Source organism: Streptomyces sp. NPDC024017 (assembly GCF_040638895.1).
In the GTDB taxonomy this organism is placed as follows: domain Bacteria; phylum Actinomycetota; class Actinomycetes; order Streptomycetales; family Streptomycetaceae; genus Streptomyces.
Window position 1 is genome coordinate 115344 of the sequence record NZ_JBEZYZ010000015.1, and the last position, 100934, is coordinate 216277.

Annotated in this window: 94 protein-coding genes, 5 tRNA genes, 2 pseudogenes and 1 riboswitch (1 of these 102 only partly in view); of the genes and pseudogenes, 30 read left to right on the forward strand and 71 right to left on the reverse strand. The window is 71.0% G+C overall.

The window, feature by feature from the left end; translation table 11 throughout:
- From AB0G20_RS33840 to AB0G20_RS33865, 6 genes are all read left to right on the forward strand, one after another.
- Positions 1-928, forward strand: partial view of an aspartate aminotransferase family protein gene (locus tag AB0G20_RS33840; protein ID WP_361309297.1) — the 3' portion only. The gene continues 392 nt to the left of window position 1, outside the view; 928 of the gene's 1320 nt are visible here — the last part of the coding sequence; its start codon lies beyond the left edge, outside the window; the stop codon is at positions 926-928.
- Positions 929-1134: 206 nt separating this feature from the next.
- Positions 1135-1884 (forward strand): ATP-binding cassette domain-containing protein, encoded by a 750-nt coding sequence (locus AB0G20_RS33845; RefSeq protein ID WP_361309120.1) that lies wholly within the window; start codon positions 1135-1137, stop codon positions 1882-1884.
- Positions 1866-3482: a hypothetical protein gene (locus AB0G20_RS33850; protein WP_361309123.1), complete on the forward strand. Its 1617-nt coding sequence runs from the start codon at positions 1866-1868 to the stop codon at positions 3480-3482. The genes AB0G20_RS33845 and AB0G20_RS33850 overlap by 19 nt, the downstream gene beginning before the upstream one ends.
- 115 nt (positions 3483-3597) lie before the next feature.
- Positions 3598-4005 carry a VOC family protein gene (locus AB0G20_RS33855; protein WP_361309126.1) on the forward strand — a complete coding sequence of 136 codons (408 nt, stop codon included), beginning with the start codon at positions 3598-3600 and terminating at the stop codon, positions 4003-4005.
- Between the two features lie 24 nt (positions 4006-4029).
- Positions 4030-5151, forward strand: coding sequence for an LOG family protein (locus AB0G20_RS33860; protein WP_361309129.1), 1122 nt, complete (start codon positions 4030-4032; stop codon positions 5149-5151).
- 155 nt (positions 5152-5306) lie between these two features.
- The gene (locus AB0G20_RS33865; protein ID WP_361309300.1) at positions 5307-6002 is read left to right on the forward strand and encodes an LAETG motif-containing sortase-dependent surface protein; all 696 of its coding nucleotides are present in this window, start codon (positions 5307-5309) and stop codon (positions 6000-6002) included.
- Positions 6003-6062: 60 nt separating this feature from the next.
- On the opposite strand, the gene AB0G20_RS33870 is transcribed toward AB0G20_RS33865, so the two are convergent.
- The 11 genes from AB0G20_RS33870 to rpsB form a co-directional block, all read right to left on the reverse strand.
- On the reverse strand, positions 6063-6863 hold the full coding sequence (locus AB0G20_RS33870) for a maleylpyruvate isomerase family mycothiol-dependent enzyme (protein ID WP_361309131.1): 801 nt from the start codon (positions 6861-6863) through the stop codon (positions 6063-6065).
- A 25-nt stretch (positions 6864-6888) separates the two neighbouring features.
- Positions 6889-7908 carry an ABC transporter ATP-binding protein gene (locus tag AB0G20_RS33875; RefSeq protein ID WP_361309133.1) on the reverse strand — a complete coding sequence of 340 codons (1020 nt, stop codon included), beginning with the start codon at positions 7906-7908 and terminating at the stop codon, positions 6889-6891.
- Positions 7908-9572 carry an iron ABC transporter permease gene (locus AB0G20_RS33880; protein ID WP_361309136.1) on the reverse strand — a complete coding sequence of 555 codons (1665 nt, stop codon included), beginning with the start codon at positions 9570-9572 and terminating at the stop codon, positions 7908-7910. The genes AB0G20_RS33875 and AB0G20_RS33880 overlap by 1 nt, the downstream gene beginning before the upstream one ends.
- Complete coding sequence (locus AB0G20_RS33885) at positions 9548-10588, reverse strand: thiamine ABC transporter substrate-binding protein (protein ID WP_361309302.1); 1041 nt, start codon at positions 10586-10588, stop codon at positions 9548-9550. The genes AB0G20_RS33880 and AB0G20_RS33885 overlap by 25 nt, the downstream gene beginning before the upstream one ends.
- 124 nt (positions 10589-10712) lie before the next feature.
- Positions 10713-10819, reverse strand: a riboswitch (TPP riboswitch).
- Between the two features lie 39 nt (positions 10820-10858).
- Entirely contained in the window at positions 10859-11965 is a 1107-nt protein-coding gene (rlmN, locus tag AB0G20_RS33890; protein WP_161368217.1) for a 23S rRNA (adenine(2503)-C(2))-methyltransferase RlmN, read from the reverse strand.
- Between the two features lie 251 nt (positions 11966-12216).
- On the reverse strand, positions 12217-12666 hold the full coding sequence (locus tag AB0G20_RS33895) for an SRPBCC family protein (protein WP_361309139.1): 450 nt from the start codon (positions 12664-12666) through the stop codon (positions 12217-12219).
- Between the two features lie 119 nt (positions 12667-12785).
- Complete coding sequence (locus tag AB0G20_RS33900) at positions 12786-13913, reverse strand: phosphatidate cytidylyltransferase (protein ID WP_361309142.1); 1128 nt, start codon at positions 13911-13913, stop codon at positions 12786-12788.
- The gene (frr, locus tag AB0G20_RS33905) at positions 13913-14470 is read right to left on the reverse strand and encodes a ribosome recycling factor (protein WP_010044450.1); all 558 of its coding nucleotides are present in this window, start codon (positions 14468-14470) and stop codon (positions 13913-13915) included. Before frr ends, AB0G20_RS33900 begins: the two co-directional genes overlap by 1 nt.
- Positions 14471-14636: 166 nt before the next feature.
- Positions 14637-15395, reverse strand: coding sequence for a UMP kinase (gene pyrH / locus AB0G20_RS33910; protein ID WP_030852122.1), 759 nt, complete (start codon positions 15393-15395; stop codon positions 14637-14639).
- A gap of 184 nt (positions 15396-15579) precedes the next feature.
- The gene (gene tsf / locus AB0G20_RS33915) at positions 15580-16416 is read right to left on the reverse strand and encodes a translation elongation factor Ts (RefSeq protein ID WP_030852120.1); all 837 of its coding nucleotides are present in this window, start codon (positions 16414-16416) and stop codon (positions 15580-15582) included.
- 174 nt (positions 16417-16590) lie between these two features.
- Complete coding sequence (gene rpsB, locus AB0G20_RS33920) at positions 16591-17520, reverse strand: 30S ribosomal protein S2 (RefSeq protein WP_361309145.1); 930 nt, start codon at positions 17518-17520, stop codon at positions 16591-16593.
- A 272-nt stretch (positions 17521-17792) separates the two neighbouring features.
- On the opposite strand from rpsB, the pseudogene AB0G20_RS33925 reads away from it, so the two are divergent.
- Positions 17793-18353 (forward strand): annotated as a pseudogene (locus tag AB0G20_RS33925) (peptidoglycan DD-metalloendopeptidase family protein); the annotation flags it as partial.
- A 141-nt stretch (positions 18354-18494) separates the two neighbouring features.
- Here the strand turns inward: AB0G20_RS33925 and AB0G20_RS33930 are convergent.
- The 19 genes and pseudogenes from AB0G20_RS33930 to AB0G20_RS34020 all read right to left on the reverse strand — a co-directional run bounded on the left by AB0G20_RS33930 (position 18495) and on the right by AB0G20_RS34020 (position 32523).
- On the reverse strand, positions 18495-19052 hold the full coding sequence (locus tag AB0G20_RS33930; protein ID WP_361309305.1) for a helix-turn-helix domain-containing protein: 558 nt from the start codon (positions 19050-19052) through the stop codon (positions 18495-18497).
- Between the two features lie 93 nt (positions 19053-19145).
- On the reverse strand, positions 19146-19988 hold the full coding sequence (gene whiG, locus AB0G20_RS33935) for an RNA polymerase sigma factor WhiG (RefSeq protein WP_344459036.1): 843 nt from the start codon (positions 19986-19988) through the stop codon (positions 19146-19148).
- A gap of 271 nt (positions 19989-20259) precedes the next feature.
- On the reverse strand, positions 20260-21420 hold the full coding sequence (gene dprA, locus AB0G20_RS33940) for a DNA-processing protein DprA (protein ID WP_361309148.1): 1161 nt from the start codon (positions 21418-21420) through the stop codon (positions 20260-20262).
- Positions 21417-23042 carry a YifB family Mg chelatase-like AAA ATPase gene (locus AB0G20_RS33945; protein WP_361309151.1) on the reverse strand — a complete coding sequence of 542 codons (1626 nt, stop codon included), beginning with the start codon at positions 23040-23042 and terminating at the stop codon, positions 21417-21419. The genes dprA and AB0G20_RS33945 overlap by 4 nt, the downstream gene beginning before the upstream one ends.
- Positions 23043-23444 carry a YraN family protein gene (locus AB0G20_RS33950; RefSeq protein WP_361309152.1) on the reverse strand — a complete coding sequence of 134 codons (402 nt, stop codon included), beginning with the start codon at positions 23442-23444 and terminating at the stop codon, positions 23043-23045.
- Between the two features lie 77 nt (positions 23445-23521).
- On the reverse strand, positions 23522-23830 hold the full coding sequence (locus tag AB0G20_RS33955) for a DUF2469 domain-containing protein (protein WP_003993268.1): 309 nt from the start codon (positions 23828-23830) through the stop codon (positions 23522-23524).
- Between the two features lie 56 nt (positions 23831-23886).
- A complete protein-coding gene (locus AB0G20_RS33960) occupies positions 23887-24411 on the reverse strand; it encodes an NUDIX hydrolase (RefSeq protein ID WP_361309155.1) in 525 nt (174 codons plus the stop codon).
- Positions 24401-25180 (reverse strand): signal peptidase I, encoded by a 780-nt coding sequence (gene lepB / locus AB0G20_RS33965; protein ID WP_361309158.1) that lies wholly within the window; start codon positions 25178-25180, stop codon positions 24401-24403. Before lepB (AB0G20_RS33965) ends, AB0G20_RS33960 begins: the two co-directional genes overlap by 11 nt.
- 51 nt (positions 25181-25231) lie before the next feature.
- Positions 25232-26194 (reverse strand): signal peptidase I, encoded by a 963-nt coding sequence (gene lepB, locus AB0G20_RS33970; protein ID WP_361309160.1) that lies wholly within the window; start codon positions 26192-26194, stop codon positions 25232-25234.
- The gene (lepB, locus tag AB0G20_RS33975; RefSeq protein WP_361309163.1) at positions 26082-27173 is read right to left on the reverse strand and encodes a signal peptidase I; all 1092 of its coding nucleotides are present in this window, start codon (positions 27171-27173) and stop codon (positions 26082-26084) included. Before lepB (AB0G20_RS33975) ends, lepB (AB0G20_RS33970) begins: the two co-directional genes overlap by 113 nt.
- Positions 27166-27891: a signal peptidase I gene (gene lepB / locus AB0G20_RS33980; protein WP_361309165.1), complete on the reverse strand. Its 726-nt coding sequence runs from the start codon at positions 27889-27891 to the stop codon at positions 27166-27168. The genes lepB (AB0G20_RS33975) and lepB (AB0G20_RS33980) overlap by 8 nt, the downstream gene beginning before the upstream one ends.
- A gap of 45 nt (positions 27892-27936) precedes the next feature.
- A complete protein-coding gene (rplS, locus tag AB0G20_RS33985) occupies positions 27937-28287 on the reverse strand; it encodes a 50S ribosomal protein L19 (protein WP_184827508.1) in 351 nt (116 codons plus the stop codon).
- Between the two features lie 136 nt (positions 28288-28423).
- A complete protein-coding gene (gene trmD / locus AB0G20_RS33990; RefSeq protein ID WP_361309168.1) occupies positions 28424-29257 on the reverse strand; it encodes a tRNA (guanosine(37)-N1)-methyltransferase TrmD in 834 nt (277 codons plus the stop codon).
- Entirely contained in the window at positions 29257-29799 is a 543-nt protein-coding gene (gene rimM, locus AB0G20_RS33995; RefSeq protein WP_361309171.1) for a ribosome maturation factor RimM, read from the reverse strand. Before rimM ends, trmD begins: the two co-directional genes overlap by 1 nt.
- 81 nt (positions 29800-29880) lie before the next feature.
- Positions 29881-30120: an RNA-binding protein gene (locus AB0G20_RS34000; protein ID WP_003973401.1), complete on the reverse strand. Its 240-nt coding sequence runs from the start codon at positions 30118-30120 to the stop codon at positions 29881-29883.
- Between the two features lie 2 nt (positions 30121-30122).
- A complete protein-coding gene (gene rpsP / locus AB0G20_RS34005; RefSeq protein ID WP_033313156.1) occupies positions 30123-30542 on the reverse strand; it encodes a 30S ribosomal protein S16 in 420 nt (139 codons plus the stop codon).
- 293 nt (positions 30543-30835) lie between these two features.
- Positions 30836-31438 (reverse strand): hypothetical protein, encoded by a 603-nt coding sequence (locus AB0G20_RS34010; RefSeq protein ID WP_283970237.1) that lies wholly within the window; start codon positions 31436-31438, stop codon positions 30836-30838.
- Between the two features lie 270 nt (positions 31439-31708).
- Positions 31709-32395 (reverse strand): annotated as a pseudogene (locus AB0G20_RS34015) (His/Gly/Thr/Pro-type tRNA ligase C-terminal domain-containing protein); the annotation flags it as partial.
- Positions 32326-32523 carry a hypothetical protein gene (locus AB0G20_RS34020; RefSeq protein ID WP_361309315.1) on the reverse strand — a complete coding sequence of 66 codons (198 nt, stop codon included), beginning with the start codon at positions 32521-32523 and terminating at the stop codon, positions 32326-32328. The pseudogene AB0G20_RS34015 and the gene AB0G20_RS34020, both read right to left, overlap by 70 nt.
- A 199-nt stretch (positions 32524-32722) precedes the next feature.
- On the opposite strand from AB0G20_RS34020, the gene AB0G20_RS34025 reads away from it, so the two are divergent.
- Positions 32723-33577 carry a methyltransferase domain-containing protein gene (locus AB0G20_RS34025; RefSeq protein WP_361309173.1) on the forward strand — a complete coding sequence of 285 codons (855 nt, stop codon included), beginning with the start codon at positions 32723-32725 and terminating at the stop codon, positions 33575-33577.
- 136 nt (positions 33578-33713) lie between these two features.
- Positions 33714-34316: a hypothetical protein gene (locus AB0G20_RS34030; protein WP_361309176.1), complete on the forward strand. Its 603-nt coding sequence runs from the start codon at positions 33714-33716 to the stop codon at positions 34314-34316.
- Positions 34317-34392: 76 nt separating this feature from the next.
- Here the strand turns inward: AB0G20_RS34030 and ffh are convergent, their stop codons facing one another.
- The 5 genes from ffh to AB0G20_RS34055 form a co-directional block, all read right to left on the reverse strand.
- Complete coding sequence (ffh, locus tag AB0G20_RS34035; RefSeq protein ID WP_361309178.1) at positions 34393-35943, reverse strand: signal recognition particle protein; 1551 nt, start codon at positions 35941-35943, stop codon at positions 34393-34395.
- An 81-nt stretch (positions 35944-36024) separates the two neighbouring features.
- Positions 36025-38472: a [protein-PII] uridylyltransferase gene (locus AB0G20_RS34040; protein WP_361309181.1), complete on the reverse strand. Its 2448-nt coding sequence runs from the start codon at positions 38470-38472 to the stop codon at positions 36025-36027.
- A 39-nt stretch (positions 38473-38511) separates the two neighbouring features.
- On the reverse strand, positions 38512-38850 hold the full coding sequence (locus tag AB0G20_RS34045; RefSeq protein ID WP_030231663.1) for a P-II family nitrogen regulator: 339 nt from the start codon (positions 38848-38850) through the stop codon (positions 38512-38514).
- Complete coding sequence (locus AB0G20_RS34050; protein ID WP_361309184.1) at positions 38847-40187, reverse strand: ammonium transporter; 1341 nt, start codon at positions 40185-40187, stop codon at positions 38847-38849. Before AB0G20_RS34050 ends, AB0G20_RS34045 begins: the two co-directional genes overlap by 4 nt.
- A gap of 337 nt (positions 40188-40524) precedes the next feature.
- Positions 40525-42015 (reverse strand): hypothetical protein, encoded by a 1491-nt coding sequence (locus AB0G20_RS34055; protein ID WP_361309186.1) that lies wholly within the window; start codon positions 42013-42015, stop codon positions 40525-40527.
- 445 nt (positions 42016-42460) lie between these two features.
- Here AB0G20_RS34055 and AB0G20_RS34060 point away from each other — a divergent pair, with 445 nt between their 5' ends.
- A complete protein-coding gene (locus tag AB0G20_RS34060; RefSeq protein ID WP_361309188.1) occupies positions 42461-43126 on the forward strand; it encodes a bifunctional DNA primase/polymerase in 666 nt (221 codons plus the stop codon).
- Positions 43127-43236: 110 nt separating this feature from the next.
- On the opposite strand, the gene ftsY is transcribed toward AB0G20_RS34060, so the two are convergent.
- Positions 43237-44436 (reverse strand): signal recognition particle-docking protein FtsY, encoded by a 1200-nt coding sequence (ftsY, locus tag AB0G20_RS34065; protein ID WP_361309191.1) that lies wholly within the window; start codon positions 44434-44436, stop codon positions 43237-43239.
- 151 nt (positions 44437-44587) lie between these two features.
- On the opposite strand from ftsY, the gene AB0G20_RS34070 reads away from it, so the two are divergent.
- Both AB0G20_RS34070 and AB0G20_RS34075 read left to right on the forward strand, forming a co-directional pair.
- A complete protein-coding gene (locus AB0G20_RS34070) occupies positions 44588-45559 on the forward strand; it encodes an LLM class flavin-dependent oxidoreductase (RefSeq protein WP_361309194.1) in 972 nt (323 codons plus the stop codon).
- Positions 45560-45612: 53 nt separating this feature from the next.
- Entirely contained in the window at positions 45613-45963 is a 351-nt protein-coding gene (locus AB0G20_RS34075) for a hypothetical protein (protein ID WP_361309198.1), read from the forward strand.
- A gap of 136 nt (positions 45964-46099) precedes the next feature.
- Here the strand turns inward: AB0G20_RS34075 and AB0G20_RS34080 are convergent, their stop codons facing one another.
- The 4 genes from AB0G20_RS34080 to AB0G20_RS34095 all read right to left on the reverse strand — a co-directional run bounded on the left by AB0G20_RS34080 (position 46100) and on the right by AB0G20_RS34095 (position 52422).
- Positions 46100-47518 (reverse strand): sugar porter family MFS transporter, encoded by a 1419-nt coding sequence (locus AB0G20_RS34080; RefSeq protein ID WP_361309201.1) that lies wholly within the window; start codon positions 47516-47518, stop codon positions 46100-46102.
- A 222-nt stretch (positions 47519-47740) separates the two neighbouring features.
- Entirely contained in the window at positions 47741-51346 is a 3606-nt protein-coding gene (gene smc, locus AB0G20_RS34085) for a chromosome segregation protein SMC (protein WP_361309203.1), read from the reverse strand.
- 212 nt (positions 51347-51558) lie between these two features.
- Positions 51559-51762, reverse strand: coding sequence for a hypothetical protein (locus tag AB0G20_RS34090; protein WP_030852030.1), 204 nt, complete (start codon positions 51760-51762; stop codon positions 51559-51561).
- A 378-nt stretch (positions 51763-52140) separates the two neighbouring features.
- Positions 52141-52422, reverse strand: a complete 282-nt coding sequence (locus tag AB0G20_RS34095) for an acylphosphatase (protein WP_031138144.1) — start codon at positions 52420-52422, stop codon at positions 52141-52143.
- A gap of 161 nt (positions 52423-52583) precedes the next feature.
- Between AB0G20_RS34095 and AB0G20_RS34100 the strand changes: the two genes are divergently transcribed.
- Positions 52584-53711 carry a CAP domain-containing protein gene (locus AB0G20_RS34100; RefSeq protein WP_361309206.1) on the forward strand — a complete coding sequence of 376 codons (1128 nt, stop codon included), beginning with the start codon at positions 52584-52586 and terminating at the stop codon, positions 53709-53711.
- 15 nt (positions 53712-53726) lie between these two features.
- Here AB0G20_RS34100 and AB0G20_RS34105 read toward each other — a convergent pair whose 3' ends face one another.
- Complete coding sequence (locus tag AB0G20_RS34105; protein ID WP_361309209.1) at positions 53727-54311, reverse strand: flavodoxin family protein; 585 nt, start codon at positions 54309-54311, stop codon at positions 53727-53729.
- Between the two features lie 108 nt (positions 54312-54419).
- Here AB0G20_RS34105 and AB0G20_RS34110 point away from each other — a divergent pair, with 108 nt between their 5' ends.
- On the forward strand, positions 54420-54818 hold the full coding sequence (locus tag AB0G20_RS34110) for a helix-turn-helix domain-containing protein (RefSeq protein WP_361309211.1): 399 nt from the start codon (positions 54420-54422) through the stop codon (positions 54816-54818).
- Here the strand turns inward: AB0G20_RS34110 and mutM are convergent.
- From mutM to AB0G20_RS34150, 8 genes are all read right to left on the reverse strand, one after another.
- Complete coding sequence (gene mutM / locus AB0G20_RS34115) at positions 54808-55668, reverse strand: bifunctional DNA-formamidopyrimidine glycosylase/DNA-(apurinic or apyrimidinic site) lyase (RefSeq protein WP_361309214.1); 861 nt, start codon at positions 55666-55668, stop codon at positions 54808-54810. The two genes, AB0G20_RS34110 and mutM, sit on opposite strands and share 11 nt — an antisense overlap.
- 104 nt (positions 55669-55772) lie before the next feature.
- Complete coding sequence (rnc, locus tag AB0G20_RS34120) at positions 55773-56585, reverse strand: ribonuclease III (RefSeq protein ID WP_361309216.1); 813 nt, start codon at positions 56583-56585, stop codon at positions 55773-55775.
- 49 nt (positions 56586-56634) lie between these two features.
- Positions 56635-56808 carry a 50S ribosomal protein L32 gene (gene rpmF / locus AB0G20_RS34125; RefSeq protein ID WP_003951102.1) on the reverse strand — a complete coding sequence of 58 codons (174 nt, stop codon included), beginning with the start codon at positions 56806-56808 and terminating at the stop codon, positions 56635-56637.
- 2 nt (positions 56809-56810) lie between these two features.
- A complete protein-coding gene (locus tag AB0G20_RS34130) occupies positions 56811-57455 on the reverse strand; it encodes a YceD family protein (RefSeq protein ID WP_361309219.1) in 645 nt (214 codons plus the stop codon).
- Positions 57456-57582: 127 nt separating this feature from the next.
- Positions 57583-58677 (reverse strand): ATP synthase F0 subunit B, encoded by a 1095-nt coding sequence (locus AB0G20_RS34135; RefSeq protein WP_361309222.1) that lies wholly within the window; start codon positions 58675-58677, stop codon positions 57583-57585.
- A gap of 99 nt (positions 58678-58776) precedes the next feature.
- Complete coding sequence (gene coaD / locus AB0G20_RS34140) at positions 58777-59256, reverse strand: pantetheine-phosphate adenylyltransferase (RefSeq protein WP_361309308.1); 480 nt, start codon at positions 59254-59256, stop codon at positions 58777-58779.
- A gap of 26 nt (positions 59257-59282) precedes the next feature.
- Positions 59283-59870 carry a 16S rRNA (guanine(966)-N(2))-methyltransferase RsmD gene (rsmD, locus tag AB0G20_RS34145; protein ID WP_361309225.1) on the reverse strand — a complete coding sequence of 196 codons (588 nt, stop codon included), beginning with the start codon at positions 59868-59870 and terminating at the stop codon, positions 59283-59285.
- A 106-nt stretch (positions 59871-59976) separates the two neighbouring features.
- Positions 59977-63219 (reverse strand): helicase-related protein, encoded by a 3243-nt coding sequence (locus tag AB0G20_RS34150; protein WP_361309229.1) that lies wholly within the window; start codon positions 63217-63219, stop codon positions 59977-59979.
- Positions 63220-63407: 188 nt separating this feature from the next.
- On the opposite strand from AB0G20_RS34150, the gene AB0G20_RS34155 reads away from it, so the two are divergent.
- The gene (locus AB0G20_RS34155; RefSeq protein ID WP_361309311.1) at positions 63408-65246 is read left to right on the forward strand and encodes an HSP90 family protein; all 1839 of its coding nucleotides are present in this window, start codon (positions 63408-63410) and stop codon (positions 65244-65246) included.
- Positions 65243-68176 (forward strand): tetratricopeptide repeat protein, encoded by a 2934-nt coding sequence (locus AB0G20_RS34160; RefSeq protein ID WP_361309232.1) that lies wholly within the window; start codon positions 65243-65245, stop codon positions 68174-68176. The genes AB0G20_RS34155 and AB0G20_RS34160 overlap by 4 nt, the downstream gene beginning before the upstream one ends.
- Positions 68177-68187: 11 nt before the next feature.
- On the opposite strand, the gene AB0G20_RS34165 is transcribed toward AB0G20_RS34160, so the two are convergent.
- Entirely contained in the window at positions 68188-69933 is a 1746-nt protein-coding gene (locus AB0G20_RS34165; protein WP_361309235.1) for a DAK2 domain-containing protein, read from the reverse strand.
- Between the two features lie 268 nt (positions 69934-70201).
- On the opposite strand from AB0G20_RS34165, the gene rpmB reads away from it, so the two are divergent.
- Positions 70202-70387: a 50S ribosomal protein L28 gene (gene rpmB, locus AB0G20_RS34170; RefSeq protein WP_003993230.1), complete on the forward strand. Its 186-nt coding sequence runs from the start codon at positions 70202-70204 to the stop codon at positions 70385-70387.
- A gap of 196 nt (positions 70388-70583) precedes the next feature.
- On the opposite strand, the gene thiD is transcribed toward rpmB, so the two are convergent.
- Both thiD and AB0G20_RS34180 read right to left on the reverse strand, forming a co-directional pair.
- On the reverse strand, positions 70584-71375 hold the full coding sequence (gene thiD, locus AB0G20_RS34175; RefSeq protein ID WP_361309238.1) for a bifunctional hydroxymethylpyrimidine kinase/phosphomethylpyrimidine kinase: 792 nt from the start codon (positions 71373-71375) through the stop codon (positions 70584-70586).
- On the reverse strand, positions 71372-72337 hold the full coding sequence (locus tag AB0G20_RS34180; protein WP_361309241.1) for a thiamine-phosphate kinase: 966 nt from the start codon (positions 72335-72337) through the stop codon (positions 71372-71374). Before AB0G20_RS34180 ends, thiD begins: the two co-directional genes overlap by 4 nt.
- Positions 72338-72543: 206 nt before the next feature.
- Here AB0G20_RS34180 and AB0G20_RS34185 point away from each other — a divergent pair, with 206 nt between their 5' ends.
- Both AB0G20_RS34185 and AB0G20_RS34190 read left to right on the forward strand, forming a co-directional pair.
- The gene (locus AB0G20_RS34185; RefSeq protein ID WP_029384521.1) at positions 72544-72777 is read left to right on the forward strand and encodes an Lrp/AsnC ligand binding domain-containing protein; all 234 of its coding nucleotides are present in this window, start codon (positions 72544-72546) and stop codon (positions 72775-72777) included.
- Between the two features lie 20 nt (positions 72778-72797).
- Positions 72798-73316, forward strand: a complete 519-nt coding sequence (locus AB0G20_RS34190; protein ID WP_361309244.1) for a DUF3515 domain-containing protein — start codon at positions 72798-72800, stop codon at positions 73314-73316.
- 82 nt (positions 73317-73398) lie between these two features.
- On the opposite strand, the gene AB0G20_RS34195 is transcribed toward AB0G20_RS34190, so the two are convergent.
- The 3 genes from AB0G20_RS34195 to AB0G20_RS34205 are packed head-to-tail and all read right to left on the reverse strand — an operon-like array spanning position 73399 to position 76414.
- Positions 73399-74556, reverse strand: a complete 1158-nt coding sequence (locus tag AB0G20_RS34195) for a D-alanine--D-alanine ligase family protein (RefSeq protein WP_361309246.1) — start codon at positions 74554-74556, stop codon at positions 73399-73401.
- A 59-nt stretch (positions 74557-74615) separates the two neighbouring features.
- On the reverse strand, positions 74616-75626 hold the full coding sequence (locus tag AB0G20_RS34200) for an NAD(P)H-dependent glycerol-3-phosphate dehydrogenase (RefSeq protein ID WP_361309249.1): 1011 nt from the start codon (positions 75624-75626) through the stop codon (positions 74616-74618).
- Positions 75623-76414: a lysophospholipid acyltransferase family protein gene (locus tag AB0G20_RS34205; protein ID WP_361309252.1), complete on the reverse strand. Its 792-nt coding sequence runs from the start codon at positions 76412-76414 to the stop codon at positions 75623-75625. Before AB0G20_RS34205 ends, AB0G20_RS34200 begins: the two co-directional genes overlap by 4 nt.
- Before the next feature lie 159 nt (positions 76415-76573).
- Between AB0G20_RS34205 and cofC the strand changes: the two genes are divergently transcribed.
- Both cofC and AB0G20_RS34215 read left to right on the forward strand, forming a co-directional pair.
- On the forward strand, positions 76574-77212 hold the full coding sequence (gene cofC / locus AB0G20_RS34210; protein ID WP_361309255.1) for a 2-phospho-L-lactate guanylyltransferase: 639 nt from the start codon (positions 76574-76576) through the stop codon (positions 77210-77212).
- 9 nt (positions 77213-77221) lie between these two features.
- Positions 77222-77425 carry a hypothetical protein gene (locus AB0G20_RS34215; protein WP_031138097.1) on the forward strand — a complete coding sequence of 68 codons (204 nt, stop codon included), beginning with the start codon at positions 77222-77224 and terminating at the stop codon, positions 77423-77425.
- A 71-nt stretch (positions 77426-77496) separates the two neighbouring features.
- On the opposite strand, the gene AB0G20_RS34220 is transcribed toward AB0G20_RS34215, so the two are convergent.
- The 4 genes from AB0G20_RS34220 to leuC form a co-directional block, all read right to left on the reverse strand.
- The gene (locus tag AB0G20_RS34220; RefSeq protein WP_266470629.1) at positions 77497-78138 is read right to left on the reverse strand and encodes an HU family DNA-binding protein; all 642 of its coding nucleotides are present in this window, start codon (positions 78136-78138) and stop codon (positions 77497-77499) included.
- Positions 78139-78274: 136 nt separating this feature from the next.
- Complete coding sequence (locus tag AB0G20_RS34225; protein ID WP_248507222.1) at positions 78275-78505, reverse strand: hypothetical protein; 231 nt, start codon at positions 78503-78505, stop codon at positions 78275-78277.
- 277 nt (positions 78506-78782) lie between these two features.
- On the reverse strand, positions 78783-79376 hold the full coding sequence (gene leuD / locus AB0G20_RS34230) for a 3-isopropylmalate dehydratase small subunit (RefSeq protein WP_361309259.1): 594 nt from the start codon (positions 79374-79376) through the stop codon (positions 78783-78785).
- Positions 79377-79382: 6 nt separating this feature from the next.
- A complete protein-coding gene (leuC, locus tag AB0G20_RS34235) occupies positions 79383-80810 on the reverse strand; it encodes a 3-isopropylmalate dehydratase large subunit (protein ID WP_361309262.1) in 1428 nt (475 codons plus the stop codon).
- A 195-nt stretch (positions 80811-81005) separates the two neighbouring features.
- On the opposite strand from leuC, the gene ndgR reads away from it, so the two are divergent.
- Positions 81006-81722 carry an IclR family transcriptional regulator NdgR gene (gene ndgR / locus AB0G20_RS34240; protein WP_003993203.1) on the forward strand — a complete coding sequence of 239 codons (717 nt, stop codon included), beginning with the start codon at positions 81006-81008 and terminating at the stop codon, positions 81720-81722.
- Between the two features lie 183 nt (positions 81723-81905).
- Here the strand turns inward: ndgR and AB0G20_RS34245 are convergent.
- The 10 genes from AB0G20_RS34245 to AB0G20_RS34290 all read right to left on the reverse strand — a co-directional run bounded on the left by AB0G20_RS34245 (position 81906) and on the right by AB0G20_RS34290 (position 88235).
- Positions 81906-81978: transfer RNA gene (locus AB0G20_RS34245), tRNA-Glu, on the reverse strand.
- Between the two features lie 28 nt (positions 81979-82006).
- Positions 82007-82078: transfer RNA gene (locus AB0G20_RS34250), tRNA-Gln, on the reverse strand.
- A 20-nt stretch (positions 82079-82098) separates the two neighbouring features.
- Positions 82099-82171 (reverse strand) — tRNA-Glu (locus AB0G20_RS34255).
- Positions 82172-82211: 40 nt separating this feature from the next.
- Positions 82212-82284, reverse strand: a tRNA-Glu gene (locus tag AB0G20_RS34260).
- Positions 82285-82305: 21 nt separating this feature from the next.
- Positions 82306-82377: transfer RNA gene (locus tag AB0G20_RS34265), tRNA-Gln, on the reverse strand.
- A 91-nt stretch (positions 82378-82468) separates the two neighbouring features.
- Entirely contained in the window at positions 82469-83200 is a 732-nt protein-coding gene (locus AB0G20_RS34270) for an HAD family hydrolase (protein ID WP_361309264.1), read from the reverse strand.
- Positions 83201-83229: 29 nt separating this feature from the next.
- Positions 83230-85443, reverse strand: a complete 2214-nt coding sequence (locus tag AB0G20_RS34275) for a hypothetical protein (RefSeq protein WP_361309267.1) — start codon at positions 85441-85443, stop codon at positions 83230-83232.
- A 174-nt stretch (positions 85444-85617) separates the two neighbouring features.
- Positions 85618-87102 carry a glutamate--tRNA ligase gene (gene gltX, locus AB0G20_RS34280; protein WP_361309270.1) on the reverse strand — a complete coding sequence of 495 codons (1485 nt, stop codon included), beginning with the start codon at positions 87100-87102 and terminating at the stop codon, positions 85618-85620.
- Entirely contained in the window at positions 87095-87871 is a 777-nt protein-coding gene (locus AB0G20_RS34285) for a fumarylacetoacetate hydrolase family protein (RefSeq protein WP_361309272.1), read from the reverse strand. Before AB0G20_RS34285 ends, gltX begins: the two co-directional genes overlap by 8 nt.
- Before the next feature lie 172 nt (positions 87872-88043).
- On the reverse strand, positions 88044-88235 hold the full coding sequence (locus tag AB0G20_RS34290; protein WP_361309275.1) for a hypothetical protein: 192 nt from the start codon (positions 88233-88235) through the stop codon (positions 88044-88046).
- 602 nt (positions 88236-88837) lie between these two features.
- Between AB0G20_RS34290 and AB0G20_RS34295 the strand changes: the two genes are divergently transcribed.
- The 8 genes from AB0G20_RS34295 to AB0G20_RS34330 all read left to right on the forward strand — a co-directional run bounded on the left by AB0G20_RS34295 (position 88838) and on the right by AB0G20_RS34330 (position 99580).
- Entirely contained in the window at positions 88838-92746 is a 3909-nt protein-coding gene (locus tag AB0G20_RS34295) for a nitrate- and nitrite sensing domain-containing protein (protein ID WP_361309276.1), read from the forward strand.
- A 9-nt stretch (positions 92747-92755) separates the two neighbouring features.
- Entirely contained in the window at positions 92756-93169 is a 414-nt protein-coding gene (locus tag AB0G20_RS34300; protein ID WP_356655628.1) for a roadblock/LC7 domain-containing protein, read from the forward strand.
- 110 nt (positions 93170-93279) lie between these two features.
- Positions 93280-93675 (forward strand): DUF742 domain-containing protein, encoded by a 396-nt coding sequence (locus tag AB0G20_RS34305; protein WP_361309279.1) that lies wholly within the window; start codon positions 93280-93282, stop codon positions 93673-93675.
- The gene (locus AB0G20_RS34310) at positions 93656-94231 is read left to right on the forward strand and encodes an ATP/GTP-binding protein (protein WP_104781463.1); all 576 of its coding nucleotides are present in this window, start codon (positions 93656-93658) and stop codon (positions 94229-94231) included. Before AB0G20_RS34305 ends, AB0G20_RS34310 begins: the two co-directional genes overlap by 20 nt.
- Positions 94232-94606: 375 nt before the next feature.
- Positions 94607-97915 (forward strand): nitrate- and nitrite sensing domain-containing protein, encoded by a 3309-nt coding sequence (locus tag AB0G20_RS34315; protein WP_361309282.1) that lies wholly within the window; start codon positions 94607-94609, stop codon positions 97913-97915.
- 10 nt (positions 97916-97925) lie between these two features.
- Entirely contained in the window at positions 97926-98339 is a 414-nt protein-coding gene (locus AB0G20_RS34320; RefSeq protein ID WP_003993185.1) for a roadblock/LC7 domain-containing protein, read from the forward strand.
- A 94-nt stretch (positions 98340-98433) separates the two neighbouring features.
- Entirely contained in the window at positions 98434-99018 is a 585-nt protein-coding gene (locus AB0G20_RS34325) for a DUF742 domain-containing protein (protein WP_361309285.1), read from the forward strand.
- Entirely contained in the window at positions 98999-99580 is a 582-nt protein-coding gene (locus AB0G20_RS34330; RefSeq protein WP_014675207.1) for an ATP/GTP-binding protein, read from the forward strand. The genes AB0G20_RS34325 and AB0G20_RS34330 overlap by 20 nt, the downstream gene beginning before the upstream one ends.
- A gap of 149 nt (positions 99581-99729) precedes the next feature.
- On the opposite strand, the gene AB0G20_RS34335 is transcribed toward AB0G20_RS34330, so the two are convergent.
- Together AB0G20_RS34335 and AB0G20_RS34340 are read right to left on the reverse strand one after the other, a co-directional pair.
- The gene (locus AB0G20_RS34335; RefSeq protein ID WP_361309288.1) at positions 99730-99924 is read right to left on the reverse strand and encodes an acyl-CoA carboxylase subunit epsilon; all 195 of its coding nucleotides are present in this window, start codon (positions 99922-99924) and stop codon (positions 99730-99732) included.
- A gap of 35 nt (positions 99925-99959) precedes the next feature.
- The coding region (locus AB0G20_RS34340; RefSeq protein ID WP_361309290.1) for a carboxyl transferase domain-containing protein at positions 99960-100934 on the reverse strand (975 nt) is incomplete at its 5' end.

Here is a 100934-nt window from a genome sequence, read left to right on the forward strand (position 1 = left end):
CGCCTATCACGGCACCCCGCAGGGCGCCCTGTCCATCACCGGCCTGCCGGCCCTGAAGGCCCCCTTCGAGCCGCTGGTCCCGGGCGCGCACAAGGTCCCGAACACCAACATCTACCGCGCCCCGATCCACGGCGACGACCCGGAGGCCTACGGCCGCTGGGCCGCCGACCAGATCGAGCAGCAGATCCTCTTCGAGGGCCCGGACACGGTCGCCGCGGTCTTCCTGGAGCCCGTGCAGAACGCGGGCGGCTGCTTCCCGCCCCCGCCCGGCTACTTCCAGCGGGTCCGCGAGATCTGCGACCGGTACGACGTGCTGCTCGTCTCGGACGAGGTCATCTGCGCCTTCGGCCGGCTGGGCACGTACTTCGCCTGCGACAAGTTCGACTACGTGCCGGACATGATCACCTGCGCCAAGGGCATGACCTCGGGCTACTCCCCGATCGGCGCGTGCATCATCTCCGACCGCCTGGCCGAGCCGTTCTACACGGGCGACAACACCTTCCTGCACGGCTACACCTTCGGCGGCCACCCGGTCTCCGCGGCCGTGGGCCTGGCCAACCTCGACCTGTTCGAGCGCGAGAACCTCAACCAGCACGTCCTGGACAACGAGGGCAACTTCCGCGCCACCCTGGAGAAGCTCCACGACCTGCCGATCGTCGGCGACGTCCGCGGCAACGGCTTCTTCTACGGCATCGAGCTGGTGAAGGACAAGAACACCAAGGAGTCCTTCAACGACGAGGAGACCGAGCGCGTCCTGTACGGCTTCCTCTCCAAGGCGCTGTACGACAACGGCCTGTACTGCCGCGCCGACGACCGTGGCGACCCGGTCGTCCAGCTCGCCCCGCCGCTGATCTCCGACCAGTCGACGTTCGACGAGATCGAGCAGATCCTGCGCGCCACCCTCTCGGAGGCGTGGACGAAGCTCTGACGCCCGTCGCTCAGATCGTCTGCATGGATGATCAACACCGGCCCCGGTGCCGCCCGTTCGAGTGAGAAACGGCGGCCCGGGGCCGCGTGCTGTCCGGCGTCCCGCCGCCTTCTGCCTAGCGTGCCCAGTGACCGATCGGCCCTGCCTTCGTTCCCCCGCACGGGGGATGGCACGGGAACTACGGATCTGAACCGAGGTGTACGCGCATGGAGGCCCCGCCGGACAACGACGTGCTCTGGGCACGCGCCCTGCACTTCCAGCACGACGACGGCTCGCCCGCGCTCTGCGGCGTCTCGCTCGGCGTGCGCGAGGGCGAGATCCTCGCGCTCAGCGGACCGCGCGGCAGCGGCAAGACGACCCTGCTGCGATGCCTGTCCGGCATGGTGCCCGTCCGGCGCGGCGAGGTCTGGTTCAACAGCGTGCCCGTCCACACCATGGGCCCCCTCACCCGCGAGCGGCTGCGCCGCGACCGCTTCGGCTGGATCGACCCGGCCCCCTCCCTGGTCCCGGAGCTCAACGCCTGGGAGAACGCCGCCCTGCCGCTGATGCTGCGCGGCACCAGCCGCCGCCGCGCCAAGACCGCGGCCCTGGAGTGGCTGGAGCGCCTGGACATCGGCGACAGCGCCCGCAAACGGCCGCACCAGCTGGTGCAGGCCGAGCGTCAGCGGGTCTGCATCGCCCGCGCCCTCGCCCCCGCGCCCTCGGTCCTGTTCGCCGACGAGCCCACGGCGCCGCTGCACCGCGCCGACCGCGCCCATGTGCTGCGCACCCTCACCACCGCGGCCCGCTCCCACCGCATCACCGTCGTCCTGGCCACCCACGACGCGGACACCGCGGCCCTCGCCGACCGCACAGTGTCCCTGCTCGACGGGCGGCGCGTGCAGACGGTGCACCTGCCGCCGGTCGCCGAGACCAGCGAGCCGGAAGGCCGGGCCGCGTGCTCGCTCTCCGTCTGACCCGCGGCGCCCACCCCACCGTCCAGCTGCGCCGCCTGATGGTCGCGGCCGCCTCGGCGGGCACGGGCTTCCTGCTGCTCTGCGCCCTGGGCTACGCGCTGGGCCACCCCGACTCCCCCGGATCCGCCGCGCTACGGCTGGCCTGGTGCGCGGCCCCGCTGGCCGCCACGGTGTACTTCGCGGTCGCGGTGGCCCGTACCGACCCCGCCACCAAACCCCGCGCGGGCCTCTCGGCGATCGGCCTCGGCCCGGTGCGCATGATGGCCGTGTCGGCGACGACGACGGCCCTGTCCGGCACGCTGGGCTCGATGCTGGCCCTGCTCGTCTTCCTGCACCTGCGGGGCGACCTGACGGGCATGCCCTTCGACGGCGTGGCCGCCGAGTCCCTCGCCGCGGACCAGCCCCTCCCGCTGCCGGGCGCCCTGACCCTGCTGGCGCTGGTGCCCGTCGGCGCGTCGGTGGCCGTGGCACTGGCACTGCGGCCGCGCGAGGCGAGGCCGTCCGGGCCCCGGGCGGCCCGGACGTACGGCCGCTTCGGCGCCTACCGGCGCACCAGCACCCGCGAGACCTTCGGGGCGTACGGCCGGTTCGGCCGGCAGATCATCCGGCCCACGGACGGCCGTCCCGCCGGGCCCGCCGCGCAGAGCGGCCCGCCGGCGGCCCGGACGAGCGGGTCGGCCTCGGCGGCCGTCGCGGGTCCCGGCGGGACGGTGAGCGCGGTCGCGGACCCCGCACACCTGCCCGCGGTGCACCCGGGCGCTGACCCGGCCGTGGACGTCCCTGCGCCCGGCGCCCCGCACCCGGCCTCACCGGAGGCGACGGGTGAGCGGGGCCCGGCCGGCGATCCGGCCCAGTGGCTCAGCCCGCGCGCGTCGGCGCCGGACGCGGCCGGCGCCATCAGCCCCGCCGGGGCCCTGGCACGGCAGCCGGGCTCGCCCGCCGCCGCACCCGGCGCCGACACCGACCCCGCGACCCCCGACGAGGCCCTGCCGGACACCATCGCCGCCCCCTCCGGCCTCCCCTGGGGCATCACCGTGCTGGCCGCGGGCCTCGCCGTGGAGAGCTACACGAGCCGCACCGCCCCCACACCCCCCGACCTCACGTTCTCCGGCGCCTCCCCCGGCGTGCTGGCGGGCTGGGCGCTGGCCGCCGTCGGCCTGGCCCTGGCCGGTCCGGGGCTGACCCACCTGTGCGGACGGCTGCTCCAGTCGGCCCGCCCCGGCGCCCTGCGGCTCCTGGCCGGCCGCATCCTCATGGCGGAGGCCGTGCGCATCGGACGTCCCCTGGGCGTCGTCTGCGCGGTCCTGTCCGCCGCCTGGGCCATGGCACTGCTGCACGCCCCGGACGGACTCTCGCTGGGCCCGCTCACCACCCTCGGCGTGCTCCTCGTGACCGGCTGCACCACGGCGACGCTCCTCACGGCCGCAGTCGAGGCCCGGCAGTCCCGCGCCGACACCACCGCCGCACTGCTGCGCCTCGGCGCCCCCGCCACGATGCTGCGCAGCGCCGCCGCCCTCCGCGCGGGCGCGCTGCTCGCCCTGTTCGGTCCGCTCGCCCTGACGGTCGCGGAACTGGCGGCGCTGCCCCTGGCTCGCTGAGCCCCGCGGCCGCCGGAAAACTCGTACGAAAAAAATCTCCGTACGGCGATGAGTTCCGGACCGGCCCCCGGTCTATCCCCGCGTAACGACACGGACTTGATGGGAGAGACCTCGCATGTACCAGCAGATGATCTTCGTGAACCTGTGCACCGGCGACCTCGGCGCCTCGAAGAAGTTCTTCACGGAGCTGGGCTTCACGATCAACGAGCAGTTCAGTGACGACACGACCGCCTCGGTCGTCATCAGCGAGACCATCGTGGTGATGGTGCACACCAAGGAGAAGTACCTCCAGTTCACGAAGAAGGACATCGCGGACTCGACGAAGACCAGCGAGGTGCTGCTCGCGCTGAGCGCCGAGAGCCGCGAGAAGGTCGACGAGCTGGTCGAGAAGGCGGTCGCGGCGGGCGGTTCCGTCTCGGGCGAGACCCAGGACCACGGCTTCATGTACGGCCGCGCCTTCGACGACGTGGACGGCCACACCTTCGAGGTCGTGTGGATGGACCCCGCGGCCGTCCAGGGCTGACGGCGTGCGGCCTAGCATGGGCGGGTGCAGACGATGCCCGCCCATGCGGCCCACCATGACGACCGTGAGATAGAGACCCTCGAGGAGTTCGACGCGACCGTCTCGGCGCGCGGCACCCTCGCCGGACACCGCGTCCAAGCCGTCGACCTGACGGACCGTACGCGTGAGCTGCTCACCACGGACACGGCGGGCGCGGTCTTCCTCGGCTGCGCGATGCGCGAGGACGCGGACGCGAAGGTCCGAGCCGACGGCGCCCTGGTCTTCCCGCCTGTCCCGGGCCTGCCGTTCGACCCGTACCGCGGCCTGGTCTACTCACCGGACGAACTCTTCGAGTCGCTGGCCGACGGCTACGAGGCCACGCCCGACGCCCTCGCCTACGCCTGGTTCCAGCGCACGAAGGCGGACCGCGACATCTACGCGTCCATGCTCCGTTCGGTCCACGACGACTCCGTATCGGACGCGCTCGACGAACTCCTGTCCGGCGCCCGGGTCGTGGGTGTCATGGGCGGCCACGCGATGGCCCGCGGCACCGAGGAGTACGCCGGCGCCGCACGGCTCGGCCGGGAGCTGGCCCGCGCCGGCTTCACGATCGCCACCGGCGGCGGCCCGGGCGCCATGGAGGCGGCGAACCTCGGCGCGTACGCCGCCCCGTTCGGCGACGAGATGCTCACCGAGTCGCTCGAACTCCTCGGCAAGGCACCGCACTTCACGCCGTCGATCACCCAGTGGGCCTCGGCCGCCTTCGAGATACGCACCCGCTGGCCGCAGGGCGGCCGCTCGGTGGGCATCCCGACCTGGTTCTACGGCCACGAGCCGCCGAACGCCTTCGCCTCCCACATCGCCAAGTACTTCGCCAACGCCACCCGCGAGGACGGCCTGCTGGCCCGGTCCAACGCGGGTGTGGTGTTCCTGCCGGGCGCCGCCGGGACCGTGCAGGAGATCTTCGACAACGCGACGCCCAACTACTACGAGTCGCGCGGCGAGCCGACGCCGATGGTGCTGGTGAACAGCGCGCACTGGACGGAGAAGCTGCCGGCGTGGCCGCTGCTCCGGTCGCTGGCCGGGGGCCGCTCGATGGAGGCGCGGATCGCGCTGGTGGACCGCATCGAGGAGGCGCCGGAGGCGTTGAAACGTCTCGGCGGTTAATAAGAAGGCAAAGCAAGTGCTTGCAACCTGCATATGCGTTGACACTACTTATGCAGCGCTTATAGACCTGTGAGCCTCACGGTGGTGCTGATGTTCAGTCAACACCGCCTCAACCCCCCGCTTTAGCAATCCTGTAAAGGACAAACGTGGCAGTTCTGTCCGTATCCCGCCGCGCACGTGCCGTGCGCGTCATCGGTGTCGTCTCCGCCTCGGCCGCGCTCGCGCTCGGTACCGCCGGCCACGCGCTCGCCTGCGACATCAGCGAGTTCTCCGCCGAGGCGAAGTGCGACGGCGACAAGGGCGTCATCACCGTCACCGACGTGGACCCCGCCGGCATCCCGGCGACGGTCACCGTGTACCTCGAGAACAACGGCGCCGACGTGAAGAAGATCGGCGAGCAGGTGGTCAAGGGCTCGCGCGAGGGCACCACCATCACCTTCGCCGAGAAGTGGAAGCCGAACGCCGAGTACCGGATTCACGTCAAGGCCGCCGGCTACGTCGACGAGGACATCAAGCCGAACCTCGTCACCCCGGCGACCGCCTGCAAGAAGGAGGAGGAGCCCCCTGCTTCGACTCCCCCGGCTTCGACTCCCCCGGCGACGCCGACCCCGTCGGCGTCCCCCTCCGAGCCGGCCGAGGAGAGCGAGAGCCCGGCTCCTGAGCCGTCGGAGAGCCAGAGCACCTCGCCCGCGGGCAACGTGCCCGCCCCGGCCGGTGACTCCAACCTCGCCGAGACCGGTGCCGACTCCAACACCGGCCTCATCGCCGGCATCGCGGCGGCCCTGGTCGTCGTCGGTGGCGGTGCGGTGTTCTTCGGCATGCGCCGTCGCGGGGCGGACAGCGACAGCTGACGCCTGCGCACACTGTGACGTGGCCCGCCCCCTGATCCGGGGAGCGGGCCACGTCTCGTCCTACCCGAACGTCGCCCGCTGCAGCCAGAACTCCAGCAGCTCCCGGTCGCCGAGCACGTCCAGCTCCCGGGCGTCCAGGGGCAGCCGGCGGTAGAACGCGAGCAGCACGGAGGTGAGAGGTCCGCGCAGGGCGACCGTGGCCTTCTCGTGGCCCCTGCGCCAGGTGACACCGTCCTCGGTGAGTTCGACGAGCCACTCGGCGTCGAGGCCGGGTCGGGTGTCGGTGGCGTGCAGATGGATGGTGCGGCCGGGGCCGCGCAGTTCGCTCACCTCGTCCTGCGGCACGGTCCGCTGCACGAACTCCACGATCTGCAGCCACTCGTCGATCGCGTCGGCGGCCACCTCGGGCGCAACCTCGTAGGGCAGTCCCGCGGCGAGGGTGGCGTCCGCGCGGTGCACGGTGATCTCGTGCGTCATCCGGCGGGCCCAGAAACCGGAGTTGAGAATCCCCGCCCAGCTCCACACCTTCGTGTCCGGCCCCGCCTCCCGCAGTGCCGTGACGACCTGCTCGCCGCCCTCCGCCAGCCATGCGTCCAGTGCGGCGGCGTCACCCCGGGCTCCGGGTCCGGCGAGGCCCGGCACCCGCTCCTCGGGCACCTCCTCCTGGGCCCGGGTCCGCACGATGAACTCCACCCAGCGCAGAGCAGCGCCCATGTGCCGGACCAGGTCCTCCAGCGACCACTCCGGGCAGGTCGGCACGGTGCCGGACAGATCGGCGCCGGATGTCACCACGGACCTCAACAGGCCGACCTGGCGGGCGATTTCGTCGCAGTAGCGGTCGTGTGCGAGTAACGGCGTCATGCCCCGCACCCTAGGCGGCGGACGATCAGCCGAGCACCACGATTTCGGCCGCGTCGAACTCCACGCCGACCTCGTCCCCGGTCTCCGGCGCGTCCCGCAGCGCGCACGCCGCCTCCAAGCGCGGGGCGCCCTGGGGCTGGAGGTGCACGGCGACATGGGTGCCCCGGAAGGTGCGCGCGGCCACGGTGCAGCGCAGGCCCGCGTCGGCGGGCACCAGGCGCACCCCGGCGGGCCGCACCAGTAGGGTCCGTGTGCCCTGCGGAGCGCCCTCCGGCGCCGGCACCTTGCCCCACGGCGTGTCCGCGGCCTCCGCCCCGACCGTCGCCTCGACCACGTTCTCGAAGCCGAGGAAGCGGGCCACGAACGCGTCGGCGGGCCGCTGCCACACCTCAAGGGGCGTACCGGACTGGGCGATCCGCCCGTCCCGCATCACCACGACGCGGTCGGCCAGCGCGAAGGCCTCCCCCTGGTCGTGGGTCACGGCAAGCGCGGTCGTGCCCAACCGGCCGAACAGTTCCTTCAGTTCGACGACCAGCCGCTCCCGCAGCGACCGGTCGAGCTGCCCCAGCGGCTCGTCCAGCATCAGCAGCCGGGGGCTCGGCGCGAGGGCCCGGGCCAGCGCCACCCGCTGCTGCTCCCCGCCGGACAGCGCGGCGACGGCCCGGCGGCCCGCACCCGGCAGTCCCACGAGGTCCAGCAACTCCCGCACTCGCTCGGCCTGTTGCCGCCTCGGCTCACCGCGCATCCGCAGGCCGAACGCCACGTTGCCGCCCACGTCCCGCTGCGGGAACAGCTGGTGGTCCTGGAACATCAGCCCGACCCCGCGCCGGTGCGCGGGCACACCCGCCTGGTCGCGCCCGTCGAGCACCACCCGCCCGGAGTCGAGCGGCTGCAGCCCGGCCACCGCCCGCAGCAGGGTCGACTTGCCGCTGCCGCTGGGGCCGAGCACGCACACGATCTCGTGCTCGACGACCTCCAGATCGACAGCGTCCAGCACGGCCCGCCCGCCGAAGCGGACCGTCGCGCCCTGCAGAGCGAGCAGCATCAGAACTCCCCCGTCCGGTCCGTGCGGAGCCTCTCCAGCACCAGCAGGGCCACGGCGCACACCACCATCAGAATCGTCGAAAGGGCCATCGCCTGCCCGTAGTTGAGGTCACCGGGCCGCCCGAGCAGCCGGGCCACCGCCACCGGCAGCGTCGGCCGGTCGGGCCGTGCGATGAACACCGTCGCGCCGAACTCCCCGAGGGAAACGGCGAAGGCGAACCCGGCCGCGATCAGCAGCGCCCGCCGCACCATCGGCAGGTCCACCTCCCGCCACACCCGCCAGGGCGAGGCCCCCAGCACCGAGGCCGCCTCCCGCAGCCGCACGTCCACCGCCCGCAGCACGGGCAGCATCGTCCGCACCACGAACGGCACCCCGACCAGCGCCTGCGCGAGCGGCACCAGGATCCAGGAGGACCTGAGGTCCAGCGGCGGCTCGTCGAGGGAGATCAGGAAGCCGAAGCCGACGGTCACCGCGGACACCCCGAGGGGCAGCATCAGCAGCGCGTCGAAGCCGCGCACGAACCGTCCGGCGTCCCGGCGGGTGAGCGCGACCGCGGCCAGGCCCCCGATCGCCACTGCGATGAGCGTGGCGGCGACGGCGTACGACAGGGAATTGCCGATCGCCTCGATCGGCGGGACCAGGAACACTCCCCCGTCCTCGCTGGTCAGCGCCCGGTAGTAGCCGAAGCCCGGCGCGCCGAGAGACCGCTGCACCAGCACGGCCGGCGGCAGCACGAGCAGCACGGCGACGGTGACGAGCACCCCGCCCAGCAGCGCCCACTGCCCCGCGCCGCGCGGCCGGCGCGCGGTCACGGACGCGTCCACCAGCCGCAGCGCGGTCTCCCGCCGCCGCACGGTCCAGGCGTGCAGGGCGAGGACCGCGCCCGCCGCAACGAACTGGATCAGGGTCAGCACGGCCGCCGTGGACAGGTCGAAGATCTCGGACGTCTGCCGGTAGATCTCCACCTCCAGGGTGGAGAAGGTGGGCCCGCCGAGGATCTGCACGACACCGAAGGAGGTGAAGGTGAACAGGAAGACCATGAGCGAGGCGGCGGCCACGGCCGGGGCGAGGGCAGGCAGGGTGACCTGCCGCCAGGCCTTCAGCCCGGACGCCCCGAGCATCCGCGCCGCCTCCTCCTGCCGGGGGTCGAGCTGCGCCCAGAGCCCGCCGACGGTGCGGACGACGACCGCGTAGTTGAAGAAGACGTGCGCGAGCAGGATCGCCCACACGGTGGTGTCCAGGCGTACGCCCCACAGCTCGTCGAGCAGCCCGCCCCGCCCCACCAGCGCCAGGAACGCCGTACCGACGACGACCGTCGGCAGCACGAACGGGACGGTCACGACCGCCCGCAGGACCTGCTTTCCTGGGAATTCAAAGCGCGCGAAGACGTACGCGCCGGGGAGCGCGACGATCAGCGTGAGCACGGTGGAGACCAGCGCCTGCCAGGTGGTGAACCACAGGACGTGCCGGACGTCGGACTGCGCCAGCACCTCCCCGATCCGCCCGAGGTGCCAGGCCCCGTCAACCTTGAGGCCGCGCGCGACGATCGCGGTGACGGGGTAGGCGAAGAAGACCGCGAAGAACGCGACGGGCACGGCCAGCAGACCGAACCGCGCCGCCGCGCCCCGCTTCCGAGCGGCTACTTCAGTACGAGTGAGGTCCACGACTTGACCCACTGGTCGCGGTGGTCGGCGATCTTCGCCGGGTCCATGGTCTCCGGGTCCTTCGCCTGCGGCCCGTACTTCACGAACTCCGGCGGCACCTGGGCGCCCTCGCGCACCGGGTACACGAACATGTTCATCGGCATGTCGTCCTGGAACTCCTTGGTGAGCAGGAAGTCCAGGAGCGCCTTGCCGCCCTTGGTGTTCTTCGCGTTGCTGAGCAGCCCCGCGTACTCGACCTGCCGGAAGCAGGTGCCCTCGGCGACCCCGGTCGGGGCGGAGGTGGGCTTCGGGTCGGCGTACAGCACCTCGGCGGGCGGCGAGGAGGCGTACGACACGACGAGCGGCCGGTCGCCCTTGGCCTTCTTGCCGCTGCTGGAGCCGGAGAACTCCACGTTGTAGGCCTGCTCCCAGCCGTCGACGACCTTCACGCCGTTGGCCTTGAGCTTCTTCCAGTAGCCCTCCCAGCCGTCGTCGCCGTACTTGGCGGCGGTGCCGAGCAGGAAACCGAGACCGGGCGAGGAGGCGGAGGCGTTCTCGGTCACGAGCAGGTTCTTGTACTGCGGCTTGACCAGGTCGTCGAAGCTGCGCGGCGGCTCCAGCTTGTGGTCGGCGAAGTACTTCTTGTCGTAGTTGACGCAGATGTCGCCGGTGTCGACGGGCGTGACCCGGTGCTTGTCCTGGTCGACGCGGTACTCCGGCAGGATCAGGTCGGATCCCTTCGCCTCGTACGACTGGAACAGGCCGTTGTCGAGGGCGCGGGACAGCAGCGTGTTGTCGACGCCGAAGAAGACGTCGCCCTGCGGGTTGTCCTTGGTAAGGATGGCCTTGTTCACGGCCTGCCCGGCGTCGCCGTCCTTCAGGACGTCGACCTTGTAGCCGGACTGCTTCTCGAAGGCCGCGATGACGTCCTTGGACGCGGCCCACGAGTCGTGGCTGACGAGCGTCACGGTCTTGGAGTCACCGCCGGACCCCTGGCTGCCGTCGGACGACCCGCACGCGGCGAGCGTGCCGGCCATGCCGAGCCCGACGACCGCCGCCGTCAGCCGCTTTGCGTTGATGCTCACTGGATTCCTCCTGGAGTGACCAGGAGAAGACGCGGCCCTGCCCGGGACTTCCGGGGTCCCGGGCAGGGCGCAACAGCTCGAGTGGTGACCGATCTCCCTACCCAGAATGACCTGGGCCAGGTTCGGAGGGTCTGCGGCCGTGTGCCGCACTCTCAGCGCTGTGGCGCTCCCCTGTCGGAATGTGCAGGTGTCGAATATGAAGGTGTGCTTACGACGGTCAGACTACCGTTCGGTGGCCGCGAGCTGACCACACGCCCCGTCGATCTCCTGACCACGGGTGTCCCGGATCGTCACCGGCACACCATGAGCGGCGATCGCCTCCACGAACGCCTTCTCGTCCTCGGGCCGCGAGGCGGTCCACTTCGACCCCGGCGTCGGGTTCAGCGGGATGAGATTGACATGCACGGGCTTGCCCTTGAGTAGCCGCCCGAGCCGGTCACCGCGCCACGCCTGGTCGTTGATGTCCCGGATCAGCGCGTACTCGATGGACAGCCGCCGCCCCGACTTGGCGCTGTACTCGAAGCCGGCGTCCAGGACCTCCCGGACCTTCCAGCGCGTGTTCACGGGCACGAGGGTGTCGCGCAGCTCGTCGTCGGGAGCGTGCAGCGAGATGGCGAGGCGGCACTTGAAGCCCTCGTCGGCGAACCGGTGGATGGCGGGGACGAGCCCGACCGTCGAGACGGTGATGCCACGCTGCGAGAGCCCCAGCCCGTCGGGCTCGGGGTCGGTGAGCCGCCGGATGGAGCCGATGACCCGGTTGTAGTTGGCGAGCGGCTCGCCCATGCCCATGAAGACGATGTTGCTGAGCCGCGCGGGCCCGCCGGGGACCTCCCCGTCACGCAGCGCCCGCATCCCGTCCACGATCTGGTGCACGATCTCGGCCGTGGACAGATTCCGGTCCAGCCCGGCCTGCCCGGTCGCGCAGAACGGGCAGTTCATGCCGCATCCCGCCTGCGAGCTGATGCACATGGTCACGCGGTCCGGGTAGCGCATCAGCACGGACTCGACGAGCGTGCCGTCGAACAGCCGCCACAGCGTCTTGCGGGTGGTGCCCTGGTCGGTCGACAGATGCCGCACCACGGTCATCAGCTCGGGCAGCAGCGCTTCCTGCAGCCGCCCTCGGGCACCGGCCGGAATGTCGGTCCACTGCTCCGGATCATGCGCGTACCGCGCGAAGTAGTGCTGCGAGAGCTGCTTGGCACGAAACGGCTTCTCCCCGACAGCGGCAACGGCCTCCTTGCGCTCGGCAGGAGTGAGATCGGCGAGGTGCCGCGGCGGCTTCTTGGCTCCGCGCGGGGCTACGAAAGTGAGTTCTCCGGGTGCAGGCATAACCCGTCCAGTGTGGCAGATCAACTGCGGCGGCCCGGTCCGGGAGCGGGGTGGGGGCGGTCACCTGCGGGTGGCGTCCGTCAGCGTCGGCCGGCCTGGCGCGGTCCAGGGACGGCCCGGGGGGCGATCGCGAGCAGGAGCCGCGATCCAGAACGCGCGAATGCAAGAAACGGACTGAAGCCAGGAGCGTCGCACGCCTCAATGACTTCAGAGGTAAGCGCTGGTGCTACTTATCGTGGAGCGGGCGGGACTTACTCGCCCCTGTGCTCCAGCCGGTCCTTGAGGAGCTGCTCGTTGCGCGGGAGTTCCTTGCGGACCTGGGGGCGTACGACCAGCGGGACCATGACCTTGCCCATGCCGTGGCCCTCGAAGTCGATGTCGATCGTGACGTGCGAGCGGCGGCCCTCGTCATAGGGCTCGACCTCCCCGTGCACGTGTGCCCGGACGGGGCCGTCGACGCCGCGCATGCCCCAGCTGCGGGGTGGGTCGTACTCGGTGACCTCCATGGTCATCGGCATGACACGGCGGCCGATGTGCCTGGTCACGCGGACCTGGGTGCCGACACCGACGGGCCCCTCGTCGAGGCGCTCCGCGGACACGGCGCTCAGCTGCCACTCCGGCATGCGCTGAGTGTCCATGACGTACTGGTAGACCTCCTCGGGCCGGCGGTCGACGTCGATGCTCTCTCGGATGATGGCCATGATGGCCTCCTTTGGGAGGTACATCTGAATCGTCCCACTTCAGACCCTCGGGCGTCTCCCCGAAACGTCAGTGAGCTCCTGCCCGGCCGGGCAGGAGCTCACTGGCGAAGACGGCCGGTTCAGCCGGAGCCGACGAAGAGCACGAGCAGCAGCCACACCACCGGAGCCGTGGGGAGCAGCGAGTCGAGCCGGTCCATGATGCCGCCGTGGCCCGGCAGCAGCGTGCCCATGTCCTTGATGCCGAGGTCCCGCTTGATCATGGACTCGCCGAGGTCGCCGAGCGTGGCGGTGACCGCGACCGCGAGGCCCAGCACCAGGCCCTGCCACCAGGCACCGTCGTCGATGAGGAACTGCATGCACAGTGCCCCCGCGACCATGGCGAAGGAGACCGCGCCGAGCAGGCCCTCGCGGGTCTTGCCGGGGCTGATGCGCGGGGCGAGCTTGTGCCGGCCGAACCGCCAGCCGACGGCGTAGGCCCCGGTGTCGCTGACGACCGTGAGCAGCAGGAAGGTGAGCACCCGCTGCGGCCCGTCGTCCGCGGTCAGCATCATCGCGACGAAGGTCGCCAGGAACGGCACGTAGAACGCCGCGAAGACGCCCGCGGTGACGTCCCTCAGGTAGCCCTCGGGCGGTTCGGTCATGCGCCAGACCAGGACGGCCAGTGCCGTGAGTGCCATCGCCACCCACGCGCCCTCGGCGCCCCGGACGTACCCGGCGACGACCATCGCGGCACCGCCGAGCGCGAGCGGCACGAGGGGCGCCCGGATGCCCTTGCGTTCCTCCAGCCGCTTGGTCAGCTCCCACAGGCCCACCACCACGGCCACCGCCACGACACCGACGAAGACGGCCTTGACGACGAACAGCGACGCGACGATCACCGCACCGAGCCCGACACCGACCCCTATCGCGGCACTCAGGTCGCGGCCCGCGCTCTTCTTCGGCGGCTTGGGGGCCGGCTGCGAGGCGTCGGGCATGGGCTCCGGATTCGTGTCGTTTCGGACCGGGCGGGCGCTCAGCCGAGCAGCCCCCCGGTCGTCATCCTGGTTTCCGCCGAAGTCGGTCACGTCGGGCACGATGGGCATGGGGCGAGTCTGAGGCGCTTCATACGCATCGTATGCGGGACCCGCCGGGGCGGCCCCCTGGACGTGCCCGTGGGCCTGGCCCTGGACGTGCCCCTGACCATGCCCTTGGTCGGTGGGCCCCCAGTACCCGGCCTGTGGCGGCGCCCCCCAGGAAGAGTCGTTCATCAGACCTCGAGCAGCTCCGCTTCCTTGTGCTTCAGGAGCTCGTCCACCTGCGCGACGTACTTCGCGGTGGTGTCGTCGAGCTCCTTCTCCGCACGGCGGCCCTCGTCCTCGCCGACCTCGCCGTCCTTGATCAGCTTGTCGATGGCGTCCTTGGCCTTGCGGCGCACGGAACGGATGGAGACCTTGGCGTCCTCACCCTTGCTCTTGGCGACCTTGATGTACTCGCGGCGGCGCTCCTCGGTGAGCTCGGGGAACACCACCCGGATGATGTTGCCGTCGTTGCTCGGGTTGACGCCCAGGTCGGAGTCGCGGATCGCCTGCTCGATGTTGCGCAGCGCGCTCTTGTCGAAGGGGGTCACCACGGCCATACGCGGCTCGGGCACGGAGAACGAGGCCAGCTGGTTGATCGGCGTCGGCGCGCCGTAGTACTCGGCCACGATCTTGTTGAACATCGCCGGGTGCGCACGGCCGGTGCGGATCGCGGCGAAGTCCTCCTTGGCGACCACGACGGCCTTCTCCATCTTCTCCTCGGCCTCGAGGAGGGTCTCTTCGATCACCACTTGCTCCTGCGTGTCTTGAGTAGGCCCGGCTGCGGTTCCATGTGGGGCGGCGGCCGGCTGCGTCGCGTCTTCTTCCTGCACGGTTCCCGACCGGCGGGACATTGTCCATCCCCCGGCCCGGCTCCGTCCCGTCCGTCCCCCGGACGGGGTTGTTCCCGGGGTGTCAGTCCCGGCTGCCGGGGTCCCCCACCAGCGTGCCGATCTTCTCACCCTTGACGGCGCGTCCGATGTTGCCCTCCGCCAGCAGCTCGAAGACCACGATCGGGAGCTTGTTGTCGCGGCACAGCGTCACGGCCGTGGCGTCGGCGACCTTCAGATCGCGCGTGATGACCTCGCCGTAGCCGAGGTGATCGAACTTCACCGCGTCCGGGTTGGTCTTGGGGTCGGAGTCGTAGACCCCGTCCACGCCGTTCTTGCCCATCAGCAGCGCCTCGGCGTCGATCTCCAGGGCGCGCTGGGCGGCGGTGGTGTCGGTGGAGAAGTACGGCATGCCCATTCCGGCGCCGAAGATGACCACGCGGCCCTTCTCCAGGTGCCGTACGGCGCGCAGCGGGATGTACGGCTCGGCGACCTGGCCCATGGTGATGGCGGTCTGCACCCGGCAGTCCACGCCGACCTTCTCCAGGAAGTCCTGGAGGGCGAGGCAGTTCATGACGGTGCCGAGCATGCCCATGTAGTCGGAGCGGGCCCGGTCCATGCCGCGCTGCTGGAGTTCGGCGCCGCGGAAGAAGTTGCCTCCGCCGATGACGATCGCGATCTCCGCGCCGTCGCGTACCACGGCCGCGATCTCGCGGGCGATCTTGTGCACCACGTCGGGGTCGACGCCAAGGCCGCCGCCACCGGAGAAGGCCTCTCCGGACAGCTTCAGCAGAAACCGGCCGCGCACTTTGCCGTCGTCGCTCTTCTGGGCCTTGGTGGTCATGGGGGATCCCGCCTCTTTCACGTGTTGCACATACCAAGAAGGCCATTGCCGGTGGGGCGTGTTTCGCATCCCATACGGCAATGGCCTCCTCGTCAGATCTGCTGTCGTCCGCCACTCATGTGACGGCGTACGCGGACGACTGCTGTCGACCCTATCGGGGTCGGGCGTCGATCGCGGTACGGACTCAGATGCCGACCTTGATGCGCGTGAAGCGCTTCAGGGTGACACCGGCCTCGTCCAGAACCTTCTGGACCGACTTCTTGTTGTCGAGCGCGTACGGCTGGCCGAGCAGCGTGGCGTCCTTGAAGAAGCCGTTGAGGCGACCCTCGACGATCTTCGGCAGGGCGGCCTCGGGCTTGCCCTCGGCGCGGGTGGTCTCCTCGGCGACGCGGCGCTCGGACTCGACGACCTCGGCCGGCACGTCCTCCTTGGAGAGGTACTTCGGCGCGAAGGCGGCGATGTGCTGGGCGACGCCCTTGGCGATCTCCGCGTTCGGCTTGTCCAGCTCGACGAGGACACCGATCTGCGGGGGCAGGTCGGGCATCGTGCGGTGCATGTACGCCGTCACGAAGCCGTCGGCGTACTGCGCGAAGCGGTCCAGGACGATCTTCTCGCCCAGGTTGGCGTTGGCCTCGTCGACGTACGCCTGGACGGTCTTGCCGGCCTCGATCTCGGAGGCGAGCAGGGCCTCGAGGTCGGCCGGGGAGGTCTTGGCGACGTGCTCGGCGATGGTCTTGGCCACGGCCTGGAACTTGTCACCCTTGGCGACGAAGTCCGTCTCGCACTTCAGCTCGACCAGGACACCGGAGGAGTTGTCGTCGGCGATGATCGAGACGACGGCGCCGTTCTCGGCGGAGCGGCCCTCGCGCTTGGCGACGCCCTTCTGGCCCTTGATGCGGAGCGCCTCGACGGCCTTCTCGACGTTGCCCTCGGCCTCGTCCAGCGCCTTCTTGCAGTCCATCATGCCGGCGCCCGTGAGCTCACGGAGCTTCTTGACGTCGGCGGCGGTGTAGTTCGCCATGAGTCTGTGAATCTCTCTCGAAGTCTGGAAGATCGAAGATCTGCGGATGCGCCCATGGAGCCGGAAGGCGCTGTCCTTCCGCTGACCTACGGGTTAACGGCGGGAGCGGACTTCACCGCGCCGGAGGCGCTGGTGGATGCGGTGCCGCTCCCGCCGTCAACTCGGACTGACGGGTCAGGCCTGCTCGGCCTCGGCCGGCTTCTCGCCCTCGGCCGGCTTCTCGGCCTCGGCCTCGGCGGCCGGAGCGGCCTCGGCGGCGGGGGCCTCAGCGGCCGGCGCAGCCTCGGCGGCCGGAGCGGCCTCAGCGGCGGGGGCGGCCTCGTCGGCCTTCTTCTCGCCCTCGAGCAGGTCGCGCTCCCACTCGGCCAGCGGCTCGCCCGCGGCCTTCTCGCCCTTGCCCTCGGTGGCGACACCGGAGCGGGAGATGAGGCCCTCGGCGACCGCGTCCGCGATCACACGGGTGAGCAGCGTGACGGAGCGGATCGCGTCGTCGTTGCCCGGGATCTTGTAGTCGACCTCGTCGGGGTCGCAGTTGGTGTCGAGGATCGCGACGACCGGAATGTTCAGCTTCCGGGCCTCACCAACGGCGATGTGCTCCTTCTTGGTGTCCACGATCCAGACGGCGCTGGGCACCTTCTGCATCTCGCGGATACCGCCGAGGGTCTTCTCCAGCTTGGCCTTCTCGCGCGAGAGCACGAGAAGCTCCTTCTTGGTCAGACCGGACGCGGCGACGTCCTCGAAGTCGATCTGCTCGAGCTCCTTGAGGCGCTGCAGACGCTTGTAGACGGTCGAGAAGTTGGTGAGCATGCCGCCCAGCCAGCGCTGGTTGACGTAGGGCATGCCGACGCGGGTGGCCTGCTCGGCGATGGCCTCCTGCGCCTGCTTCTTCGTGCCGACGAACATGACCGTGCCGCCGTGGGCGACGGTCTCCTTGACGAACTCGTAGGCGCGGTCGATGTACGACAGCGACTGGAGCAGGTCGATGATGTAGATGCCGTTGCGCTCCGTGAAGATGAAGCGCTTCATCTTCGGGTTCCAACGACGGGTCTGGTGACCGAAGTGGACGCCGCTCTCCAGCAGCTCCCGCATCGTGACGACGGCCATGGCCGTATCTCCTTGAATTTCTCGGTTGTGCCGCGGATGCCGGACGGCTTCCGCGCCTGACGCCCACTGCGCGCCGTTCCACGAGGGACCGAGGGGCGCTGATACGGCCCGTTGCCGGGGTGCGTATCGGGGCGTGCGAAGTCGACCCGATGACTCGGGTCGCCACCAGAAGTGTACGGGACCCGTGGGGTGCCGGGTGACGCCGTTGTCCACAAGCGGGCGTCGGTCCACAGCCGCGAGCGGCGACGCGGGCGCTCCGGGACGCTTTCCGCATGCGAGCGAACCGAAGTGTGCGTGTCTGCGCGCGCCTGATCCTGCTGGTGATCGTCACGGCGACGGCCCTGCTGGCCCCGCCACCACCCCTGTTCGCGGCGGGTGCGCCCCTGGCGGACGCCACAGTGCCGGCGATCGGCCGCACCTGGCCCGTCGGCCTGCGCCCCCAAGTCCTGCGGGGCTGGGAGCCCCCGGCGACGGCCTACGGCCGGGGCCACCGGGGTGTGGACCTGGCGGCGCCCGCGGGCACACCGGTTCGAACGGTGGCGGCGGGCCGGGTCTCCTTCGCGGGCCGGGTGGCCGGCAAGGGAGTCGTCTCGGTGGCCCTCACGGGAACGGGCGACCCACCCCTGCGCACGACGTACGAGCCGGTGACGGCGACGGTCGAGGAGGGCGAGGAGGTGGAACCGGGCGAGGTGATCGGCACGGTGGACGCGCGCGGTTCGCACTGCACGGCGACATGCGTCCACTGGGGCCTGCGCCGCGGCGAGGCGTACGTGAACCCGCTGTCGCTCCTGCCGCCGTGGCTCCTGCACAGGGGCCCGTCGAGGCTGCTGCCGCCGGCCCAGCCGCGGGCCCGCGTGCCGCTCGGGGCGATGGGGGCCCCTGCTTGCGCGAAGTCGAGAGCTTGGGGCCGGGCGGACGCAGCGGCACCCTGCTCCGCCGGGCTGCGGAACGCCCTGGCGTCAACCCCGAGGCCCTCAGCCCCGCACACCCCGCAGCGCCATCGACACAGCCGCATCCGTGATCGCTCCGGGCTCCTCCGCCGCCCCCAGCTCGATCCTCCGCACGGCCGCGTCCACCACCCCCTGCAACAGCATCGCCGCCAGCCGGGGCTGCGCATGCCCCAGCTCGCCCAGCGCCTCGACGATCATCGCGACCAGCCCGCCGTGCGCCGCCCGGATCTTCTCCCGCGCCCCCGCGTCGAGCTCACTCGCGGAGATCGCGACCACGGCCCGGTGCCGCCGGTCGCCGACCAGCTCCAGCTGCTGCCGCACATACGCCTCGACCTTGGCCTCGGCCGTCTCCGCCCGCTCCATCGCCGCCGACACGTCCGCCGCCCAGACCGGGAAGTCGACCTCGCACAGCTCCTCGACCACGGCCGCCCGTGACCGGAAGTACTCGTAGACGGACGATCGCGCGAGGCCCGTCCGCTCGGCGAGGGCCGGGAAGGTCAACGCCTCCGTACCGCCCTCGGACAACAAGGAACGAGCCGCGTCCAGCAGGGCGGCTCGCTGCATCGACCGGTGCTCGGCCACGGAGGCCGCTCGAATCCTTGGCACGTCAACACTCTACGGACGCGTCCCGCCGGACGGGAGTGGCTGTCACCGGCCCGACGGCATCCGGCCAGGTCAGCGACCGAAGCTCGCCAGTTTCGCTCTGAGCTGCAGCACCGACTTGGTGTGGATCTGGCTGACCCGGCTCTCGGTCACCCCCAGCACGTTCCCGATCTCGGCCAGGGTGAGGCCCTCGTAGTAGTACAGCGTGACCACGGTCTTCTCCCGGTCGGGCAGCGTGTTGATCGCCCGCGCCAGGAACCTCCGCAGCTCCCGGTCCTCGGCGACCTCGACGGGGTTGTCGGCGGCGGTGTCCTCCAGCGTGTCCATGACGCTGAGCCCGTCGCCGCCCTCGCCGCCCCCGTGCAGCAGCTCCTCCAGGGCCACCACGTTGGCCAGCGACAACTGGCTGAACACCGCGTGGAGTTCCTCGACCGCGATGCCCATCTCGGAGGCCACCTCGCCCTCGCTCGGGGTCCGCCGCAGCCGCGCCTCCAGCGTGGCGTACGCCCGCTCCACGTTGCGCGCCTTCTGCCGCACCGAGCGGGGGATCCAGTCCAGCGCCCGCAGTTCGTCGATCATCGCGCCGCGGATCCGGGTGATCGCGTACGTCTCGAACTTGATCTCCCGGTCGATGTCGAACTTCTCGATCGCGTCGATCAGCCCGAACACCCCGGACGAGACGAAGTCCGCCTGCTCGACGTTGGACGGCAGGCCCACGCTGACCCGTCCCGCGACGTACTTCACGAGCGGCGAGTAGTGCAGGATCAGCTGCTCCCGCAACCGCTCGTCCCCCGTCGCCTTGTACGACCGCCACAGCTCGTCGAGCGTCGAGGGAGCGGGCGGCCGCACGCTGCCACCGTCACGGGCGGCTGGGGGGATCGCCGCCCGGTCGGACCCGGAGGTGTGCTGGGGCATTCGTCGCCTTGTGCCGTTCTGCTGCGGAGTGGTGCTGCTGGGATGGGCTGTCTGTCTGATGTCGAGTTGCCTGTCCGTGTCGGATCCTCGTGAGCGTAGCGTGACTGCGGTGTCGCGGTGCGCGAAGGGCGGAGGCCGAGGCGGGCGCAGATACGTTCCCGAGGACATCCCGTCGGGACGTCGTGGTCGCTCGGTGTGATCGCCAGAGGGCCTCAACTGGGCGCATTTCCAAGGGTTGTCGGGGTTCCCCCGGACGGCCGAACACACACGGTCAACACGGCCCACGACCGCTGCGGACCGACATCACCGCCTGGCGTGTCAACTTCCAGCCGTCGCCGTGTCGTTCGACGTAACCGAGTGCTCGGAGTTCGTACAGTCTCGCGATCGCGTCGTCCTGCCCGGTCTGTGCGGAGCGCGCGATCTCGTCCGGCCTGGCCACCCCGCGTCCCGGCAGTGCGGCGAGCACCTGCCGGGCGGCCGGTTCCAGCAGGTCCCGGGGCAGGACGGGGCCGCGCCGGTCGGGGGCCAGCTCTCCGATGTCACCGACCAGTTCGACGACATCCGCGACGTCGGTGACCAGGGCGGCCTCGCCGCGCAGCAGATCGTGCACCCCGGCGGAGAGCCCGCTGGTGGCCGGGCCCGGTACGCCCATGGTGTGCCGGCCGAGGCGCTGTGCCGCCCGTGCGGTGACCAGGGAGCCGCTGCGGTGGGCGGCCTCGACGACCACCGTGCCCCGGGTGAGCGCGGCGATCACTCTGTTCCGCAGGATGAACCGGCTCGGCGTCGGATGATCGCCGGGTGGCAACTCGCCGATCACCAGCCCCTGTTCGGCGATCCTGCTGATCAGCCGGGTGTGGCCGCGGGGGTAGGGCCGGTCGACGCCGCAGGCGAGGACGGCGACGGTGGCGCCGCCGGCTCCGAGCGCTCCGCGATGGGCGGCGCCGTCGACTCCGTAGGCGCCGCCGGACACCACGACCCAGCCCTGCTCGGCGAGGCCGGCGGCGAGGGTCGCGGCCATGTGGGCCCCGTACTCGGTGCAGGCCCGGGCGCCGACCACGGCGACCGATTTCAGCGCCCACATCCGCAGGCTGGGCCGCCCGCGCACCCACAGCCCCAGGGGCCGGGCGTCCCCGAGATCGTCGAGCTGCCCCGGCCACTCCCCGCCCCCGGGAGACACGAACCGCACCCCGGCGTCCCGGGCGGCCTCCAGGTCCCGGCGCGGCCGGGCGGCCTCCGCCCTGGCCACCAGCCCGGCCCATCGCTTCCCGCTCGCCCCCGGCAGAGCGGCCCCGCCCTCCCTCAGCCGCCGCACCACTTCCCCGACCCCGAACTCCCGCACCCACCGTCCGCCGGCCTCGTCGCCGGGCTCGATGACACGGGTGAGCAAGACCCGGCCGAGCAGTTCGTCGTCCGGTCCGCCGTCGACGCTCATGTCAGCGCCCCGATGGCCATGGGGACGCCTCGCGGCACACCGGTGCGCAACTGGAGCGCGAGGGCGACGTCCGAGGCGTCGGGCCGGTCGTGGCCGACGAGGTCGGCGACGGTCCAGGCCACGCGCAGGACGCGATCGAGACCGCGGGCCGTCAGGACACCCCGCTCCAGGCTCCGCTCCGCCTCGTCCATCGCGCCGGGCACGGCGTACCAGCGGCTGCGCAGCTCACGGCCGGGCACCTCGCTGTTCGTGCACCAAGGCGCCCCGGCCAGGCGCTCCGCAGCCCGTTCCCGGGCCGCCCGGACCCGGTCGGCGACCGTCGCGGTCGACTCGCCCCGGGCGCCGGAGGCGGTCAGCTCGGTGCGCGTGACACGGTCCACCTCGACGCGCAGGTCGACCCGGTCCAGCAGCGGGCCGGAGAGCCTGGCCTGGTAGCGGCGGACGGCCGCGGGCGGACACTCGCACAGGTCGTCCCGCTGCGAGAACCGGCCGCAGGGGCAGGGGTTGGCCGCGAGCACCATGAGGAACTTCGCGGGGAAGCGCACGACCCCGGCGCTGCGCGCGATCACGACATGCCCCGCCTCCAGCGGCTGGCGCAGCGCGTCCAGGGCCCGGCTGTTGAACTCCGGCGTTTCGTCCAGGAACAACACCCCGCGGTGGGACAGCGACACCGCGCCGGGCCGTGCGATGCCCGGGCCGCCGCCGACGAGTGCCTGCATGGTGGCCGAGTGGTGCGGGGCGCAGTAGGGGGCGACGTCGATCAGGGGCTTGCCCGGGGGCAGCAGGCCCGCCACCGAGTGGACCGCGGTGACCTCCAGCGACTCCTGCCGGCCGAGCCGGGGCAGGATGGCCGGCAGCCGTTCGGCGAGCATCGTCTTGCCGGCGCCGGGCGGCCCCTCCAGGAAGAGGTGGTGCCCGCCCGCTGCGGCCACCTCCACGGCCGTGCGCGCCGAGGTCTGCCCGACGACGTCCGCCAGGTCGTGACCGTGGTCGTGCTGGGCCGCGCCGACGCTGTGCATGCCCGTGGCCGCGCCTGTGCCCGGCATGCGCAGGCCGGCGAGGAGCGGGTCCGGGCGGCCCAGCTCGTCCCGTTCCTCGTCGGGCACGGGTTCGTCGGCCAGGATCGCGATCAGCTGCCGCAGGCTGCGGACGCCCAGCACCGACACCCCGGGCACGAGGGAGGCCTCGGCGGCGGCGCACTCCGGCACCACCACCTGCTCATACCCGGCATCGGCAGCCGCCAGCACCGCCGGCAACACCCCTCGCACCGGCCGCACCCGCCCGTCCAGTCCCAGTTCGCCGATCATCACGATGTCGGCGAGGACCCGTGGGTCGATGCGCTCCGCCGCGCCGAGGACCGCCGCCGCGACGGCCAGGTCGAAGCCGCTGCCGGACTTCGGTACCGAGGCGGGGCTCAGGCCGACCGTGAGCTTCTTCTGGGGCCAGGCCGCTCCCGAGTTGACGACCGCTGCACGCACCCGGTCCCGGCTCTCCGTGAGGCTCTTGTCGGGCAGTCCCACCAGGGTGAAGGCCGCGACGCCGGGTTCGAGGTCGGCCTGGACCTCGACGACCACGCCCTCGACGCCGACCAGCGCCACCGAACACGTACGGGCGAATGCCATTCAGGCCACCCCCCGCACATGCTCGACCACGGCAGCGCCGCGGGCCCGCAGCAGCACCCCGACCACGTCGATGCGGACCCCGCCGGGCGGTGCGCCCCCGTGTGTCTGGATCCACCGCTCGGCCAGGTCCCGCAGCCGCTCCGCCTTCTGCGGGGTCACGGCCGCCATCGGATGCTCGAAGGGACCCTCCCTGCGGGTCTTCACCTCGCACACGACCAGGACGTCACCGTCCCTGGCCACGATGTCGATCTCGCCGCTCCGGCCGGAGCGCCAGTTGCGCTCCACGACCGTCATACCGGCCTCGGCCAGCCGCCGTGCGGCCAGGCTCTCCCCGTACCTACCCATGGCACTGCGTGCCAGCTGTGCGGTCATGTCGGCACCACCTCCGGCGCCAACGATCACGCACCCGCCCCCGCGAAGTGGATCTTGGTGGACGGCTCAGCGGTTGTGGACAAACCCGTCACCCTCCCGGGTGGACGTCACCCGCTCGGCAGCTCCAGGTCGCTCTTGTTCAGCTCCTCGATGTTCACGTCCTTGAACGTGAGGACCCGGACCTGCTTCACGAACCGTGCCGGCCGGTACATGTCCCAGACCCAGGCATCCGCCATGGACACCTCGAAGAACACCTCACCCTGGACCGAGTGCACCTGCATCTCGTAGTCATTGGTCAGGTAGAAGCGCCGCTCGGTCTCGATCACGTATTTGAACAGACCGACGACATCGCGGTACTCCCGGTAGAGCTTCAGCTCCATCTCGGTCTCGTACTTCTCGAGGTCCTCGGCGCTCATGGCATGTTCCCCTTCAGCCGTGCGATCCCCCCATTGTGCGCCAGTCCCGTGAGCCCCTAGACGATTTCCGGGTCAAGGATCACAGGCCTGGCCGGGGGACCTTCGTCGAGCAGCGTGCGCAGCAGCCCGGCGAGTCTGGTCGGATACACCGTCTCATGTGCCCGGCTCAGTTCCGGACACGTCCACCAGCGCGCTCCGGCGACACTGCGCCGTTCCAGCTCGGTCAGACCCGTGGCGGCCACCGCCGTGCGGTCCGTACGGGCCAGGTAGTACCACTCGTCCTGGTCCCAGCGGCGGCCGGCGAACGGGAAGGAGCACCTCCGCCGCCACAGCACCGGGCCGAGCTCGACCTCGGTGATGCCCGTCTCCTCGGCGAGTTCCCGCAGGGCGGCCTGTTCACGGGTCTCGTCGCCCTCCACTCCCCCGCCGGGGGTGAACCACCAGTCGTCGGCCGGATCGTCCGGCTCGTGCCCGTGCAACAGCAGGATGCGGTCCTGCGGGTCGAGCAGCACGACCCGGGCGACCTTGCGCAACCCGCCCTCGTAGGTGTCCTGGCCCGTTCCCACGGCCTCAGCGGGCACCTGCGGGCTCCGTGCTCTCCCGTCGGGCCCGGGCGGCGCCGGTGCGTTTGGCGATGGGGCCGTAGGCGCCTCCGCCCAGGACGAGCACGGCGCCGGCGATCACGAGGAAGGTGATCGTCTGCAGCGGGCCGGGCGAGGAGAGGGCGCCGAGCGGCTCGAAGCCGATGGGGCGCTCCAGCATGCCCTCCATCGGCCACACGACGGAGTCGACGCGGGCGTCCACCGCGGAGCGCGCCACCGTGCCACTGGCGGCGTCGGTCAGGTGGGCCGTGGAGTCCACGGAGTTGCCGCGCTCGTCGCCGAGCAGGAAGAGGCGGCCCTCGGGGACGGTCACGGTCGGGAAGTTGCTCATCTCGGCCGGTGTGCCCTTGGGCAGGTACGTTTCGTCGATCTCCTTGCCGTTGACCTTGAGCTTGCCGTCCTGGCAGCAGGAGACCGTGTCGCCGCCGACGGCGACCACACGCTTGACCATCGGCGCGTTGGCCCAGGTCGCGTCCTTGAAGACGACGACGTCACCACGGCGCACCTCGCCACCGTCGACGCGCTGCGCCAGGATCCGGTCGCCCGCGTCGATCGTCGGTGTCATCGAGCTGGTGGGCACGGTGTACGGCCGGTAGACCACCGCTCCCCAGGCGAACCCGCCCAGGAACAGCACGAGGCCCAGCGCGACGGCCAGCCCGGACAACCGCTGTCCGGTCCGGCTGCCCACCGGGCCCATGCTCGGGCCACCGCTGCGCGGGGCCGTGTGCGTCATGCTCTCGCCACCCATGGGTCCGCACCCTACCCGGGGGTACCGGCCGGGGTCAGCCCATGGCCGGGATCACTGCTTCCGGCGACGCCAGAGCACCACCGGCACCACACCGAGGAGTGCGATCCCCTGCGGCGCGACCGAAAGGCCACCGGCGGCAGGCTGGGCGTCGAGACCGGCCTGGTCGAAGGTGTCCGGCACCGGCAGGGTGTCCCAGCGGTTGATCGGCCAGGCGACGACGACGGCCCGTCCGACGACGTCCTTCACCGGCACCATGCCGTGGTTCTTGTCGGCCTGGTTGTAGCGGGAGTCCCGCGAGTTCTGCCGGTGGTCGCCCATGACCCAGATGTAGCCCTCGGGGACCTTCACCTTGAACTGGCCGCCCTGGTCGTCGACGCTGCACGGCGTGTTGCCGGCGTAGACGTACGACTGCTCGTTCAGCGCCTTGCCGTTGACCGTGAGCGGGCCGGTGTTCTTGCACTCGATCGTGTCGCCGCCGACGCCGACGACGCGCTTGATGAGGTCCTTCTCCTCCACGGACGGCATGAGGCCGATCCAGCTGAGGAAGGTCTGCAGGGCGTTCGGATCCGTGGTCGGCTCGCCCGCGAGCCAGTTGTCCGGGTCGTGGAAGACGACGACCTCGCCGCGCTCGGGCTCGGAGCCGAACCAGGGGGTGAGCTTGTCGACCAGGACGCGGTCACCCTGCTGGAGGGTGTTCTGCATCGAGTCGGAGGGGATGGAGAAGGCCTGCACCAGGAAGGTCTTGATCAGCAGCGCCAGCACCAGCGCGATACCGATCAGGATGGGCAGCTCCTTCCAGAAGGAGCGCGGCTTCTTCGGTGTCCTGGCCGTACCGCCCGGCCCCTGGTCCCCTGCTGTCGTGTGCTCGCCCGTCACCCTGTCGTCCTCGGCTGACCCGGAGTCACTCCCGGAGGTCACGGCGCTGTCCGCGGCCGGGACGGCGGATTCCGCGGGGCGTCCGCGATGCTCCTCGCCGTCGTGTCCGGACCGTGCGCCAACCGCCACATCCCCCACGCCAACTCCTCACTCTGTGCCGCCGCCTGCCCCATACACGACGCAGGCCCACCACTCCCATAACGAGCGGGAGTTCCGCAGGGGTCGGGAGCTGGATCGTTCCGTTCGAATCGTAGGAGGCAACCCTATGCGACAGTTCGGGAGCAGCGGTCGACCCGGTGGCCGAGTCGGACACGGAGGCGTAGGTATTCGGTTCCTCCAGCATGTTCCAGTGCCCGAAGGGCCAGGCGATGACCATGGCGCGGCCCACCACCTCGTCCTCGGAGACCGTGCCCCCGTAGTCGGTGTCCTGGTGGGCGCGGGAGTCCGCGGAGTTGTTCCGGTGGTCGCCCATCACCCACAGCCGCCCCTGGGGGACGGTGATGTCGAACGGCGTGTCGGACGGAGCGGCGCCGGGATACAGGTAGTCCTCGTTCAGCGGGATGCCGTTGACGGTCACGCGACCTTGCGTGTCGCAGCACTTGACGCGGTCGCCGCCGACGCCGACGACCCGCTTGATGAGGTCCTTCTCGTTCTCGGACGGCAACAGGCCGATGAAGGTGAGCCCTTCCTTGACCTGCTTGATGACGACGGGGTCGGCCTTCTGCGTGGTGGGTTGCTCGTCCTTGAGCCAGCCGCCGGGGTCCTTGAAGACGACGACGTCCCCGCGCTGCGGCTTCGAGCCGAACCACGGGGTGAGCTTGTCGACCAGGACGCGGTCGCCGATCTGGATCGTCTGCTCCATGGATCCGGACGGGATGACGAAGGCCTGGACGAGGAACGTCTTCAGCACGAGCGCTATCAGGACGGCGACGCCCACGAGGAGCGGTATCTCCTTGACGGCACCGCGCCTGCGGCGCCGCTTGACCTTGCGCTGGAGCTTGCGGCGCTCGGCACGCGTACGGCCACCGGAGGGGCCGGCGGCGCGCCGGGCGCCGGTGGGCAGCAGGTTCTCCGCGGGGCCCGCAGGGACGCCGCGCGGTTTGCCGCGGTTACCCATGGGCGCCCGCCCTTCCGGCGGCGGGCACGCGCGCGTAGGCGTCGGGGCGGTGCAGCCCGGTGGCGTGGCCGAAGGGCCAGATGATCCAGTCGGCGCGGCCGATCACGCCGCCGAGGGGGATCATGCCGCCGCCCGGCGAGCCGAGGTGGTCGCGGGAGTCGCTGGAGTCGCTGCGGTGGTCGCCGAGGACGAACAGGGTGCCGCCGGGCACGACGACGTCGAAGGGCACCGTGGACGGGCTGTCGCCGGGATACAGGAAGCCCGACTCGTCGACCGGCCGGCCGTTCACCTGGATCCTCCCCTCCCTGTCGCAGCAGACCACGCGGTCTCCCCCCACGCCGACAACGCGTTTGATGTAGTCCGCGTGCCCGAAGTACCCGGTCCCGTCGAACACGACGATGTCTCCCCGCTGCGGCGCGGCACCGAAACGGTACGCCAACTTATTTACGAGAACCCGGTCCCCGATCCTCAATCCCTGCTCCATGGATCCGCTGGGGATCTGGAACGGGCGCAGCACGAACGTGCTGAGCATCAGCAGGAACAGCAGGCAGACCAGCAGGGTGAGAGTGATCCGGCCGCCCGGGATCCAGGAGCTGACACGCGACACCAACGCGAAACGCGACCGGTCCTCCGGCCCTGCTGGTTCCGAGGTCGTTCTCTCGGAGCCGGAAGGGCGGGAGGAGCGGTCGCGCTCCGTCGGCTGTGCTTCGGTGTCCATCGGAGCCAGATGCTATCCGGCCCCGACGCGAACCCCGGAGAGCGCTCAGCTCTCGCGCTTCTCCTTGATCTTCGCGGCCTTGCCGCGCAGCTCGCGCAGGTAGTACAGCTTGGCGCGACGGACGTCACCCTTGGTGACGAGCTCGATCTTCTCCACGATCGGGGTGTGCACCGGGAACGTGCGCTCGACGCCGACGGAGAAGGAGACCTTGCGGACCGTGAAGGTCTCGCGCACGCCGGAGCCCTGGCGGCGGATCACAACGCCCTTGAACTGCTGCACACGGGAGCGGTTGCCCTCGATGACGCGGACGTGGACGTTGACGGTGTCGCCCGGACGGAAGGCGGGGACGTCGCTGCGCAGCGACGCGGAGTCGACGGAGTCGAGCAGGTGAGACATTTCGTCTGCTTTCCTCGCTGATGCCACAGGTCATCAACGGAAACTAGGTGTTTCGGGATCAGGTGTGTGCGGGTCGGGGCGGACGTCGTCTCCCCCTGTGGCAGGGGCGCACGCCGGACGGACGCACAACAGCTGGCTATTCTTCCACGCCCTCGGTCCTGCGCCAAAATCGGCCGTACGGCTCCCCCGCCGGATCGGGTGCCCAGCCCAGGATGGAGAGCATCTCGCGGTCCTTCTTGTCGAAGGCCTTCGGGTCGCACCGCTCGATGAGGTCGGGCCGGTGGGCGGTGGTGCGCTTCAGGGCCTCGTCGCGGCGCCAGCGGGCGATCTTCCCGTGGTGGCCGCTGAGCAGCACGTCGGGGATGTCCCGGCCGCGCCATCCGGGCGGCTTGGTGTAGACGGGCCCCTCCAGCAGGCTCGCCATGGCGCCGGGGGCGAAGGAGTCGTCGCGGTGGGACTCGGCGTTGCCCAGGACACCCGGCAGCAGCCGCGCCACGGCCTCCGTGACGACGAGGACGGCGGCCTCGCCGCCGGCCAGGACGTAGTCGCCGATGGACACCTCGTAGACCGGCATCCGTGTCGCGTACTCGTCGACGACACGGCGGTCGATGCCCTCGTAGCGGGCCGGCGTGAAGATCAGCCAGGGGCGCTCGGAGAGCTGGACGGCGAGCTCCTGGGTGAAGGGGCGGCCGCTGGGGGTGGGCACGATGAGGGCGGGCTCGTGGGATCCCGTCTCGTAGCCGTCGGCCAGGACGGAGTCCAGTGCGTCCCCCCACGGCTCGGTCTTCATGACCATGCCGGGGCCGCCGCCGTACGGGGTGTCGTCGACGGTGTTGTGACGGTCGTAGGTCCAGGAACGCAGGTCGTGGACGTGCACGTTGAGCTGTCCACGCGCGCGTGCCTTGCCGACGAGGGAGACGTTCAGCGGTTCCAGGTACTCGGGGAAGATCGTCACGACGTCGAGGCGCATCAGGGCTCGTCCCGGCTGGAGGCGATCTCGGCGCGGTCGTCGATCAGGCCCGGCGGCGGGGTGATGACGGCCTTCTGCTCCTCGAGGTCGATCTCGGTGACGATCTCCTCGACGAAGGGGATCAGCACCTCGCTGCCGTCGGGGCGCTCCACGATGAACAGGTCCTGCGAGGGCAGGTGCGAGATCTCCGTGATCCGGCCGACCTCGGTGCCGTCCGCGGTGACCACGTCGAGGTCCATGAGCTGGTGGTCGTAGTACTCGTCCTCGCCCTCGGGCATTTCCTCCGGGTCGATCTCGGCGATCAGGAGGGTGTTGCGCAGGGCCTCGGCGCCGGTGCGGTCGCTGACGCCCTCGAAGCGCAGCAGGAGACGGCCGCTGTGGACGCGGCCCGTCTCGATGGTGAGCGGTCCCGCGGTGGCGGGATCGGTGAGAAGCACGGCACCGGGGCCGAGCCTCAGCTCCGGCTCGTCGGTCCGTACCTCGACGGTGACCTCACCCTTGATGCCATGGGCACGGCCGATCCGTGCGACTACCAGCTGCACGTGTCCAAGTCTCCTGTCATACAGCGACGGGCCGGGGACGGCCCTCAGGCCTTCCCCGGCCCGAGCCGGTTGCGATAAGCGTCAGCGGACGTGGTCCACGTCGACGAGGTCGACGCGGACACCGCGACCGCCGATGGCGCCCACGACGGTACGCAGGGCGCGTGCGGTGCGGCCGTTGCGGCCGATCACCTTGCCGAGGTCGTCCGGGTGGACCCGGACCTCGAGCACGCGACCGCGGCGCAGGTTGCGCGAGGCGACCTGCACATCGTCAGGGTTGTCGACGATGCCCTTCACGAGGTGCTCGAGAGCCTCCTCGAGCATGCTCAGGCCTCGGTCGAAGCGGACTCAGCGGCGGCCTCGTCCTTCTTCTCAGCCTTCTTCTTCTGGGTGATCGCCTCACCCTTGCCCTCGTCCTCGCCGCCGATGGCCTCGAAGGACGGGCGCGCGGCCTTCTCCGGCTGCGTCAGCAGCGGAGCCGGGGCGGGCTCGCCCTTGAACTTCTGCCAGTCGCCGGTCTTCTTGAGGATGGCCATCACGGGCTCGGTCGGCTGAGCGCCGACACCGAGCCAGTACGCCACACGCTCGGCGTCGACCTCGATCACCGACGGGTTGTACGTCGGGTGGTACTTGCCGATCTCCTCGATGGCCCGGCCGTCACGGCGGGTACGGGAGTCGGCGACGACGATGCGGTAGTGAGGCGAACGGATCTTGCCCAGACGCTTCAGCTTGATCTTGACTGCCACGGGAGTGGGTTCTCCTGGTTTTGACGTGGTTGGGCACGGCGAGAAAGCCGCGTGGGGTTGCGGTACCCGAGTGCCCGATGGACGCGTCAGCCGGAGGCGAGAGGGTTCCTGTGCGGCTGTCGAGTACAGCTAGCCATTGTGCCACACCCCGCGGGTCGCTCCGGGCCGGGGCCCGAACCGCCGTGCGGGCATGCCGAGAGCGCACCCGGCGTGGAGGTGAAGCCCGTCGGGTGCGCGTCACGGCCCGAGCCCTGCGCCACTGACCGGCAGCCACGAGATGCCGGTGGAGGGCGTCAGCTCGCTACCGCTCCCACGACGTCCGGGATCCGGAACGGCTTGCCGCAGCCGCCGCAGACGATCGGGGCCTGGGCGAGGACCGACGGGACGACGCGGACGTTGCGGCCGCAGTCGCAGACCGCCTTGACGCGTACGCCGCCGCCCGAGGAGCCGTGGCGTGCGGCCGGGCCCCGGAAGGTGCGGGAGGTGTCGGAGGACGTCGCGGCGGTGTGCGCCTTCAGGGCGCGCTGGAGACGCTCCATCGTCGGACGGTAGCGGCGCTTCGCCTCGGGGGTGAGCGTGACCAGGGAGAAGCCGCTGCTGGGATGCGGTTCCTCGGGGTGGTCCAGGCCCAGCTCCTCGGCGATCGCGAGGAATCTGCGGTTGTGGTAGCGGCCGGCACGGGAGGTGTCGCGGACGCCGCGCGCGGCGGCGATGCCATGGACTGCCTCATGGAGCAGTCGCTCGAAGGAGAGCTCGTGACCGCACGCGGACGACGACTCCCCGATCAGGGACTCTGGCGCGGCAAGGTCGGGCAGCTCGGGGTGGTACCGCTGAATATCGGCCCACGCCTGTGCCAGCTCTGCGGCGAGAACAGGTGGTGTCTGTGTCGTGCTCACGTAATGACAACGAGCCGGGGTGCCTCAGTGTTCCGATTCCGGGCCATCCCAAATAATTTGCACGTACCCGTCAGTTGCCTCTGATGCGTCCCGACGAGGGCGGGTGCGCTGATCTGTGGAGAAGCCTCACAGCTCACCACAAGGTGGTGCGTAGTCCCGCGTACGCCCCGGCGCGTAGAGCCTGTCCGCACGCCGGGGCAACAAGGGTCCGCTGGTGCGCAAGAGGTGTTTCGGTCGCCTTGCGCTCCACTCGGCGAGCGCGTGCACAGCTCAGTAAGCGCGTGCGACGACCGCGACGTTACCGGGTGCGTCGTCGGCGTCCGGCACCGACCCGTCCTCGGCGACCAGACACCGTACGGTCACCGCGTGCTCGGCCAGCCGGGCCTCGCCCTCCTCGCCGAGCACGGCCCACGGGATGCGCGCCCAACCGCCGGCCGTGGCGGCCTCGACGGCCTCCGCAAGGGTCGAGACCTCGGCCGTCCGGGACTCGCGGCTCTCGCGGGACTGCCGGAGCAGCAGGTCTTGGTCCTCTTCGAGGATCTTGGGGAGCAGCTCGGCCAGACCGGCCGGCGCCACCGGTTCCTTGCCGCCCGGGATGCGGCGGGCCAGCATCGCGGTGCCGTTCTCCAGGTCGCGCGGGCCGATCTCGATCCGGACGGGCACGCCCTTGAGCTCCCAGTCGACCGCGCGGCGGCCGAAGGGGATGTCGGTGCGGTCGTCGACGTGGACGCGGACACCGGACGCCTTCAGCCGGTCGCCGAGCTCGCGGACCTTGGCCAGAACCGCCTCCTCGCCCTTGATCGCGAGCACGACGGCCTGGATCTGCGCCAGCCGCGGCGGGACGCGCAGGCCGTGGTCGTCGCCGTGCATCATCACCAGGGCGCCGATCATGCGGGTGGTGGCACCCCAGGAGGTCTGCCGGACCAGTTCCTGCCGGCCGTCCTTGGACAGGTACCGGGGTACGGTCGGATGACCATGGTGCCGCGCACCGGCCCGTTGTCGGCGAGCTCCGCCTTGGTGATCAAGTCCTGGTACCAGCGCGGGAAATCGTCCGCCCGGGAGGTGAGAGCGGGTGCCTTGGCCATGGCGAGAGGGTACGGGCCCAAGTTGCCGGAATGTGAAATCTCGCCATAGGCACATGACATCTCACAAGCCCTGCCGCATTCCACTGGACGACAGGTCGAGGGGGGAGTTTCCTGGCATACGGGGGTAGTGCGAGCGCACTGTCACGGGGGCCATGGAATCGGGCAAGAGGCAACTCTCGGCGGATTGGGGCGCTTACTTATGACACCTACGCTCGTGCGGCAGCACCTGCCTCACGCGGGGGCAGCACCCCGCGTGGACCTGCGTGCACGCGCGCGTGACTGGTCCGAGATCCAGGAGCGGATGCTCGTACCGCTCTACGAGGCCGTCTACGAGCGACTGGAAGTGGGTCCCGCCACGCGGCTGCTCGGCCTCGGCTGCGGTTCCGGGCTCTCCCTGCTGATGGCCACCGCCCGGGGAGCGGCGGTCACCGGTGTCGACGTTTCCCCCGAAAGAATGACCCTGGCGCGGGAGCGGCTGCTGCCCGGGACGCCGGGCACGCGCACGAGTCCGGACATCCGGCTGGTCGACGGCTCGCCCAGGGACACCGCGGTGCCGGGCGCTCCCGGGTACACCCTGGTGACCGCCTTCGAGCCGATCGGGTGCCTCGCGGGCGACTCGGAGGGGCTGGGCGGACTGCTCGCCGAGGCGACACCGCTCGCCCAGCGCGGTGCGGCCGTGGTGCTGGCCGGCTGGGGTCCGCCGGAGCGGTGCGCCACGGCGTCCGTGATGCGGGTGGCCACGAAGCTGGCGGAGCCGCTGCGCAACTCGGGCAGCTGGCGGCCCGCCTGCCGTGACGACCTGGAGGACGTCGCCCAGCGGGCCGGGCTCAAGCCGGACGGGTCGGGGCGGGTGGCGTGCCCCTTCGGCTACGCCGATGTGGGCAGCGCGGTACGCGGGCTCAAGTCGACGGGGCTGTTCGACGCGGCGATGACGGCGACGGACCAGGTGCAGGTGGACAAGGAGCTGACCGAGGCCCTGCATCCGCACCAGCGGCCCGACGGGACGGTGTGGATGCCGAACGTGTTCCGGTACCTGATCGCCCGGACACCCTGACGAACGAGCTTCCGATGCAGGTGTGAATGGTGTGAAGAAAGCGCCATGGGGTGCTTCTGGTTTCACCAAGTGGATCATGAACGTTTAATGTGATCCACCGCTCGGGGGACCTACACATCTGCATACAGGAGCTGCTGTGCCGCACCACCAGACCGCGCTGCGCCTCGTCGCGCCCGTGGCCGTTCTCGCCCTGACACTCACCGCCTGCGGTGGCGGCGACGACACTGCCGACGCGAAGAGCGCGGGCACCGCCCAGGCCAAGGCCTCACCGTCACCGGAGCCCACCTCCGGCGGCGAGATGGGGGCCGGCGAGAGCGCGACGGGCAAGGTCGCGGAGGACCCGGGCGAGGTCACCTACGAGGTGCTGGCGCAGAAGGTCGACGTGGGCACCGAGGCGGAGGCGGCGAAGGCCGTCTCCGAGCCGGACAAGGTCAAGGGCAAGGTGCTGGCCGTCGCGCACCTGAAGTACACCCACAAGAGCGGGCCCGCCCTCACCGACGGCGGCGACGTGCACGACGGCACCACGGTCTTCGCCGACGGGCAGCGCGGCTCCGTCCTCATCGGCGCGTCCGAGGACACCGCGGGCTGCGAGGACCCCTACGACGTCGAGAGCTGGAAGCAGGGCGAGAGCCATGTCTTCTGCGAGACGTACGTGGTCCCGGCGAACGCCAAGAGCGTCGAGGTCCACTGGTCCGAGGAGGACGGCGAGCCCTACATCTGGAAGTTCCCGAACGCCTGACCGGCCTGCTGCCGGCGGACGACTGAGGGCGCCCCTTTCCGAAAGGGGCGCCCTCAGTGCCGTGCGGGACGGGCCGTCAGCCCATGAACTTCTTGAACTCGTCGGGGAGTTCGAAGTCCTTGCCGCCCTGCTGCGGCAGTCCGAAGGCGCTGCCGCCCTCGGCCGCGGCGGCCCGGCGGGCGGCCTCCTCCTGCTCCTGCTGCTTGCGCTTCATCGGGTTACCGGAGCGCTGCTTGCCCTTGGCCTGCTTCTGCTTCTTCTTCGTCCGGCCGGGGCCGCCACCCATGCCAGGCATCCCCGGCATACCGGGCATGCCGCCGCCCTGGGCCATGCGAGACATCATCTTGCGGGCCTCGAAGAACCGCTCGACCAGGTTCTTGACCGCGCTGACCTCGACGCCGGAACCCTTGGCGATACGGGCGCGGCGCGAGCCGTTGATGATCGTCGGCTCCTGGCGCTCGGCCGGGGTCATCGACTTGATGATGGCGGCCGTGCGGTCGACGTCGCGCTCGTCGAGGTTGTTGATCTGGTCCTTCATCTGGCCCATGCCCGGGAGCATGCCGAGCAGCTTGGAGATGGAGCCCATCTTGCGGACCTGCTCCATCTGGGCCAGGAAGTCGTCCAGGGTGAAGTCCTGGCCCTTCTTGGACGCCAGCTTGGAGGCCATCTTCTCGGCCTCTTCCTGGCTGAACGTCTTCTCCGCCTGCTCGATCAGGGTGAGCAGGTCACCCATGTCGAGGATGCGGGAGGCCATCCGGTCAGGGTGGAAGGCGTCGAAGTCGTCGAGCTTCTCGCCGTTCGACGCGAACATGATCGGCTTGCCGGTGATCTGCCGGATCGACAGGGCGGCACCACCGCGGGCGTCACCGTCGAGCTTGGAGAGCACCACGCCGTCGAAGCCGACGCCGTCGCGGAAGGCCTCGGCGGTGTTGACGGCGTCCTGGCCGATCATCGCGTCGACGACGAACAGGATCTCGTCCGGGGAGACGGCGTCGCGGATGTCCGCGGCCTGCTGCATCATCTCCTGGTCGATGCCGAGGCGGCCGGCGGTGTCCACGATCACGATGTCGTGGACCTTGGACTTGGCGTGCTCGATGGAGTCCTTGGCGACCTTGACCGGGTCACCGACGCCGTTGCCCGGCTCGGGGGCGTAGACCGCGACACCGGCCCGCTCGGCGACGACGCTGAGCTGGTTGACGGCGTTCGGGCGCTGGAGGTCACAGGCGACCAGCAGCGGCGAGTGGCCCTGCTCCTTCAGCCAGTGGCCGAGCTTGCCCGCGAGGGTGGTCTTACCGGCACCCTGCAGACCCGCCAGCATGATCACGGTGGGCGGCTGCTTGGCGAAGCGCAGACGCCGGGTCTCGCCGCCGAGGATGGTGACCAGTTCCTCGTTGACGATCTTGAGGACCTGCTGGGCGGGGTTCAGCGCCTTGCTGACCTCGGCACCGAGGGCGCGCTCCTTGACGTTCTTGATGAACGTCCGGACGACGGGAAGCGCCACGTCCGCCTCGAGCAGCGCGATCCGGATCTCGCGCGCCGTGGCGTCGATGTCCGCCTCGGAGAGCCGTCCCTTGCCGCGCAGGTTCTTGAAGGTCGCTGAGAGGCGATCGGAAAGAGTATCGAACACGGCGCTCGCGGTCCTCAGGGTTGGTGGCTACAGGGAATCGCCCTCCAGGGTATCCCGGCGTGACAAGTCGCCGGGTCGGCCTCACCCCCGCAGTGTCTCCTCCAGCTTCCGCGCCACCGACGCCGCCTCGTCCCCGGGCAGGGGCGCGCCCTCCGGGCCGGTCACGTAGAAGGCGTCGACGGCGTTGGCGCCGAGCGTCGAGACATGCGCGCTGCGCACCTGCACACCCGCTTCCTCCAGGGCGTGGCCGATGCGGAACAGCAGGCCCGGGGCGTCCTGGGAGCGGACCTCGATGACCGTGGCCAGCCGGGAGGCGGCCGGGTGGACCGACACCCGGGCCGCGGGGGCGACCACACCCCGGCGGCGCGGATAGGCCGCGTCCCGTTCGGCGAGCCGGCCGGCGATGTCCAGGGAGCCGTCCAGGGCCCGGACCAGGTCCGCGCGCAGCCGGGCGGCCTGCGGCAGTGAGCCGTACTCGGCGGCGACCCGCCAGTCCAGCAGCAGGACGGAGCCGTCGACACCGTCCGGGAGGTACAGGGAGCGCAGCTCGGCGGTGCGTACGGTCAGCCGGTGCATGGCGAGCACGCCGGCCACCGCGGGCAGCACGCCGGGCTGGTCGGGTACGGCGATGAGCAGCTCCACGCCGAGCGGCTCGGGGTCGCCGGACGGCTCCTGCCCGGCGGGCGGCTCGGTCTGGGCCCGCAGGGCGAGCACCGGACTGCCCGTCGCTGCCGCCTCCAGGGCGAGCCGCTCCTGCTCGGCGGTCGGCGCGGCCTCCTCGGGGTCGTCCGGGGCGTCCCCGGCGAGCACCGCCGAGACCCGTTTGACCAGGTCGGCGACGAGCGAGCCGCGCCACGACGACCAGGCGGCCGGGCCGGTCGCGAGGGCGTCGGCCTCGGTGAGCGCGTGCAGCAGCTCCAGGGTGCCCTGGGAGCCGACGGCCTCGGCGACGGAGCGCACGGTGGCCGGGTCCTCCAGGTCGCGCCGGGTGGCGGTCTCGATGAGCAGCAGGTGGTGCCGTACGAGGGTGGCGATGACGGTCACGTCGTGGCGGTCGAAGCCGATGCGGGTGGCCACGTCCTTGGCGATGATCTCGCCCGCCACGGAGTGGTCGCCGGGCCAGCCCTTGCCGATGTCGTGCAGCAGCGCGGCGACCAGCAGCAGGTCGGGGCGGCTGACCTGGCGGGTGAACTCGGAGGCCTGTACGGCGGTCTCGATGAGGTGGCGGTCGACGGTCCACAGGTGAACGGCGTTGCGCTGCGGGCGGCAGCGCACCCGCTCCCAGTCGGGCAGCAGCCGGGTGACCAGCCCCTCGGCCTCCAGCGCCTCCCAGACCTCGATGGTGGGGCGGCCGGAGCCGAGCAGGGTGACGAGCTGCTCGCGGGCCTCGGCGGGCCAGGGCGTGGGCACCGGGCGCACGGTGGCCGCCAGGCGCCGAACGGCGTGCAGGGAGAGCGGGAGTCCGGCCTGCGCGGCGGCGGCCGCGGCGCGCAGCGGCAGCACGGGGTCGCGCTCGGGGCGCGCGGCGCGGGCGAGCACCACCTCGCCGTCCTGCTCCACCACACCCTCGGCCAGCGGAGACCGCTCGGTGGCCGGTTTTCCGCCGCCCAGCATGGCGCGCAGCCGGGGCCGCACGGCGCGTGAGCGCAGGACGCGCCCCACCTCGCGCCAGGTGACGTCACTGGCGTACGACACGAGCCGCGCCGCCTCGTACACCTGCCGCAGCAGCGTGTCCGCGTCGAGCAGGCCGAGCTCGGCGGCCACCTGGTCCTGCTCCTGGAGGGCGAGCCGGTCGGTGGCGCGCCCGGTGGCCAGGTGCAGGGCGTCCCGGACGTCGAGGAGCCGGCGCCGGGCGTCGGCGAGGCCCTCACGCGGGGCGTCGGCGAGCCAGGAGGCGGCGACGGCCCGCAGGGCGGTGGCGTCCCGCAGCCCGCCGCGGGCCTCCTTCAGGTCGGGCTCCAGCAGGTACTGCAGCTCACCCTGGCGCTCGGCGCGCTCGGCGCACAGTTCCTGGAGTTCGGGGAGGCGCTTGGGCGCCTGGTTGCGCCAGTCGGCCAGGACGGCCGTGCGCAGGGAGGCGGTGAGGCCGCGGTCGCCGGCGATGTGCCGGGCGTCCAGCAGGCCGAGCTGCACCTTGAGGTCCTCGCCGGCGGTCTTGCGGGCCTCGGCGGGTGTGCGGACGGAGTGGTCGAGGTCCAGGCCCAGGTCCCAGACGGGGTACCAGAGCCGGTCGGCGAGGGCGGCGACCGCCTTGGTGTCGCTGCCGTCGTGCAGCAGGAGCAGGTCGAGGTCGCTGCGCGGGGACAGCTCACCTCGCCCGTAGCCGCCGACGGCGATGAGAGAGGCACCGCGCAGGCCCTCGGCGCCCGCGGCGAACAGGCCGGTGAGCCACTCGTCCGTGAGTTCGGCCAGGGCCGCACGGCGCGGCGGCCCGGACCGCGCCTCCTCGGTGAGGAGACGCAGCCGGGCCGCCGCGTAGCCGCTGGGTCCCGAGTCCTCTGCTTCCTTCTGCACGTCCGTACCCGTCACCCAGCGACTCCTGTTCTGGTTTGGCTGCCTCGAGGGCCTTCAGAGCGCGTCGGGACCGCGCTCGCCGGTCCTCACCCGTACGGCCGTCTCGACCGGGATGGACCAGACCTTGCCGTCACCGATCTTGCCGGTGCGGGCGGCCTTGACCACCACGTCGATCAGCTGCTCGGCGTCGTCGTCCTCGACCAGGACCTCGATGCGGATCTTGGGGACCAGGTCGACGGTGTACTCGGCACCGCGGTAGACCTCGGTGTGGCCCCTCTGACGACCGTAGCCGCTGGCCTCGGTGACCGTCAGGCCGTGTACTCCGAAGGCCTGCAGGGCCTCCTTGATCTCGTCGAGCCGGTGCGGCTTCACGACGGCGGTGATGAGCTTCATGCGTCCACCTTCTTGCTCGCGGCTGCGGCGACCGGGGCCGTGGCGGCGGTCTTGGCGGCACCGCCACCGGCGCCGCTGAAGTCGTATGCGGTCTCGGCGTGCTCGGCCTGGTCGATGCCGGCGACCTCGTCGTCCTCGGGAACCCGCATGCCCATCGTCTTGTCGAGGATGAAGGCGAGGATCGCGGAGACGATCAGGGAGTAGGCGAGCACCGCGAAGACACCGGCGCACTGCTTCCAGAACTGGGTCAGGCCGCCGCCGTAGAAGAGGCCCTCGATCTCGGACTGGCCCTTGCCGCTGGCGAAGAAGCCGATCAGCAGGGAGCCGACGACACCGCCGACCAGGTGGACACCGACGACGTCCAGGGAGTCGTCGTAGCCGAACTTGTACTTCAGGCCGACGGCCATGGCGCACAGCACACCGGCGATGGCGCCGACGGCGATCGCGCCGAGCGGGGTGACCGCGCCACCGGCGGGGGTGATGGCGACCAGGCCCGCGACCGCGCCGGAGGCGGCGCCCAGCGTGGTGAACGCGCCGTGGCGGATCTTCTCGTAGATGAGCCAGGCCAGCATGGCGGCGGCGGTGGCGACCTGCGTGTTGACGAACATCAGCGCGCCGACGCCGTCGTCGTTGCCGAGCCAGGAGCCGGCGTTGAAGCCGAACCAGCCGAACCACAGCAGACCGGCGCCGAGCATGACCAGCGGCAGGCTGTGCGGACGCATCGGGTCCTTCTTGAAGCCGACGCGCTTGCCGATGACGAGGATCACGCCGAGCGCAGCGGCACCGGCGTTGATGTGCACCGCCGTACCACCGGCGAAGTCGATGACGCCCAGTTCGAAGGCCCAGCCGCCGGTGCCCCAGACCCAGTGCGCGACGGGGAAGTAGACGACCGTGGCCCACAGGGCGATGAACAGCGCCCACGCGCTGAACTTCACACGGTCCGCGAGGGCGCCGCTGATCAGGGCGGGCGTGATGATCGCGAACATCAGCTGGAAGACCAGGAACACGAACACCGGGATGGTGTAGCCCGGCCACAGCTCGGTCAGGCCGATGTTGCCGAGGCCGACCCAGTCGGAGTTCCAGCCGATGAGGCTGCCGGAGTCGGTGCCGAACGCCATGGAGAAGCCGTACAGCACCCACAGGATGGTGACGATCCCGAGGCTGATGAAGCTCATCATCAGCATGTTCAGGGTGCTCTTGACGCGGACCATGCCTCCGTAGAAGAAGGCAAGACCCGGGGTCATGAGCATCACCAGGGCGGAACAGATGAGCATGAACCCTGTGTTCGCGGCAGAGAGCTTGGGCGCCTCTGCGGCAAGGGTGATGGCTGGTGCCATCGGCGTCTCCTCGTCATTGGTACGGCCCCGTGCGGGCGAAGCCTCGAGCGGATTGAGGGGCGGGCCGGTTATGCGCCACGAGATTGGCGCAGCGCGGTTTCGGTGGAAGCCCCTCGTTGTTTCGCGACCGTGACGAAGGCGCGTTCTGTGTTACGCGTCGATGAACTGCCGGATTGTGGGCGAGCCGATCGTTATCGTGGCGCAACCTTCGGCTTTCAGGCAGCCGTGGGCACACAGGCCGACCGCGGTCGGCCTTCCGATGACCTGGCATGGGGGAGCCGAGTCGGGCAGTTCGGGAGGGCCGGCCGCGGCCGGGGTTCAGGGGTCGTACGGCTTCTCAGACCGCCTCTGCGGTCTCGGGCAGTTCGGCGGCGAGCCGCTCGGTGAGGTCGACGACCTCGCCGAGGTCGCCGAAGTCGCGGGCGGCGGTGTCGACCGTCTTTCGGATACGGGTGTTGACGCGCTCGGAACGCACCTTCTTGGCGACCTGCATGGCCTCGGTGGCGAAGACCGTGCTGCGCTCGGGCTCGCGCTGGAGGAGGTGCACGGTGGCCATGCCGATCAGGTTCAGCGCGTACGAACGCTGGTGCTCGCCGTCCTCGGCGAAGAGCTCCACGGCCCGGTTCATCAGGGGCTCGGCCAGCGAGGCGTAGGTGGGGCTGCGGCCGGCGACGTAGGCCAGGTCGCGGTACGAGTGGGAGTTCTCGCCGTACAGCTCGGCCTCGGAGAAGAAGCGGATCCAGTCGGGGTCCGGCTCGTCCCACTCGTCGGCCTCGGAGAAGGTGTCCTCGGCCATCCGGACCGCCCGCTTGCACTTGCCGGGCTGCCCCATGTTGGCGTAGGCGCGGGCCTCCATCGCATACAGCATCGACTGGGTACGCGGGCTCGCGCAGTCCCGGCTGCCGTACTGCGCGAGGTGGATCAACTCCAGCGCGTCGTCGGGCCGGCCGAGGTGGATCATCTGGCGGCTCATGCTGGACAGCACATACGAGCCGAGGGGCCGGTCACCGGCCTCCTTGGCGGCGTGCAGCGCGAGGACGAAGTACTTCTGCGCGGTCGGCTGGAGCCCGATGTCGTACGACATCCAGCCGGCCAGTTCGGCGAGCTCGGCGGCGACCTTGAACAGCCGGCGGGTGGTGGACTCCGGCTGGGGCTCCTGGAGGAGGTCCGTCACCTCGTGCAGCTGCCCGACGACCGCCTTGCGGCGCAGCCCGCCGCCGCACTGGGCGTCCCACTGCCGGAACATCACCGTGGTGGACTCCAGGAGGTCCAGCTCCGGCTTGGAGAGCCGGCCGCGGGCCCGCCCGGAACCGGGGTCGGGCTCGGCGCGCGGGGCGGGGGGCGAGGGGACGAGCCAGCGCTGCATGGGCTCGATGAGGGCCGGGCCCGCAGACAGGACCAGCGAGCTCCCGAGGAAGCCGCGCCGCGCCAGCATCAGGTCGCTGCGCGAGAACTCGCTGAGCAGGGCCACGGTCTGCGGGCCCGTCCAGGGCAGGTCGACGCCGGTCGCGGAGGGTGACTGGCGCGCGGTGCGCAGCCCCAGGTCCTCGACGGAGACCACGACGCCGAAGCGCTCCGAGAACAGCTCGGACAGGATCCTGGGGATCGGCTCGCGGGGGTTCTCGCCGTCGAGCCAGCGGCGCACGCGCGAGGTGTCCGTGGAGATGTGGTTGGCGCCCAACTGCCGTGCCCTGCGGTTGACCTGGCGGGCGAGCTCGCCCTTGGACCAGCCGCTGCGCACGAACCAGGAGGTGAGCAGCTCGTTCGGGCGCTTGTCAGCGTGCGTCGCGCTCGCAGCGTTCGTTCCGCTTCCGCCGTTGCCGCTCACTGGAACGCCCCCATCCCTGAGACCACTTGTCGCCGAGTGCGCCAAGCCCTATCAGCATGCCGGTTCGTACGGCCGTCCGTCCGGCCCTTGTCACCCTTCGAACGGAATGACGACTTGCCTCCGGCATACCCACGAGTGCATGTGCCCCCAGGACTCGTGCACACAAAGTAATCCTACGATCACCCGTCCAGCCACGGCTCACACGGAAACGCCACCATTCGCCACCCCTTCGAATGAACTCCCGTACGCCTACGCGCGATTCACTTGACACAGCACAACCAGAAGCGGGTGCAGCGATGCACTCGGGGGCGCGCGCCGTCGGGCACGCCACCCCGGGCGCATCCGGGCGCTGAATGAACAGACCGCCGCCGGGAAGGCGGAAACAGAGAGTTACGCGCCGCGTCCGCAGCGTAACCACCGGTACGTCGGACCCGTTGGAGGGGGCATGGGCTTCACGATCGGCATCAGCCGGGGCATGCGCGACATCCGGTCCGGCTCACGCCGCCGCGGCCGCACGTCGGACGGCACGGCCGTGGCCGAGTACACCGGCCTGTGGGGCTGGGACGTCGTACCGGGTGCCCGGGCCTCGGCGGGTGCCTGCTCCTGCGGCCGCGGTGACTGCCCGGCGCCGGGCGCGCATCCGCTGGACTTCGCGCCGGTGCTCGCGGCCGGGGCGACGCTGGATGACGTGACCCAGGCGTGGGGCGAGTTCCCCGGCGCCTCGGTGATGCTGCCGGTCGGCCGGGCGTTCGACGTCATCGAGGTGGCCGAGCCCGCCGGCTGCCGCGCGCTGGCCCGGCTGGAGCGCATGGGCCTGCCCGTCGGCCCGGTCGCGGCGACCCCGGACGGCCGCGCGCACTTCTTCGTCGCCCCCGGTGCCGCCGCCGACCTGCCCGGCCTGCTCTACCGCATGGGCTGGGACGACCCGGACTCCCTCGACCTGCGCGGCCTCGGCCCGGGCACGCACATCACGGCGCCGCCCTCCGACCGAGGCGGACTCGGCCCGGTGCGCTGGCTGCGCTCCCCCGCCCTGGACTCGGCGTCCCGGCCGCCGGAGGCCCGCCTGGTGCTGGGCACGCTGGCCTACGTGGCGCACCGGTCACGGGCGTAGGCGCGGGCAAGGACACAGAGCGAAGCGCCCGGCCCCGACTGCATCTCGGGGGCGGGCGCTTCTCGCGCAGGTACGGTTCTTCGCAGGTCGTGCCGCGGCTGGTGCCGAGCTCACTCCCCGATAAGGGCGTCAACGAACGCCTCCGGCTCGAACGGCGCCAGGTCGTCCGCGCCCTCGCCGAGCCCGATGAGCTTGACCGGGACGCCCAGCTCGCGCTGGACCGCGACCACGATGCCGCCCTTGGCCGTGCCGTCCAGCTTGGTGAGGACGATGCCGGTGATGTTGACGACCTCGGCGAAGACCCGGGCCTGGACCAGGCCGTTCTGGCCGGTCGTGGCGTCCAGGACGAGCAGCACCTCGTCGACCGGGGCGTGCTTCTCCACGACCCGCTTGACCTTGCCGAGCTCGTCCATGAGGCCGGTCTTGGTGTGCAGGCGGCCGGCGGTGTCGATGAGCACGACGTTCGCGCCCATCTCCTTGCCCTCCTTGACCGCGTCGAAGGCGACGGAGGCCGGGTCACCGCCCTCCGGTCCGCGCACGGTGTGGGCGCCGACCCGTTCGCCCCAGGTCTGGAGCTGGTCGGCGGCGGCGGCACGGAAGGTGTCGGCGGCGCCGAGGACGACGCTCTGGCCGTCGGCCACGAGGACGCGGGCGAGCTTGCCGGTGGTGGTGGTCTTGCCGGTGCCGTTGACGCCGACGACCATCACGATGCCCGGCTTGCGGTCCTCCGGCTCGGTCTTGACGACGCGGTCCATGTCACGGCCGACCAGCGTGACCAGTTCCTCGCGGAGCAGGGTGCGCAGTTCCTCGGGGGTGCGGGTGCCGAGGACCTTCACGCGCTCGCGCAGGCGCTCGACCAGTTCCTGGGTGGGCTGCACGCCGACGTCGGCGGTGAGGAGCGTGTCCTCGATCTCCTCCCAGGTGTCCTCGTCGAGGTGCTCGCGCGACAGCAGGGTGAGCAGCCCCTTGCCGAGGGCGTTCTGCGAGCGGGAGAGCCGGGTCCGCAGCCGGACCAGACGGCCGGCGGTGGGTTCCGGGATCTCGATCGCGGGAGCTTCGGCGGGCGGCTCCTCGACTACGACCGGAGCCGAGCCGTCCGGGAGATCCACCTCCTCTATCGTGCGCCGCGGTTCCTCCCGCGGCGTCTCGGCCTCGTCGCCGACGTGCGGCTCGGCCGGTGGGGCGGTGATGTCGGGCGCTGCGGGCGGGGGCGGGGGCAGCTGCTTCTTGCGCCGGCTGCCGACGATGAGCCCGCCGAGCGCGCCGAGCACGACCACGGCGATGACTACAGCAAGGATGACGATGTCCATAACGCGTCCAGTATCAGTCATGGGGCCCCGGGTCACCCCGCTCGCACCGCCCCGGAGGGCGGCGGGCCGCCGGATCTCCACACCCCTGGATGTCTGACGCGCCGTCAGCTAACGTCCCCCGGACACCCGCCCGGTGGAGGGAGACGCCCCCATGCCCGTCACGGTCGCACGCTTCAACCTCGTCGCTCCCGGGGCCGGCCCCGCCGAGCTCGGCGCCCGGTACCGGGCGGCCCTGGAGATGGCCTCGTACGCCGACGACCGGGGCCTCACCACGGTGCAGACGGAGGAGCACCACGGGGCGGAGAACAACTGGCTGCCGTCGCCCTTCGCCTTCGCGGGGGCCGTCTTCGGCGCGACCCGGCGTGTCGCGGTCACCGTCTCGGCGATCATCGGCCCGCTGCACGACCCGATGCGGCTGGCCGAGGAGATCGCCGTGCTGGACCTGCTGAGCAACGGCCGGCTGGTGACGGTCGCCGGGATCGGGTACCGGCCCGAGGAGTACGACCTGTTCGGCGTGGACTTCGCCCGGCGCGGCAAGCTCCAGGACGAGCTGCTGGAGACGCTGCTGAAGGCGTGGACCGGCGAGCCCTTCTCCTACCGGGGCCGCACCGTCCGCGTCACTCCGCGCCCCTGCACCGACCCGCACCCGCTGCTCCTGGTCGGCGGCTCCTCCCGGGCGGCCGCCCGCCGCGCCGCCCGGCTGGGCCTGCCGTTCTTCCCCAGCGCGCATCTGCCGGAGCTGGAGGCGTACTACAAGGAGCTGCTCGTCGAGTACGGCACCGAGGGCTGGGTGATGATGCCCGCCGCCGAGACGCCCCTGCTGCACGTGGCCGAGGATCCGGACCGGGCCTGGGCGCGGTACGGGCAGCACTTCCTGCACGAGGCGCTCACGTACGCCTCCTGGCAGTCGGGCGGTGTGCGCTCGGCGGTGAAGTCGGCCGCGACGACGGTCGAGGACCTGCGCGCGGAGGGCGTGTACCGGATCCTCACCCCGGACGCGTGCGCGGCGCTGGGGCTGGACTCCTACGTCCTGCATCCGCTGGCGGGCGGGATGCCGGTGGAGGAGGGGTGGCGGAGTCTGCAGCTGTTCTGCGAGCAGGTGCTGCCCCGGCTGGGAAGCTGACACTCGCGGATATCCGGTGGCCGGCCGCGACACCCTGGTGATCCACTGACGCCATGAGTCTCTCGGTCGACGTGTTCCTGCGGGAGCCGGACGGACAGTGGCGGATACTCGACGTCCCCGAGGGGCGCGACGACTCGGCCGGGTTCGAGTCCTGGCGCCGGACGGTGTGGGGATCGGAGCCGGTGCGCGCGCTGGGCGCCCGGTTCCTGCCGGTGCTGGCCGACGACGACCTGGAGGTCGAGGCCGAGGACGTGGCGGAGTTCCTGCGCGAGGTGGCACTGCTGCGCGATCACCTCGACGCGATCGCCGAGAACACGCAGCGACCGCGAGGACTCGCGGAGCACCGGGAGGGGCTGTGCGGCGGCTGCGGAACCTGGAGGTGGCCGCCCTGCACGCCCGGGTGATCGGCGGCGGCGTCCTCATCTGGTGAACGACAGACCGCCGCCCCGGCTCGGGCAGTGGCCGAACCGGGGCGGCGGCGGGTTACGGGGAGAGGGGCAGCGGGGACTTTGGCCCTTCTCCCCGAGTCGCGGGAGGCGCCTAGCCCATTTCCTCCAGGGCCTTGCCCTTCGTCTCCTTGACGAACTTCAGGACGAACGGGATCGAGAGCGCGGCGAACGCGGTGTAGATCACGTAGGTCAGGGAGAGGTTCCACTCGGCCAGCGACGGGAAGCTCGCGGTGATGGCCCAGTTGGCGATCCACTGCGCGGCGGCGGCCACACCGAGGGCGGCGGCACGGATCCGGTTCGGGAACATCTCGCCGAGCATGACCCAGACGACCACACCCCAGGACAGGGCGAAGAAGAGGACGAAGACGTGCGCGGCGATCAGGGCGATCCAGCCCTGCGCGGCCGGCAGCTTGCCGTCGACGAGGTGGTGCGAGAACGCCCAGGCCTCCAGCGCGAGGCCGATGACCATGCCGACCGAGCCGATGATCGCGAGCGGCCTGCGTCCGATGCGGTCGACGAAGATCATCGCGATGACCGTGCCGAGGATGTTGATGATCGACGTGGTGAAGGAGTAGAAGAACGAGTCCGTCGGGTCGACGCCGACCGACTGCCACAGCGTCGAGGAGTAGTAGAACGCGACGTTGATGCCGACGAACTGCTGGAAGACCGACAGGCCGATGCCGATCCAGACGATCGGCTTGAAGAAGAAGCTGCCGCCGAGCAGGTCCTTGAAGCTCGACTTGTGCTCGCTCTTCATGGCGCCTTCGATCTCGGCGACGCGAGCGTCCAGGTCGATGTCCTTGCCCTCGACCTCGGTGAGGATCTCCCGGGCGCGCTCGTGCTTGCCGACGGAGATGAGGAAGCGCGGGGACTCGGGGATCGCGAAGGAGAGCAGCCCGTAGAGGATGGCCGGGACGACCATGACGCCGAGCATGACCTGCCAGGCCTCCAGGCCCATCAGCTTGCCGCGCTGGTCGCCGTCGGCGGCGTTCAGCAGGCCCCAGTTGACCAGCTGCGACACGGCGATGCCGATGACGATCGCGGCCTGCTGGAAGGAGCCGAGCCGGCCGCGGTAGGCGGGCGGGGCGACCTCGGCGATGTAGGCCGGGCCGATCACGGACGCCATGCCGATGGCGAATCCGCCGACGACGCGCCAGAAGGCGAGGTCCCACAGCGCGAAGGGCAGCGCGGAACCGACGGCGCTGATCGTGAAGAGGACCGCGGCGATCTGCATGCACCGGATACGGCCGATGCGGTCGGCTATGCGGCCGGCGGTGGCGGCGCCGACGGCGCAGCCGATGAGGGCGATGGCGATGACCTGGGCCAGGGCTGCGGAGCCGACGTCGTAGCGGCCCCGGATGGCCTCGACGGCGCCGTTGATCACGGAGCTGTCGTAGCCGAAGAGGAAACCGCCCATCGCGGCCGCCGCCGCGATGAAGATGACATGCCCGAGATGATCGGGATGAGCCGTCCTGGCTCCTGACTTGGGTGCCTGCGCTGTGCTGGTCACGTGTACTCCTCGGGCCACCGGCAACGCTGCCGGAGGGGGTCAGCCCTTCGAGGTCCACCTGAAGGTACCTGAAGGTAAAAGGAACGTTGCCGAGACTATGCCTTCAAGTTTCGAAGTCAATAGGTCAAGAGCCGTGAATCTGAGGCAGGAGTGTGGTGGGTATGTGTTCAAGTGTTGAAGTCACCGAGAGCCGCAGGTGAGACCGGTGTAGAGGGCACGCATCTAGCGGAGGCGCTGGCTGATGACCTTCGACACACCGTCGCCCTGCATGGAGACGCCGTAGAGCGCGTCGGCGACCTCCATCGTGCGCTTCTGGTGGGTGATCACGATCAGCTGGGAGGCTTCCTGGAGCTCCTGCATGATCCGGATGAGCCGCTGGAGGTTGGTGTCGTCGAGGGCGGCCTCGACCTCGTCCATGACATAGAAGGGGCTCGGCCGGGCCTTGAAGATCGACACGAGCATCGCGACCGCGGTCAGCGACCGCTCCCCGCCCGAGAGCAGCGACAGCCGCTTGACCTTCTTGCCCGGCGGACGCGCCTCGACGTCCACGCCCGTGGTGAGCATGTTGTCGGGGTCGGTCAGCACCAGCCGCCCCTCGCCACCGGGGAACAGCCGGCTGAAGACGCCCTCGAACTCCCGGGCCGTGTCGCGGTAGGCCTCGGTGAAGACCTGTTCGACACGCTCGTCGACCTCCTTCACCACCTGCAGGAGGTCCGCTCGTGTCTTCTTCAGGTCCTCGAGCTGCTCGCTGAGGAACTGGTGGCGTTCCTCCAGGGCCGCGAACTCCTCCAGGGCGAGCGGGTTCACCTTGCCGAGCTGCTGGTAGGCACGCTCGGCCGACTTCAGGCGCTTCTCCTGCTCGGCCCGGACGAACGGCCTGGGCCGGTTGCGCGGGTGCTCCGGATCGTCCGGCAGCTCCTCGCCCTCGGCGGGGGGCGAGGGCGGCACGAGCTGATGCGGGCCGTACTCCGCCACCAGCCCGGCCGGTTCGACACCCAGCTCCTCCAGCGCCTTGGTCTCCAACTGCTCGATGCGCAGCCGCTTCTCGGCGCCGAGTACCTCGCCGCGGTGAACCGAATCCGTCAACTTGTCGAGCTCGGCCTTGAGATCGCGGCCCTCGGTGCGGGCGTGGGCGAGTTCCTGCTCGCGGCGGGCCTTCGCGGCCTCGGCGGCGGTGCGCTCCTCGTCGGCGCGGGCCAGGGAGACCTCGACGTGCGCGAGCAGCTGCCTCGCACCCGCGCCGACGGCCTCGGCGACGGCCGCCTCGTGCCGCAGCCGTGCCCGCCGCTGCTCGGCACGCGCGCGTGCCTCGCGTTCCGCGCGGGCGGCCCGGTCCAGGGAGTCGGCCCGTCCGGCCAGGCCCTTGACCCGTTCCTCGTGCGTACGGACCTGGAGGCGGGCCTCCATCTCGGTCTGGCGGGCGTTGGCACCGTCGGCGGCGAGCCGGTCCCGGGCGGAGGTGTCGGGCTCCTCCTCGATCGGCATCTCCTCGGCGACGGCGAGCCGCTCGGCGAGTTCCTCGACCTCCTGGAGCGCCTTGTCCAGGGATTCCTGCGCCCGGGCCGCGGCGGCGGTGGACCGCTCGGCCTCCCCCGCCGCGCCTCGCGCCTGTCCGGCGAGGCGGCCGAGCTGCTGGGCGACGGCGGACTTCTCCCGGTCGGCGGCCCGGCGCCGCTCCCCCAGCTCCTCGACCAGCGCCGCGCCCTCCTTGCGCCGTTCGACGGCCTCCTGCTGGACCTCGGCCAGCTCCTCGCAGCGCACGGCCAGCTCTTCCAGCTCGGCGGCGGCCTCGTCGACGGACGCCTGTACTTCGAGGAGGCTGGGGGCGCCGGCGGAGCCGCCGTGGGCGAAGTGGGCGCCGAGGAGATCGCCTTCGGCCGTTACGGCGGTGAGGTCGGGGTGGGCGTAGACGAGGTCTTCGGCGTCTTCGAGGGTGCTGACGACGACGATGCCGTCCAGGAGGCGGCGTACGGCGGGCATGAGGTCAGCGGGACCACGCACCAGGTCGGCGGCGAAGGGGTGTCGCGTGTCCGCGGGTTCGTCGTGGCTGGTCGCGCCCACGCGGCGGCAGCCGCACGTCTGATGCAGCCCCGCGCCACCGGGGCGAGGATCTCCGGCCAGGAGCAGAGTCGCCCGGCCCCCGTCCTGTTTGCGCAGGAGCCTGATCGCGTCTGCTGCCGAAGACGGGCTCGTCACCGCGATGGCGTCCGCCGCAGCTCCGAAGGCAGCCGCGAGGGCGACTTCGTAGCCCGGGGTCACCGTCAGGAGTTCCGCCGCCGGGCCGAGGATGCCGGAGAGACGGTCCTTCGCCGCGAGCAGTATCCCGGTGCCGTCCTTGCGGCGCAGGCCGAGGGCCAGGGCCTCGTGCCGGGCCTGGGTGGCGGCCCGCTTGCGTTCCGCCGCCGTGGTGGCCTCACGGGCTGCCGTGAGGGCGGCCTCGGCCTCGGCGAGCTGCTGTTTCGCGATGTCGTGCTGCTCGGCGAGGTCGGCGTCGCCGGCGTCGAGGCCGTCGACCTCGGTCTTGAGGGCCTCGTACTCCCCCTGGGCGGCGACGGCACGTTCCTGCGCCTCGTCGCGGGCGGCGGCCAGGCGCTCGATCTCGGCCTGGGCGGAGGCCGCGCGGGAGCGGGCGGCGTTGACCTGGCCGCTGAGCCTGGCCAGACCCTCGCGCCGGTCGGCGATGGCGCGGGCGGCGTCCCTCAGACGCCGTTCCTCCTGGGTGAGCGCGCGTTCCAGCTCGGCGCGGTGGGCGACCGTGTCCTCCAGGGCGCGTTCGGCCGCCTCCAGGGCCGCCTCCAGCTCGGCCTCCTGCTCGCGGATACGGGCGGCCTCGCGCTCCATGTCCTCGGGGTCGCGGCCGCGCCGCTCCTCGGGGGGCGCGGAGGTGGCGCTCTTCACGCGGGCGTCGGCCAGCGAGATCGTGCCGCGCACCCGCTCGGCGAGCTGGGAGAGCTCGTACCAGGTCTGTTGGGCGCGCTGGAGCCGCGGAGTGAGCTGCCGGACCTCGTCCTCCAGGAGGGCCTCGCGCTGGAGCGCCTTGCGCAGCTCCTGCTCGGCGGACTCCTTGCGCTCCTTCAGCGCGGCCTCGTCGGCGACCTCGGCCTTGAGGGCGTCCCGGAGCCGCACGAGGTCGTCGGCCAGCAGGCGCAGCCGGGCGTCGCGCAGGTCGGCCTGGATGACGGCGGCCCTGCGCGCGACGGCGGCCTGGCGGCCGAGCGGCTTGAGCTGCCGTCGGAGCTCGTCGGTGAGGTCCTGCACGCGCGCGAGGTTGGCCTGCATCGCGTCCAGCTTGCGCAGCGCCTTCTCCTTGCGCTTGCGGTGCTTGAGGACGCCGGCGGCCTCCTCGATGAAGGCGCGGCGGCCCATGGGATCGGCGTGCAGTACGGAGTCGAGCTGGCCCTGCCCGACGATCACGTGCATCTCGCGGCCGATGCCGGAGTCGGAGAGGAGCTCCTGGATGTCGAGGAGGCGGCAGGTGTCGCCGTTGATCTGGTATTCGCTGCCGCCGTTGCGGAACATGATCCGCGTGATGGTGACCTCGGCGTACTCGATGGGCAGGGCCCCGTCGGAGTTGTCGATGGTCAGGGACACCTCGGCGCGGCCCAGCGGGGGGCGGCCGGTGGTGCCGGCGAAGATGACGTCCTCCATCTTGCCGCCGCGCAGCGACTTGGCGCCCTGCTCGCCCATGACCCAGCTGAGCGCGTCGACGACGTTGGACTTGCCCGAGCCGTTCGGTCCGACGACGCACGTGATCCCCGGCTCGAACCGGAGGGTGGTCGCGGAGGCGAACGACTTGAACCCGCGGAGGGTCAGGGCCTTGAGGTGCACGCCGCTGGACTCTACCGCCCGGGTTGGTCTCACTCCATGAACCCACGGTTTCGCCGCTGAACGCGCAGGGCACATCAGACGTTAAAGACGGTGAAAGGATGCGGGGGCAAGAAAGAAGGGACGCCGACAGGGCGTCCCTTGCACTTCTGACAACTAGGCGGTTGTGACGGGCGGCCCAACCACTGCTGTGCTGTTGTGGAGCGGTGCAGTGATCAGGTGAGCGCAGGCTCCGCCTGGTGTGCGTCAACGCTCTCCATGATCCTGTCGTGAGAAGCGGCAGCCGTCAGCGCTTCGTTCTCAGCCTGGATTCGTCCGAGCTCGGATTCCAGGTCCTGGACGCGCTGCTGGAGCCGTCGCATCTCGGCGAGGAGTCGAGGGTCGGAGCCGCCGACGTAACCGAGAAGCGCCTTTGCCATGATGGATGGTCCTCCACAATGCGTGACCGACCGCTGCGGTGTGGGTCGTGAGGGATTCGCACCCGCGGTCTTGGCAGGGCCTGGAGTTGTACTGCCGTTCAGCCATGCCAAACAGCTAAGGTGCGCGGGGCTTTCAGCGTCTCACCAAAAAGTTTGACGGTCAACACGATCACGCCCCGTATTGGGGGCGACCCGGGCACGCGCGGCCTGGAACGGCCGTACTGCGGCTTCTGCGGGGCCCTGGGGGCGTAACGATCATCCTTGCGTGCGGAGCGTGCCAAGGCAAGCGATTCTTGGCAATCACCAGCAAGTTTCCGTCCGGGGCCGTCGCCCGCGACCCCTCCGCGGGCCGCCTCGGGAGCCGCCCGGAGAGCGTGATCAGCGGATGGCGAAGCCGTCGTAGCCGCCGCGAGGTGTGTCCCAGATCTCGGTGACGCCGTCCACGCGGCCGGGCGTGTCGTCACTCTGGAGCCACTCCAGCAGGCCTTCACAGCCCTCGCGCCCGCCCTCGGCGACCACTTGGACCCGGCCGTCGCCCAAATTGAGAGCAAAGCCACTCAGGCCGCCGATCTCCAGAGCCTTGGCCCGCGTGAACCAGCGGAAACCCACACCTTGGACGCGTCCACGCACCCAGGCGACCAGTCGCACATCCTCGCTCATGACTGCAACCTAACCGCCGAATCTCCCTCGGGGCACTTCCTCCACTTGCGCCATGCGGTACCGTCCCCCCTCAACGAATCTCATATGAAACTCACACGTTCGAGTGAGTTTGGTGTTGATCTCGAGGACGAGTCGACCGCCAGGACGAGGAAGGCCAGGACATGGGACGCCACCGACGCTCCGACGCCGGCCGCGCCGCCACGGGCCGCGCCACGGGCGTCACCCACGCCGACGGCTTCGCGGAGGGCCACGATCCGCTGTACGCCACCGCGGACGACGCCCCGACGATGGGCATCGCGCCGTATCTGAACCCCGAGGCGTACGCCGAGAGCTACGCGAAGAGCGAGGCCTACCTGTTCGCGGCGGACGCCTCCGCCGCGGGTGACCGCCACGGCGACACGGCCTTCTTCGCGAGCGACGGCTTCACGCCCGACGGCGGCGCCCGGCGCGCGGGTTCGCACCGCCGCCGCAAGAAGACCGCCCGGCCGATGCGCACCGGACTGCTCGGCGTCTCCGCCGCCGTCGCCCTCGGCACGGTCGCGGTCGCCACGGGCGCCGTGCCCGGCCTGGAGAACTACCAGCTCGGCGGCAACGGCGGGGCCGACAAGGTCCAGGCCGGGGACACGCCGACGAACACCCCGATCGAGCAGGGCGGCACCTCCGGCAGCGCCGACAGCCGGGACGAGGCGTCCACCAGCCGGAACGCCGAGCGTTCCGGCTCGCCGTCGCCGTCCGCCTCGAAGTCGTCGGCCGCGCCGACCAAGACTCCGGAGAAGCCGGAGAAGACGCAGGAGAAGACTCCGGAGAAGAAGAAGCCGGCGGCCACGCCGAGCCAGAAGCCGGACAACACTCCCTCCCGTACTGCCACGAAGGCGCCCAAGGCGCCCAGCGCCTCCGCCGCCCTGTCCGGGGAGTCCGCCGCCGCGGCCCAGGTGCTCAGCCTCGTGAACGAGGAGCGGGCCAAGGTGGGCTGCAGCCCGGTCGCCGCCAGCAGCGCCCTGGCCGGCCTGGCCCAGAGCTACAGCGAGGACATGGCCGCGCGGGGCTTCTTCGACCACACCGACCCCGACGGCCGCACCCCCTGGGACCGGGCCGAGAAGGCCGGGATATCCAACCTCGGCGGCGAGAACATCGCCCGCGGCCAGGCCGACGCCGCGGCGGTGATGGACGCCTGGATGAACAGCCCCGGCCACCGCGCCAACATACTGAACTGCGACTTCAAGACGCTGGGCGTCGGTGTCGAGCTCGGCTCCGGCGGCCCCTGGTGGACCCAGAACTTCGGTTACTAGACCCGCTGACGGCGCTCAGGCGGCGGCCAGGCCCTTGAGGAACACCCTGGCCGTCTCCGTCACGCGCCGGCCCAGCTGCTCGGCCGTGGCGATGTCGGCCTTGTGGACGGCCTCCGGGCCCTCGTCGGCGTTGGTCTGGGCGGCCGCGCCCAGGAAGACGCCGAGGCGGTTCAGGTCGTGCTCGGACGCGGTGCTGCTGTTCCAGCCCGGGAGCAGGCCGAGGCTGACCCAGTGCATGCCGAGCTGTGCGGCGAGGATCTGGAAGTACTGCAGGGTGTGCAGCTTGTCGCCGCTCTTGGACGCCGAGTTGGTGAAGCCGGCGGCCAGCTTGTCCTTCCAGGCCTGGGTCGCCCAGCGCTTCGAGGTGGCCTCCGCGAAGACGTGGAAGGCACCCGACGCGGTGCCCATGTAGGTCGGCGAGCCGAACACGACGGCGTCCGAGCCGTCGAGGATCGCCCACTGCTCCTCGGTGATCTCGTCGACCTTGATCAGATGCACCTCGGCACCGGCTTCCACGGCACCGGCACGGACGGCCTCGGCGATGACAGCGGTGTGGCCGTAGCCGGAGTGGTAGGCGATGGAGACAACAGGGGTGGTCACGTAGGTACTCCTGAGATAGGCAGATCACGGACGATGACCAAAGGAAAGCACTAACTTTCGGTTAGTGCAACCTTTTGGTTAGCGCTGCGCTGGCGTACTCTTGGGCATATGACCACCACCCAGGAGCTCACGGAGGGCCTCGACGACCTCCCGTACAACGTGTTCGCCAAGGCCTGTCCGTCGCGCGGCACGCTGGAGCACGTCACGGGCCGCTGGGGCGGCCTCGCGCTCGGCGCCCTGTACGAGGGCTCGCTGCGCTTCAACGAGCTGCGCCGCCGCGTCGACGGGGTGAGCGAGAAGATGCTGTCCCAGACGCTGCACGCCCTGGAGCGCGACGGCCTGGTCCACCGCGAGGCCCAGCCGACCAACCCGCCGAGGGTGGACTACGAACTGACGCCGCTGGGACGCGACGTGGCCGAGCGGCTGCTCGCCCTGATCCACTTCGTGGAGGGCAGCATGGACGAGATCCTGGCCGCCCGCGAGCGGTACGACTCCGCTAGGGCGTGATCCGCGGGGGCCGCTGGCACTTCGGGCAGTAGTAGCTCGACCGGTTCATCCAGGGCCGCCGACGCATGGGCGTACCGCAGCGCCGGCAGGGCAGGCCCTCGCGGCCGTACGCGTCGAGCGACCGGTCGAAGTAGCCCGACTCGCCGTTGACGTTGACGTACAGACTGTCGAAGCTGGTGCCGCCCACCGCGAGGGCCGCGTTCATCACGTCCCGCACATGCCCCAGCAGCATCAGGGTGCGCGGGCGCGTGAAGGTCGCGGTGGGGCGCTCGTAGTGGATGCGGGCGCGCCACAGGGCCTCGTCCGCGTAGATGTTGCCGACGCCGCTGATCAGCGACTGGTCGAGCAGGGCCCGCTTGATCGTGGACCGCTTGCGGCGCAGCGCCCGGTGGAAGGCCTCGTCGTCGAAGAGCTCGTCGAGCGGGTCGCGGGCGATGTGCGCGATGACGTCGGGCAGGCCGTCGGGGGTGTTCTCGTGCAGCGAGAGGCCTCCGAAGGTGCGCTGGTCGACGAAGCGGAGCTCGGTGTCCAGGGCGTCCGTGAAGCGGACGCGGATGCGCAGGTGCTTCTCGTCCGGGGCCGTGTGCGGCTGGACCAGGAGCTGGCCGCTCATGCCGAGGTGGGCCAGGATCGACTGGTCCGTGTCCTCCAGGGGCAGCCACAGGTACTTGCCGCGGCGGCTGGGGACGCCGATGCGGTGGCCCTTCAGGCGGTGCGCGAAGTCGTCGGCGCCCGCGAGGTGGCGGCGCACCGCGCGCGGGTGCAGCACCTCGGTCTCGGCGACGGTGCGGTGGGCGACCCACCTCTCGAGACCGCGCCGTACGACCTCGACCTCGGGCAACTCGGGCATGGGGTCCCCCGTCACGAACCTGTGGATGACGCGAGCGCCCGCCCCGGGCAGGGGCGGGCGCTCGGGTGCGCTGTGCTTGCCGCCCCTGGAGAGGGCGGCGGCGGTCAGCCGTCGGCGGGGCCGTCGGTGACCGTCTGGGCGGCGGTCTGAGCAGCTGCCGTCTGCGTCGCCGCGGCGGCCTTCGCCGCCTTGGCGCGCTCGTCCGCCGCGGCCCGGATGGACCGCCATGCGGACTCGGCGGCCTGCTGCTCCGCCTCCTTCTTGCTGCGGCCGGTGCCGGTGCCGTACGAGACGCCTCCGACGCGGGCGGCAGCAGTGAAGGTCTTCTCGTGGTCGGGACCCGTCTCCGTGACCAGGTACTCGGGGACGCCGAGCCCCTCGGTCGCAGTGAGCTCCTGGAGACTGGTCTTCCAGTCCAGGCCGGCTCCGAGGTTCGAAGACTTTTCGATCAGGGGGTCGAACAGGCGGTGCACCAGCTCCGCCGCCGAGTCCAGTCCCTGGTCGAGGTAGACCGCGCCGATCACCGCTTCCAGGGTGTCGGCGAGGATGGACGCCTTGTCCCGGCCGCCCGTGCCCTCTTCACCACGGCCGAGCCGGATGAAGGAGCCCAGGTCGAGCCCGCGGCCCACCTCGGCGAGCGCACGCGAGTTCACCACCGCTGCCCGCAGCTTGGCCAGCTGGCCTTCTGGCAGGTCGGGGTGGGTTCGGTACAGCGTGTCCGTGACCACGAGGCCGAGGACGGAGTCCCCGAGGAACTCCAGACGCTCGTTGGTCGGCAGACCGCCGTTCTCGTATGCGTACGACCGGTGGGTCAGTGCGCGCACCAGAAGGGCGGACTCGAGCTTGTAGCCGAGCCGCCCTTCCAGAAGCGTGTGGGACGAGGCCTGGTTGTTGTCCGCCGGAGCACTCCCGCTCACACGGGAAGACTTGTTCTTAGGCGTGGACACAGTGCCTCTCACCAGCCGCTCAGACCTCGAGGACCTGGCGCTTGTTGTAGGTGCCGCAAGACGGGCACGCGATGTGCTGCTGCTTGGGCTCGTGGCAGCGCTCGCACGCAACCAGGGTGGGGACCGCAGCCTTCCACTGCGACCGGCGGTGGCGCGTGTTGCTGCGCGACATCTTCCGCTTCGGAACAGCCACGGCTACTTCTCCTGCTTCTCGTCGACGCCCGGTTCGGCGCCGCTCATCTCGTCCTTCTCGCCGTCCTGCATGGTGCCGGCGAGTCCCTGCAATGCCGCCCAACGGATGTCGACGGCGTCGTGGTGGTGGTCCGGGTCGTCCGCCAGTCGCGCACCGCACTCGGCACACAGACCAGGGCAGTCTTCCTGGCACACCGGCTGCATCGGCAGTGCGAGCACCACCGCATCACGCAGCACGGGCTCGAGGTCGAACAAGCCGTCCTCGAGGAAGAGCCTGTCCTCGTCGTCCTCGGCGTCGTCGCCCGGTTCCGCGATCACGCGGCCCCGGTCGTCGGCGTCAGGGTACGAGAACATCTCCTGGAACTCCGCTTCGAGCTGCTGCTCGAGCGGCTCCAGACACCTTACGCACTCCCCTTCGGCCGCGGCACGGGCGGTGCCTGTGACGAGCACACCTTCCATGACCGACTCCAAGCGGAGTTCGAGCTCCACCGGGGCGCCTTCCGGCACTCCGATGACGCCCTTGAGACCGAGGTCCTTGGGAGCGTCGACCGTGCGGGTCAGGCGCTGCAGCGCACCAGGCCGCCGACCCAGCTCGTGTGTGTCGAACACGAGGGGGTTGCGGTGGTCGAGGCGGGCGTTCAGGGCCATTCCTGCTTTCGATCTGAAGAACTCTGGGGCACTGCCCTTCGGTGTTCCCGGGCAGCGTTGATCGCGGACGTACGCGCGACCGAAGAGCCAGGATACTGGACCTTTCGCTGTCGGCCCAATCCGGGGCTCAGCCCTGGCCGCGACCCTGCTCGTAGGCCCGCAGCTGCTCGGCGCTGATCATCCCGGTGTCGAAGAGACTGGTCTCGTCGAGGGCGTACCCCTGGCCCTGTTGCGCCTGCTGCGGGGCCTGTTGCTGCGCCTGGTTCGGGTCGTAGGCGGCCTGCTGGGGGTCGTAGCCCTGGTAGGCATAGGGATCCGCGTGCTGGTAGCCGTAGGGGTCCTGCTGGGCGGCATAGGGCTGCTGCTGCGGGTAGCCGCCGTACGGATCGGGCTGCTGGACGGGGGCGCCTGTCGCCGGGTCGTAACCGGAGGCCGGGGCGAACGCCGGCTGCGGCTGTCCGTAGTCCTGCTGCCGGGCGGGCTGCCCGGCCGGGGGCTTCTGCTCGGTGAGAGCGGCCAGGTCGGCGAGGTAGTCGGCGTCGCTGGAGTGCTGGACGGTGCTCGCGTCGTCGGCGAGGGCGCCGAGGTCGTCGGTGGCGATCCGGCCGTGCAGCTTCTGCCGGCCGCGGCCGACGGCCTCCAGGGTCTTGGCGAGGACCGCCTCGAAGGCGCCCAGCTTGACGTCGACGTACTCGTCGGCGCTGCGGCGCTGGGTCTCCGGGTCGTGGCTGCGCTCGGGGGCGTCCTCGTCCTCGTAGCCCTGCTCGTCGACGCCCGGGCCGGTGCCCAGGAGCTTCTCGCGGCCGCGGCCGACGGAGCCGAGGGTCTTGGTGAGGACGACCTCGAAGTTGGCGAGCTTGGAGTCGACGTACTCGTCGGCCTCGGCGCGGATCTCCTCGGCCTCCTGGCGGGCCTCGGCGAGGATCCGGTCGGCCTCCGCCTGGGAGCGGCGGGCGACCTCGGTGCCGGAGATCAGCGAGCCGCGCTCGGCGTGCGCGCTCTCGATGATCCGCTGGGCCTCCTGGTGGGCCTGCTCGACCATCTGCTCACGGCCGCCGATCAGCTCCTGGGCCTGGGCGAGGGAGTCGGGCAGCGCCGCACGCACTTCTTCCAGCATCGCGAGCAGGTCCGCGCGGTTGACCACGCACGAGGCCGACATGGGCATGGACCGGGCGCCGGAGACCGCGGAGACGATCTCGTCGAGCTTCTTCTGCACGTCCACCGTGTGCTCGCCACTCTCTACAGATGCGTTGGAGACGGACGGGACGACTGTACGGCCATGAGGTGGCGGCCGGACACCGGGTGACGGGACGTCAGCGGATCAGCCCTTCGTCAGGCGCCGGGTGAGGGCCTCCAGGACCAGCGGCGGGACCAGGTGGGAGACATCGCCGCCCCAGGTCGCGACCTCCTTGACCAGGGAGGACGACATGAAGCTGTAGGTGGGGTTGGTGGGCACGAAGAGGGTCTCCACGCCCGAGAGGCCGTTGTTCATCTGGGCCATCTGCAGCTCGTAGTCGAAGTCGCTGACCGCGCGCAGGCCCTTGACGATGGCGGGGATGTCCCGCAACTTGCAGAAGTCGACGAGAAGACCGTGGAAGGCCTCGACCCGGACGTTGCCGTACTCGGCGGTGACCTGGCTGATCAGGTCGATCCGCTCGTCGATCTCGAAGAGACTCTTCTTGGACTTGTTGATCATCACCGCGACGTAGACCTCGTCATACAGGCGGGAGGCGCGGGAAATGATGTCCAGGTGTCCGTTGTGGATGGGGTCGAACGACCCGGGACAGACGGCGCGGCGCACTTGTGATCCCTCGCTCTCCGGTCCGGTCATCGTGCGTCTTCGCACGTAGAGGCGGCGCGACCGTACCAAAACGTTCCCTCGCCGTAGCGACGGGCCCGGAGGGGCTCGAAACCCTCGGGCCACCGGAATTCACCGCCTCTGGTGCTGCGCTCCACGGTGACGAGGGCTTCTTCGGCGAGCCACCCTTCTGTGCGGAGTGTGAGGAGGATCTCCCGAAGATCGTCGTCCGTGACGGCGTACGGGGGGTCGAGGAAGACCAGGTCGTACGGGTCGCCCGGGGACGACGTGCGGATGATCTGTTCCGCTTTGCCCGATCTGACTTCGGCGCCGGGGAGTCCGAGGTTCTTCACGTTCTCGCGGACCGTGCGGGTCGCTCGCGCATCGGCCTCGACGAGGAGGGTGTGGCCGGCGCCTCGGGAGAGGGCTTCCAGGCCCACGGCTCCCGACCCGGCGTAGAGGTCGAGGACGCGTTCGCCGTCCAAGGGGCCGCCGAGGAGGGACTGCCAGGTGGAGAAGAGGCCTTCGCGTGCTCGGTCGGAGGTGGGGCGGGTGCCGGTGCCTGGGGGTACGGCCAGGCGACGTCCGCCGGCCACGCCGGCGATCACGCGGGTCATCTTCGGTCCTTGGTCGTGGGCGGGTTCAGGTTCATTGTGGCTGGTCGCGCCCTCGCGGCGGTAGTCGCATATGGATTACGCCCCGCGCCCCTGGGTGCAACACCCGTCACCCCTTTTCCAAGTACTGCTCCCTCTCCTCGTCCAAGAGGGCGTCCAGAGCCGTCCGCAGTGCGGGCAGGTGGGTCAGGTCCGGGTCGGTCGCCACCACCGCTGTCGCCTCCTCCCGGGCCTCCGCGATGATCTCCTCGTCCTCGATGACCGCGAGCATCCGGAGGCTGGTGCGGGCGCCCGACTGGGCCTGGCCGAGGACGTCGCCCTCGCGGCGTTGTTCCAGGTCGATGCGGGAGAGCTCGAAGCCGTCGAGCGTGGAGGCGACCGCGCCCAGACGCTGGCGGGCCGGGCTCGCCTCGGGCATCTCGGTGACCAGGAGGCAGAGGCCGGGGGCCGAGCCACGGCCCACGCGGCCGCGCAGCTGGTGGAGCTGGGAGACGCCGAAGCGGTCCGCGTCCATGATCACCATGGCGGTGGCGTTGGGGACGTTGACACCGACCTCGATGACCGTCGTGGCGACCAGGACATGGGTCTCGCCTGCGGCGAAGCGGCGCATGACGGCGTCCTTGTCGTCGGGGTGCATCCTGCCGTGCAGGACCTCGACCCGGAGGCCCTGGAGGGGGCCCTTGACCAGCTGGTCGGCCACGTCGAGGACGGCGAGGGGCGGCCGCTTCTCGGCGGCGTCCTCAGGGGATTCGGGGGACTTCTTCCTGCCGGACTTCTTGGGGTCGTCCTCCTCGTCGCCGATACGGGGGCAGACCACGTACGCCTGGTGACCGTTCTCCACCTCCTCGCGGACCCTCTCCCACGCGCGGGACAGGAAGTGGGGCTTGTCGGCGGCCGGGACCACATGGCTGGCGATCGGCGAACGGCCGGCCGGCAACTGGTCGAGGACGGAGGTCTCCAGGTCGCCGAAGACGGTCATGGCGACCGTGCGCGGAATGGGCGTGGCGGTCATGACCAGGAGATGCGGGGGCTGTTTGCCCTTGCCGCGCAGGGCGTCGCGCTGCTCGACGCCGAAGCGGTGCTGTTCGTCGACCACGACCAGACCCAGGTCGTGGAACTGCACCTTGTCCTCGATCAGCGCGTGCGTGCCGATGACGATGCCGGCTTCGCCGGTGGTGAGGTCGAGCAGGGCATGCCGCCGGGCGGCCGCCCCCATGGAACCGGTGAGCAGCACGACCTTGGTGGCCTGCTCGGCCCCGCCCAGCATGCCGCCCTCGGCCAGCTCGCCCATCATCTCGACGATGGACCGGTGGTGCTGCTGCGCGAGCACCTCGGTGGGCGCGAGCATGGCGGCCTGGCCGCCGGCGTCGACCACGGCGAGCATGGCGCGCAGGGCGACCATGGTGTTGTGGGTGACGGTGAAGTTGTCGGTGACGTAGGCATGGCTCGGGTGGGCGACGCTGATGCACTGGACGGGCTTTCGCCCCACGTACACGACCGCCCGGATGCCGCGTCGGAACGTGTTGTCCTTCGGCCTCGGACGCACCTGTTCTGCTTTGCGGGTGAGCCGGAACGGGGCGTACGCGTCCGGCAGGGACACCTGCACGTCGTACGCGGCCTTCTTCGGCAGCACGCGCGCCCGGCCGCCCAGAGAACGCACGAGCCATGCGACGTCCTCCGCGAGTCGGAGTGAGGCCGAGCAGAGGGAGATGCTCATGCCGTCGGCCTGGACGGTACCGTCCGTGTCCAGAAGCCCCTGCAGCACGGCGAGACGGTCCTTGATCGAGGCGTTCTTGAAAGCCTGAGGGACGAATTTCTCGTGTGCCGTCGTTCCCCAGAGACCCAACTCGCGCAGGACCTGGATCACCGGGTTGCGCACGCCTCCGGCACGCTGCTTGAGCTGGATCGTGTAGTCACAGTGTGATCCCTTCACCGGTACCAGCAGGCAATCGGGCGCCACTGCCACCGCGACCGCCTCACGGATCTCGTCGTCGATGGTGGAAAGGCGGAGGTCGTGCCGGAACGAACCGTCCCCCAGCAGCAGCCCGATGAGGTACGGGTCGAGGGGTAGCCCGGCGTCGCCACCGAGATCGACCGGCTTCGCCGGCGGGATGTACCACTTCGAGGACCCGTCGGCCTTGAACGTGTCGAGACGGATCTCCCGGGTCGTCATGACCTTGGGAGCCTGACCACGGTGCCGACCACAGCTCGTGCCGACGATCCAGAGATGCTCGTCGTCGCACTCGACGGAACTCCCGTCGGACAGGACCAGGCGCCACACATCACGCTCCCCCTGGGGGAAGACACCGTCGATCAGCCCGATGTCCCCGTCCGGCACCACCACCTCGTCGCCCACGCGCAGATCCCCCATGCGGCGGAAGCCCATGGGTGTGAGCACCAGAGAGTCGAGGGGCTGGGCCTTGCCCGAACCGACCTCCCCCTGCAGCAGCCGGTGCATCGGGTGGTCGGTGGCCAGGTCGTCGAAGATCTCCCGGGAGACGCGCTGCTGGCCGTCGGTGAGGGTGAAGGGGAGGCGGGCGTCGAAGGCGGTGAGGAGGCCGTCGGGGGCGGGCTTGCGGGGGACGGCGGGGAGTTGGGCGTCCGCGTGGCGGCGGCGGGCCAGGGCGACCTGGAGGACGAAGGCCTCGTCCCACTTGAGGCGGGAGCGGGCGTCCTCGATGTCGGCCTTGGTGTGCGGGCGGTGGATCTTCAGCAGGGCCTCGGGCAGGGGCACCAGGCCGCGGCCCTGGCGCAGGGAGTCCGGGAGCGGGTCGGCGGCCTCCTGGGCGGTGGGCAGGACCGTCTGGATCGCCTTGCCGATCTTCCAGGACTCGAGCTTGGCGGTGGCGGGGTAGATCGGGATCAGGGCGCCCGCCCAGGTCTCGACGGACTCCTCCGGGTCGCCGCGCAGCAACTCGTAGGCCGGGTGTGCGAGTTGGAGGCGGCGGTTGAAGACGGAGACCTTGCCCGCGAACATCGCGCGCGTGCCCGGCAGGAGTTCCTTGTGGGGCTTGTGGACGCCTGCGCCGAAGAAGACCAGTTGGAGCCGGCCGCTGCCGTCCGTGATCGTGACCTCCAGGCGCTGGCCCTTGCCGCGCGGGGCCTTGGCGGAGGCGAAGGTGTGCAGGCGGGCGTCGGCGACCTGCGCGACCACCGTGACGTGCTCGTCCATGGGGAGGTCGGCGAGGTGGGTGAGCTGGCCGCGCTCCTCGTATCTGCGCGGATAGTGGTGGAGGAGGTCGCCGACGGTGAGCAGGCCGAGATGCTCGGCCATCACCTTCGCGGTGGCGGGGCCGAGCACCGACTTCAGCGGTTGGCGCAGGGGTTCTTCCAGTGCGGGCACGAGATCCATTGCACACCACGCCACTGACAATGGCCTCCAGGCTGCGGCCGGGGTCGCCGTAAAGATCCCGGAAACCCCTGGTCAGGCGGCTGGTTCGGGACTTAGGATGACGCGCTCCCGGCCCTCCTCGCGGTCACCGCCTCACCGGGACCGCCCGACCCCGCGCCGTCGCGAGTCCCCCCACCGGCGCTGTGATGATGGACTCCCAGACCTCACAGGCATCCCAGGCACCCCATTCGCCCCAGTCACCTCATACGTTCCAGGTCGACCTGCGTGGTCTGGTGGACCTGCTCTCCCACCACCTCTACTCCAGCCCCAAGGTGTATCTGCGCGAGCTGCTGCAGAACGCCGTGGACGCCATCACGGCCAGACGCGTGGACGAGCCAGGGGCCCCCGCCCGGGTCCGGCTGTACGCGGAGGGCGGAGCCCTGCGTGTCGAGGACACCGGCGTGGGGCTCACCGAGACGGATGTGCACAGCCTGCTGGCCACCATCGGGCGCAGTTCCAAGCGGGCCGAGGGGCTTGAGGAGGCCCGGTCGGACTTCCTCGGGCAGTTCGGCATCGGGCTGCTGGCCTGTTTCGTCGTCGCCGAGCGGATCCGGGTCGTCAGCCGCAGCGCCCGTACGCCCGGGGCACCGCCGGTGGAGTGGACGGCGTCCGACGACGGTTCGTACACCGTGCGGACGCTGCCGGACTCCGAGCGGCCCGAACCGGGCACCACCGTGCACCTGGTGGCCCGGGCGGGGGCCGCCGAGTGGCTCACGCCCGAGCGGGTCGAGGCGCTGGCCCGGGACTTCGGGTCGCTGCTGCCGTACGACGTCCGGGTCGGCGACGAGGCGGTCACCGACCTTCCGGCGCCCTGGGACCGTCCGTATCCGGGCCCGGCCGCCCGCCGTGTCGCCCTCGCCCGGCACTGCCACGACCTGTTCGGCTTCACCCCGCTGGACACGATCGACCTGTCCGTGCCGCTGGCCGGCATCCGCGGGGTGGCGTACGTGCTGCCGTCGGCGGTGAGCCCGGCCCAGCGCGCGGGGCACCGGGTGCACCTGAAGGGCATGCTGCTCACCGAGCGGGCCGAACAGCTGCTGCCCGACTGGGCGTTCTTCGTGCGCTGCGTGCTCGACACGGACAGTCTGCGGCCCACGGCGTCACGCGAGTCGCTGTACGAGGACGAGACGCTGGCCGGGGTGCGGGAGGCGCTGGGTGAGCGGATCCGTGCCTGGCTGACGGGGCTGGCGGCCGGTGATCCGGAGCGGCTGGCCGCGTTCCTGTCGGTGCACCACCTGGGTGTGAAGTCCCTGGCCCGGCACGACCGGGAGATGCTGCGCACGATGCTGCCGTGGCTGCCGTTCGAGACGACCGACGGGCGGCTGTCCCTGGAGGAGTTCGCGCAGCGGCACCCGGTGGTGCACTTCACGCGGACCGTCGAGGAGTACCGGCAGGTCGCGCCGATCGCGTCCGCGCAGGGCATCGGCGTGATCAACGGCGGTTACACGTACGACAGCGAGCTGGTTCAGGCGCTGCCGTCGGTGCGGCCGGGCACCGTGGTCGCCGAGCTTGACGCCGAGACGGTCACCGCGCACCTGGACGCGGTCGACCCGGCCGAGGAGCTGGCCCTGTCCGGCTTCCTGGCGGCGGCCCGGGCCCGGCTCGATCCGCTCGGCTGTGACGTCGTGCTGCGGGCCTTCCACCCGCTGTCCGTGCCCGCGCTGCACCTGGACGACCGGGACGCCCGGCACGAGCAGGCCCGGGCGGACGCCGAGGCGCAGGCCGACGACCTGTGGGCGGGCATCCTCGGCTCCCTGCGCGGCAGTGCGCCCCGCGCGCGTCTGGTGCTCAACCACCTCAACCCGCTCGTGCGGCGGATCAGCGCGCTGCCCGACCCGGAGCTGATCGGCACCGCCACGGAGTCGCTGTACGGGCAGGCGCTGCTGATGGCGCAGCGGCCGCTCAGGCCGGCCGACTCGGCGCTGCTCAACCGCGCGTTCATCGGTCTCCTGGAGTGGGCCACGCACAGCGAGGACGGTCAGGCATGAGCGAGATCACGGACTTCGACGCCCTGCGCGGGGCGATGGCGGAGAACTCCGAGCAGCCGGAGGGGCCGGCCCGCAACGCGCGCGCGGAGGAGCTGCTGACGGCGGCCGAGAAGCTGGGCGTTCCGCTCGCCGTGATCGAGGCGCTCGGGCACCAGCTGAAGGTCTACAACTACAGCTCCGAGAAGGGGAAGATGTTCGTCCCCTTCTCGCGTCTGCTGCGCATGTGGGACGAACGGCCCGAGGACTTCGACGAGTACGAGACCCACTCGCTGCACTGGGTCTTCAAGTGGGTCTCGGCCGGCATGCTGGACCAGCCGCACATCCCGCTCGCGTCGATCGAGAAGTGGCTCGGCGAGATGGAGCACCGCTACCGGCTCGCCGGGCACTCCGAACGGGCCGTGCGCAGCGCCGAGCACAGTGTGGCCGCGCATGTCGGGGACGTGGCGCGGGCCGAGCGGGCGTACGCCGCGTGGCTGGCCGCCGACCGGGACAGCATGGCGGACTGCCACGCGTGCGAGCTGCACGGGCAGGGCTGGTGGCAGGCGGAGCAGGGGCGGGACGCCGAGGCGCTGGAGCTGTGGCGGCCGGTGCTGGAGGGTGAGTACACCTGCGCCCACGAGCCGCACACGGCCCTCGCGTCCTCCCTGGTGCCGCTGCTGCGGCTGGGGCGCCTGGAGGAGGCCCGGGCCCATCATCTGCGGGGCTTCCGGCTCGTCCGGGCGATGGAGAGCATGCGCGGTGCGTACGCGGAGCACGTGGAGTTCTGTGCGCTGACCGGCAACGAGGCGCGGGGCCTGGAGCTGCTCGCGGAGCGGCCGGCGTACTTCACGGACGACGGGCATCCGCAGAGCAAGCTGGACTTCATGAGCGTGGTGGCCCTGCTCATGGACCGGCTGACCGGGCTCGGGCTGGGCGAGGGGCGGGTGCCGGGTCCGGCCGGCCGGGAGTGGACCGCCCGCGAACTCGCCGCGCACGCGCGCGGGGAGGCCCTCGCCCTGGCGGCGCGCTTCGACGAACGCAACGGCACGGCGCACGTGAGCGAGCGGGCACGCGCGCGTATGGCGCGGCAGCCGCTCGCGGAGCGGCTGCCGCTGGGAGTGCGGTCGGTACGGCCGGTCCCGCCACCCGCTCCCCCGACGGTCGTGCTTCCGGAGGCCCCCGGCACCGGGCAGCCGGATCTGCCCGCGCTCCTGGCCGAGGCGCGGCGGCTGTCGGACACCCTGCGGCCGAACGCCGTGGAGGCGTGGGCGGCGGCCGCCGAGGCAGCGGTGGGCGTCGAGCTGGACCCGCGCGACCGTGCCGAGATGGCCGACCACGAGGCGATGTCCCTCGGCCCCGGGGGCACCGAGCTCTTCGAACGGGCCGCCGGCCTCTACGCGGAGGCCGGCGACCCGGGCGAGGCCCTTGCGGCACGCGCGCGTGGGGCGTACGTCCGCGCGCTCGCGGGTGACGTGGACGGCGCCGTCGCGGCGGTGAGCGGCCTGTACGACGAGATCCTCGCGCTGTACGCCGCCGACGGCACGGGGATAGGGCAGACGGCGTCCGTGGTGATGAGCCGGGCGCGGATCCTGACGCGCCGGGCGCACGGCGCCGAGGGCGACGGGGCGGTTGTCGCCGAGGCCGAGGCCGCCGTCCGGGAGGTCCTCGCGCTCGTCGGCGGCCGGACCGGGGAGGACGTACGGCTGGCCGCGCGGGTCGCCGAGGCGCAGGCGATGCTCGGGGAGCTGGCGGGGCTGTCCGGAGACCTGGAGACGGCCGCGGAGCTGTTCGCTCGGGGCGCGGCGGCGTTCGTCGCGGCGGGGCTGCCGTGGTTCGCGGTGGAGTACGAGGCCCGGCTGGCCTCCCTCGCCCACCACCTCGGCGACATGGCGGAGACCGAACGGGCGCTGCGGGCGGCCCTGGAGCACGGCGGCTCGCAGCTGGAGGCGCCCGGACGGGCCCAGCTGCACCTCCAGCTCGCCGAGGTCGTCGGCGGCCGGGGCGAGGCCGTGGAGGCCGCCCGGCACGCCCTGGAGGCCGCCCACTGGGCCGACGAGGCGGGCGAGTCGGCGACGCTGGGTGCCTGGGCGCGGCAGCAGCTCGGGGGGTTCCTGCTGCGGCAGGGGCGGTGGGCCGAGGCCGCGGAGGTGCTGGAGTCGGCGCTGCCCGACCTGACCGCCGAGACGCACGGTGACGGGGCGGTCGTGCAGACGCAGTGGTGGCTCGGCGACTGCCTGAGCGAGCTCGGCGAGCACCGCGCGGCCGCAGAACGGCGCCTGCAGGCAGCCGAGATCGCCCGGCACTGGCCCGAGCAGCACGACCACGCCACCCTCGCCCATCTGGCCGGGGAGTCCCTCGGGCAGGCCGGACTGACCGCCGAGGCGGACCGGGCCTACGCACGGGCGGGGGACTTGTGGCGTGACCTGGGCCATGTCCAGGGCCTGGTTCGCTCGCTGCGGGCCCGTGCCTGGCTGGCGTCGCAGGCACCGGACGGCCTGGTGGAGGCCCGGGGCCTGATGGCGGACGCGTTCCGGGAGTGCGAGGCGGCGCGGGAGACGGCGGACGACGAGGAGTCGCGGCAGCAGTACGTCGCCGAACTCGGCGACACCCACCGGCAGTTCGGTGACCTGCTGGCCCGATCGATCTCCGGGGCCGCCGACGACGCCGGCCGGGCCGTGTTCGAGGAGGCCCTGTCTCAACTGGCGCTTTCCGCAGAGGTGTTCGCCTCGCTCGGGGAGGGGTACGTGCACAGCCGCACCGCCGCCGAACTCACCGCCGGCTGGCTGGAGGTCGAGCTGGGCCGCCTCGCCGACGCGAGGGCACGCGCGCGTGCGGTGCTGGCCGCCTGCGACGGCCATGACGCCACCGAGGCCGACGACGGGGGCCGCTCGGCGGTGCGGGCCCGGCGGGCGGAGGCGGAGCAGCTGCTCCGCGTCGCGGCGGAGAACTGATCACGGTCGGCTCACTCCACGCCGATGAGGAGCAGGGCCCCCTGCCGTCCGCCGCGGTACACGACCGTGTCGACGGCGAGGTATCCCTCGCGGACCCTGCCCTCCAGATGCTCGGCGACGGTGTCGGGGACGTCGTCGCCGAGGACCAGGGTGACCATCTCGCCCCCGGCCGAGAGCATGCGGTCCAGGACGGTCTCGGCGGTCACCGCGACGTCCGAGCCGATCACGGCCACGTCCCCGTCGATCAGGCCCAGGACGTCCCCGGCCTGGCAGATGCCGGCCATCGTCCAGGACTGGCGTTCGGCGACCGTGACCTCGGCATACCGGGTGGCCCCGGCGGCCGAGGTCATGGACACGACGTCCTCGTCGAAGCGGCGGTCCGGCTCGTGCACGGCCAGCGCCGCGATGCCCTGGACCGCCGAGCGGGTCGGGATCAGGGCCACCCGGACGCCCTCCGTGCGGACCTGCTCGGCGGCCGCCGCGGCGGTGTGGCGCAGGTCGGCGTCGTTGGGCAGCAGCACGACCTCGCGCGCGTGGGCCCGCCGTAGGGCCTGGACGAGCTCGCCGCTCGCGGGCGGCTCCCCGGGGCGTGCGAGCACGGTCGTCGCGCCGGCCTCGGTGTACAGCCCGGCCAGGCCTTCACCGGGCACGACGGCCACGACGGCCCGCTGGGCGCGCTCGCGGGGCGGCCGCTCGGCACCGGTGGTGTGCACGTCGCCCGAGCCGAAGTGGGTGATGCGGATCCGGTGGGGCCGTCCGGCCTCGATGCCGGCCTCGACGGCGGCGCCCGCGTCGTCGACATGGACGTGGACGTTCCACAGCCCGTCGCCGCCGACCACGACGAGGGAGTCCCCGATGGCGTCGAGCCGCTCCCGCAGTCGCTCCACGGCGGCGTCCTCGGCCTCCAGGAGGTAGATCACCTCGAAGGCGGGCCCATTCTGGCCGGGCACGGCGCCGTCGTCGGCGCACTCGCCGGGGACGCCGTCGACCGGTGCGGTGCCTGCGGCGGGCTCCACGCGCGCGTGGGGATCTCCGGAGGGCCCTTTGCACGCGCTCTCCACCACCCCCCGCGCCCTCTCCCCCGTGAACGTCTCCACCAGCGCCGCGAGCACCGCGACCAGTCCCCGTCCGCCGGCGTCGACCACCCCGGCGCGTTCCAGGACGGGAAGCTGGCCGGGGGTCGCGGCGAGGGCTGTGCGGGCTCCGTCGTACGCCGCCCGGGCCACGGTCCCGCAGTCGCCCTCCGCTCCCTCCGCGGCGTCGGCGGCGGCCGAGGCGACCGTGAGGACGGTGCCCTCGACGGGATGGGCGACGGCCCGGCGGGCGGAGTCGGCCGCGTGCCGCAGGGCGAGCCGCAGGCCCTGGCCGTCGGCATGGGCGGCGGCGTCGTCGGCCAGCACCTGGGCCATGCCGCGCAGCAGCTGGGCGAGGATCGTCCCGGAGTTCCCGCGGGCGCCGATGAGCGCCCCGTGCGCCATCGCCCGGGCGGCGTCGGCGAGCGTCGGCTCCCCGGGGCTCGCGGCGCCGGGGCCCACCGCGGCTTCGGACCCCGCCGCGTGCCCCGCGAACACGGCCTCGACCGCAGCGACCGCCGACTCCACGGTCAGATACAGGTTGGTGCCGGTGTCGCCGTCCGCCACGGGATAGACGTTGATCGCGTCGATCTCCTCACGCGCCCGCCCCAGTGTCTCGAGCGCGAGACCGCACCAGGTGCGCACCGCGAGAGCATCGAAGAACGGCTGCGGCAGCTGCGCCACTACGCCTCCCTGAGCTGCTGGACGTGGCTCGCAGCGTAGACCCCGGGGCGGTGTTCACCGGAAGAGGGAGGGGACCGGGCCCCTGAGCTGCCATGGTAGTTTCGTTCTACGGGTGCAGCCGTTGTATGCTGCTCCGGTTGCCCGATCTGATCGGGCCTTCCCCCTGGCAACGCCACTCAGATTTCGACCGGCTCCTCAAAGCCCGAGAATCATGATTCCGGCCTGCCGGGATCAACCGTAAGTGCATCTGAAGTCTTTGGAGTGACCCGTGGCTGCCAACTGCGACGTCTGCGGCAAGGGGCCGGGCTTCGGCAACAACATCTCGCACTCGCACCGCCGTACGTCCCGCCGCTGGAACCCGAACATCCAGCGTGTGCGTACCGTGGTGGGCGGGACGCCGAAGCGCGTGAACGCTTGCACCTCGTGCATCAAGGCCGGCAAGGTCTCGCGCTGACGCTCAGCTAGCGCGCGGCCACTGCTGGTTCGCTGCAGAGCCGGTCCACCTCTGGTGGGCCGGCTCTTTGCCATGCCTTGAGGGCGTGCCCAGGGGACGTGCCCTGAGGGCATGGCACGAGAACGTGCCCGGGCGCGGCGCGGTGCCCTGAAGCCACGGCGCCACGACGCCGCAGCCCGGCATCGCGCCCAGGCGGCTAGACGCTCCCGCGGAAGCGCCAGCCGTGATCCACCGGCCCGATCCCCCCGCCGAGCGCGAACCCGGCCGCGACGGCCCCCGTGACGTACTGCTTCGCCGCCGCCACCGCCTCCGGCACGGACCGCCCCTTGGCGAGCTCGGAGGCGATCGCCGAGGCGAGCGTGCAGCCGGTGCCGTGGGTGTGGCGGTTGTCATGCCTCGGCGCCCGCAGCCAGTGCTCCTCGGAGCCGTCGGTGAGCAGATCGACGGCGTCCCCGGGCAGGTGCCCGCCCTTGATCAGCACCCAGCGCGGCCCGTACTCCAGCACGGCCGCCGCGGCCTCCCGCATCTCCCGCTCCGACTCGACGCGTACGCCCGTGATCTGGGCCACCTCGTCGAGGTTCGGCGTGGCGACCGTCGCCACCGGCAGCAGCTTCGTACGGACGGAGTCCAGCGCGGAGGCGGCGAGCAGGGCGTCGCCGTGCTTGGAGACGCCCACCGGGTCGACGACCGCAGGGGCGTCCGTGCCCGCGATCAACTCGGCGACCGCCTCCACGAGTTCCGCGGAGGCGAGCATCCCCGTCTTGACCGCCTGGACGCCGATGTCGTCGACGACGCTGCGGTACTGGGCCCGGACGGCCTCCACGGGCAGTTCCCAAGCCCCCTGCACGCCGAGGGAGTTCTGCGCGGTCACCGCCGTCACGACGCTCATGCCGTGCACGCCGAGCGCGAGCATCGTCTTGAGGTCGGCCTGGATGCCCGCGCCGCCACCGGAGTCGGAGCCCGCCACCGTCAGGACGTTGGGGATCATGACTCTATGTCCGCGAAGTGGTCCCAGCCGCCCTGGCTGGTCCACGGCGCCCCGTCGACCGTCACCTGGGGCAGCGCCGAGGGGTTGAGGACCTCGCCGATGACCTTCCAGCGGGCGGGCAACTTCACGTCCGGCGGGAAGGTCGCCACGATCGCGTGGTCCTCTCCCCCGGTCAGCACCCACTGCATGGGGTCCACCCCCACGGCCTGCCCGATGTCGTTCATCTGGGACGGTATGTCGATCGCCCCCGAGCGGATGTCGATCCGCACCTTGCTCGCCTCGGCGATGTGCCCGAGGTCCGCGATCAGCCCGTCGCTCACGTCGCACATCGCGGTCGCCCCGAGCCCGGCCGCGGCGGGACCCGCGTGGTACGGCGGTTCGGGCCGGCGGTGCGCCTCCACGAACGCCCGCGGCGAGCGGAACCCCCGGGAGAGCACCGCGTACCCGGCGGCCGACCAGCCCAGCCAGCCGGTCACCGCGACGAGATCGCCGGGCTGGGCGCCCGCCCGCGTCACCGGCTCCTGGTTGCGCAAATCGCCGAGCGCGGTGATCGACACCATGATCGAGTCGCCGCGTACGACGTCACCGCCGACCACGGCGGCGCCCGCCACCTGGCATTCGTCGCGCAGGCCGTCCATCAGCTCGCTCGGCCAGGTCACCGGCAGTTCGGCCGGGACGACCAAGCCGAGCAGCAGCGCGGTCGGTACCGCGCCCATGGCGGCGATGTCGGCGAGGTTCTGCGCGGCCGCCTTGCGGCCCACGTCGTAGGCCGTCGACCAGTCCCGCCGGAAGTGCCGGCCCTCCACCAGGATGTCCGTGCTCGCCACGACCCTGCGGTCGGGTGCGGCCACCACGGCGGCGTCGTCGCCGGGGCCGACCCGGACCGCCGGGGTGGTGGTCAGACGGGAGGTGAGCTCCCTGATGAGCCCGAACTCACCGAGCTCACCAACAGTGCCCTTCATTGCCCTTTCTCCCCTTCTGTACCAGTTCGTGCCCGGTCGCGAGGCATCTCAGTCCTCGTTACGGTCGAAGTGACCGTCAAGTTCTGCCGGACCTGCAGCCCGGCGCGCAAGACCCGGTCCCCGCAGGTCTCCCCGCGGCGAGCGGCGACGCGATACCGTGGCGTTCCTTTTCCCCACATGATCCTCGTGGCCGCCCTGGAGGTTCCGTGGTACAGGCGTACATCCTGATCCAGACGGAGGTCGGCAAGGCGTCGACCGTCGCCGAGACGATCGGCAAGATCCCTGGGGTCATCCAGGCCGAGGACGTGACGGGACCGTACGACGTGATCGTGCGGGCCCAGGCCGACACCGTCGACGATCTCGGCCGCATGGTGGTCGCCAAGGTCCAGCAGGTGGACGGCATCACCCGCACCCTGACCTGCCCGGTCGTCCATCTGTAGCCCCCGTCTACCCTGTGCCGGTGAACTCTTTCCGTCACCGGCACCGTTGTGTCTTCCGCGTGTTCCGCCTGCCCGCTGTCGCGCTGTTGATCACTGTTGCGGGCTGCTCCTCAGCAGACGACAGTGCGTCGGCGGCGGTTCCCAGTCCGGACGCGAAGGTCGCGGAACTGTGCCGGAACCTGGACAAGGTACTGCCCGCGAAGGTGGACGGTGAGCGCCGGGAGGATCCCGAGCCCGCGTCGGCGCTGACGGCGGGCTGGGGCAGCCCGGCGATCATACTTCGCTGCGGTGTGCCGCAGCCGCCGAAGATGGTCGACCCGAAGGTGGCGGACGGGCGGGATCCGGATGCGGTCGCCGGGGGCGTGAACGGGGTCGACTGGCTGATGGAGAAGCAGGACGGAGGGGGCCACCGGTTCACCACCGCCAACCGCGAGGCGTATGTCGAGGTCCGGGCGCCGGAGGGCGTGGACACCTCGGGTGTGCTGATCGATCTGGCTGCCGCCGTGAAGAAGGCGATCCCCGAGGGGATCGCCTCCTGAGTGCCGCGCCGGTGCTCCTGTCCTGAGTCCGCGGGCCGTTCGTGGCTGATCGCGCAGTTCCCCGCGCCCCTTGAGGGTCGATTCAGCGCAGGCCCGTGGAGCGGCGCAGCGCCGCCTGCACCAGCAGGTCGATCAGCTCCGGGTAGCTCACCCCGCTCGCCTGCCACATCTGCGGATACATCGAGATGGGCGTGAAGCCGGGCATCGTGTTGATCTCGTTGATCACGAACTCGCCGTCCTCGGTGAGGAAGAAGTCCGCGCGGACCAGGCCCTCGCAGGACGCCGCTTCGAAGGCGTCGACCGCCAGGCGCTGGACCTCGGCCGTCTCCTCCGGCGTCAGAGGCGCCGGCACGAGACCCGGGGTGGAGTCGATGTACTTGGCCTCGAAGTCGTAGTACGCCTGCGTCTCGGGCGGGGGGATCTCCGCGGGCAGGGAGGCCCGGGGGCCGTCCTCGAACTCCAGGACGCCGCACTCGATCTCACGGCCGCGCAGTGCGGCCTCCACGAGGATCTTCGGGTCGTGCCGCTGGGCCTCGGCGATGGCCTCGTCCAGGCCGGAGAGGTCCTCGACCTTGGTGATGCCGATCGACGAACCGGCCCGCGAGGGCTTCACGAACAGCGGCCAGCCGTGTTCGCCGGCGAAGTCGACGATCTTCTTGCGGGCGGCGGCCTCATCGTGTTCCCACTCGCGCGGGCGGACCACTACGTACGGGCCCACCTTGAGCCCGAAGGAGGTGAACACCCGCTTCATGTACTCCTTGTCCTGGCCCACGGCCGAGGCGAGCACGCCCGAACCCACGTACGGGACGCCGGAGAGCTCCAGGAGGCCCTGGAGGGTGCCGTCCTCGCCGTACGGGCCGTGCAGCACCGGGAAGACCACGTCGACCTCGCCGAGGGCCTTGGGCACCGATCCCGGCTCGCTGTAGACGACTTCGCGGTTGGCGGGGTCGACCGGGAGGATCACTGCGCCCTCGGCGGACTCGGCCAGGGTGTCGACGCTCGGCGGGCGCCGGTCGACGATCGCCATCCGCTCCGGTTCGTCCGCCGTGAGCGCCCAACGCCCGTCCTGGGTGATGCCGATCGGCAGGATGTCGTACTTCGTCCGGTCGATGGCCTTGAGGACGGCGCCGGCGGTGACCACGGAGATCCCGTGTTCGGAGCTGCGCCCGCCGAACACGACGGCCACACGCGGCTTGCGAGGCGGCTGCTCGGGGCTCTGGGGGAGGTTCTCGGTGCTCATATCGCGTTGAGGGTACCCGTTGGTAGGGCCCGGAGTCAGCGCCCGCCGCCCCGCGTCGCTCAGCGTCGTTCGGGCTTCGCGCTGCGCGACATCAGCTCCTTGAGGGCCACCACCGGGGGCTTGCCCTCGTGCACGATGCCGACGACCGTCTCCGTGATCGGCATGTCGACGCCGTGCCGCCGGGCCAGATCCAGCACCGACTCGCAGGACTTGACGCCCTCGGCCGTCTGCTTGGTGACCGCGATGGTCTCCTGGAGGGTCATGCCCTTGCCGAGGTTGGTGCCGAAGGTGTGGTTGCGCGACAGCGGCGAGGAGCAGGTGGCCACCAGGTCGCCGAGGCCCGCGAGTCCGGAGAAGGTCAGCGGGTCGGCGCCGAGCGCCATGCCGAGACGGGTGGTCTCGGCGAGGCCGCGGGTGATGAGCGAGCCCTTGGCGTTGTCCCCGAGGCCCATGCCGTCCGCGATGCCGACGGCGAGGCCGATGACGTTCTTCACGGCTCCGCCCAGTTCGCAACCCACCACGTCCGTGTTGGTGTACGGGCGGAAGTACGGCGTGTGGCAGGAGGCCTGGAGCCGCTGGGCGACGGCCTCGTCGGTGCAGGCGACCACGGCCGCGGCCGGCATCCGCGCGGCGATCTCCCGGGCCAGGTTGGGTCCCGTCACCACGGCGATCCGGTCCGGGCCGACCTTGGCGACGTCGTCGATGACCTCGCTCATCCGCATCGCGGAGCCGAGTTCGACGCCCTTCATCAGCGACACGAGGACCGTGTCGGGGGCCAGCATCGGGCTCCACTCGGCGAGGTTGCCGCGCAGGGTCTGCGAGGGGACCGACAGGACCGTGAAGTCGGCGTCCGCTGCGGCCTCCGCGGGGTCGGTGGTGGCTCGCACGTTCTCCGGGAGCTCGACGCCCGGGAAGTAGTCGGGATTGGTCCGCGTGGAGTTGATCGCCTCCACGAGCTCCGGACGGCGCCCCCACAGAGTGACCTCGCACCCCGCGTCGGCGAGCACCATGCCGAAGGCCGTTCCCCACGAACCGGCGCTCAGAACCGCCGCCTTGACCGGCTTGCTCACTTGCCCAGCCCCTCTTCCTGCACGGTCTGCCCGGACTTCTGGTGGGTCTGTGTCTGCGCCTGTGTGCGGCGCCGCTGCTCGATCCGCTCCCGGCGCGGGTCGTACGGCGTCTCCGGCGCCTTCTCCCCGCGGATCAGCTCCAGCTGTGCGGTGACGGCGGCCATGATGACCTCCGTGGCCTCCTTCAGCAGGTCCGCGGTCATCTCCCGGTCGTAGAACCGCGCGAGGTCCACGGGCGGCCCGGCGAGCACCCGGTGCGTCTTGCGCGGCAGCGGATGCGGCTTCTTCGCGTACGGCGGCAGCAACTCGTTGCAGCCCCACTGGGCGACGGGGATCACCGGGCACTTGGTCTGCAGGGCGACGCGTGCGGCTCCGGTCTTGCCGGTCATGGGCCAGCCTGCCGGGTCGCGGGTGAGGGTGCCCTCGGGGTAGAAGGCGACGCATTCCCCGCGGTCCACGGCGTCGATCGCGGCCCGGAAGGCGCTCAGCGCGTCCGTGCTCTCGCGGTAGACGGGGATCTGCCCGGTACCCCGCATCGCGGCGCCGACGAATCCCTTCTTGAAAAGCCCGCTCTTCGCGAGGAATCGCGGGACGCGCCCGGTGTTGTACTGAAAGTGCGCGTAAGCGAAGGGGTCGATGTGCGAATTGTGGTTCACCGCGGTGATAAATCCACCCTCAGCCGGAATGTTCTCCATTCCACGCCAGTCCCGCCTGAGCAGAACCACCAGCGGCGGTTTGCAGATCACCGCGGCGAAGCGGTACCAGAAGCCGATTCTGCGGCGGGGCACGCGGACACCTTCCTCTAGGGCCTGAAGCGGGGGGCCACGGGGGGCCGCACAAGTGTCGCCCCAGGCCGCCGGTCTGTCGAGAACACCGTACGCCCCGACACTCCGCCCGCCCGATGCCCCGGGTGACAATGACCGCGACAAGAGGAGGACGAAACACCCGTGCAGTGGACCCTGGTCGTACCCCTGAAGCCCCTGGCCCAGGCCAAGAGCAGGCTTGCGGACACCGCGGACGACGGGCTGCGGCCGGACCTGGCGCTGGCCTTCGCCCAGGACACGGTGGCGGCCGCGCTGGCCTGCCCGGCGGTGGGTGATGTGGCAGTCGTCACGGACGACGCCCGGGCGGGCCGTGAGCTGGCCGCACTGGGCGCCGCGATCATCCCCGACGAGCCGGGCGGCGGCCTCAACGCCGCCCTCGCACACGCGACGCGGGCCGTACGGTCGGCCCGCCCGGCCCGCGCGGTGGCCGCACTCAACGCCGATCTGCCGGCGCTGCGCCCCGCGGAATTGTCCCGGGTACTCGATACCGCCGCTGAATTCCCGCGTGCATTTCTCCCGGACGCGGCCGCAATCGGCACGACCCTGCTGGCCGCCGCCCCGGGCCGCGAATTGCGCCCGGCCTTCGGCGCGGATTCCCGGGCCCGGCACCGCGCCTCGGGGGCGGTGGAACTGCCCCTCACCGCGGTGGATTCCGTACGCCAGGACGTGGACACCGGCGACGACCTGCGCAGCGCGCTGGCCCTGGGGGTCGGCCCTCATACGGCCGCGGCCGCCGCGCGATTGCTGATACCCGGGCAGTAGGCTGCGGCCATGCAGGCGACCGCGTACACGTACGACCCCGAAAGCCGCAGCGGGCAGGTGCTCCTTGACGACGGCACCCCGGTGCCCTTCGACGCGGCCGCGTTCGATGCGGGGGGCCTCAGGCTGCTGCGCCCGGGCCAGCGCGTCCGCATCGAGGTGGAGGGTGCGAAGGACGCGCTCCGGATCACTCTGGTGACCCTGCAGACCCTCTGACCACGTGCTGAACACGCCGCGGGCCGGGCTCCATGCGGAGTCCGGCCCGGCGCGTGAGTACCCAAGCGCCCTTACTTCTTGCGGGCGGTGGTCTTCTTGGCGGTGGTCTTGCGCGCCGTCGACTTCTTGGCGGGCGCCTTCTTGGCCGTGGCCTTCTTCGCCGGGGCCTTCTGCGCGGTGGTCTTCTTCGCGGCGGTGGTCTTGGACGTCGCCGTGGTCTTCTTGGCGGGCGCCTTCTTCGCCGTGGTCTTCTTCGCGGCCGCGGTCTTGGTGGTGGCCTTCTTCGCCGTCGTCTTCTTGGCGGTGGTCTTCTTCGCGGCGGCCGACTTCGTGGTCGCCTTCTTCGCGGCGGCCTTCTTGACCGTCGCGCCGGCACCGCCGGTCAGGCTGCCCTTCGGCGCCTTCTTGACGGACACCTCGCCGCCACGCGGGAGCTTCTTCGAGCCGCTGACCAGGTCCTTGAAGCCCTGACCGGCGCGGAAGCGCGGAACGGAGGTCTTCTTGACCCGAACCCGCTCGCCCGTCTGAGGGTTACGGGCGTACCGGGCCGGCCGGTCGACCTTCTCGAACGAACCGAAGCCGGTGACCGAGACCCGCTCACCCGAGACGACCGCGCGGACGATGGCGTCCAGTACATGGTCGACAGCATCGGCGGCCTGCTGGCGGCCGCCCATCTTGTCGGCAATCGCTTCTACGAGCTGCGCCTTGTTCACGTCTTCCCCTTCGGAGACATCGCCAGAACGAAAGTGTTCAAGCTTTTTCGCACGTTAGGCAGATATATACCGCAAATCAAACACGAAACGGGCTTATCACCCTTGTGCCGCAACGAACTCGACGGTGTCGAGAGGTTCAGCGTTCCTCGTCGGGGAGACGTCCCTCGTCGAGGTCCGCGGTGAACCGCTCCAGCCGCCTTGCCGCGTCGGCGAGATCGTGCTTGGCCGCGGCCGTAATGACCAGCAGCTTCCGGGTCAGCGCCATCCGTACGCCCTCCGGGACTTGCAGTGCGCGCACTCTTGTGTGCGCTTCCTTTAGTTGGCCCGCGACTGCCGCATAGAGCTCGAGTTGGCCGTCGTGTTCCATGCACAGATTGTGCCATCTGGGGCGAGTTGTCGCCTGCGCAGGGGACAACTGCCGCCTCAAACGGCCTTCCCGGCACACGTGGAAGTCACGGCATTACCACTCACGTACCCCATCAACCACCGGCTTAACGTGGGAAGTTGGCAGCTGAACAGCGGGTGCGCAGGGCCGTTCGGGTGCAGACACAGCTGTACCCCCGATCGGGCTGATCGGGGGTACAGAGGGGGTGTTGCGGTGGCCGAAAGTCGCCTTGTCCAGAGGCGGCGGATCGTGCCTGGGGTCAGACCGGGAGCGTCCGCGGCTTGAACGCCGGGCGCTTGGCCTCGTAGGCGGCGATGTCGGCCTCGTTCTTCAGGGTGATCGAGATGTCGTCGAGGCCGTTCAGCAGCCGCCAGCGGGAGTTCTCGTCCAGCTCGAAGGAGGCGCTGATGCCTTCGGCGCGTACCTCGCGGGCCTGAAGGTCGACGGTGATCTCGGCCTGCGGGTCCTTCTCGGCGAGCTCCATCAGCGCGTCCACGGTCTTCTGCTCCAGAACGACGGTGAGCAGGCCGTTCTTGAGCGAGTTGCCGCGGAAGATGTCGGCGAAGCGGGAGGAGATCACGGCCTTGAAGCCGTAGTTCTGCAGCGCCCAGACGGCGTGCTCACGGGAGGAGCCGGTACCGAAGTCGGGGCCGGCGACCAGCACGGTCGCACCCTTGCGCTCGGGCTGGTTGAGGACGAACGAGGCGTCCTTGCGCCAGGCCTCGAACAGCCCGTCCTCGAACCCGTCGCGGGTGACCTTCTTGAGCCAGTGGGCGGGGATGATCTGGTCGGTGTCGACGTTGGAGCGGCGCAGCGGCACGGCCCGGCCGGTGTGGGTGGTGAAGGCTTCCATGACTGATCAGACTCCAGCGGGCGTGGGGGCGTCGGCGGACAGGTCGGCCGGGGAGGCCAGGTGGCCCAGGACGGCGGTGGCGGCGGCGACCTGCGGGGAGACCAGGTGGGTGCGGCCGCCCTTGCCCTGCCGGCCCTCGAAGTTGCGGTTGGAGGTGGACGCGGAGCGCTCACCGGGGGCGAGCTGGTCGGGGTTCATGCCCAGGCACATCGAGCAGCCCGCGTGCCGCCACTCGGCGCCGGCCTCCTTGAACACCACGTCCAGGCCCTCGGAGACGGCCTGCAGACCCACCCGCGCGGAGCCCGGGACGACCAGCATCCGTACGCCGTCGGCGACTTTGCGGTCCTTGAGCAGCTCGGCGGCGGCACGCAGGTCCTCGATGCGGCCGTTGGTGCACGAGCCTACGAAGACGGTGTCCACCTTGATGGAGCGCAGCGGCTGTCCGGCCTCCAACCCCATGTACTCCAGGGCCTTTTCGGCGGCGTAGCGCTCCGATGCGTCTTCGTACGAAGCAGGATCGGGGACGGACGCCGAAAGCGGTGCGCCCTGGCCGGGGTTGGTGCCCCAGGTGACGAACGGCGAAAGCTCGGCGGCGTCGATGACGACCTCGGCGTCGAACACCGCGTCCTCGTCCGTCTTCAGCGTCTTCCAGTACGCGACGGCCGCGTCCCAGTCGTCGCCCTCGGGGGCGTGCGGGCGGCCCTTGAGGTAGGCGAAGGTGGTCTCGTCCGGGGCGATCATGCCCGCGCGGGCGCCGGCCTCGATCGACATGTTGCAGATCGTCATCCGGGCCTCCATCGAGAGCTTCTCGATGGCCTCGCCGCGGTACTCCAGGACATAGCCCTGGCCGCCGCCGGTGCCGATCTTCGCGATGATCGCCAGGATCAGGTCCTTGGCGGTGACGCCGTCGGGCAGTTCACCGTCGACCGTGATCGCCATGGTCTTCGGGCGGGACATCGGCAGCGTCTGGGTGGCCAGCACGTGCTCCACCTGGGAGGTGCCGATACCGAACGCCAGCGCGCCGAAAGCACCGTGCGTGGAGGTGTGGGAGTCACCGCACACGACGGTGGTGCCGGGCTGGGTCAGGCCCAGCTGCGGGCCCACCACGTGCACGACGCCCTGCTCGACGTCGCCCAGGGGGTGCAGGCGCACGCCGAAGTCGGCGGCGTTCTTGCGCAGCGTCTCCAGCTGCACCCGGGAGACCGGGTCCGCGATCGGCTTGTCGATGTCCAGGGTCGGGGTGTTGTGGTCCTCGGTCGCGATGGTGAGGTCCAGGCGCCGCACGGTCCGGCCGGTCTTGCGCAGACCGTCGAACGCCTGCGGGCTGGTCACCTCGTGCAGCAGGTGCAGATCGATGAAGAGAAGGTCGGGCTCGCCCTCCGCGCGCCGGACGACATGGTCGTCCCAGACTTTCTCCGCGAGTGTCCTACCCATCGCTGTTCCCTCCGGCCGACGACGATCCGCCGACCCAACTAGAGATCTTGAGGAGGCGGTGCCCGTACCCCTGATCGCGGGCACACACCACCAGGCCCTTACGTCACGGGCCGTTGTGACTTCGTGATTCCAGGGTGGCGCGTTCCACGGAAATTTGAACTTGCGTTTCACAGAGTGAGACGCAAGTATCGTTTCATGGACAACAGTAGCGGCGTCGGCGTTCTGGACAAGGCGGCCCTCGTCCTGAGCGCTCTGGAGTCCGGTCCGGCCACCCTCGCGGGTCTGGTCGGTGCCACCGGACTGGCACGACCCACGGCCCACCGCCTGGCCGTGGCCCTGGAACACCACCGCATGGTGGCGCGCGACATGCAGGGCCGTTTCATTCTCGGCCCTCGTCTGGCAGAGCTTGCCGCGGCCGCGGGTGAGGACCGTCTCCTCGCCACCGCCGGCCCGGTGCTCACGCATCTTCGTGACATCACGGGCGAGAGCGCGCAGCTCTATCGCCGCCAGGGCGACATGCGCATCTGCGTCGCCGCGGCGGAGCGTCTGTCCGGTCTGCGGGACACGGTCCCGGTCGGTTCGACGCTCACGATGAAGGCGGGTTCCTCGGCGCAGATCCTCATGGCCTGGGAGGAGCCGGAGCGGCTGCACCGCGGTCTGCAGGGGGCGCGCTTCACGGCGACGGCCCTGTCGGGTGTGCGGCGGCGGGGCTGGGCGCAGTCGATCGGTGAGCGGGAGCCGGGCGTCGCCTCCGTGTCCGCGCCGGTGCGGGGGCCGTCGAACCGGGTGGTGGCGGCGGTGTCCGTCTCCGGGCCCATCGAGCGGCTGACACGGCACCCGGGCCGTATGCATGCGCAGGCCGTGATCGACGCCGCCGGGCGCCTCTCCGAGGCGTTGCGGCGTACCGGCTGAAGCGACCAGGTGTTTCGGGGAGGCTCGCCTCAACGCCGCGGCAGGCTTTCCCCGACTCATCGCCATGACAGGGACGGCTTCGTCGTCGAGTGCGGGCCGTCAGTGGTTGTTCGCGCAGTTCCCCGCGCCCCTGAGGCATACGCATGAGGCCCCTCACCGAAGTGAGGGGCCTCATGGGATGTGTACCCCCGACCGGATTCGAACCGGCGCTACCGCCTTGAGAGGGCGGCGTGCTAGGCCGCTACACAACGGGGGCCTGGACACTGCGTTTCCGCAGGTCCGAGCTGGTCTACCTGGACTCGAACCAAGACTAACTGAACCAGAATCAGTCGTGCTGCCAATTACACCATAGACCAATGTGGTTTAGACCAGTCAGTACCCCCGACCGGATTCGAACCGGCGCTACCGCCTTGAGAGGGCGGCGTGCTAGGCCGCTACACAACGGGGGCCCTAGCAGTCCCGAGATGATCGTCGATCGCTCGGAACCAGTACCCCCGACCGGATTCGAACCGGCGCTACTGCCTTGAGAGGGCAGCGTGCTAGGCCGCTACACAACGGGGGCGATGCAGATGAGCTCTGCGAGCTGGCCTACCTGGACTCGAACCAAGACTAACTGAACCAGAATCAGTCGTGCTGCCAATTACACCATAGGCCACTGGAACGCAAGCCCCCTAGGGGTTCGTGTTCTAGCTTTGCGCCTGGGGGTTCCGGCCTTCCGGCCCGCTCCCCGCGGCGCAGGAAGAACATTACCTGAAGGTGGACGGGGCTCCAAAACGAGTATCCGAGCCGAGCAGGGACGGCAGTTCGGCGAGGGAGGCGATGCGGTGCGGCCCTACGGGCGGGTCGATCGTGGCGTACAGACCGCTGCGGTCGATCCACACCGACAGCAGTCCGGCCTCGGCGGCGCCCCGTCCGTCGATCTCCGGGTGGTCACCGACGTAGGCGACCTGGTGCGGCGGCAGCCCGAGGAATTCGCAGGCCGCGAGGAACGCCCCGGCCTCGGGCTTGGAGACGCCGAGCTCGGCCGCGCACAGGATGGTCTCGAAGCGGTCGTGGACGCCGAGGACGCGCAGCTTGTGGTCCTGGACGTGGAGGCTGGAGTTGGAGAGCACGGCGTGCCGGTGGCTGGCGGCGAGGCTGTCGAGGACGGGCAGGACGTCCGGGAAGAGCGTCCAGACCTGCTCGTAGTGGGCGAGATACCGCTGGAACCACGCGTCGGCCTCGGCGTCGGTGAGCTCCCGGCCCACGAACACCCGCACGCGGTCGCGCCGCTGGGCCTCGAAGGTGGCCTCGCCGGCCGCGAAACGCGCCCACTGCAGGTCCGTGATCTCCCGCCAGCGGGTGAGGGCCTGCTCGGCACTGTCGTAGGCGTCGAGCAGGCCCTCGGCCGTGAGGTGGGCGCTCATGCCGAGGCGGTCGGCGGTGGTGTAGTCGAAGAGGGTGTCGTCGACGTCCCAGACCACGGCTTGGATGCTCATGCTCCGACCGTACCCACCGCGTGCCGCTCTCAGCCCAGGGTCATGGAGCCGGAGAGCGTGAGGTCGGGGCCCTGGCCGTCGCGGGGGTGGGCGGTGAGCTTCCAGGTGTGGGTGCCGCTCGTTCCGCCGCCGTTGTCGGTGGTGCCGTCCCAGGCGGGGCGCACGGCGGCTCCCGTGGAACTGCCGGTCAGCGTGCGGACGATCTTGCCGAAGGCGTTGGTGAGGGTCAGGGTCCAGGTGGAGGGCTTGTTCAGCTGCCAGACCGGTGCCCACGGGAAGGACTTGCCGATCACGGACGGCGAGTAGACCTGGGCCTCCATCTGCGCCAGGGGCGAGGTGGGGACGCCGCTGGGGACGATCGAGACCTCGCCGTAGGTGCCGTTGAGGTAGGCGATGTGGCCGCCGAAGCGGTCGACGGCCCAGCGGCCGTTGCTGCCGCCGGTGTTCTGGTCGGTGGCGGGGAGTTTGGCCAGGGTGCGGGTGGTGGCCGTGCCGGTGTGGAAGTCGGTGAGCAGCAGTTCGTGGGTGGTGCGGTTCTCGCGGAGCAGGAAGCCGTCGGCGAGGCGGGCCGGGCCGAGGTCGGCCGGGACCGTGATCCTGCGGGCAGTGGCCCGGTCGTAGACGCCCGCGGAGCTGCCGCAGGACCAGTACAGCCAGGTGTTGACGGCCTGGATGTCGGTGGGGGTGCAGGGGGCGCCGGTGGCGATGGTGGTGGTCGTGCCGGTCTTGAGGTTGCGGCCGGTGACCGCGCCCTGGGTGCCGCCCGGGGCCCACAGAGTCTGCCCCCACACCGCGGCGGCGGTGCGGTCGCGGGTGAGGGCCGTCCCGCCGGCGGTCGCTCCGCGCGGGAAGTCGACGACCCGCTGCTTGCCGGAGCCGCCGTTGTAGAGCACGTACCGGCCGGTGCCGCCGCCGATGCGGCCGCCGGAGTCGCCGTCCGTGGGCGCGCTGAGGACGGTGGTGGTGTCGAGGCCGACGTCGATGACGGATTCCTGGCCCGTCTCGCTGGTCCACAGGTGGCTGACCCGGCCGTCGCCGAGGGCTTCGAGCTGGGGACAGGCGGCGTCGCCGGTGAGGCAGGTGGACGGGCTCAGTGCCGGGCTGCGGCGGGTCTGGGGGCCGTCGGGCCGGCCTCCGGCGTCCAGCTGGAAGCTGCTGTAGCGCAGCGAGGCGCCCGGTGTCGCGCCGTAGAGGAACAACTCGCCTCCGGCGACGGCCAGTCCCTGCACACCGGTCGCGGCGGCGGGGACCCGGGCCACCTTGGTGGTGGTGAGGCCGCCGTTGCCGTCGGGGGTGATCCGGTGGATGTTCCAGTCGAGGCTGGAGGGGCCCGCGGTGGCCAGGGCGCCGCCGTCCAGGGTGGGGCCGATGCCGCCGAACGACGAGGTGAGCACGGTGGTCGAGGCGCCGGTGACAAGGGAGCGGGCGGTCAGCGCGGCTTCGGTGCCGCCCAGCACGAAGTCGGGGTTGCCGATCAGGAGCTGGTCGCCGACGACGGCTTCGAGCTGGGCGCCGGTGGCGGTGAGGGCGGTGGGCTCGGTGCCGGGTTCGGAGTCCACCCGGATCGCCTTCCAGTCGGCGACGAGCCAGCGGTCGTTGAAGACGAGCTGCGGGGTGACGGTGTCGCCGGTGACGTAGGTGCGGAAGGCGCCGTCGGAGAGGTCGACCAGGCCCACGGACGTCCTGCCGTCCAGCGCGTAGACGATCGCGAGGCGGCCGACCGAGCCGCCGGTGCGGTAGAGGACGGGCCGGGCGCCCGCGGGGAAGCCGGTGACCGGGGTGTCCACGGTGAGGGTGCCGTCGACGGTGCGCAGCACGTGCAGGGCGCCGGTGCCGTCCGTGGTCAGCACGCTCCAGCCCACGGCGGCCCGGTAGGCGTGGCCGGACGGGATCGTGACGTCGGCGGTGACGCCTGTGGAGCGGTGCTTCTGGTGGACGGTCCGGCCGTCGAGGGTGTTCACGACGTCGGTGCCGCTGGCCAGGTCGTCCGGGCCGGCGTGGGCGGGCGGGACCGCGTCGGGGTAGTCCACCGTGGTGGCCGCGCTGGTCCCCGGCCGGTACTGGAAGCCGGACGCGCCGGCCCACGGGTAGTCGACGGTCACGCGCCTCTCGGTGGCGAGCCGTACGGTGCCGACCGGCTCGTCGGCCTGGGGCGCCGCCTGCGCCGGTGCGGCCGGCACGGCGCAGGACAGGGCCACCACCCCGCCGACGGCGGCGTGGACGAGTCTTCGCGAACGGATCATGCTCTCTCCCCCGGTACCAGGGCGCACACGCGCACCGTGTGCACAGGGGGCATCCAACGTCCCGCCCGGGGACGGGAGTTGGCCGGAAGGGTGAACTCCGGGTGACGTCTGGGCGGACACGGCGAGGGCGGCGCCCGAACCGGGCGCCGCCCTCGCCGTGTGAGGTGGTGCGCGTTACGCGGCCAGCTTCGCCAGCGCCGCGTCGATCCGGGCCAGGGTGGTCTCCTTGCCCAGGACCTCCAGGGACTCGAACAGCGGCAGGCCGACCGTGCGGCCGGTGACGGCGACGCGGACGGGGGCCTGGGCCTTGCCGAGCTTCAGGCCGTGGGCCTCGCCGGCGGCCAGGACGGCCTCCTTGAGCGACTCGGCGGAGGTCCAGTCGGCGGCCTCCAGCTTCTCGCGGGCGGTGCGCAGCAGGGCGTCCGAGCCCTCCTTCATCGCCTTGGTCCAGGAGGCCTCGTCCTCGGCCGGCTCCGGCAGGAACAGGAAGTCGACGTTGTCGGTGATCTCGGAGAGGACCTTGAGGCGGGTCTGCGCGTGCGGCGCGATGGCCTGCCACTTCGCCTCGTCGAAGGCCTCCGGGGCCCAGGGGGCGAACGGCGCCTGGAGCCACGGGCGGCAGCGCTCGGTGAAGTCCTTCACATCCAGCAGGCGGATGTGGTCGCCGTTGATGGCCTCGCACTTCTTGAGGTCGAAGCGGGCCGGGTTCGGGTTCACGTCGGAGATCTCGAACGCGGCGATCATCTCGTCGATGCCGAAGACGTCCTGGTCGGCCGAGAGGGACCAGCCGAGCAGGGAGAGGTAGTTGAGCAGGCCCTCGGGCAGGAAGCCGCGCTCCCGGTAGAGGTTGAGGGAGGACTGCGGGTCGCGCTTGGAGAGCTTCTTGTTGCCCTCGCCCATCACGTACGGCAGGTGGCCGAAGGACGGGATCTCCTTGGCGACGCCCAGCTCGATCAGCGCCTTGTACAGGGCGATCTGGCGGGGGGTGGAGGAGAGCAGGTCCTCGCCGCGCAGGACGTGGGTGATCTCCATCAGGGCGTCGTCGACCGGGTTCACCAGCGTGTACAGCGGGGCGCCGTTGGCCCGGACGATGCCGTAGTCCGGGACGTTCTCCGGGGTGAAGGTCAGCTCGCCGCGGACCAGGTCGGTGAAGGTGATCGTCTCGTCGGGCATCCGGAAGCGGACGATCGGCTCGCGGCCCTGGGCCTGGTACTCCGCGACCTGCCCGGCGGTCAGCTCGCGGCAGTGGCCGTCGTAGCCGGAGGGCTTACCGGCGGCGCGGGCGGCCTCGCGGCGGGTGTCCAGCTCGTCCTGGGAGCAGTAGCAGTGGTAGGCGTGGCCGCCGTCGAGCAGCTTCTGCGCGACCTCCTTGTAGAGGTCCATGCGCTGCGACTGGCGGTACGGCGCGTGCGGGCCGCCGACCTCGGGGCCCTCGTCCCAGTCGAAGCCCAGCCAGCGCATCGAGTCGAGCAGCTGGGTGTACGACTCCTCGGAGTCGCGGGCGGCGTCGGTGTCCTCGATGCGGAAGACCAGGGTGCCCTGGTGGTGCTTGGCGAACGCCCAGTTGAACAGGGCGGTGCGCACCAGGCCCACGTGGGGGTTTCCGGTGGGCGAGGGACAGAAACGGACGCGTACGGGGGAGCCGGGTGCGCTAGCCACGCTTGACAACCTTGTTGGTGAGAGTGCCGATGCCTTCGATGGTGACGGCGACCTCGTCGCCGACGTTCAGGGGGCCGACCCCAGCCGGGGTGCCCGTGAGGATCACGTCGCCGGGGAGCAGCGTCATGGCCTCGGAGATGTTGACGATCAGGTCCTCGATGGAATGGATCATCTCGCTGGTCCGGCCCAGCTGACGCTGCTGGCCGTTGACCGTGAGCTGGATGGTGAGGTCGCTCGCGTCCAGGTCCGTCTCCACCCAGGGACCGAGCGGGCAGGAGCTGTCGAAGCCCTTGGCCCGGGCCCACTGCTTCTCGCGCCTCTGCACGTCGCGGGCGGTGATGTCGTTGGCGCAGGTGTAGCCGAAGATGACGTCCTTGACGCGCTCGCGCGGGACCTCGCGGCACATCCGGCCGATCACCACGGCCAGCTCGGCCTCGTGGTGCACCTCCTCGGAGAAGGAGGGGTACTGGATCTCGTCGCCGGGGCCGATCACCGAGGTGGACGGCTTGAAGAAGGCGAAGGGGCTGTCGGGCACCTCGTTGCCCAGCTCGCGCGCGTGCTCGCTGTAGTTGCGGCCGAAGGCCACGACCTTGTTGGGGAGCACCGGCGGCAGCAGCCTGACCTTGCTCACCGGCACCTTCGTACCGGAGAGCTCGAAGTCCGCGAACGGGATGCCCTTGATGATGTCCAGGACGAGTTCGTCCTGCTTGTCGCCCTCGATGGCGCCGAAGGCGACGTTCCCGTCGATGGAGAACCTGGCGATGCGCACGGGATGCTTGGCCCCTTGACTGAAGCGGCTGGAGTCTGACGCTCCAGGCTAACGCGGGGAGGTGTCCCCGCCCCGCGCATTGTGAAGGGGCGCCCCGTCGCGGGGGCGCCCCTCGAAAATCCGTGTCCTGCCGCCATGAGCATCCGGCGGCCGGCACGCGTACTTCCTGGTGTCACTCCGCGGCTGCGGCGGCCGCGACAGGGATCTCCATGAGGATGGTGCGCCTGGGGTTTGCGGTCTGGGCCGGGAGTTCGACGGGGTGCTCCGGCTGCTCCGGCGTCCGCAGTTCGTCGGCGTCGTTCAGGTGTGCCAGCGTCGTGCGTCGCGGGTTGGCGATCTTGTGGAACATCGTCGTCGTCTTCACTGTTTACTTGACCCTGTCCTGTGACGGGCGCCGGGAGGGTGTGTGAACCCCCGCACGGGCGCGGGTTGTCGGTATTGCCATCGCTGTAAAGCGTCAGGCTAAACATCCGATTCCCCGGCCCGGTCGCACAGGGACCATGATCGGCATGTGAGTTTTCTCACGAATCAGTGGGCGAATCGGTCAATCCGGACTCGCACCCCACCCCAACGAAACGGACATTGACCCCCTGAAGCCATCATTCCGCTCCTGATCATGGCGACTGGGACACCCGGCACCACTCGGCGACTCGCGGGCTTACGTCCGAAATGGGCGAACTCGCTTTCTACGACCGGTGATCCGGCCCTCACGTGGTGTCACCTACATCACGGCTCGGCCTACGGGCCTTGTTGGAGATCCTGTGCTGTGCTGGAATCTCACGGACCGCCGCAGGATCGAGCCGGCGCACAGGGGGCGCACAGTCGCGCCGGGTGGCGGCGAGAGGGGGAGCCAGCGCCGGTCACTCAAGACCACCACGGGGGCGTTTTTCAGGGCGTCCCCAGAACGCCGACACCGTGCCCCGCCGTTCAGGCGACGGGGTGCCTGGTCCAGAGGTTGCGACGCTAGTGCAGGGACGTTTCAAGAGGGATGGCAACGCTGCGGCGGTGCCGGAGCCGCACGGCGGGACTGGCCCCATGAATGGCGGCCCCTCGCCCCAGCACGCCCAGAACCAGGGCCCGGCCGGTGACGGCGGTGAGCGCTCCGGGCGCCCCGGCACGTCGGCCCCCTCGGGTTCCGCAGGCCCTTCCCCGGCGCTGAAGCCGCCGACGGGCCCGACCGGCCCCGGGCCGCGAATAGCCCTGCGCAACTGGCGCATCTCCACGCGACTGGTGTCGCTGCTCGCCCTCCCGGTGGTCGCGGCCACCTCGCTGGGCGCGCTGCGTATCGACCAGTCCATGGACGACATCCAGCAGCTCGACAACATGAAGCTGCTGACGGACATGACCAAGCAGGCCACCGAGCTGTCGGCCGCGCTCCAGGAGGAGCGCGACCAGTCGGCCGGCCCGCTGGCCCACGGCGGCAAGGCGACCGACTTCACGGTCAAGGGGCTTCGCGAGAAGACCGACCGGGCGATGAAGAACTTCCTCGACAGTTCCGAGGAGATCGACAGCGCCAGCAAGGACGGCAACCTCAAGGGCGTCCGCGAGTACCTCATCCAGCTCGCCGGCGAGCTCGGCGACCTGGCGCAGATCCGCAAGGGCGCCTACGCCTCCGAGGGCAACTCCACGCAGACGGTCGAGGCGTACCACCGTCTGATCGAGAACCTGATCGACCTCTCCCAGGACATGGCCGAGGCGACCAGCAACCCGGACATGATCCAGCGCACGCGTGCGCTCGCGGCGTTCTCCTCCGCCAAGGAGTACTCCTCGATCCAGCGCGCCGCCCTCGCGGCGGCGCTGCCCGCGAGCAACACCACGGCCGGCAAGCTCTCGCCGAACGACCGGCTCTACGCCGAGTCGGCCCTGGAGAGCCAGAAGTCCGAGATCCGAAGCTTCAAGAGCATCTACGGCGAGGACGCCGCCGCCGAGCTGCTGAAGCCCATCGAGGACGGCGGCAACTCCACGATCAAGGCCACCGACACCTACGCGGGTCGTGCCCTGGTCTCCGCGAGCGGTCTCGCCCAGCAGGACAAGCGGTCCTACCGCGACTGGCTGGACGACAGCTCCACCAAGATCCAGCAGATGAAGAACATCGAGCACACGCTGCTCGAGGAGATGGAGCAGAAGGCCCGCGAGCTGCGCAGCGCCACCGAGCGCGACGCGATCATCTCCGGTGCCCTGATCCTGATCGTGCTCGGTGTGTCGCTGGTCGGCGCCTTCGTCGTGGCGCGGTCCATGATCCGCTCGCTGCGCCGCCTGGAGGACACCGCGACCAAGGTCGCCTCCGACCGTCTGCCCGAGCTGGTCAAGCAGCTGTCCGAGTCCGACCCGCAGGACGTCGACACGTCCGTGGAGTCGGTCGGTGTGCACTCCCGGGACGAGATCGGCCGAGTGGCCGCGGCCTTCGACGACGTGCACCGCGAGGCGGTCCGCCTCGCCGCCGAGCAGGCCCTGCTGCGGGGCAACGTCAACGCGATGTTCACCAACCTCTCGCGCCGCTCCCAGGGCCTCATCCAGCGTCAGCTGTCGCTCATCTCCGAACTGGAGTCCCGCGAGGCCGACCCGGACCAGCTGTCCTCGCTGTTCAAGCTCGACCACCTCGCGACCCGCATGCGCCGTAACGGTGAGAACCTCCTCGTCCTCGCGGGTGAGGAGCCCGGCCGCCGCTGGACCCGCCCGGTCCCGCTGGTCGACGTGCTCCGTGCCGCCGCGTCCGAGGTGGAGCAGTACGAGCGCATCGAGCTGGCCTCCGTGCCGACCACCGAAGTGGCCGGCCGCGTGGTCAACGACCTCGTGCACCTGCTCGCCGAGCTGCTGGAGAACGCGACCTCGTTCTCCTCGCCCCAGACCAAGGTCAAGGTCACCGGTCACGCGCTGCCCGACGGCCGTGTGCTGATCGAGATCCACGACACCGGTATCGGTCTGTCGCCGGAGGACCTGGCGGCGATCAACGAGCGGCTGGCCTCTCCCCCGACGGTGGACGTCTCCGTCTCCCGCCGCATGGGTCTGTTCGTGGTCGGCCGCCTCTCGCAGCGCCACGGCATCCGCATCCAGCTGCGCCCGTCCGACTCCGGTGGTACGACCGCGCTGGTCATGCTGCCCGTCGACGTCGCCCAGGGCGGCAGGAAGCCCCAGCCCAAGCAGCCCGGTCAGCCGCCGGTCGGTGGCGGCCCCGCCGCCGCGCAGGCCGCCGCCGGTGCGGCCGCGGCCCGGCGTGCCGCCGGTTCCGGCCAGGGCGGCGGTGCCCTCGGGGCCGGTGCGTCCGGCGGTGCCTTCGGTGGCGGTGCCTCCGGCGGTGGCCGGCTCGGTCCCGGTCAGAGTCCTCGGGCCGCGCTGCCCGGGCGCGACGGGGACGGTGGCCGTCCGGGAGCGCCGGGCGGTGCGCGCGGACCGCAGGGTCCCGGCACGCCGTCGTTCGAGCAGGGTGGTCCCTCGCAGGGCCGTCCGGCTCCCGCCGGTGCTGGGTTCGGCCAGCAGGCCCCGGGTGCGCCGCAGGGTCTGCAGGCCGCGGGCACCAACGGGCCGCAGGGCCAGGACGCCTTCGGCGGTGGCCGGAGCCGGAAGAAGCAGGGCGGCAACTCCGATCAGGGCAAGGGCCGCCGGCCGCAGCTGCCGCCGCGCGGCGGTCCGCGGGCCGAGCTGCCCGGTGGCGACTCGCAGCCGCGGGTGCCGAGCTGGAGCGACGAGAACGCCCAGCCGCCGGTGCCGCGTGCCTCGCTGGACACCCCGCGCGGCCACGAGGAGACGGACGCCTCCCGTACGTCGTCCCTGCCGCGCGTCGACGACCGTCAGGGCCCGGGCTCGACGACGGAGATGCCGGCCGTGCCGCGCGACAACGACCGTCAGGGCTTCGGCTCGCCGACCGACTTCGGCGCTCCCCAGCACGCGGACCCGTTCGGCCCCGGCGCGAACGCGTCGCAGGACCAGGGTCAGTTCGTCCGCCCGGACGTCTTCGGCACGCCGGGCGGCCGCCCCGACTCGTCGTCCGCGTCGGGCCAGTACCCGGCGCCGCAGTCCTACGACAACGGCTCCACCGGGCAGTACCCGGCCCAGCGCCAGGACAACGGCGCGACCGGCCAGTACCCCGCGCCCCGGCAGGACAACGGCTCCACGGGCCAGTACTCAGCGCCGCGGCAGGACAACGGCTCGACCGGCCAGTACCCGGCACCCCGCCAGGACAACGGCGCGACTGGCCAGTACCCGGCCCAGCGCCAGGACAACGGCGCGACCGGCCAGTACCCCGCCCCGCGGCAGGACAACGGCTCCGGACGGCCCACCCTCCCGGGTCCGGCCACGCCGGCCGACCCCACGGGAACGGGCCAGTACGAGCGGCCGCAGGCAGGCGGTGGCCGGGGCCCGGCCGATTTCGGCGCCCCGCCTCCGCCCGCCCCGCAGGCCCGGCCCGTCCGGCAGGAGCCTGAGGCCCTGCCGCCGGCGTCCGGTCCGGGCGACGGTCGTACACCGCTGTACGACACGCTGGAGACCAACTGGTTCCACGGCCAGCAGGAGCAGCAGCCGCAGAGCAACGGCTCCGCCCCGCAGCAACCGCAGGGACCCACCGGTCCGCAGCGGTCCGCCCCCGCCGGGTGGCGCACCTCGCCGAACGACGACCTCGTCCGCCAGGCCGAGCGAGTCCGCCAGCCCGCCGCGGGTGGTGTCACCACCTCCGGCCTGCCGCGCCGGGTGCCCCGGGCGAACCTCGTCCCGGGCACGGCTCAGCAGCAAACCCACCAGAGCGGTCCTCAGGTCTCGCGTGCGCCCGATGACGTGCGCGGCCGGCTGACCAATCTCCGTCGGGGAATCGCACAGGGTCGTCAGGCCGGGTCCACCCAGACCGGCAGCCACCCACGGCCCACTCACCAGCAGGAGCGTTAGTTGAGTCCGATGAGCCAGGCGGCACAAAATCTCAACTGGTTGATCACCAACTTCGTGGACAACACCCCCGGGGTGTCCCACACCGTCGTCGTGTCCGCCGACGGTCTCCTCCTGGCGATGTCGGAGGGCTTCCCGCGCGACCGCGCGGACCAGCTCGCGGCCGTCGCCTCGGGCCTGACGTCGCTGACGGCAGGCGCCTCCCGGATCTTCGAGGGCGGTGAGGTGGCGCAGACGGTCGTGGAGATGGAGCGAGGGTTCCTCTTCCTCATGTCCGTCTCGGACGGCTCGTCCCTGGCCGTACTCGCCCACCCCGACTGCGACATCGGCCTCGTCGGCTACGAGATGGCGCTCCTGGTCGACCGCGCGGGCGCGGTCCTCACCCCCGACCTGCGAGCTGAGCTCCAAGGCAGTCTGCTCCACTGAACGGCCCCGGCACCACCCGTCTCACCACATCACCGTCCGGCTGCCACACACCCCACACAGGCCCCGTCAGACGGCTTGCCGACCGACTTGCTGTCCCGCCCGGAGGACCCATGACCCCGCCCACCGCCTCTCATGATCCGTACGCGGAGCCGTACGAGGACGAGGGCGACGAGCCGCTGGTCCGGCCGTATGCCATGACCGGCGGCCGGACCCGGCCGCGCTACCAGTTGGCCATCGAGGCACTGATCAGTACGACCGCGGACCCCGCCGCGCTCATGGGACTTCTCCCGGAGCACCAGCGGATCTGCCACCTGTGCCGTGAGGTGAAGTCGGTGGCCGAGGTCTCGGCGCTGCTCAACATGCCGCTGGGTGTGGCCCGGATCCTGGTCGCGGACCTCGCCGAGGCCGGTCTCGTCGCGATCCACCAGCCGGGCGGCGACGACGCCACCGGCGCGCCGGACGTGACACTGCTCGAAAGGGTGCTCAGTGGACTTCGCAAGCTCTGACGCGGGTCGATCCACCACCTCCGCGAAGATAGTGGTGGCGGGCGGCTTCGGCGTGGGCAAGACCACGTTCGTGGGTGCCGTCTCGGAGATCAACCCGCTGCGTACCGAGGCCGTGATGACCTCCGCCAGCGCGGGCATCGACGACCTGACCCACACCGGGGACAAGACCACCACCACGGTGGCCATGGACTTCGGCCGTATCACCCTGGACCAGGACCTGATCCTGTACCTCTTCGGTACGCCGGGTCAGGACCGCTTCTGGTTCATGTGGGACGACCTGGTGCGCGGCGCCATCGGCGCGGTGGTGCTCGTGGACACCCGGCGCCTGGCCGACTGCTTCCCGGCCGTCGACTACTTCGAGAACAGCGGCCTGCCGTTCGTCGTCGCGCTGAACGGCTTCGACGGACAGCAGCCCTACCAGCCCGAAGAGGTGCGCGAGGCGCTGCAGATCGGTCCTGACACCCCGATCATCACGACGGACGCCCGGCACCGGGCCGATGCGAAGAGTGCCCTGATCACGCTGGTGGAGCACGCTCTGATGGCACGGCTGAGGTAGCACCCAATTCTGGAGCGCCATACGGCAGTTGTCGTAGATACACCGGAGCCGACTGTGTCCTTTGACACGGTCGGCCAAGGTGTTCATAACGTTTCGGCAGAGGAATCGGGTGGTACGGCCACGCGTCGCGCACATCCGGTCTCGCTGCGCGCACAATCGCCCCGCCTTTTGGCGGGGCTCGCTCTTTATGACCGTTTTATCTGGGGCTTACATCACGTCGATTCCCCTCCCCGGACTGTTTGGAAGAGCGCAGGTCGTCGTGCTGGAATGCCTGAACTGCCCAATAGTCAATGACGTGCCCGTCCGTCGCTGGCGTCTGGGCTCTGAACACTGCGGCACAACGTTGGTGCCGACCGCCGAGAGGTTGTTGGTCGAGTGAGGCGAAGCAAGAACAGTCCCGAGCCGTCGGCCCGGGGCAACTTCACCCCGCCGCCGCGCACAGCGGCGCCCGCCCCCGTGCCCGGTTCGGAACCGACGGCCGCGCCCGCCGAGAGCGGCGGCCGTCTCTCCCCGCGCAACTGGCGCGTGGCGACCAGGCTCAACGCGATCCTGCTCATACCCGTGCTGGTCGGCCTCGTCATGGGCGGCTTCCAGGTGAAGGGCTCGATCGACACCTGGCAGGAGGCCGAGGACGCGGAGAACACCGCGCGCCTGGTCCGCGCCTCGCTGCTCTACGCCAACGCCCTCTACATCGAACGTGACGCGTCGGCGGCGCCCCTGCTGAAGGGCAGCGCCCAGACCGCCCAGGACAAGGCGACCGTCACCCAGGTCCGCAAGGACACCGACGAGGCGGCCGACGCCTTCGACGCCGCGGCCCAGAACATGCCGGCCAAGCCCGGCCTGGAGCGCCGGCTGAAGCTGTTCCGCGAGGCGGAGCCGAAGCTCGCCACCCTGCGCCAGGTCGCCTACACCTCCAAGCTCAAGGGCGTCCAGACCGAAGAGGGCTACGTCGAGGTCGCCCACCCGCTGACGGAGTTCGCCAACGAGCTCGGCCTCGGCACCGGCAACATCACCAGCTACGGCCGGACCGTGTACGCCATCGAGCTCACCAAGGCGGCCCTGTCGCTGCAGCGCTCCATCGGCATGCACATCCTGGTGAAGCCGGGCCCGGACGACGGCAACCTGGCCAGCCAGCGCATCGCTCTCTCCTCGTACGCCTACCTCGAGCGCATCGCCGTGCAGGAGTACATCGGCGGTGGCACCGAGCAGGACGCGGCCAAGCTCAAGACGGCCGAGGCCAAGATCAAGGCCGACGGTGCCGCGATGGCCCGGGAGGCCAAGGCCAAGAACCCGGACTACGTCCCGCCGCCCTCCAACCCGACAACGATGATCTCGGGCGTGGCCACGCTGCAGAGCACGGACCCGAGCGCGCGCGCCGCCCTCGCCGAGAGGGGCATCACCGCCGAGAACTGGTGGGCGGTCAACACCCTCAAGTTCAACGCGTACGAGAAGATCGAGACGGACCTGGCCGACAGGGCCGTGAGCGAAGCGTCCGACATCGCCGACGACGCCCAGCGTGACGCCTACATCACCGGTGCCGCCGTCGTGGTCGCCCTGCTCCTGGCCTTCATCCTGGCCGGCGCGGTCGCCCGCCAGATGAGCCGCTCGATGCGCCAGCTGCGCAACGCCGCCTTCGGCATCGCCGAGCAGCGTCTGCCGATGCTGGTCGACCAGCTCTCCCGCACCGACCCCGGCCGCGTCGACACCCGCGTCCAGGCCATCCCGATCACCACCACGGACGAGATCGGCGAGGTCGCCCGCGCCTTCGACCAGGTCCACCGCGAGGCGGTCCGGCTGGCCGCCGAGCAGGCCCTGCTGCGGGGCAACATCAACGCGATCTTCACCAACCTGTCGCGCCGCAACCAGTCGCTGATCGAGGGCCAGCTGACCCTGATCACCGATCTGGAGAACAACGAGGCCGACCCGGACCAGCTGGAGAACCTCTTCAAGCTGGACCACCTCGCGACCCGTATGCGCCGCAACGGCGAGAACCTCCTCGTCCTCGCCGGCGAGGAGCCCGGCCGCCGCTGGGACCAGCCGGTGCCGCTGGTCGACGTGCTGCGCGCCGCCTCCTCCGAGGTGGAGCAGTACGAGCGCATCGAGCTGTCCGGCGTCCCGGAGGCCGAGATCCACGGCCGTGCCGTGACCGACCTCGTGCACCTGCTCGCCGAGCTGCTGGAGAACGCGACGACGTTCTCCTCCCCGCAGACCAAGGTCCGCGTGACCGCCACCCGTCTCCCCGACGGCCGGGTCATGATCGAGATCCACGACAAGGGCATCGGCCTCACCGCCGAGGACTTCGCGGACATCAACCACAAGCTGGCCAACCCGCCGACGGTGGACGCCGCGATCTCGCAGCGCATGGGCCTGTTCGTGGTCGGCCGGCTGTCCGACCGGCACGGCATCCGCGTCCAGCTGCGCCCCTCGGGCGAGCAGGCCGGCACGACGTCGCTGGTCATGCTGCCCGACGCGATCACCCACGGTGGTGGCGGCGAGCAGCACGTGGACCGCGACGAGTTCACCGTCTCGCAGATCATCCCCGAGCAGAACTTCGGCGGCGAGAACTTCGGCCAGCCCATGCGGACGGCCGCGGAGCTCGGCTTCGACGACAGCCGCTACTCCGACGTCCCCGACGACATACGCGAGCTGGACCCCGTCGGCCGCTCCCTGATGCGTGAGGAGCGCCGGGCGGCCCTGGAGGCCCAGTCGCACGAGCAGCCCGCGCTGCCCGGGCAGGGCAACCAGGAGCCCAACCAGGCGACCGGGTACCGCGACGAGTACAACGGGCAGCAGGGTTACGACGCCGGTCAGGCCTACGACACCGGCCAGACCGGCTACCCGGAGCAGCAGCCTTCCGCGTACGACCGCCAGGCGCCGTACGAGGAGCAGCAGGCGCCGTACCAGGAGCAGCAGCAGGCGTCGTACGAGGAGCCGCAGCGCTCTGCGTACGACGAGCAGTACTACGCGCCGAACGGCGGTCTGCCGCAGAACGACACCTTCTCGCCGAACGGCGGCTACCCGGAGCCCTCCTATGCGGAGCCGGCTCAGGAGGAGCCGCCGGCGCAGGGTGCGGGCGGGCAGGGCGGTTTCGCCGCGTTCGAGCAGCGGCGCCACCAGGACGACTGGCCCCAGCAGGACGGTTACCAGAACGGCTACCCGAGCCAGTACCCTTCTCAGACCCCGGAAACGGAATCTGCGCAGGCCGCTGACGCAAGTGAGCAGGACCGCGTAGGCTTCGACCGTCCGGGATCGGGCCCCTCCGCCCCTCACACGACGATGACCGACGCCGGGCTTCCCCGCCGTGGATCCACCGCGAGTGGTGCGAACGGTTCGGGTGGCGCACGGCACGTGAGCCAGGATCCGCCGGCCTCCACCCCGGAGAACAACGGCGACGACTGGCGCTCGGCCAACGACGAGCGGTGGCAGCAAGCCTCGCAACTCCGGAAGCCCAAGGCGGGCGGGGTCACCTCCTCCGGCCTGCCGAGGCGGGTGCCCAAGGCCAACCTGATCGAGGGTGCCGCCGAAAGCACCCCCCAGGGAGGCCCACAGGTCTCCCGCGCCCCGGAGGACGTCCGGGGCAGGCTGAGCAACCTGCGTCGGGGCGTCCAGCGCGGACGCAGCGCAGGCAGTGAAACGAACGGCCAGGGCTTCGGTCCTGACAGCACCTACAACCAGGAGCGTTAGTGTGAGCCCGATGAGCCAGGCGGCACAGAACCTGAACTGGTTGATCACCAACTTCGTGGACAACACCCCGGGGGTGTCCCACACGGTGGTGGTCTCCGCCGACGGACTCCTTCTGGCGATGTCCGAAGGCTTCCCCCGCGACCGCGCCGACCAGCTCGCGGCCGTCGCGTCCGGACTGACATCTCTGACGGCGGGCGCCTCCCGGATCTTCGAGGGCGGCGCCGTGAACCAGACGGTTGTGGAGATGGAGCGGGGATTCCTCTTCATCATGTCCGTATCCGACGGTTCCTCTCTCGCCGTTCTCGCACATCCGGAGGCGGACATCGGCCTCATCGGGTACGAGATGGCGCTGCTGGTCGACCGAGCCGGTACGGTCCTGACACCGGACCTTCGTGCAGAGCTCCAGGGGAGCCTGCTCAACTAACAGACGGACGGTGCGTTTTGGCGTCCCGTGGCCGTAAGGTTTCGGGACGCGGCTCCACAGCGTTGGGTGCCAGGCACAGTCGGAGGAGGAGAAAGTGGCAACACCCCCAGGCGGTTCGTCTTCGGGCAACTGGTCGTACGGCCCTGCCCAGGGCCAGGGCGACGGTGGTCAGAACCCGAACCGTTACAACTTCCCCTCCGCACCGAGCCACCGGCAGCCGTACGCGCCGCAGGGCCCCGGCCCGTCGCCGTACGACCAGCCGCCTGCCCCGCGTATCCAGCCCGTGCAGCCGCAGCGCCGCAACCCCGAGCCGGCGCCCGGCGGAGGGTCGAACAATCACAATCCGCTGGTGCGTCCGTACGCCATGACCGGCGGCCGGACCCGCCCGCGCTACCAGCTCGCCATCGAGGCGCTGGTGCACACCACTGCGCAGCCGCACCAGATGCAGGGCCAGTTGCCCGAGCATCAGCGGATCTGCAACCTCTGCCGGGAAATCAAGTCGGTCGCCGAGATCTCGGCGCTCCTCACGATCCCTCTCGGCGTGGCCAGGATCCTCGTCGCCGACTTGGCGGAGGCGGGACTGGTCGCCATCCATCAGCCCGGCGGCGACGAGAACGCCGGCGGCCAGCCAGACGTGACACTGCTCGAAAGGGTGCTCAGTGGACTTCGCAAGCTCTAGCGGAGGGCCTTCCCGCTCCACCACGTCCGCGAAGATCGTGGTGGCTGGCGGCTTCGGCGTGGGCAAGACCACGTTCGTGGGTGCCGTCTCGGAGATCAATCCGCTGCGCACAGAGGCCGTCATGACGTCCGCTTCGGCCGGCATCGACGACCTGACCCACACCGGGGACAAGACGACCACGACGGTCGCCATGGACTTCGGCCGTATCACCCTGGACCAGGACCTGATCCTGTACCTCTTCGGTACGCCCGGTCAGGACCGCTTCTGGTTCATGTGGGACGACCTGGTGCGCGGCGCCATCGGCGCGATCGTGCTGGTCGACACGAGGAGGCTCGCCGACTGCTTCCCCGCCGTCGACTACTTCGAGAACAGCGGCCTGCCGTTCGTCATCGCGCTGAACGGCTTCGACGGCCAGCAGCCGTACACGCCGGACGAAGTCCGCGAGGCACTCCAGATCGGCCCCGACACCCCGATCATCACGACGGACGCCCGCCACCGCGCGGACGCCAAGTCGGCGCTGATCACGCTGGTCGAGCACGCGCTGATGGCGCGCCTGCGGTAATCAGTCGCTGTGGGACAGCCCCTGGCGGCCTCCGGGCTGCCGGGGGCTGTCGCGTTGCCGGGTGCGGGTGTGCGTGGTTGTTCGCGCAGTTCCCCGCGCCCCCAAAAAGAAGGCCCCTCCGTGTGGAGGGGCCTTCTCAGGTTCTGTTGTCAGCGCCAGCTGTGCGGGGCCCTGAAGCCCGGCTCGCGCTCCAGGCGGCGCCAGCCTGCCTTGATGCGGCCGCGGTGGGTCGGGGTCGGGTCTGCGGGGCGGGCGGCGGCGCGGGCCAGGAGGATGGCCGTGATGGCGGCGACTTCCTCGGGCTCGGCGTGGCCCTTCTCGACGCGGATGTCAGCAGATTCCATGGGTGTCAGTCTCCGTGAGGAAGATGTCCGCAGGGTTACTGCGGCGGGTTGCCGTGCTTGCGGGACGGCAGGTCCGCGTGCTTGGTCTGGAGCATGGCGAGGGACTTGATCAGCACCTCGCGGGTCTCGGCGGGGTCGATGACGTCGTCGACCAGGCCGCGCTCGGCCGCGTAGTAGGGGTGCATCAGCTCGGACTTGTACTCCTTGACCATGCGGGCCCGCATGGCCTCGGGGTCCTCGGCCTCGGCGATCTGGCGGCGGAAGATGACGTTGGCCGCACCCTCCGCACCCATGACGGCGATCTCGTTCGTCGGCCAGGCGTAGGTGAGGTCGGCACCGATGGACTGGCTGTCCATGACGATGTACGCACCTCCGTAGGCCTTCCGCAGGATCAGGGAGATCCTCGGCACGGTCGCGTTGCAGTAGGCGTAGAGGAGCTTCGCGCCGTGGCGGATGATGCCACCGTGCTCCTGGTCGACGCCCGGGAGGAAGCCGGGGACGTCCAGAAGAGTGATGATCGGGATGTTGAACGCGTCGCACATCTGAACGAAACGGGCCGCCTTTTCGGAGGCCTCGATGTCCAGCACACCGGCCAGCGCCTGCGGCTGGTTGGCGACGATGCCGACGACCTGGCCGTCCATCCGGCCCAGCGCGCAGATGATGTTGCGGGCCCAGCGCTCGTGGACCTCGAGGTAGTCGCCGTCGTCGACGATCTCCTCGATGACCTTGGCCATGTCGTAGGGCCGGTTGCCGTCCGCCGGGACCAGGTCCAGGAGGACGTCCGAGCGGCGGTCGGCCGCGTCCGAGGACTCCGAACGGGGCGGGTTCTCGCGGTTGTTCTGCGGGAGCAGGGACAGGAGGTAGCGGACCTCGGCGATGCAGGTCTCCTCGTCGTCGTAGGCGAAGTGCGCCACGCCCGAGGTCTCGGCGTGGACGTCGGCGCCGCCCAGGCCGTTCTGCGTGATCTCCTCGCCGGTGACCGCCTTGACGACGTCGGGGCCGGTGATGAA

Excerpts from the sequence above, each read along its gene's own strand:
- AB0G20_RS34150 (WP_361309229.1), bottom strand. The coding sequence starts at position 63,219 with ATGGATCTCGTGCCCGCACTGGAAGAACCCCTGCGCCAACCGCTGAAG.
- AB0G20_RS34180 (WP_361309241.1), bottom strand. The coding sequence starts at position 72,337 with ATGAAGGGCACTGTTGGTGAGCTCGGTGAGTTCGGGCTCATCAGGGAG.
- leuC (WP_361309262.1), bottom strand. The coding sequence starts at position 80,810 with ATGGGTAGGACACTCGCGGAGAAAGTCTGGGACGACCATGTCGTCCGG.
- AB0G20_RS34215 (WP_031138097.1), top strand. The coding sequence starts at position 77,222 with ATGCAGGCGACCGCGTACACGTACGACCCCGAAAGCCGCAGCGGGCAG.
- AB0G20_RS33855 (WP_361309126.1), top strand. The coding sequence starts at position 3,598 with ATGTACCAGCAGATGATCTTCGTGAACCTGTGCACCGGCGACCTCGGC.
- rpsB (WP_361309145.1), bottom strand. The coding sequence starts at position 17,520 with ATGGCCGTCGTCACGATGCGGGAGCTGCTGGAGAGCGGCGTCCACTTC.
- AB0G20_RS34160 (WP_361309232.1), top strand. The coding sequence starts at position 65,243 with ATGAGCGAGATCACGGACTTCGACGCCCTGCGCGGGGCGATGGCGGAG.
- AB0G20_RS34320 (WP_003993185.1), top strand. The coding sequence starts at position 97,926 with ATGAGCCAGGCGGCACAGAACCTGAACTGGTTGATCACCAACTTCGTG.
- AB0G20_RS34195 (WP_361309246.1), bottom strand. The coding sequence starts at position 74,556 with ATGAGCACCGAGAACCTCCCCCAGAGCCCCGAGCAGCCGCCTCGCAAG.
- AB0G20_RS34275 (WP_361309267.1), bottom strand. The coding sequence starts at position 85,443 with ATGATCCGTTCGCGAAGACTCGTCCACGCCGCCGTCGGCGGGGTGGTG.
- lepB (WP_361309163.1), bottom strand. The coding sequence starts at position 27,173 with ATGGGTAACCGCGGCAAACCGCGCGGCGTCCCTGCGGGCCCCGCGGAG.
- AB0G20_RS34270 (WP_361309264.1), bottom strand. The coding sequence starts at position 83,200 with ATGAGCATCCAAGCCGTGGTCTGGGACGTCGACGACACCCTCTTCGAC.
- AB0G20_RS34130 (WP_361309219.1), bottom strand. The coding sequence starts at position 57,455 with ATGGCCCTGAACGCCCGCCTCGACCACCGCAACCCCCTCGTGTTCGAC.
- AB0G20_RS34300 (WP_356655628.1), top strand. The coding sequence starts at position 92,756 with ATGAGCCAGGCGGCACAAAATCTCAACTGGTTGATCACCAACTTCGTG.
- AB0G20_RS34225 (WP_248507222.1), bottom strand. The coding sequence starts at position 78,505 with ATGGAACACGACGGCCAACTCGAGCTCTATGCGGCAGTCGCGGGCCAA.
- trmD (WP_361309168.1), bottom strand. The coding sequence starts at position 29,257 with ATGCGCCTCGACGTCGTGACGATCTTCCCCGAGTACCTGGAACCGCTG.
- AB0G20_RS34025 (WP_361309173.1), top strand. The coding sequence starts at position 32,723 with ATGACACCTACGCTCGTGCGGCAGCACCTGCCTCACGCGGGGGCAGCA.
- AB0G20_RS33870 (WP_361309131.1), bottom strand. The coding sequence starts at position 6,863 with ATGACGCCGTTACTCGCACACGACCGCTACTGCGACGAAATCGCCCGC.
- AB0G20_RS33945 (WP_361309151.1), bottom strand. The coding sequence starts at position 23,042 with ATGGCATTCGCCCGTACGTGTTCGGTGGCGCTGGTCGGCGTCGAGGGC.
- ftsY (WP_361309191.1), bottom strand. The coding sequence starts at position 44,436 with ATGGACATCGTCATCCTTGCTGTAGTCATCGCCGTGGTCGTGCTCGGC.
- AB0G20_RS34110 (WP_361309211.1), top strand. The coding sequence starts at position 54,420 with ATGACCACCACCCAGGAGCTCACGGAGGGCCTCGACGACCTCCCGTAC.
- AB0G20_RS34095 (WP_031138144.1), bottom strand. The coding sequence starts at position 52,422 with ATGAGCGAGGATGTGCGACTGGTCGCCTGGGTGCGTGGACGCGTCCAA.
- tsf (WP_030852120.1), bottom strand. The coding sequence starts at position 16,416 with ATGGCGAACTACACCGCCGCCGACGTCAAGAAGCTCCGTGAGCTCACG.
- mutM (WP_361309214.1), bottom strand. The coding sequence starts at position 55,668 with ATGCCCGAGTTGCCCGAGGTCGAGGTCGTACGGCGCGGTCTCGAGAGG.
- dprA (WP_361309148.1), bottom strand. The coding sequence starts at position 21,420 with ATGAGCGTCGACGGCGGACCGGACGACGAACTGCTCGGCCGGGTCTTG.
- AB0G20_RS34020 (WP_361309315.1), bottom strand. The coding sequence starts at position 32,523 with ATGGCCAAGGCACCCGCTCTCACCTCCCGGGCGGACGATTTCCCGCGC.
- lepB (WP_361309158.1), bottom strand. The coding sequence starts at position 25,180 with ATGGGTGGCGAGAGCATGACGCACACGGCCCCGCGCAGCGGTGGCCCG.
- AB0G20_RS34060 (WP_361309188.1), top strand. The coding sequence starts at position 42,461 with ATGGGCTTCACGATCGGCATCAGCCGGGGCATGCGCGACATCCGGTCC.
- AB0G20_RS34100 (WP_361309206.1), top strand. The coding sequence starts at position 52,584 with ATGGGACGCCACCGACGCTCCGACGCCGGCCGCGCCGCCACGGGCCGC.
- rsmD (WP_361309225.1), bottom strand. The coding sequence starts at position 59,870 with ATGACCCGCGTGATCGCCGGCGTGGCCGGCGGACGTCGCCTGGCCGTA.
- AB0G20_RS34000 (WP_003973401.1), bottom strand. The coding sequence starts at position 30,120 with ATGCTCGAGGAGGCTCTCGAGCACCTCGTGAAGGGCATCGTCGACAAC.
- thiD (WP_361309238.1), bottom strand. The coding sequence starts at position 71,375 with ATGATCCCCAACGTCCTGACGGTGGCGGGCTCCGACTCCGGTGGCGGC.
- AB0G20_RS34050 (WP_361309184.1), bottom strand. The coding sequence starts at position 40,187 with ATGGCACCAGCCATCACCCTTGCCGCAGAGGCGCCCAAGCTCTCTGCC.
- AB0G20_RS34335 (WP_361309288.1), bottom strand. The coding sequence starts at position 99,924 with ATGGAATCTGCTGACATCCGCGTCGAGAAGGGCCACGCCGAGCCCGAG.
- rlmN (WP_161368217.1), bottom strand. The coding sequence starts at position 11,965 with ATGCCTGCACCCGGAGAACTCACTTTCGTAGCCCCGCGCGGAGCCAAG.
- AB0G20_RS33885 (WP_361309302.1), bottom strand. The coding sequence starts at position 10,588 with ATGGCCGGCACGCTCGCCGCGTGCGGGTCGTCCGACGGCAGCCAGGGG.
- AB0G20_RS33955 (WP_003993268.1), bottom strand. The coding sequence starts at position 23,830 with ATGAGCGCCGAGGACCTCGAGAAGTACGAGACCGAGATGGAGCTGAAG.
- AB0G20_RS34155 (WP_361309311.1), top strand. The coding sequence starts at position 63,408 with ATGGACTCCCAGACCTCACAGGCATCCCAGGCACCCCATTCGCCCCAG.
- whiG (WP_344459036.1), bottom strand. The coding sequence starts at position 19,988 with ATGCCCCAGCACACCTCCGGGTCCGACCGGGCGGCGATCCCCCCAGCC.
- AB0G20_RS33875 (WP_361309133.1), bottom strand. The coding sequence starts at position 7,908 with ATGCTGCTCGCTCTGCAGGGCGCGACGGTCCGCTTCGGCGGGCGGGCC.
- AB0G20_RS33900 (WP_361309142.1), bottom strand. The coding sequence starts at position 13,913 with ATGAACGACTCTTCCTGGGGGGCGCCGCCACAGGCCGGGTACTGGGGG.
- lepB (WP_361309165.1), bottom strand. The coding sequence starts at position 27,891 with ATGGACACCGAAGCACAGCCGACGGAGCGCGACCGCTCCTCCCGCCCT.
- rplS (WP_184827508.1), bottom strand. The coding sequence starts at position 28,287 with ATGTCTCACCTGCTCGACTCCGTCGACTCCGCGTCGCTGCGCAGCGAC.
- AB0G20_RS34070 (WP_361309194.1), top strand. The coding sequence starts at position 44,588 with ATGCCCGTCACGGTCGCACGCTTCAACCTCGTCGCTCCCGGGGCCGGC.
- AB0G20_RS34305 (WP_361309279.1), top strand. The coding sequence starts at position 93,280 with ATGACCCCGCCCACCGCCTCTCATGATCCGTACGCGGAGCCGTACGAG.
- pyrH (WP_030852122.1), bottom strand. The coding sequence starts at position 15,395 with ATGACCACCAAGGCCCAGAAGAGCGACGACGGCAAAGTGCGCGGCCGG.
- AB0G20_RS33845 (WP_361309120.1), top strand. The coding sequence starts at position 1,135 with ATGGAGGCCCCGCCGGACAACGACGTGCTCTGGGCACGCGCCCTGCAC.
- ndgR (WP_003993203.1), top strand. The coding sequence starts at position 81,006 with ATGGACAACAGTAGCGGCGTCGGCGTTCTGGACAAGGCGGCCCTCGTC.
- AB0G20_RS34045 (WP_030231663.1), bottom strand. The coding sequence starts at position 38,850 with ATGAAGCTCATCACCGCCGTCGTGAAGCCGCACCGGCTCGACGAGATC.
- leuD (WP_361309259.1), bottom strand. The coding sequence starts at position 79,376 with ATGGAAGCCTTCACCACCCACACCGGCCGGGCCGTGCCGCTGCGCCGC.
- AB0G20_RS34090 (WP_030852030.1), bottom strand. The coding sequence starts at position 51,762 with ATGGCAAAGGCGCTTCTCGGTTACGTCGGCGGCTCCGACCCTCGACTC.
- AB0G20_RS33895 (WP_361309139.1), bottom strand. The coding sequence starts at position 12,666 with ATGGCCATCATCCGAGAGAGCATCGACGTCGACCGCCGGCCCGAGGAG.
- AB0G20_RS34075 (WP_361309198.1), top strand. The coding sequence starts at position 45,613 with ATGAGTCTCTCGGTCGACGTGTTCCTGCGGGAGCCGGACGGACAGTGG.